The 95,014-nt window shown below is 36.5% G+C and carries 82 protein-coding genes, 2 pseudogenes and 4 riboswitches; of the genes and pseudogenes, 59 read left to right on the top strand and 25 right to left on the bottom strand.

Features of this window, described 5'->3' with window-relative positions; genetic code table 11:
• Positions 1-132: 132 nt before the first annotated feature.
• Positions 133-408, bottom strand: a complete 276-nt coding sequence (locus tag AZF08_RS06500) for a hypothetical protein (RefSeq protein ID WP_235190171.1) — start codon at positions 406-408, stop codon at positions 133-135.
• Between the two features lie 247 nt (positions 409-655).
• Positions 656-757, top strand: a riboswitch (purine riboswitch).
• Between the two features lie 110 nt (positions 758-867).
• Here AZF08_RS06500 and purE point away from each other — a divergent pair.
• The 12 genes from purE to purD all read left to right on the top strand — a co-directional run bounded on the left by purE (position 868) and on the right by purD (position 13,981).
• Entirely contained in the window at positions 868-1,353 is a 486-nt protein-coding gene (gene purE, locus AZF08_RS06495; protein WP_033678461.1) for a 5-(carboxyamino)imidazole ribonucleotide mutase, read from the top strand.
• Positions 1,350-2,501: a 5-(carboxyamino)imidazole ribonucleotide synthase gene (gene purK, locus AZF08_RS06490; RefSeq protein WP_033678463.1), complete on the top strand. Its 1,152-nt coding sequence runs from the start codon at positions 1,350-1,352 to the stop codon at positions 2,499-2,501. The genes purE and purK overlap by 4 nt, the downstream gene beginning before the upstream one ends.
• Positions 2,498-3,799, top strand: a complete 1,302-nt coding sequence (gene purB, locus AZF08_RS06485) for an adenylosuccinate lyase (protein ID WP_033678466.1) — start codon at positions 2,498-2,500, stop codon at positions 3,797-3,799. The genes purK and purB overlap by 4 nt, the downstream gene beginning before the upstream one ends.
• 230 nt (positions 3,800-4,029) lie before the next feature.
• Positions 4,030-4,749 (top strand): phosphoribosylaminoimidazolesuccinocarboxamide synthase, encoded by a 720-nt coding sequence (gene purC / locus AZF08_RS06480; RefSeq protein ID WP_033678467.1) that lies wholly within the window; start codon positions 4,030-4,032, stop codon positions 4,747-4,749.
• Positions 4,742-4,996 carry a phosphoribosylformylglycinamidine synthase subunit PurS gene (purS, locus tag AZF08_RS06475; protein ID WP_033678469.1) on the top strand — a complete coding sequence of 85 codons (255 nt, stop codon included), beginning with the start codon at positions 4,742-4,744 and terminating at the stop codon, positions 4,994-4,996. The genes purC and purS overlap by 8 nt, the downstream gene beginning before the upstream one ends.
• Complete coding sequence (gene purQ, locus AZF08_RS06470; RefSeq protein WP_033678471.1) at positions 4,993-5,676, top strand: phosphoribosylformylglycinamidine synthase subunit PurQ; 684 nt, start codon at positions 4,993-4,995, stop codon at positions 5,674-5,676. The genes purS and purQ overlap by 4 nt, the downstream gene beginning before the upstream one ends.
• Positions 5,660-7,879, top strand: a complete 2,220-nt coding sequence (gene purL, locus AZF08_RS06465) for a phosphoribosylformylglycinamidine synthase II (protein ID WP_033678473.1) — start codon at positions 5,660-5,662, stop codon at positions 7,877-7,879. The genes purQ and purL overlap by 17 nt, the downstream gene beginning before the upstream one ends.
• Positions 7,864-9,279, top strand: a complete 1,416-nt coding sequence (gene purF / locus AZF08_RS06460) for an amidophosphoribosyltransferase (RefSeq protein WP_033678475.1) — start codon at positions 7,864-7,866, stop codon at positions 9,277-9,279. The genes purL and purF overlap by 16 nt, the downstream gene beginning before the upstream one ends.
• Before the next feature lie 118 nt (positions 9,280-9,397).
• Entirely contained in the window at positions 9,398-10,438 is a 1,041-nt protein-coding gene (gene purM / locus AZF08_RS06455) for a phosphoribosylformylglycinamidine cyclo-ligase (protein WP_033678478.1), read from the top strand.
• Positions 10,435-11,022 carry a phosphoribosylglycinamide formyltransferase gene (purN, locus tag AZF08_RS06450; RefSeq protein WP_033678482.1) on the top strand — a complete coding sequence of 196 codons (588 nt, stop codon included), beginning with the start codon at positions 10,435-10,437 and terminating at the stop codon, positions 11,020-11,022. The genes purM and purN overlap by 4 nt, the downstream gene beginning before the upstream one ends.
• 24 nt (positions 11,023-11,046) lie before the next feature.
• On the top strand, positions 11,047-12,582 hold the full coding sequence (gene purH, locus AZF08_RS06445) for a bifunctional phosphoribosylaminoimidazolecarboxamide formyltransferase/IMP cyclohydrolase (protein WP_033678485.1): 1,536 nt from the start codon (positions 11,047-11,049) through the stop codon (positions 12,580-12,582).
• A gap of 133 nt (positions 12,583-12,715) precedes the next feature.
• Positions 12,716-13,981: a phosphoribosylamine--glycine ligase gene (purD, locus tag AZF08_RS06440; RefSeq protein ID WP_033678488.1), complete on the top strand. Its 1,266-nt coding sequence runs from the start codon at positions 12,716-12,718 to the stop codon at positions 13,979-13,981.
• A gap of 159 nt (positions 13,982-14,140) precedes the next feature.
• Here the strand turns inward: purD and AZF08_RS06435 are convergent, their stop codons facing one another.
• Positions 14,141-15,547: a sigma-54 interaction domain-containing protein gene (locus AZF08_RS06435; RefSeq protein ID WP_033678491.1), complete on the bottom strand. Its 1,407-nt coding sequence runs from the start codon at positions 15,545-15,547 to the stop codon at positions 14,141-14,143.
• A gap of 187 nt (positions 15,548-15,734) precedes the next feature.
• On the opposite strand from AZF08_RS06435, the gene AZF08_RS06430 reads away from it, so the two are divergent.
• Genes AZF08_RS06430 through gcvPB form a run of 3 tightly spaced genes read left to right on the top strand, consistent with a single transcriptional unit; the run spans position 15,735 to position 19,531 of the window.
• Positions 15,735-16,511, top strand: coding sequence for an SDR family NAD(P)-dependent oxidoreductase (locus tag AZF08_RS06430; RefSeq protein WP_033678494.1), 777 nt, complete (start codon positions 15,735-15,737; stop codon positions 16,509-16,511).
• Positions 16,512-16,541: 30 nt separating this feature from the next.
• Entirely contained in the window at positions 16,542-17,930 is a 1,389-nt protein-coding gene (gene gcvPA, locus AZF08_RS06425; protein ID WP_033678497.1) for an aminomethyl-transferring glycine dehydrogenase subunit GcvPA, read from the top strand.
• A 29-nt stretch (positions 17,931-17,959) separates the two neighbouring features.
• A complete protein-coding gene (gcvPB, locus tag AZF08_RS06420) occupies positions 17,960-19,531 on the top strand; it encodes an aminomethyl-transferring glycine dehydrogenase subunit GcvPB (RefSeq protein ID WP_153019485.1) in 1,572 nt (523 codons plus the stop codon).
• Positions 19,532-19,663: 132 nt separating this feature from the next.
• Here the strand turns inward: gcvPB and AZF08_RS06415 are convergent, their stop codons facing one another.
• Positions 19,664-20,863: a YbfB/YjiJ family MFS transporter gene (locus AZF08_RS06415; RefSeq protein WP_033678501.1), complete on the bottom strand. Its 1,200-nt coding sequence runs from the start codon at positions 20,861-20,863 to the stop codon at positions 19,664-19,666.
• 123 nt (positions 20,864-20,986) lie between these two features.
• On the opposite strand from AZF08_RS06415, the gene AZF08_RS06410 reads away from it, so the two are divergent.
• A complete protein-coding gene (locus AZF08_RS06410) occupies positions 20,987-21,871 on the top strand; it encodes a LysR family transcriptional regulator (protein ID WP_033678503.1) in 885 nt (294 codons plus the stop codon).
• Between the two features lie 177 nt (positions 21,872-22,048).
• Positions 22,049-22,231 carry a hypothetical protein gene (locus AZF08_RS06405; protein ID WP_033678507.1) on the top strand — a complete coding sequence of 61 codons (183 nt, stop codon included), beginning with the start codon at positions 22,049-22,051 and terminating at the stop codon, positions 22,229-22,231.
• Between the two features lie 165 nt (positions 22,232-22,396).
• Here AZF08_RS06405 and AZF08_RS06400 read toward each other — a convergent pair whose 3' ends face one another.
• The 3 genes from AZF08_RS06400 to AZF08_RS06390 form a co-directional block, all read right to left on the bottom strand.
• Complete coding sequence (locus AZF08_RS06400) at positions 22,397-22,561, bottom strand: toxin-antitoxin system HicB family antitoxin (protein ID WP_033678510.1); 165 nt, start codon at positions 22,559-22,561, stop codon at positions 22,397-22,399.
• Positions 22,562-22,576: 15 nt separating this feature from the next.
• Positions 22,577-23,422, bottom strand: a complete 846-nt coding sequence (locus AZF08_RS06395) for an SPFH domain-containing protein (protein WP_033678514.1) — start codon at positions 23,420-23,422, stop codon at positions 22,577-22,579.
• Between the two features lie 240 nt (positions 23,423-23,662).
• The gene (locus tag AZF08_RS06390; protein WP_033678516.1) at positions 23,663-24,037 is read right to left on the bottom strand and encodes a YgaP family membrane protein; all 375 of its coding nucleotides are present in this window, start codon (positions 24,035-24,037) and stop codon (positions 23,663-23,665) included.
• 514 nt (positions 24,038-24,551) lie between these two features.
• Between AZF08_RS06390 and pcrB the strand changes: the two genes are divergently transcribed.
• The 7 genes from pcrB to AZF08_RS06355 all read left to right on the top strand — a co-directional run bounded on the left by pcrB (position 24,552) and on the right by AZF08_RS06355 (position 34,635).
• A complete protein-coding gene (pcrB, locus tag AZF08_RS06385; RefSeq protein ID WP_033674533.1) occupies positions 24,552-25,241 on the top strand; it encodes a heptaprenylglyceryl phosphate synthase in 690 nt (229 codons plus the stop codon).
• A 12-nt stretch (positions 25,242-25,253) separates the two neighbouring features.
• A complete protein-coding gene (gene pcrA, locus AZF08_RS06380; RefSeq protein WP_033674541.1) occupies positions 25,254-27,479 on the top strand; it encodes a DNA helicase PcrA in 2,226 nt (741 codons plus the stop codon).
• Between the two features lie 15 nt (positions 27,480-27,494).
• Positions 27,495-29,504, top strand: a complete 2,010-nt coding sequence (ligA, locus tag AZF08_RS06375; RefSeq protein WP_033674532.1) for an NAD-dependent DNA ligase LigA — start codon at positions 27,495-27,497, stop codon at positions 29,502-29,504.
• A 16-nt stretch (positions 29,505-29,520) separates the two neighbouring features.
• Positions 29,521-30,714 carry a CamS family sex pheromone protein gene (locus AZF08_RS06370; protein ID WP_033674531.1) on the top strand — a complete coding sequence of 398 codons (1,194 nt, stop codon included), beginning with the start codon at positions 29,521-29,523 and terminating at the stop codon, positions 30,712-30,714.
• A gap of 94 nt (positions 30,715-30,808) precedes the next feature.
• Entirely contained in the window at positions 30,809-31,579 is a 771-nt protein-coding gene (locus AZF08_RS06365) for a TSUP family transporter (RefSeq protein ID WP_033674530.1), read from the top strand.
• 156 nt (positions 31,580-31,735) lie between these two features.
• Positions 31,736-33,283 carry an L-glutamate gamma-semialdehyde dehydrogenase gene (pruA, locus tag AZF08_RS06360; RefSeq protein WP_033674529.1) on the top strand — a complete coding sequence of 516 codons (1,548 nt, stop codon included), beginning with the start codon at positions 31,736-31,738 and terminating at the stop codon, positions 33,281-33,283.
• Between the two features lie 458 nt (positions 33,284-33,741).
• A complete protein-coding gene (locus AZF08_RS06355; RefSeq protein WP_033674528.1) occupies positions 33,742-34,635 on the top strand; it encodes a DUF4097 family beta strand repeat-containing protein in 894 nt (297 codons plus the stop codon).
• A gap of 57 nt (positions 34,636-34,692) precedes the next feature.
• Here the strand turns inward: AZF08_RS06355 and AZF08_RS06350 are convergent, their stop codons facing one another.
• Positions 34,693-35,238, bottom strand: a complete 546-nt coding sequence (locus tag AZF08_RS06350) for a cysteine hydrolase family protein (protein WP_033674527.1) — start codon at positions 35,236-35,238, stop codon at positions 34,693-34,695.
• 362 nt (positions 35,239-35,600) lie between these two features.
• A riboswitch (SAM riboswitch) is annotated at positions 35,601-35,707 on the top strand.
• Positions 35,708-35,828: 121 nt separating this feature from the next.
• On the opposite strand from AZF08_RS06350, the gene AZF08_RS06345 reads away from it, so the two are divergent.
• Genes AZF08_RS06345 through AZF08_RS06335 form a run of 3 tightly spaced genes read left to right on the top strand, consistent with a single transcriptional unit; the run spans position 35,829 to position 38,367 of the window.
• A complete protein-coding gene (locus tag AZF08_RS06345) occupies positions 35,829-36,848 on the top strand; it encodes a methionine ABC transporter ATP-binding protein (RefSeq protein ID WP_033674526.1) in 1,020 nt (339 codons plus the stop codon).
• The gene (locus AZF08_RS06340; RefSeq protein WP_033674525.1) at positions 36,838-37,503 is read left to right on the top strand and encodes a methionine ABC transporter permease; all 666 of its coding nucleotides are present in this window, start codon (positions 36,838-36,840) and stop codon (positions 37,501-37,503) included. Before AZF08_RS06345 ends, AZF08_RS06340 begins: the two co-directional genes overlap by 11 nt.
• 21 nt (positions 37,504-37,524) lie before the next feature.
• Complete coding sequence (locus AZF08_RS06335; RefSeq protein ID WP_033674523.1) at positions 37,525-38,367, top strand: MetQ/NlpA family ABC transporter substrate-binding protein; 843 nt, start codon at positions 37,525-37,527, stop codon at positions 38,365-38,367.
• A gap of 212 nt (positions 38,368-38,579) precedes the next feature.
• On the opposite strand, the gene AZF08_RS06330 is transcribed toward AZF08_RS06335, so the two are convergent.
• The 5 genes from AZF08_RS06330 to AZF08_RS06310 form a co-directional block, all read right to left on the bottom strand.
• Positions 38,580-38,774 (bottom strand): DUF3926 domain-containing protein, encoded by a 195-nt coding sequence (locus AZF08_RS06330; protein ID WP_033674522.1) that lies wholly within the window; start codon positions 38,772-38,774, stop codon positions 38,580-38,582.
• Positions 38,767-39,948 (bottom strand): ArsA family ATPase, encoded by a 1,182-nt coding sequence (locus AZF08_RS06325; RefSeq protein WP_200875216.1) that lies wholly within the window; start codon positions 39,946-39,948, stop codon positions 38,767-38,769. Before AZF08_RS06325 ends, AZF08_RS06330 begins: the two co-directional genes overlap by 8 nt.
• A gap of 77 nt (positions 39,949-40,025) precedes the next feature.
• Complete coding sequence (locus tag AZF08_RS06320; protein ID WP_033674521.1) at positions 40,026-40,508, bottom strand: MarR family winged helix-turn-helix transcriptional regulator; 483 nt, start codon at positions 40,506-40,508, stop codon at positions 40,026-40,028.
• A gap of 335 nt (positions 40,509-40,843) precedes the next feature.
• Positions 40,844-42,346 carry a sensor histidine kinase gene (locus AZF08_RS06315; RefSeq protein ID WP_033674520.1) on the bottom strand — a complete coding sequence of 501 codons (1,503 nt, stop codon included), beginning with the start codon at positions 42,344-42,346 and terminating at the stop codon, positions 40,844-40,846.
• Positions 42,343-43,029, bottom strand: a complete 687-nt coding sequence (locus AZF08_RS06310; protein ID WP_200875215.1) for a response regulator transcription factor — start codon at positions 43,027-43,029, stop codon at positions 42,343-42,345. The genes AZF08_RS06315 and AZF08_RS06310 overlap by 4 nt, the downstream gene beginning before the upstream one ends.
• 241 nt (positions 43,030-43,270) lie before the next feature.
• Between AZF08_RS06310 and AZF08_RS06305 the strand changes: the two genes are divergently transcribed.
• The 15 genes and pseudogenes from AZF08_RS06305 to AZF08_RS06240 all read left to right on the top strand — a co-directional run bounded on the left by AZF08_RS06305 (position 43,271) and on the right by AZF08_RS06240 (position 59,603).
• The gene (locus AZF08_RS06305) at positions 43,271-45,595 is read left to right on the top strand and encodes a glycosyltransferase family 39 protein (RefSeq protein WP_033674518.1); all 2,325 of its coding nucleotides are present in this window, start codon (positions 43,271-43,273) and stop codon (positions 45,593-45,595) included.
• A gap of 15 nt (positions 45,596-45,610) precedes the next feature.
• Positions 45,611-46,591: a glycosyltransferase family 2 protein gene (locus AZF08_RS06300; RefSeq protein ID WP_033674517.1), complete on the top strand. Its 981-nt coding sequence runs from the start codon at positions 45,611-45,613 to the stop codon at positions 46,589-46,591.
• Complete coding sequence (locus tag AZF08_RS06295; RefSeq protein ID WP_033674516.1) at positions 46,584-46,997, top strand: GtrA family protein; 414 nt, start codon at positions 46,584-46,586, stop codon at positions 46,995-46,997. The genes AZF08_RS06300 and AZF08_RS06295 overlap by 8 nt, the downstream gene beginning before the upstream one ends.
• Positions 46,987-47,055: pseudogene (locus tag AZF08_RS31125) on the top strand (hypothetical protein); the annotation flags it as partial. The gene AZF08_RS06295 and the pseudogene AZF08_RS31125, both read left to right, overlap by 11 nt.
• A gap of 300 nt (positions 47,056-47,355) precedes the next feature.
• Positions 47,356-48,087: a peptidylprolyl isomerase gene (locus tag AZF08_RS06290; protein WP_051725735.1), complete on the top strand. Its 732-nt coding sequence runs from the start codon at positions 47,356-47,358 to the stop codon at positions 48,085-48,087.
• A gap of 352 nt (positions 48,088-48,439) precedes the next feature.
• Positions 48,440-48,676: a YiaA/YiaB family inner membrane protein gene (locus tag AZF08_RS06285; RefSeq protein WP_033674514.1), complete on the top strand. Its 237-nt coding sequence runs from the start codon at positions 48,440-48,442 to the stop codon at positions 48,674-48,676.
• A 140-nt stretch (positions 48,677-48,816) separates the two neighbouring features.
• Positions 48,817-49,107: an Asp-tRNA(Asn)/Glu-tRNA(Gln) amidotransferase subunit GatC gene (gatC, locus tag AZF08_RS06280; protein ID WP_017154187.1), complete on the top strand. Its 291-nt coding sequence runs from the start codon at positions 48,817-48,819 to the stop codon at positions 49,105-49,107.
• A 15-nt stretch (positions 49,108-49,122) separates the two neighbouring features.
• The gene (gatA, locus tag AZF08_RS06275) at positions 49,123-50,580 is read left to right on the top strand and encodes an Asp-tRNA(Asn)/Glu-tRNA(Gln) amidotransferase subunit GatA (protein WP_033674513.1); all 1,458 of its coding nucleotides are present in this window, start codon (positions 49,123-49,125) and stop codon (positions 50,578-50,580) included.
• A 14-nt stretch (positions 50,581-50,594) separates the two neighbouring features.
• The gene (gene gatB / locus AZF08_RS06270; RefSeq protein WP_033674512.1) at positions 50,595-52,025 is read left to right on the top strand and encodes an Asp-tRNA(Asn)/Glu-tRNA(Gln) amidotransferase subunit GatB; all 1,431 of its coding nucleotides are present in this window, start codon (positions 50,595-50,597) and stop codon (positions 52,023-52,025) included.
• Between the two features lie 754 nt (positions 52,026-52,779).
• On the top strand, positions 52,780-53,685 hold the full coding sequence (locus AZF08_RS06265) for a diacylglycerol kinase (RefSeq protein WP_033674511.1): 906 nt from the start codon (positions 52,780-52,782) through the stop codon (positions 53,683-53,685).
• 128 nt (positions 53,686-53,813) lie between these two features.
• Positions 53,814-54,560, top strand: a complete 747-nt coding sequence (locus tag AZF08_RS06260; RefSeq protein WP_033674510.1) for an HAD family hydrolase — start codon at positions 53,814-53,816, stop codon at positions 54,558-54,560.
• 153 nt (positions 54,561-54,713) lie between these two features.
• Entirely contained in the window at positions 54,714-56,075 is a 1,362-nt protein-coding gene (gene gabT / locus AZF08_RS06255) for a 4-aminobutyrate--2-oxoglutarate transaminase (RefSeq protein WP_033674509.1), read from the top strand.
• Positions 56,076-56,391: 316 nt separating this feature from the next.
• On the top strand, positions 56,392-57,759 hold the full coding sequence (locus AZF08_RS06250; protein ID WP_033674508.1) for a sigma-54 interaction domain-containing protein: 1,368 nt from the start codon (positions 56,392-56,394) through the stop codon (positions 57,757-57,759).
• Positions 57,752-59,203, top strand: a complete 1,452-nt coding sequence (locus AZF08_RS06245; RefSeq protein ID WP_033674507.1) for an NAD-dependent succinate-semialdehyde dehydrogenase — start codon at positions 57,752-57,754, stop codon at positions 59,201-59,203. The genes AZF08_RS06250 and AZF08_RS06245 overlap by 8 nt, the downstream gene beginning before the upstream one ends.
• A gap of 76 nt (positions 59,204-59,279) precedes the next feature.
• Positions 59,280-59,603, top strand: a complete 324-nt coding sequence (locus AZF08_RS06240; protein ID WP_033674506.1) for a DMT family transporter — start codon at positions 59,280-59,282, stop codon at positions 59,601-59,603.
• A gap of 422 nt (positions 59,604-60,025) precedes the next feature.
• On the opposite strand, the gene AZF08_RS06235 is transcribed toward AZF08_RS06240, so the two are convergent.
• From AZF08_RS06235 to AZF08_RS28440, 3 genes are all read right to left on the bottom strand, one after another.
• Positions 60,026-61,255, bottom strand: coding sequence for an aminopeptidase (locus AZF08_RS06235; protein ID WP_033674505.1), 1,230 nt, complete (start codon positions 61,253-61,255; stop codon positions 60,026-60,028).
• 101 nt (positions 61,256-61,356) lie between these two features.
• Positions 61,357-62,442 (bottom strand): polysaccharide deacetylase family protein, encoded by a 1,086-nt coding sequence (locus tag AZF08_RS06230; protein WP_033674504.1) that lies wholly within the window; start codon positions 62,440-62,442, stop codon positions 61,357-61,359.
• 242 nt (positions 62,443-62,684) lie between these two features.
• Positions 62,685-62,855 (bottom strand): DUF3934 family protein, encoded by a 171-nt coding sequence (locus AZF08_RS28440; RefSeq protein ID WP_082246059.1) that lies wholly within the window; start codon positions 62,853-62,855, stop codon positions 62,685-62,687.
• Positions 62,856-63,947: 1,092 nt separating this feature from the next.
• On the opposite strand from AZF08_RS28440, the pseudogene AZF08_RS06220 reads away from it, so the two are divergent.
• Both AZF08_RS06220 and AZF08_RS32115 read left to right on the top strand, forming a co-directional pair.
• Positions 63,948-65,120 (top strand): annotated as a pseudogene (locus AZF08_RS06220) (IS3 family transposase).
• Between the two features lie 19 nt (positions 65,121-65,139).
• Complete coding sequence (locus AZF08_RS32115) at positions 65,140-65,220, top strand: IS3 family transposase (RefSeq protein WP_075382401.1); 81 nt, start codon at positions 65,140-65,142, stop codon at positions 65,218-65,220.
• A 99-nt stretch (positions 65,221-65,319) separates the two neighbouring features.
• Here the strand turns inward: AZF08_RS32115 and AZF08_RS06215 are convergent, their stop codons facing one another.
• A complete protein-coding gene (locus tag AZF08_RS06215; RefSeq protein ID WP_033674500.1) occupies positions 65,320-66,516 on the bottom strand; it encodes a NupC/NupG family nucleoside CNT transporter in 1,197 nt (398 codons plus the stop codon).
• A gap of 398 nt (positions 66,517-66,914) precedes the next feature.
• A riboswitch (purine riboswitch) is annotated at positions 66,915-67,016 on the bottom strand.
• Between the two features lie 121 nt (positions 67,017-67,137).
• On the opposite strand from AZF08_RS06215, the gene rlmD reads away from it, so the two are divergent.
• The 3 genes from rlmD to AZF08_RS06200 all read left to right on the top strand — a co-directional run bounded on the left by rlmD (position 67,138) and on the right by AZF08_RS06200 (position 73,361).
• Positions 67,138-68,514 carry a 23S rRNA (uracil(1939)-C(5))-methyltransferase RlmD gene (rlmD, locus tag AZF08_RS06210; RefSeq protein WP_033674499.1) on the top strand — a complete coding sequence of 459 codons (1,377 nt, stop codon included), beginning with the start codon at positions 67,138-67,140 and terminating at the stop codon, positions 68,512-68,514.
• Between the two features lie 261 nt (positions 68,515-68,775).
• Positions 68,776-69,738, top strand: a complete 963-nt coding sequence (locus AZF08_RS06205) for a tRNA dihydrouridine synthase (protein WP_028399801.1) — start codon at positions 68,776-68,778, stop codon at positions 69,736-69,738.
• 590 nt (positions 69,739-70,328) lie between these two features.
• Complete coding sequence (locus AZF08_RS06200; RefSeq protein ID WP_033674498.1) at positions 70,329-73,361, top strand: DEAD/DEAH box helicase; 3,033 nt, start codon at positions 70,329-70,331, stop codon at positions 73,359-73,361.
• 257 nt (positions 73,362-73,618) lie between these two features.
• On the opposite strand, the gene AZF08_RS06195 is transcribed toward AZF08_RS06200, so the two are convergent.
• Together AZF08_RS06195 and AZF08_RS06190 are read right to left on the bottom strand one after the other, a co-directional pair.
• Complete coding sequence (locus AZF08_RS06195; protein ID WP_033674497.1) at positions 73,619-74,314, bottom strand: hypothetical protein; 696 nt, start codon at positions 74,312-74,314, stop codon at positions 73,619-73,621.
• Positions 74,315-74,328: 14 nt separating this feature from the next.
• Entirely contained in the window at positions 74,329-75,438 is a 1,110-nt protein-coding gene (locus AZF08_RS06190) for a mandelate racemase/muconate lactonizing enzyme family protein (protein WP_033674496.1), read from the bottom strand.
• Positions 75,439-75,749: 311 nt separating this feature from the next.
• On the opposite strand from AZF08_RS06190, the gene AZF08_RS06185 reads away from it, so the two are divergent.
• The 4 genes from AZF08_RS06185 (at position 75,750) to AZF08_RS06170 (ending at position 78,820) form a co-directional block, all read left to right on the top strand.
• Positions 75,750-76,856 (top strand): M20 peptidase aminoacylase family protein, encoded by a 1,107-nt coding sequence (locus tag AZF08_RS06185; RefSeq protein WP_033674495.1) that lies wholly within the window; start codon positions 75,750-75,752, stop codon positions 76,854-76,856.
• A gap of 107 nt (positions 76,857-76,963) precedes the next feature.
• A complete protein-coding gene (locus AZF08_RS06180; protein WP_033674494.1) occupies positions 76,964-77,572 on the top strand; it encodes a class I SAM-dependent methyltransferase in 609 nt (202 codons plus the stop codon).
• A gap of 195 nt (positions 77,573-77,767) precedes the next feature.
• Positions 77,768-78,028: a hypothetical protein gene (locus AZF08_RS06175; protein ID WP_033674493.1), complete on the top strand. Its 261-nt coding sequence runs from the start codon at positions 77,768-77,770 to the stop codon at positions 78,026-78,028.
• 21 nt (positions 78,029-78,049) lie between these two features.
• Complete coding sequence (locus tag AZF08_RS06170; RefSeq protein ID WP_033674491.1) at positions 78,050-78,820, top strand: restriction endonuclease PLD domain-containing protein; 771 nt, start codon at positions 78,050-78,052, stop codon at positions 78,818-78,820.
• Positions 78,821-78,909: 89 nt separating this feature from the next.
• On the opposite strand, the gene AZF08_RS06165 is transcribed toward AZF08_RS06170, so the two are convergent.
• From AZF08_RS06165 to AZF08_RS06155, 3 genes are read right to left on the bottom strand one after another with little or no spacing between them, the layout of a single operon-like run.
• Positions 78,910-79,914 (bottom strand): FecCD family ABC transporter permease, encoded by a 1,005-nt coding sequence (locus AZF08_RS06165; RefSeq protein ID WP_200875217.1) that lies wholly within the window; start codon positions 79,912-79,914, stop codon positions 78,910-78,912.
• Positions 79,914-80,948 carry a FecCD family ABC transporter permease gene (locus AZF08_RS06160; protein ID WP_033674488.1) on the bottom strand — a complete coding sequence of 345 codons (1,035 nt, stop codon included), beginning with the start codon at positions 80,946-80,948 and terminating at the stop codon, positions 79,914-79,916. The genes AZF08_RS06165 and AZF08_RS06160 overlap by 1 nt, the downstream gene beginning before the upstream one ends.
• A gap of 48 nt (positions 80,949-80,996) precedes the next feature.
• Positions 80,997-81,920, bottom strand: coding sequence for an iron-hydroxamate ABC transporter substrate-binding protein (locus tag AZF08_RS06155; RefSeq protein WP_033674487.1), 924 nt, complete (start codon positions 81,918-81,920; stop codon positions 80,997-80,999).
• Between the two features lie 357 nt (positions 81,921-82,277).
• On the opposite strand from AZF08_RS06155, the gene AZF08_RS06150 reads away from it, so the two are divergent.
• Entirely contained in the window at positions 82,278-83,327 is a 1,050-nt protein-coding gene (locus AZF08_RS06150; RefSeq protein WP_033674486.1) for an NAD(P)/FAD-dependent oxidoreductase, read from the top strand.
• A gap of 199 nt (positions 83,328-83,526) precedes the next feature.
• The gene (locus AZF08_RS06145; RefSeq protein ID WP_033674485.1) at positions 83,527-83,943 is read left to right on the top strand and encodes a GNAT family N-acetyltransferase; all 417 of its coding nucleotides are present in this window, start codon (positions 83,527-83,529) and stop codon (positions 83,941-83,943) included.
• Between the two features lie 249 nt (positions 83,944-84,192).
• On the opposite strand, the gene AZF08_RS06140 is transcribed toward AZF08_RS06145, so the two are convergent.
• Positions 84,193-84,561 (bottom strand): hypothetical protein, encoded by a 369-nt coding sequence (locus AZF08_RS06140; RefSeq protein WP_033674484.1) that lies wholly within the window; start codon positions 84,559-84,561, stop codon positions 84,193-84,195.
• A gap of 195 nt (positions 84,562-84,756) precedes the next feature.
• Here AZF08_RS06140 and AZF08_RS06135 point away from each other — a divergent pair, with 195 nt between their 5' ends.
• The 3 genes from AZF08_RS06135 (at position 84,757) to AZF08_RS06125 (ending at position 87,248) form a co-directional block, all read left to right on the top strand.
• Positions 84,757-84,996 (top strand): helix-turn-helix domain-containing protein, encoded by a 240-nt coding sequence (locus tag AZF08_RS06135; RefSeq protein ID WP_200875214.1) that lies wholly within the window; start codon positions 84,757-84,759, stop codon positions 84,994-84,996.
• A 393-nt stretch (positions 84,997-85,389) separates the two neighbouring features.
• Entirely contained in the window at positions 85,390-86,616 is a 1,227-nt protein-coding gene (locus tag AZF08_RS06130; protein ID WP_033674483.1) for an ATP-binding protein, read from the top strand.
• A 251-nt stretch (positions 86,617-86,867) separates the two neighbouring features.
• Positions 86,868-87,248: a hypothetical protein gene (locus AZF08_RS06125; RefSeq protein WP_063177250.1), complete on the top strand. Its 381-nt coding sequence runs from the start codon at positions 86,868-86,870 to the stop codon at positions 87,246-87,248.
• 18 nt (positions 87,249-87,266) lie between these two features.
• Here the strand turns inward: AZF08_RS06125 and AZF08_RS06120 are convergent, their stop codons facing one another.
• Complete coding sequence (locus AZF08_RS06120; RefSeq protein ID WP_033674481.1) at positions 87,267-87,899, bottom strand: cyclase family protein; 633 nt, start codon at positions 87,897-87,899, stop codon at positions 87,267-87,269.
• An 87-nt stretch (positions 87,900-87,986) separates the two neighbouring features.
• A riboswitch (SAM riboswitch) is annotated at positions 87,987-88,100 on the bottom strand.
• 152 nt (positions 88,101-88,252) lie between these two features.
• On the opposite strand from AZF08_RS06120, the gene AZF08_RS06115 reads away from it, so the two are divergent.
• Together AZF08_RS06115 and AZF08_RS06110 are read left to right on the top strand one after the other, a co-directional pair.
• Positions 88,253-89,362 (top strand): PRK06851 family protein, encoded by a 1,110-nt coding sequence (locus AZF08_RS06115; protein ID WP_033674479.1) that lies wholly within the window; start codon positions 88,253-88,255, stop codon positions 89,360-89,362.
• A gap of 118 nt (positions 89,363-89,480) precedes the next feature.
• The gene (locus AZF08_RS06110) at positions 89,481-90,248 is read left to right on the top strand and encodes a nucleotidyltransferase domain-containing protein (RefSeq protein WP_033674478.1); all 768 of its coding nucleotides are present in this window, start codon (positions 89,481-89,483) and stop codon (positions 90,246-90,248) included.
• Between the two features lie 33 nt (positions 90,249-90,281).
• On the opposite strand, the gene AZF08_RS06105 is transcribed toward AZF08_RS06110, so the two are convergent.
• Entirely contained in the window at positions 90,282-91,592 is a 1,311-nt protein-coding gene (locus tag AZF08_RS06105; RefSeq protein ID WP_033674477.1) for an MFS transporter, read from the bottom strand.
• 166 nt (positions 91,593-91,758) lie between these two features.
• Complete coding sequence (locus AZF08_RS06100) at positions 91,759-93,285, bottom strand: FAD-dependent oxidoreductase (protein ID WP_033674476.1); 1,527 nt, start codon at positions 93,283-93,285, stop codon at positions 91,759-91,761.
• 601 nt (positions 93,286-93,886) lie between these two features.
• Between AZF08_RS06100 and AZF08_RS06095 the strand changes: the two genes are divergently transcribed.
• Entirely contained in the window at positions 93,887-94,972 is a 1,086-nt protein-coding gene (locus tag AZF08_RS06095; RefSeq protein ID WP_033674474.1) for a fatty acid desaturase family protein, read from the top strand.
• Positions 94,973-95,014: the final 42 nt, after the last annotated feature.

Below are 95,014 nucleotides of genomic sequence, written 5' to 3'. Positions count from 1 at the left end.
TCTCTAGCGCCGATGGTAGTTGGGACCTTGTCCCTGTGAGAGTAGGACGTCGCCAAGCAAAAACCTAAGTCGTTTCGACTTAGGTTTTTTGTGTTTTTAAATTGTATATTTTAAGCTAAACACTTTATTAATTTATGACAAATTTGTTTTAATATTATTTTTATAAATATCAATCTCGTTAGCATAAAACAGCAATGTTTTATATGTACCTCTAATAGAGAGTTTAATTTTTAACGATATTGGTAATTTTATTTCTTTAATCATATCTTCGATAGCATAATATTCCTGTTCCCTCTCATTATAAAATATAACTGAACTAATTATTACTTCATTACCTTCGAGCTTTAATATACGCTGAATCTTAAGAGGTGTAAACGATTCATATGTTTCAGGCAATGCTTTGTTCACCTTTACAACCTCCTTAGTCCCATTGACATAGTACTCTAATGGATCATTGTAGTTTAAAGGGGAATCCTCGTATAAAATTGTTGTATATCAATGTTTTGAATTATTATCTTAATTTCCTTTCCTACTTGCATATATTTTCACTTCTTCTTTTGAATATAACTAAAACACGAACGTTATGAATAAGTAATAAAAAAACATTCGATTATTTATTGACATTGTTTATGGAATATTGTTAATATAGCCATAGAAACAATATTATATCGCACCTCATATAATCGCGGGGATATGGCCTGCAAGTCTCTACCTAACGACCGTTATTCGTTAGACTATGAGGGAAAGTCACTCGGTATTTTTCTATTCACAAGGGATACGTATGCCTGAGTAGAGCACTTTCTCTCATAGTAAAAGAGAAAATGTTCTATTTCAGGCTTTTTTTATTTGAATCGGGGGGATTCTAATATGAAATCACTAGTTGGAGTCATAATGGGAAGTACGTCAGACTGGGAAACAATGAAATATGCTTGTGACATCTTAGATGAATTACACATTCCGTATGAGAAGAAAGTTGTATCCGCTCATCGGACTCCGGATTATATGTTTGAATATGCAGAAACAGCTCGTGAACGTGGATTAAAAGTTATTATTGCTGGAGCTGGGGGAGCCGCTCATTTACCAGGCATGGTTGCAGCGAAGACAAATCTTCCTGTGATCGGTGTTCCTGTTCAGTCAAAGGCGTTAAATGGTCTGGATTCGTTACTGTCTATCGTTCAAATGCCAGGAGGAGTTCCAGTTGCAACTGTTGCGATTGGTAAGGCTGGTTCAACGAATGCGGGACTACTTGCAGCACAAATACTTGGATCATTTCATGATGATATACATGATGCATTAGAACTGAGACGAGAAGCTGTTGAAAAAAGTGTGCGCGAAGGTAGTGAGCTGATATGACAAGAATCATTTTACCTGGAAAGACAATTGGAATTATAGGCGGTGGCCAACTGGGAAGAATGATGGCACTAGCAGCGAAGGAAATGGGCTATACAATTGCTGTGTTAGATCCAACAAAACATTCACCATGTGCACAAGTTGCTGACATTGAAATTGTTGCACCTTATGATGATTTGAAAGCGATTCAGCATTTAGCAGAAATAAGCGATGTTGTCACATATGAATTTGAGAATATTGATTATAGATGTTTACAATGGCTTGAAAAACATGCGTATTTACCACAAGGTAGTCAGTTATTACACAAAACGCAAAATCGTTTTACAGAAAAGAATGCGATTGTAAATGCTGGTTTACCAGTAGCACCATACAGACTTGTTCAGAAGCAGGAAGAACTTTTAGAAGCAATTACGGAATTTTCCTTCCCTTGTGTGTTAAAAACAACAACAGGAGGATATGACGGTAAAGGGCAAGTTGTTTTAAAAAGTGAAACAGATATTGTGAGAGCAAGTGAGCTTGTTAATCAAGCTGAATGTATTTTAGAAAAATGGGTGCCATTTGAAAAAGAAATATCAGTTATTGTAACGCGTAGTGTAAGTGGTGAAACAAAGGTATTTCCAGTAGCAGAAAACATTCACGTTAATAACATTTTGCACGAATCCATCGTACCAGCCCGCATTACAGAAGCACTTTCACAAAAAGGAATTAGATATGCACAGGTGCTCGCGGATGAACTCGGGCTTGTGGGAACACTAGCGGTAGAGATGTTTGCTGCGGCTGATGGTGAGATTTATATTAATGAATTAGCACCAAGACCTCACAATTCTGGACATTATACACTTGATGCATGTGAAACGAGTCAGTTTGGACAACATATTCGAGCAATCTGTAATTTACCTCTTGGAGAAACAATTTTGTTAAAACCAGTTGTCATGGTAAACATTTTAGGCGAACATATAGAAGGGGTCCTAGGACAAGTGAATAGATTAACCGGGTGCTATTTACACTTGTATGGAAAAGAAGAAGCAAAAACTCAGCGTAAAATGGGGCATGTAAATATTTTGAATGAAAATATTGAAGATGCTTTAGAAAAAGCGCAAAGCTTGCATATTTGGGACCATCAAGAACAACTGTTGGAGGGAAAAAAATGATTAATCGTTATACACGCCCTGAAATGGGTGCGATTTGGACGGAAGAGAACAAATTTAAAGCATGGTTAGAAGTTGAGATTTTAGCTTGTGAGGCATGGGCTGAACTTGGTGATATTCCAAAAGAAGACGTGAAAAAAATTCGTGAACATGCATCATTTGATATGGAGCGTATTTATGAGATTGAAAAAGAAACACGTCATGATGTGGTTGCATTCACTCGTGCTGTATCAGAAACACCAGCATTAGGCGAGGAACGTAAATGGGTTCATTACGGTTTAACATCTACAGACGTAGTAGATACAGCGTTATCTTACATTTTAAAACAAGCAAATGAAATCTTATTACAAGACTTAGAAAGCTTTACTAACATTTTAGCTAACAAAGCAAAAGAACATAAATACACAATTATGATGGGAAGAACACATGGTGTTCATGCAGAACCAACAACATTTGGTTTAAAGCTTGGTCTTTGGTATGAAGAAATGAAACGTAACCTAGAGCGTTTTAAGCAAGCAGCTGATACAGTTCGCGTTGGGAAATTATCTGGTGCAGTTGGTACATACGCGAATATTAACCCATTTGTAGAAAAATATGTTTGTGAAAATTTAGGATTAGAAGCAGCGCCGATTTCAACACAAACATTGCAACGTGATCGTCATGCACATTACATGTCAACACTTGCACTAATTGCAACATCTATCGAAAAAATGGCAGTCGAAATTCGTGGTTTACAAAAAAGTGAAACACGTGAAGTAGAAGAGGCCTTTGCAAAAGGACAAAAAGGTTCTTCTGCAATGCCGCATAAACGTAATCCGATTGGATCTGAAAATATGACTGGTTTGGCTCGTGTTATCCGTGGTTACATGATGACTGCTTACGAGAATGTTCCATTATGGCATGAACGTGATATTTCACATTCATCTGCAGAACGTATTATTTTACCAGATGCAACGATTGCATTAAATTACATGTTAAACCGTTTTGGTAATATCGTGAAAAACTTAACGGTATTCCCAGAAAACATGAAACGTAATATGACACGAACATACGGTTTAATTTACTCTCAACGCGTAATGCTTACGCTAATCGATAAAGGTATGGTACGTGAAGAAGCTTATGATATCGTACAGCCTAAAGCGATGGAAGCGTGGGAGACACAAGTACAATTTAAAGAACTTGTAGAAGCTGATGAGCGTATTACAAGTAAGTTAACACAAGAAGAAATCAACGAATGCTTCAACTACGAACATCACTTACAACACGTTGATACAATCTTCGAACGTCTTGGATTGAACTAAGCTGATAAAGTGAAACTTCCATCAGTGGAAGTTTCACTGATGGTTAGTTGAATCAATCAGGCTCTTACGGGCTGTTATACAAAACACATTGTCTTTATAAGTATTTCGTAGTGTATGTATTTACAGCCCGTTAGAGCGGGGGAATTTTATATGGCACAGAATAGAGTCATTCTGTGCCATTCTTTATAAAAATATTATTCATATTTTTCAAACTACAGGGGGCTTGCGAAATGCAAAAGCTAGAATTGCTGTATGAGGGTAAGGCAAAAAGAATTTATCGTACAGAAGCAGCAGATATGGTTTGGGTAGAGTACAAAGATAGTGCTACTGCTTTCAATGGGGAGAAAAAAGCGACGATTACAGGAAAAGGTCGTCTGAACAATGAGATTACAACTCTTTTATTCAGAAAGTTACAAGAAGCAGGAATTAAAACACACTTTGTTGAGAAGCTATCAGACACAGAGCAACTTGTGAAAAAGGTTAGCATTATTCCATTAGAAGTTGTCACAAGAAACGTAATTGCAGGAAGTCTTTCAAAGCGATTAGGAATGGAAGAAGGAACTGCACTTGCAGCACCAATCGTAGAACTTTACTACAAAGATGATGAGTTAGGGGATCCACTTGTAACAGAAGATCATATTCGTGTGTTAAACGTTGCAACACCAGAGCAAGTAAGCATATTAAGAGAAAAGGCTCTACAAATCAATCAAGTATTGATTGAGCACTTCGCAAGCTGTCGTGTAAGATTAGTAGATTTTAAATTAGAGTTTGGTGTAACAGAAGCAGGCGAAATTGTATTGGCAGATGAAATTTCACCAGATACTTGCCGTTTATGGGATGAAGCGAGCAATGAGAAATTTGATAAAGATGTATTCCGCCGTGATCTTGGTAATTTAACAGAGGCATATGAAGAAATTTTAAAACGTTTAGGGGGAGCTTCACATGTATAAAGTAAAGGTATATGTAACATTAAGAGAGAGTGTATTAGATCCACAAGGAACAGCAGTGAAAGGTGCTCTTCACAGCCTTTCCTTTACAGACGTACAGGATGTTCGCATCGGTAAATATATGGAGTTAACAATTGATAAATCAGTATCTGATCTGGATAGCAAGGTAAAAGAAATGTGTGAAAAACTATTAGCAAACGTTGTAATGGAAGATTATCGTTACGAAGTTGAGGAGGTTGTCGCACAGTGAAATTTGCCGTGATCGTTTTTCCAGGTTCGAACTGTGATGTCGATATGTTTCATGCAATTAAAGATGAGCTTGGTGAAGAGGTAGACTATGTTTGGCATGATGCAGAGAATTTAGATGAATATGATGCGATTCTTTTGCCAGGTGGTTTCTCTTATGGTGATTATCTTCGCTGTGGTGCCATTTCTCGTTTTGCAAATGCAATGAAGGCTGTGCAAAAAGCGGCTGAGCAAGGAAAGCCAATTTTAGGCGTATGTAATGGATTCCAGATTTTAGTTGAATCAGGATTGTTACCAGGTGCATTAATGCGCAATAAAAACTTAAAGTTTATGTGCCGAACTGTTCAGTTACGTGTTGAAAATAATGAAACGATGTTTACATCTCAGTATGAAAAAGGTGCAGTAATTAATATTCCGATTGCACATGGCGAAGGAAATTATTACTGTGATGAAGTAACTCTTAAAGAATTAGAAGAAAAGAATCAAATTGCATTCCGTTATGTAGAAAATCCAAACGGAAGTGTTTCAGATATTGCAGGTATTGTAAATGAAAAAGGAAATGTACTTGGCATGATGCCGCATCCAGAGCGTGCTGTGAGTGAACTTCTTGGCGGCGCTGAAGGTTTAAAAGTCTTTCAATCTATTTTGAAACATTGGAGGGAAACATATGTCGTTAATGCTTGAACCAAATCCAACACAAATTAAAGAAGAACGTATATATGCGGAAATGGGGCTAACAGACAAAGAGTTTGCCATGGTTGAAAAGATTTTAGGACGTTTGCCAAACTATACAGAAACAGGTCTTTTCTCTGTTATGTGGTCGGAGCATTGTAGCTATAAAAACTCCAAACCAGTTCTTCGTAAGTTTCCAACAACAGGGGAGCGCGTACTACAAGGACCTGGTGAAGGTGCAGGGATTGTAGATATCGGTGATAATCAAGCGGTTGTATTTAAAATGGAAAGTCATAATCACCCTTCAGCAATTGAGCCATATCAAGGTGCAGCAACGGGTGTTGGCGGCATTATTCGTGATGTGTTTTCCATGGGAGCACGTCCAGTAGCACTATTAAACTCACTTCGCTTCGGTGAATTGAAAACACCACGCGTGAAATATTTATTCGAAGAAGTAGTAGCAGGAATCGCGGGATACGGGAACTGTATTGGGATTCCAACTGTGGGCGGGGAAATTCAATTTGACCCATGTTATGAAGGAAACCCACTTGTAAATGCGATGTGCGTTGGTTTAATTAATCATGAAGATATTAAAAAAGGGCAAGCGCACGGTACTGGTAATACGGTTATGTACGTAGGTGCTTCCACAGGGCGTGATGGTATTCACGGTGCAACTTTCGCATCTGAAGAACTATCTGAGAGTTCAGAAGCAAAACGTCCAGCAGTACAAGTAGGTGATCCATTTATGGAGAAACTTCTTATCGAAGCGTGCTTAGAGCTGATTCAATCTGATGCTCTTGTTGGAATTCAAGATATGGGAGCTGCTGGTTTAACATCATCTTCTGCGGAAATGGCAAGTAAAGCAGGAATGGGTATTGAAATGTACTTAGATGATGTACCGCAGCGTGAAACAGGTATGACACCATATGAAATGATGCTATCTGAATCTCAAGAACGTATGCTAATTGTTGTAAAAAAAGGTAGAGAGCAAGAAATTGTAGATTTATTTGAAAAGTACGGACTTGCGGCAGTTACGATGGGAAAAGTAACAGAAGATAAAATGCTTCGCTTATTCCATAAAGGTGAAATGGTAGCAGAAGTGCCAGCGGATGCATTAGCAGAAGAAGCACCAATTTATCATAAACCTTCAAAAGAAGCGGCATACTTTGCTGAGTTCCAACAAATGAAGATGGAAACACCAAAAGTGGATAATTATAAAGAAACATTACTAGCTTTATTACAACAACCAACAATTGCAAGTAAAGAGTGGGTATATGATCAATATGATTATCAAGTGCGCACAAGCACAGTTGTTACACCAGGATCAGACGCGGCAGTTGTACGTGTACGTGGCACAGAAAAAGCGTTAGCGATGACAACAGATTGTAACTCTCGCTACATTTACTTAGATCCTGAAATGGGCGGTAAAATTGCAGTAGCAGAAGCTGCGCGTAATATCGTATGTTCTGGCGGGGAACCACTTGCAATTACAGATTGCTTGAACTTTGGTAATCCGGAAAAACCAGAGATTTTCTGGCAAATTGAGAAATCAGTAGATGGTATGAGTGAAGCTTGCCGTACACTACAAACTCCAGTTATTGGCGGAAACGTATCAATGTATAATGAACGTAGTGGTGAAGCGGTGTATCCAACACCAACTGTTGGAATGGTAGGGCTTATTCATGACCTAAAACATGTAACAACACAAGAATTCAAGCAAGCTGGCGATCTAGTTTATGTAATTGGTGACACAAAAGCTGAATTTGGCGGAAGTGAATTGCAGAAGATGGTATATGGTAAAATCTTCGGACAATCACCAAGTATCGACCTAGAAGTAGAATCAAAACGCCAAAAACAATTACTAGAAGCAATTCAAGCGGGAATGATTCAATCTGCACATGACGTTGCAGAAGGCGGATTAGCAGTTGCTATCGCTGAAAGTGCAATTGGTGCTAAAGGATTAGGCGCTACTGTAAAATTAGATGGGGAAGCAACAGCGGCATTATTCGCAGAATCACAATCCCGTTTTGTTGTAACAGTAAAATGTGAACAGCAAGAAGCATTTGAGAAAGCAGTAGAAGCAATTCAAGTCGGGGAAGTCACAAATACAAATGAAGTAACGATTCATAATGAAGAAAATGAAGTATTACTTACAGCAAATGTTGATGAAATGAGAACGGCTTGGAAAGGGGCAATCCCATGCTTGCTGAAATAAAGGGGCTAAATGAAGAATGCGGCGTTTTCGGAATTTGGGGGCATGAAAATGCAGCACAAGTTGCGTATTACGGATTGCATAGTTTGCAGCACCGTGGGCAAGAAGGCGCAGGTATTGTTGTAAATAATGGAGAGAAAATTGTTGGTCATAAGGGGCTTGGTTTAATATCAGAAGTATTTTCGAGAGGTGAGCTAGAAGGTTTAAACGGGAAGTCAGCAATTGGTCACGTACGCTATGCAACAGCAGGTGGAAGTGAAGTAGCGAATGTTCAACCACTTCTATTCCGTTTTTCGGATCATAGTATGGCACTAGCTCATAACGGGAACTTAATTAATGCGAAAATGCTTCGTCGTGAATTAGAGGCAGAAGGAAGTATCTTTCAAACAAGTTCAGATACAGAAGTACTGCTTCATTTAATTAAGCGTAATACAAAAGGTTCACTAATTGAGAGTGTGAAAGATGCTCTGAATAAAGTAAAAGGTGCGTTTGCGTATCTTTTACTAACAGGGAACGAAATGATTGTTGCACTAGATCCAAATGGATTTCGCCCTCTTTCAATCGGGAAAATGGGGGATGCATACGTCGTAGCATCTGAAACATGTGCTTTCGATGTAGTTGGTGCAACATACATTCGTGATGTAGAACCTGGAGAACTACTTATCATTAATGACGAGGGCATTCATGTAGATCGTTTTACAAATGAAGTAGATCATGCAATTTGCAGTATGGAATACATTTACTTTGCTCGTCCAGATTCCAATATTGCTGGTATCAACGTTCATGCAGCACGTAAAAATATGGGGAAACGTTTGGCGATGGAAGCCCCTATTGAAGCAGATGTTGTAACGGGTGTGCCAGACTCTAGTATTTCGGCAGCAATCGGTTATGCAGAAGCAACAGGAATTCCTTACGAATTAGGATTGATTAAAAACCGCTACGTCGGACGTACATTTATTCAACCTTCACAAGAATTGCGTGAGCAAGGGGTGAAAATGAAGCTTTCAGCAGTGCGAGGCGTGGTTGAAGGAAAACGTGTTGTAATGATTGATGATTCCATTGTGCGAGGAACAACTAGTAAACGTATTGTCCGCATGCTTCGTGAGGCAGGAGCGACAGAAGTTCATGTCAGAATCGCTTCTCCACCACTTAAGTATCCATGTTTCTATGGAATTGATATTCAAACAAGAAAAGAATTAATTGCAGCAAACAACTCTGTAGAAGAAATACGTCAAATCATCGGCGCAGATTCTTTAACATTTTTAAGTGAAGATGGCTTAGTAGATGCAATTGGACGCCCATATGAAGGGAAATACGGCGGCTTATGTATGGCTTACTTTAATGGGGATTACCCAACAGCTCTTTATGATTATGAGCAAGAACTTTTAGAAAGTATGAAATAAGAGAGTGGAAAAGCTTCTACTTCATTATTAAGTAGAAGCTAGCTTTTTCCTAAAACATGCTCTATAAAGAGAGTGCCCGCTCGGGTGGGAGAAATTAAAAGACGAGGTGTAAAAAACGATGGCGAATGCATATAAGCAAGCAGGAGTAGATATTGAAGCTGGATATGAAGCTGTATCTCGTATGAAAAAACACGTACAAACAACAATGAGAAAAGAAGTACTAGGCGGTCTAGGCGGTTTTGGAGGTATGTTCGATCTATCAAAATTTGCATTAGAAGAACCCGTATTAGTATCTGGAACAGATGGCGTGGGTACAAAATTGATGCTCGCTTTTATGATGGATAAACATGACACGATTGGTATTGATGCAGTGGCAATGTGTGTAAATGATATTGTTGTCCAAGGGGCAGAACCGCTTTTCTTCCTTGATTACATTGCTTGTGGTAAAGCAGAACCTAGTAAAATTGAAAACATCGTTAAAGGGATATCAGAAGGTTGCCGTCAAGCTGGATGTGCACTAATTGGCGGAGAAACAGCTGAGATGCCAGGTATGTATTCCACTGAAGAGTACGATTTAGCTGGTTTTACAGTAGGGATCGTTGATAAAAAGAAAATTGTAACAGGTAATTCTATTGAAAATGGTCACGTATTAATTGGTTTAGCATCTAGCGGTATTCATAGTAATGGCTATTCTTTAGTACGCAAAGTGTTATTAGAAGATGGACAGCTATCTTTAGACCGTATACATGGTCGTTTAGAGCTACCTCTTGGTGAAGAATTATTAAAACCAACGAAAATTTATGTCAAACCTATTTTAGAACTATTGAAGAAATATGAAGTGTATGGCATGGCACATATTACAGGCGGAGGTTTTATTGAAAATATTCCACGTATGTTGCCGGAAGGAATTGGTGCAGAAATCGAACTAGGATCTTGGCAAATTCAACCGATTTTTAGCCTGCTTCAAGAGGTTGGAAAACTAGAAGAAAAAGAGATGTTCAATATTTTTAACATGGGTATTGGTATGGTAGTGGCAGTAAAAGAAGAAGATGCAAAAGCTGTTATTCAACTTCTTGCAGAACAAGGAGAAAAAGCACATATTATTGGACGCACTGTAAAAGGAGCAGGTGTTACTTTTAATGGAGGCACAGGACTATGAGTAGATTGGCAGTCTTTGCCTCTGGAAGCGGATCTAACTTCCAAGCGCTCATTGATGCAGTGGAAGAAAAAAGATTACAAGCTGATATTAGCTTATTAGTATGTGACCAGCCTGAGGCACGTGTTGTCGGGCGGGCACATTATCATCACGTTCCTTGCTTTGCTTTTTCCGCGAAAAAATATGAATCAAAAGAAGCATTTGAAAATGAGATATTAAAAAAACTTCGAGAATACGAGATTGATTGTGTTATTTTAGCAGGATATATGCGTTTGATTGGGTCGACATTACTCGAAGCATACGGTGGTAAAATCATTAACATTCATCCGTCATTATTACCAAGTTTTCCAGGGAAAGATGCTGTCGGTCAAGCATTAGAAGCGGGTGTGAAAGTAACTGGTGTGACAATCCATTATGTAGATGCAGGAATGGATACAGGACCAATTATTGCCCAAGAAGCAGTAGCTGTTTCTGAAGCGGATACAAGAGAGAGCTTACAAAAGAAAATTCAACGTGTTGAACATAGATTGTACGTAGATACGGTGAACGAAATCGTTAAATCTATGAAAGAACCAACTGTTAAATAACATTCAACTAGGGGTGAAGGATAAATGAAAAAGCGTGCATTAGTAAGTGTTTCAAATAAAACCGGAGTTGTAGAATTTGTTAAAGGGCTACTTGAGCAAGGGATTGAAGTTATTTCAACAGGTGGAACGAAGAAATTATTAGAAGAAAACGGCTTACAAGTAATTGGTATTTCTGAAGTAACTGGTTTCCCAGAGATTATGGATGGTCGTGTAAAAACATTACATCCAAATATCCACGGTGGCTTACTTGCAGTACGTGATAATGAAACGCATGTAACGCAGATGAATGAGTTAGGTATCGAGCCGATCGACTTTGTTGTTGTAAACTTATATCCATTCAAAGAAACAATCGCAAAGCCTGATGTAACGTTTGCTGATGCAATTGAAAATATTGATATCGGTGGTCCAACAATGATTCGTTCAGCTGCGAAAAATCATAAGTTTGTATCAGTTATCGTTGACCCAACAGATTATGATGTTGTACTAGCGGAGCTACAAGAAAACGGTGAGGTTACGGATGAAACAAAACGTAAATTAGCAGCAAAAGTATTCCGTCATACAGCGGCATATGATGCATTAATTTCTAACTACTTAACGGAACAAATGGGAGAAGACAGCCCAGAAACATTAACAGTAACATTTGAGAAAAAACAGGATTTACGTTATGGCGAAAATCCACACCAAAAAGCAACATTCTATAAAGCACCATTTGCAGCAACTTCTTCTGTTGCATATGCAGAACAACTACATGGTAAAGAGTTGTCTTACAATAACATTAACGATGCAGATGCAGCACTTAGCATCGTGAAAGAATTTACAGAGCCAGCAGTTGTAGCAGTAAAACATATGAATCCGTGCGGCGTTGGAGCCGGAGTTGATATTCATGAAGCATATACACGTGCCTATGAAGCAGATCCAGTATCAATCTTTGGAGGCATTATTGCAGCAAATCGTGAAATTGATAAATCTACAGCAGAAAAATTGCATGAGATTTTCTTAGAAATTATTATCGCACCTTCTTTCTCACAAGAAGCTTTAGAAGTGCTGCAAAGTAAGAAAAACTTACGTCTTTTAACTGTAAATATTGAAAAGGCAGCAAGTGCAAGTAAAAAGTTAACTTCTGTACAAGGTGGGCTTCTTGTTCAAGAAGAAGATACTTTAGCATTAGAAGAAGATGCAATTACAATTCCAACAAAACGTGAACCAACAGAGCAAGAATGGAAAGATTTAAAACTAGCTTGGAAAGTTGTAAAGCACGTAAAATCAAATGCGATTGTTTTAGCTAAGGATAATATGACAATTGGTGTTGGAGCTGGACAAATGAACCGCGTTGGCTCTGCAAAAATTGCGATCACACAAGCTGGTGAAAAAGGGCAAGGTAGCGCACTTGCATCTGATGCCTTCTTCCCAATGCCAGATACAGTGGAAGAAGCTGCTAAAGCAGGTATTACAGCAATCATCCAACCAGGTGGATCAATTCGTGATGAAGACTCTATTAAAAAAGCGGATGAGTTTGGTATTACGATGGTGTTTACTGGCGTACGTCATTTCAAACATTAATAGAGGAGGTTTAAAAAGTCCGGTAAAGATAACTGTCGCATTTCTTTATTCTTCTTTTTGAACACGAACGAATAGAAGCAAAATAGGGGCATTGCTCCTATTTTGTACTTATTTGAATAATGGGGGATGAAACATGAATGTTTTAGTAATTGGCCGCGGTGGGCGTGAGCATGCTTTAGCATGGAAGTTTGCACAGTCTGAGCAAGTAGAAACGGTATATGTAGCACCAGGGAATGAAGGCATGAAAGATGTGGCGGTACCAGTTGCTATTGATGAAAATGATTTTGATGCGCTTATCCTGTTTGCGAAAGAAAATCAGATTGCTTTAACATTTGTTGGTCCGGAAATTCCATTAATGAATGGAATCGTCGATCGTTTTGAAGCTGAGGGACTTCGCGTATTTGGTCCTAATAAAGCAGCCGCTGTAATTGAAGGAAGCAAAGCTTTTACAAAAGAGCTTATGGAAAAGTATGATATTCCAACAGCAGCATATGAATCATTCACAAACTATGAGGAAGCAGTAGCCTATATTAACAAAGTAGGCGCACCAATCGTCATTAAAGCGGATGGCTTAGCGGCTGGTAAAGGTGTAGTAGTTGCAATGACGCTAGAAGAAGCACTACAAGCTGTAAAAGAAATGCTACAAGATGTGAAATTCGGTGAAGCGAGTAAAAAGGTTGTTATCGAAGAATTTTTAGATGGACAAGAATTTTCTCTAATGGCATTCGTGAATGGAACGAATGTTTACCCGATGGTAATTGCGCAAGATCATAAGCGCGCTTTTGACGGTGATAAAGGACCGAATACAGGAGGAATGGGTGCATATTCTCCAGTACCACAAATTCCAGAATCAGCGGTTGAAATAGCAATCCAGACGGTTTTACATCCAACAGCTCAAGCGATGATTCAAGAAGGACGTTCATTTACTGGGATTTTATATGCAGGACTTATTTTAACAAGTGAAGGCCCGAAAGTAATTGAATTCAATGCTCGCTTTGGTGATCCGGAAACAGAAGTTGTATTACCTCGTTTGGACAACGATTTAGTGGATGTATGTAATAGCGTATTAGATGGAGAAGAATTAACGCTTAAATGGTCTGAGGACGCTATTATTGGTGTAGTACTTGCTTCAAAAGGATATCCGGAAGTATATGAAAAAGGTGCTGTTATTCGCGGGTTAGATACAGTAGAAGGTGTGATTGCCTTTCATGCAGGAACAGCTGTGAAAGACGGAGAGTTTGTAACAAATGGTGGTCGCGTGCTATTCGTCGCTTGCAAAGCAAAAGACTTACAAGAGGCGAAGGATAAAGTTTATAAAGAAATCAAGAAAATTGAGAGTGATGGTTTATTTTATCGAAGTGATATTGGACACCGGGCGATTGAAAAAGTAGATTGCTAGAAGCTAACATAAAATATGTTAGCTTCTTTTTTAGTAACTAGCTTTTCCTTTTCTTCTTTATTCAAAGCTTGACTTCGGACATTAACTTCGGTCAAAATACAAAAAACGATTTGAGTTATTCTTATGCGGGCAGTAATCCCTAGTAACTAAAGTTTTACGCTATCTAGTTGATCCTGAAATCCCGAGCTTCTCCATCTTTCTATACAATGTTCGCACACTAACTCCTAAAGCAGCGGCAGCCTGCTTTTTTCCTTCATAATCATAACCGTAATAATGAAGCTTTTGAATAATACTCTCTTTTTCAGCTTCTTGTAATGCACCGTGTTGCTTTGAAGGTGCATATAGTGAAGTTGAATTATTTTGTAGAAATTCTGGTAATGATGATTTTGTTAATTTTCCGCTCTTCTCCATATTCATACCGTATTCAATAATATTCTCCAATTCACGAATGTTCCCCGGCCAGTGATATTGCTTTAACTTTTCTAAGAAGTCATCTGTATGAGTTTGAATGAATTTTCCTGTTCTTGTTTGTAATTTTTCAATTAAGAAGGGAACTAGTTTCGTAAAGTCTTCTTTTCGTTCTCTTAATGGTGGCAAGTGGATAGGAATAACATTTAGTCTGTAGTAAAGGTCCGAACGGAATTGTTTAGCTTTCATCAATTTTTGTAATGATTGATTGGATGCAGTGATAATCCGGACATTAACTTTTTTAGGAAGTGTTCCACCAATTCTTTGTACAACACCATCTTGCAGTACTTTCAATAATTTTGGCTGTAAATGGAGAGGGAGATCGGCAATTTCGTCTAAAAATAGTGTTCCTCGATCAGCCATTTCAAAGTAACCTGGCTTTCCCTTTTTTCTTGCTCCCGTAAATGCACCTTCCTCATAACCAAAGAGTTCACTTTCGAATAAAGATTCAGGAATACTAGCACAATTTATTTCAACAAAATCGCCCCTTTGAAATATGCTTTGTTCATGAATAAGTTTTGCCAGTAAGCTTTTTCCAGTCCCTGTTTCCCCTGTAATAACGATAGAGGAGGTACTACTTTTCATATTCCTTAAGATTTCTTTTATGTTTTGCAATGTATAGCTGTTTCCAAGGATATAATCAGTTTGTTTTAATTTTGTTCCTATTTTGGAAGTAGAATAATTGGTTTCATGAATAATTTCGGTAATAATCCCTTTTAATTTTTCCATCCAATAGATAAATTCTTTTTGTTGATCGATTAATTTCTGTTGCTTGTCTTTTGAAAAACTAACGAATGAAAGATAGCCGTAGTGGCATTCATTTTGAATCATATTTTGTATAATTTCCGCAGTTGATGGACAGCTTTTTTGAAAATGACAACCATGACACATATTCATATGCCCTGGTTTATGTACAAAGGTAATAGGATGTTCATAGAGCTTTTGGAAAAAGGGGAGGTATACACGCTCTCCTTTCTTTTTTTTATATTCTTGTGTTGAAGAAATTAATAGTCCTTCATGATTGAAATAGGCGATTTCTATTTGTAACAGCTCGGCAAATGTATGAATAATTTTTGTGATTGCTGTGATCGTGGACAAGTTAAATCCTCCCTTCTTTTATAGTTTTATTGTATGGTAATTCCGAAAAATCAAAAAGTGTCAAAAGGTTGTCAAAAGTGTCAATTGCTCATAGAGAGAGTACTTGTTGTAGCAAGGGTTTATCATGTGATGAAGTTGGCATGCTTTTTGCTTAATAAATAGTAGATGCGAATAAAGGAGTTTTTTTATGGAAAGAGATTATTTTCAATTAAAGGATAAAGTAGCAGTTGTGACTGGAGCGGCATCAGGGATTGGGTATGCGACCGCAACTATTTTTGCTGAAGTAGGAGCTACCGTCCTTCTTTTAGATATTGATGAAGAAAAAGGTATGCAGGCCGCACAGAGTTTACGAGATGAGGGAAGGCAAGCAGAATTTTTGAAATGCGATGTAACAAGTGAACTAGATTGCAAAAAGGTTAGTGAGCATATTAGAAGAGTGTATGGAAACGTTGATGTGCTGTTTAATAATGCAGGCATCATTAGAAGAAAAACAGTTGTTGAATTAGAGGAAAGAGAATGGGATTCAGTTATTAATGTTTCATTAAAAGGTGTGTACCTCTTATCTAAATATATCATTCCAATTATGGCTGAAAAGCAAGGTGGGAGCATTATTAATACAGGTTCTGGATGGGGACTAAAAGGAGGAGATAAAGCCGCGGCTTATTGTGCTGCGAAGGCCGGTGTTGTGAATTTAACGAAAGCAATGGCAATTGACCATGGTCCACAAAATATTCGAGTGAATTGCATATGTCCAGGTGATACAGATACACAGTTATTACGTGATGAGGCGAAGCAATTACATGTAGAAGAGGGTACATTTTTGAAAGAATCAGCAACAGATCGACCTTTATCAAAAATTGGTACGCCTCGTGATATTGCAAAAGGTGTTTTATTTTTAGCTAGCGATTTGTCATCTTGGGTGACAGGAACGGAACTTGTTGTTGATGGTGGAGGTTTAGCATAATTGAATTGATTTTAATAAGGGGGTATTACGATGACGAAAAAGGTACATCCTTACATTCCAAATATGGTACCTGAAGTAAAGAAAGAGATGTTAAAAGAAATAGATGCTGAATCAGTGATGGAATTATACGCCTGTATACCGGATGAACTAAAGTTGAAAGATGAAATGAACATTCCAAAGGCACTGACGGAATACGAATTGCGTCGCCATATTGAGGGGATATTGTGTAAAAATACGAGTACAAATGAATATCTAAATTTTCTAGGAGCAGGTTGTTGGCAACATTTTATACCAGCAGTTTGTGATGAAGTAAATCAACGATCTGAATTTCTAACGGCATATGCTGGTGAACCTTATGAGGATCATGGTAGATTCCAAGCATTATTTGAATATCAAAGTTTAGTAGCTGAACTTGTTGATATGGATGTTGTAAATGTGCCGACGTTTGATTGGGGGCAAGCAGCGGCTACATCAATTAGAATGGCTGCTCGTATAACAAAAAGAACAAAGGTATTAGTGGCGAAAACCATATCACCAGAAAGGATGAAAATTATTCGAAATTATGGGTCTCCAGATCTTGAATTTGTTTTTGTCGGTTATGACGCTGACAATGGTCTCCTTGATTTAGAAGATTTAAAGAATAAGATATCTTCTGATACAGCAGCAATTTATTTTGAAAACCCGTCTTATTTAGGTTTTATTGAATCACAAGGTATGGAAATTGCGGGAATTGCGAATCAGTCCGATGTACTAGTTGTTGTTGGTGTTGATCCTATGTCGCTTGGAGTATTGGCACCGCCAAGTCACTATCAAGCAGATATTGTTTGTGGTGATTTGCAGCCACTTGGTATGCATATGAACTATAGCGGAGGGCAAGCGGGATTTATTGCTACAAGAGATGAAGAAAAGTTTATTAGTGAATATCCTTCACGTCTATTTGGAATTATGCCAACAGTAAAAGAAGGAGAGTACGGCTTTGGTGATGTAGCTTATGACAGGACATCTTTTGCACTTCGTGAAAAAGGAAAAGAATCAGTTGGTACACAAACAGCGTTATGGGGTATTACAGCTGGGGTCTATTTATCGTTACTTGGACCGAATGGCATGTATGAATTAGGTCAAACGATTATGCAAAATAGTCAATATGCAGTGAAACAACTGAACAAAACTCCTGGAGTGAGAGGTTCAAGATTAAGTTCTCCATTCTTTAAAGAATTTCTTGTCGATTTTAATGAGACTGGTTTATCAGTAGAAATAATAAATAAGAGATTATTAGAAAAACAAATATTTGGAGGAAAGGATATTTTAAAAGAATTTCCTATATTTGGTCAATGTGCTTTATATTGCGTTACGGAAGTACATACGAAGGAAGAGCTTGATCGGTTAATTGATGCTCTTCAAGAGGTTGTGTCGAATTAAAAAAGATGAACAGAAAGGAGAACCAACTCATGAAAAAAATTAAAAGGAATAGTCAAGTTCGTGACTTTCATCAAGCAAAATGGAATGAGCCAATTATTTTTGAGCTTCATCAGCAGGGAGAAAGAGGAGTGGAGATTCCATTAGTGGATCAAACAATTGTGAAGGAAGTTGGAGATGGAGTTTCGAAGATTCCTAGTTCTATGTATAGAAAAGAAAGACCGAAACTTCCGGAAATTGGTCAGGCGCGTGTGCTAAGACACTATGTCAGGCTTTCGCAAGAAACGTTAGGATCAGATTTTAACGTTGAGATTGGGCAAGGTACTTGCACGATGAAATATATCCCAAAAATCAATGAATTGTTAGTACGAAGTCCTAAAATAATGGAACTGCATCCTCTTCAAGATGAAAGTACGGTTCAAGGGATGTTAGAAATCATATATAAATTGGATCTTTGTATGAGAGAAATCTCTGGTATGGATCACTTTTCATTTCAGCCGAGTGGTGGCACGCAAGCATTATTTGCCATGGCTTCCATTGTAAGAAAATATCATGAATCTCGAGGGGAAGGGGAAAAACGGAATGAAATTATTACAACCATTTTTTCTCATCCTTCGCAAGCAGCCACAGCAGCCGTCAAAGGATTTAAAATCATTACACTTCATCCGGATGAAGATGGATTTCCTGATCTTGAAAAGTTAAAGGCAGTTGTTTCGGAGCGGACGGCAGGTTTCGTTGTTGCAAATCCTGAAGATACAGGGATTTTTAATTCGAAAATTAAAGAATTTACAAAGGTCGTACATGAAGCTGGTGGGATTTGTTACTATGATCAGGCAAATGCGAATGGCCTCCTTGGAATTACTAGAGCAAAAGAAGCAGGATTTGATATGTGTTTCTTTAACCTTCATAAAACATTTGCTGCTCCGCATATGTGTGGTGGGCCCGCAACAGGTGCACTTGGTGTGAGCAAAGAGTTAAAAGAATATTTACCAGGACCAATTGTCGAGTATGATGAGGGGAAATATTATTTAAACAATGGCTTGAAACATTCTATTGGGAAAGTACGCGCTTTTCATGGGGTAGCGCAAACAATTCTAAGATCTTATGCATGGATTCGTGCTCTTGGTCCAGATGGATTAAAAGAAGTGGCGAAAACCGCTGTGCTAAATAACAACTATATGTATCACAAAGTACAAAAGATTCGTGGTGCAAGTGCTCCATATGTGAAAGGACAGCGTCTTGAACAAGTTCGTTATAGCTGGGAAGAGATGAAAAATGAAACTGGTATTACAACAGAAGATGTCCAAAGAAGAATGGCGGATTTCGGCTTACACTATTGGACCAGTCACCACCCATATATCGTACCTCAGCCGTTTACGCTTGAACCGACAGAAAGCTACTCTAAGGCTGATTTGGATGAGTATATTGCAGCTCTTGAGCAAGTTTCGAAGGAAGCCTATGAAAAACCTGAAGTTATTCAAAACGCCCCGCAAAATAGTACCATCCATAAATTAGATGAACAAGATTTTCTCGATAATCCGAAAAAGTGGTGTATTACATGGAGAGCGTATCAGAAGAAGGTGCAGTTACCGGAATTAATTTGAAGTAAAGAGAGGGACAATTGATTAACACTCCATTTTTTATTATACACCCGCAGTCAGCGGGTGTATTTTTGTATGGCTGGATTTCCTTCATAGATAGGAGAAAGGGTATTTCACGTTGAATGTTTCAAGAAGTTATAATCTGTTTGTATCTATATAAGTTCGTTTACCATGAACCTGTCTACATTTTAATTCGCCAATCAACAACAGAACAATAGAAATAACCAATGTAAGTGCAGCGCCAATGAGTGGAAGATAGAAGTTTTGTGTTTGTTTTGCGATGATACCTGTAAAGATTGGTCCAATAATTTGTCCAATACCATAAATTCCAGTTGTATAACCGATAATTTTATTACTTTCATTTGGTTTGATTCTTTTTGCTTCTGTCGTTGTTAAAATGGTGATTCCTACGAATGTCGCTCCGAGAAGAAAAGCACTCAAAAATGCTCCGATTACGTTGGGAATAAGGAGTGGGGAGAGAACGCTTATAATTTGTAAAAAGTAGGCGGAGATAAGAGCTCGTGTTGTTCCATACTTTTGAGCAATGTTTGACCAAATATAACTAGATGGAATGACGGCGATACCAACAATAATCCAGCTACAAGATGCATAAAAGGGAGATAGAGTAATTCTCTCTACAATGGTGACAAGAAAGGTTCCGGTAATAATATAGCCAAATCCTTCAAATCCATAAGCTAAAATGAGCCAAAATAAATAGTTTTTTCTATGTGCGGTATTTATTGAAGTAGCTTTTAATTTTTGTATTGTATGTCTAGTATCCTCTTTTAACCATTTCCATACAAAAATAGCTAAACTAAAGCTAATAAGGCCTAATCCAATCCAAGCACCATGCCAATACCAAATGGAGTTTAATAAAGGAGCGAATAATCCAGCTAAAATAATTCCGATGCCAACACCACTATAAATCATCCCACTTAGTACAACCTTATTCCGATGAAATAAATAATCTAAAACAATACTAGAAGCAAGAACAAATACGATGGCACTTGTAAAACCACCAATAAATCGAAGTGGAAACCATAAGAAAATATATGAGGTAAATCCCATAGAAAGAGTTGAGAGGATATTAAGAAATAAACAATGATGTAACAATTTTTCACGATTTTTTATTGTAACAAACCCGATGAAGAATGCACCGAGTAAATAGCCAAGGTAGTTACTGGAAGCTAAATATCCAGCGAGGTCATCTTCAACATGAGCTTGTTTTTCCATAAAAGAGATAATAGGTGTATAGGCAAAGCGACTAATTCCCATTACGGCTACTAGTGCAAATATACCAGATGAAATTATTTTCCACGTTTTCGTTTCGTTCATGTAATCTCCCTTCTTGAAACAGTTTCTAATACATATGATAGGGAAATGTACAGAAGGAGTAAAATACTGTTTTTTAATACGTGATATCAAAAATAGTGATACGAATGAAAGGACAGGAGAAATATGAATTTACAAGATTTTGTCGCATTTTATATGGTTGCGCAAGAGAAAAGTATTTCGAAAGCAGCAACTAGGCTTAATTTTGTCCAATCCAATATAACGGCAAAAATAAAAAGGTTAGAAGCAGAATACGAAACACAGTTATTTTATCGCCATAGAAATGGAATGACATTAACGCCTGCAGGAGAAAAACTGTTAACATACGCTGAGAAAATGATTCAAATATTGAATGAGTCAAAGAGAGAGATAAAATATACGAATTTACCAGGAGGAATGCTCAAGATCGGAGCGATGGAAACTGCAGCGGCAGTTAGATTGCCAGCTATTCTTTCTAATTTTCATGCACAATATCCTGAAGTCGAGATTATGTTACAAACGAATAGTACAGGAGAATTAACAAAAAAAATACTTTTACATGAATTAGAAGGGGCTTTTGTAGCGAATAGCATTGATGATCCGGCATTAGAAAAGATAGAAGTATTTCAAGAGGAAATGATGTTAATGTCGAAGAGAAGTTTTTTATTGGATCATAAGTATATGGCGGATCAGTCTTTTATTGTTTTCCAATCTGGTTGTTTTTATAGAAAGGTATTAGAAGAATGGTTATTATCCGAAGGTGTTGTTCCGCGAAAATTGATGGAGTTAAACTCTTTGGATGGTATTGTGGGCTGTGTCAAAGCTGGGCTTGGGGTTGCTCTACTTCCAAAAGAAGTTGCGGAGCAGTTTGACTTTCAACAAGAGCTTCTTCGTATACCTTTACAAAACGAGAATAGATTTATTCCAACGTACTTTATTTATCGGAAAGATAGTGTGAAAACAGCAGCATTATGTGGGTTTATTAAATTGCTTTATAGCATAGAAGAAAAGGGGAATTGTAAATATTCCTAAAACATATCAAATGATTACCTAATATGAAAAGTAATTAGAAAAAAGAAAAATATAAATGGTTACTGTTACTGATTGCTGTACCTAGAGAGGAGATAACTGTTTGGACTTCAGAGAATTTCAGTTAACTATTGTCAAAGGAAATTACGTGAACAAAATATCTGATAAGGAGGATGACTATTGAATGAGTTTATTAGATCTTTAATAGAAATGATAAAGGTTATAGGATTCTATGTTTTTGGGGTTATAGTTACCGTCTATATTTTAGAACCTGTTTACAATTTAGCTGATGTGGCGTTTCAAGGTAACGTATGGGTAATTTGCGTAGCTGTGGCTTTTATTTTATTTACCGTACTATTTTAAAATCCATACGTCAAAAAGAGTTTTCATTCTCTATTTTAACATATATGTTATTATTTATATCTCTGGTTATTATCCTTGTTCCGTTTTTTAAGGGGATAACACCTTATTAAAATAAACAAAAAATCCCTTTAGATGTTACTTACTAAAGGGATTTTTTACATCAATTTAAGAATCATTCTCTTTTTTTAGTTTTCCTTTTTGCTTTGCCATTTCTCGAAGTAAATACTCGATGTGAGCGTTGACGCTGCGAAATTCATCATTCGCCCATTTTTCGATGACTGCGTGTAATTCAGGATCAATACGTAATGGAAAGCTTTTCTTTTTGGCCATAATTACCTACAACCTTTAATAAAGACTTCCTGTATTAATAACTGGTTGTGCCCCTTTATCTGAAACGATGGCAACCAATAAGTTGTTCACCATATTTGCTTTACGCTCGTCATCTAAATCAAGTACGCCCTCTTCATCTAACATATGAATCGAATCTTTGGCCATTTTCACAGCACCTTCGACAATCTCTTTTCTTGCTGCTAACACTGCTTTTGCTTGTTGACGCTGGAGCATTGCATGAGCAATTTCTGTTGCGTAAGCTAAATGTGTTAAGCGTGTTTCTAATACTTCAACACCTGCGATTTCTAAACGAGCCTCTAATTCACGTCGTAATTCTTCAGAAATTTCTTCAGAATTTCCGCGTAGTGTGATGCAATTTTCGTCTTGGAAATTATCATACGGATATTTCGTTGCGACGTGACGAATTGCTGTCTCACTTTGAATTTCTACAAATTCATCATAATGCTCAACACCGAAGATTGCTTTTGCTGAATCAACAACTTTATACACAACAACAGCTGCAATTTCAATCGGATTCCCATCGACATCGTTCACCTTTAATTTTTTACTATTAAAATTTTCAACGCGTAGAGAAACGGTTTGACGAAGGGCGAATGGAATTGTTAAAAATAAACCATTATTACGGATTGTTCCTAAATAGTTACCAAAAAACGTAATTACTTTTGCTTGGTTAGGCTGAACAATTCCAATCCCTGTGCCAAGGATACCAGCTAAAACAAGAAACAAGATAGCTACTACGAATGTTTCTTGTACAAGGAAAAATACACCAATACCCGCTAAAGCTAAAAGACCAATAATACCTAGAAAACCATTTACATAAAATACTTGTTTTTCTTTCATATGATCGCCTCCTGATATAAAAATGATATCACTTTTATATCACTTTATACAAGGGTAAAATACCTAATTTTCAGAAAAAACATTAAAAATTGTAAATATCAATTTTATGCGAAAAATATTAGGGGAAAAGTGTAATCGAACAGGAACGTTAGTTCTGTTTTGTGGTAAAATAAAGAAGACTTAGCCGCCCACTGTAGCAGCTAAGTCTCTTTGAGAGCATCTTGCATCGTGACAAATGATTCAAAGCGGTTTTGCCAGGATTGCTTCTTCAATCGCTGACTCAATCTCTTTGTCCGAAGTATCATAACTTCCTGTTGACTCTGATTTGCCATCGGAATTATGAGTTACTTCTTCTTTAGCATATCCTTTTTTATTAAAATCCATGCTTGGCATTTTAAAGTTACTGATGTTCATATATTTTCCAAATTTACATGCTTCAACAATAGGACAGAAACGAACAATTCCCTCTGCAATTCTCATTGCGCCAAGCCACAGCAAAATTGTAGACCAAGTGCACCATGGTTTACGTACAAGTTTAGCTGTGCTACAACTTACCAGGACAAAACCGAGTGTGATTCGAATTAGGGCATTGATTATGCTGATATTTTGCTTCATTAGAAAAATACTCCTTCTTTACTCGTTTAGAAATAGAAAATACTATTTCAGTTATTATTATTCCATGTAAGTTTTACGATATGTAAACCAACATTTGACGGTGAAAAAGATGTTGGATTGGGCGTGTGTGTATGTGTCTTTTTTTGTTATAATGTAAGAATGCATAAAAGGAAGTTTAAAAAGTCCGGTCAAGATAACCTTCACATTTCTTCGTTGCATTGCCAGTCCGGTACTCATGTAGTATAAGCTACACTCCGTATCCTCCTGGCTTCTGCGCCTCGAACTGCTCGGTTCTCTTGCTCCTCCTTTTTAAACCTGTATTGTTAGAGGAAGTTTAAAAAGTCCGGTCAAGAAAGCTGTCGCATTTCTTTGTTACGTCGCCAGTCCGGTATTCATGTAGTATAAGCTACACTTCGTATCCTCCTGGCTTCTGCGCTTCGAACTGCTCGGCTTTTTTGCTCCTCCTTTTTGAACAAGAACATAAAGGTGATTAGACAAAAGAAAGGGTGTTTTCATGTACGATATTTCCGGATGGAAACATGTATTTAAGCTTGATCCCAATAAGGAATTAAGCGATGAACATTTAGAAATGATTTGTGAATCTGGAACAGACGCAGTAATTGTAGGCGGAAGTGATGGAGTAACAATTGATAATGTATTACACATGCTAGTAAGCATTCGTAGATATGCAGTTCCTTGTGTGTTAGAGGTTTCTGATCTTGAAGCACTTACACCAGGATTTGATTTTTATTATATCCCAAGTGTTTTAAATAGCCGAAAAGTGGAATGGGTAACGGGAATTCACCATGAAGCATTGAAAGAATTTGGGGATATTATGAACTGGGATGAAATTTTCATGGAAGGATATTGTGTTCTAAACCCAGAAGCGAAAGTAGCCCAGCTTACAGAGGCGAAATGTGATTTAACAGAAGATGATGTGATTGCATATGCACGTATGGCAGACAAGCTTCTCAACATGCCAATCTTCTACTTAGAGTATAGTGGTACTTATGGAGATATCGAACTCGTTAAGAATGTAAAAGCAGAATTACAACAAGCGAAGCTATATTATGGCGGCGGAATTTCAAGTGCGAAAGAAGCAAAAGAAATGGCGCAGTATGCTGATACAGTCGTTGTTGGAAATGTAATTTATGATGATATAAAAGCAGCTTTACAAACGGTAAAAGCTGTGAAAGGAGAGTAGGTGAAGGCACATATGAGTATAACAGATAGATTATTAAATGGTTTAAATCCAGAGCAACAAAAGGCAGTACGAACAACAAGTGGGCCACTTCTATTAATGGCAGGTGCAGGTAGTGGTAAGACGCGTGTGCTAACGCATCGAATTGCATATTTACTTGGTGAAAAAGGTGTAGCACCTTGGAATGTACTAGCAATTACCTTTACAAATAAAGCAGCTCGTGAAATGCGTGAGCGTATTGATACGCTTGTTGGTCCAGAGGCAGAAGATATTTGGATTTCTACATTCCACTCAATGTGCGTACGTATTTTACGACGTGATATTGACCGCATTGGGATTAATCGTAACTTTACGATTTTAGATGCAAGTGATCAACTTACTGTTGTAAAAAAAATCATGAAAGAGCGTAACATTGATCCGAAGAAATTTGATCCACGTTCTATTTTATCTGGTATTAGCAATGCAAAGAATGAATTGTTATCTGCTGATAAGTACGCAAAGCAAATTACTATTGCAGATCCATTTGAGAAATTAACAAGTGATGTATATACAGAATATCAAAAGCGTCTTTTGAAAAATAATTCATTAGACTTTGATGATTTAATTATGACGACGATTCATTTATTTGAGCGAATTCCAGAAGTATTGGAATTCTACCAGCGTAAATTCCAGTATATTCACGTTGATGAGTATCAAGATACAAACCGAGCGCAATACATTCTTGTAAATAAACTAGCGGCTCGGTTTAAAAATCTTTGCGTTGTTGGTGATTCGGATCAGTCGATCTATCGTTGGCGCGGAGCAGATATTTCTAATATTTTGTCATTTGAAAAAGACTATGAAAATGCACAGGTTATTTTGTTAGAGCAAAACTACCGTTCATCACAAAATATTTTAAATGCAGCCAATGCTGTAATTGAAAAAAATTCAAATCGTAAACCGAAGAAGTTATGGACGGATAATCAAGTTGGAAGCAAACTTTCGTATTACCGTGCTGCAACGGAAAAGGATGAAGCATATTTTGTTGCGAAAAAAATTCGCGATGAAATTCAAATGGGAAATCGAAAATACACAGATTTTGCGGTACTATATCGTACAAATGCGCAGTCTCGTATGGTCGAGGAAATTTTCTTGAAATCGAATATTCCATACAAAATTGTCGGCGGCATTAAGTTCTATGATCGGAAAGAGATTAAAGATATCTTGGCATACTTACGTTTAATTGCAAACCCAGACGATGAGATTAGCTTTGCACGTATTATTAACATGCCGAAGAGAGGAATCGGTGCCACGTCCATTGATAAAATTATTAACTATGGCGTACAAAATGGTATTTCATTAACGGCTGTGATGGATGAAATAGAGCATGTTGGCGTAAGTGCAAAAATTACGAAAGCAGTCAAAGAATTTGCAAGTCAATTACACAATTGGGTGAATATGCAGGAATACTTATCAGTTACAGAATTAGTAGAGGAAGTAATTGAAAAAACAGGCTACCGTGACATGTTAAAGAATGAACGTTCTTTAGAAGCGGAAGGCCGTCTTGAAAACTTAGATGAGTTTCTATCTGTTACACAAACATTTGAATCACAAAGTGAAGATAAGAGTCTTGTTGCTTTCTTAACAGATTTAGCGCTTGTTGCAGATATTGATCGTGTGGACGAGGATCCAACTGCAGGTGAAGAAGTTATTTTAATGACAATGCACTCTGCAAAAGGATTGGAGTTCCCGGTTGTCTTTATTGTTGGTTTAGAAGAAGGAGTTTTCCCGCATACTCGATCTCTTATGGAAGAAGATGAAATGCAGGAGGAGCGTCGCCTTGCGTATGTCGGCATTACTCGTGCGGAAGAAGAATTATATTTATCGAATGCACAAATGCGTACTTTATTTGGTAGAACAAACATGAATGCAGCGTCTCGATTTATTTCAGAAATTCCTACAGAATTACTTGAATCATTAAATGAGACAACACCGAAGCGTGAAACGTTCGGTGCAAAGGCAAGAACGGCGGGGACGACAACACGTTCTCGTTCAGCATTTGTGCGGCAGGCAGTGAAAACGACGGGAGGAGAGCAATTTGGCTGGGCTGTAGGTGACAAAGCGTCCCATCAAAAATGGGGCATTGGTACAGTTGTAAGTGTGAAAGGCGAAGGAGATGCAAAAGAATTAGATATTGCATTCCCAAGTCCAATTGGCATTAAACGTTTATTAGCAAAATTTGCACCTGTGACGAAACAATAGGAAAGGAATGAGGATATGTCAAAAGAAGCAACAAAGCAGCGAATAGAAGAACTTCGTGATATTTTGAATACACTGAATCACGAATATCACGTACTAGACAATCCTTCTGTTTCTGATGCGGAGTATGATCGCCATATGCAGGAGCTTATGAAGTTAGAAACGGAAAACCCAGAATTTGTAACAGAAGACTCTCCCTCCATTCGAGTTGGGGGAGAGGTGCTTGATATATTTGAAAAAGTAACGCATCAATCACCAATGTTAAGCTTAGGAAATGCTTTTAATGAAGGTGACTTACGCGATTTTGATCGCAGAGTACGTCAAGGAATTGATGGTTCAAATGTAAGATATATATGCGAACTAAAAATTGACGGTCTTGCTGTTTCCCTTCATTATGAAAAAGGGCGCTTCGTTCAAGGAGCAACGCGCGGTGATGGCGTAACAGGTGAAGATATTACGCAAAACTTAAAAACAATTAAGGCCATTCCTCTTCGTTTGAAAGAAGAAGTAACATTAGAAGCGCGCGGTGAAGCATATATGCCAAAACGTTCGTTTGTAAAATTAAATGAAGAGAAAGAGCAAAACGGTGAAGCTGTTTTTGCAAATCCGCGTAACGCGGCGGCAGGATCAATTCGTCAGCTAGATCCGAAAATTGCGGCAAAGCGTAATTTATCTATGTTTGTATATGGTCTTGCTGATGTGAAAGAAAAGACGATTACAGCTCATAGTGAGTCATTGGACTTCTTAGGTGAACTTGGATTTAAAACAAATCCAAATCGTCGCACATGCGAAACGATCGAAGATGTAATTACTTATGTAGAAGAGTGGCAAGAAAAACGTCCAAATCTTGATTATGAGATTGATGGAATTGTAATTAAAGTAGATGATGTAAACTTGCAAGAGAGTTTAGGGACGACTGCGAAGAGTCCAAGATGGGCAATTGCATATAAGTTCCCAGCAGAAGAAGTTGTAACAAGGTTAACAGGTATTGAACTGAACGTGGGGCGTACAGGTGTTGTGACGCCAACAGCTGAACTTGAGCCCGTGCGAGTGGCCGGAACAATTGTCCGCCGTGCATCTTTACATAACGAGGATTTAATTCGTGAAAAAGATATTCGAATTGGAGATTATGTTGTTGTGAAGAAGGCTGGAGATATTATTCCGGAAGTCGTTAACGTTATTTTTGATAAGCGTAATGGCGGAGAAGAAGAGTATCGTATGCCAACACACTGTCCGACATGTGATAGTGAGCTTGTTCGTCTAGAAGAAGAGGTAGCTCTTCGCTGCATTAATCCGGCATGTCCAGCTCAAATTCGTGAAGGATTGATTCATTTTGTCTCAAGAAATGCAATGAATATTGACGGACTTGGAGAGCGTGTGATTACACAGCTCTTTGAGGCAGACTATATTCGGACATTCGCAGATTTGTATCCATTAACGAAAGAACAAATGTTACAATTAGAGCGTTTTGGTGAGAAATCAGCATCTAAATTAGTACAAGCAATTGAAGCATCTAAGGAAAATTCATTAGAGCGACTGTTATTTGGACTAGGTATTCGTCATGTTGGCGCAAAAGCTGCTCGCACATTAGCAGAGCATTTTGAAACGATGGATCATCTCGTGAAAGCGACGGAAGAAGAGCTGAAATTGATTAATGAAATTGGCGAAAAAATGGCCCAATCAATTGTAACGTACTTTGATAATGAAGACGTGTTAGAATTATTACAACAGTTTAAAGAGTATGGTGTTAACATGGCATACAAAGGGATGAAACGTGCTGATTTACAAGATATTTCGTCTTACTTTGCTGGGAAAACGATTGTTCTAACAGGGAAACTAGAGATTATGGGACGTAGTGAAGCAAAGAAAAAGATTGAAGAGCTAGGTGGAAAAGTAACAGGCAGTGTAAGTAAGAGTACTGATTTAGTTGTTGCGGGTGAAGCTGCAGGATCGAAGTTAGCACAAGCAGAGAAGCATAATATTGAGGTTTGGAATGAAGAGAGGTTCTTACAAGAGCTGAATAAGTAAGAGGTGAAAACTTACCATGAAAAAAATAGCGTTAGCGGTATTAAGTCTTGGGTTACTCGTAAGTGGGTGTAGCACAGGAATAAAAAAAGAAGAAAAAATTGTTGAGAAATCAGGGAAATCCAAAGAACAAGCGATTGTTCCGAAATACTCTATTTCTGATGATTATTATAAAACGACTGTCCCGTTTGACCCAGGTTCTGCGCGTGGCTTAGTTGTACAAGGATTAAATAGTCGTTTAGATATAGACGAATTTGAAACGGGATTAATGCGTATCGCGAAAGAATCGTTTAGTACGAAGGATTATCTTTTTAAAGGCGGCAGTAAGTTAGATAAAGACACAGTTCAAATGCTGGTGAAGAGAAAGCGTACAGAAGCAGAGCAGAAAGAATTGGAAGAGAAACTGGGGAAGAAAGATGCTGGGAAATATCCGAATATTGGACTGAATCCGACGTTAGAGGGAGGATCAGAATCATTAGAGGTTAGAAATAAAAAAACGCCTATATATCTTTCTAATATTTTAGAGCATGATTATTATTCGCGAAAAGATGACAAGGTTGAATTAGGTGGGGTCGTTATCGGATTAGCAATGAATTCAGTTCATTATTACAATGAAGAGCATGGATATCCACGGGAAGCTGTAATTTCAGAAGCTGATATGTTAAGAGAAGGAAAAGCGATGGCGCAAGAAATTTTAAAACTAATGCAGCAGAAGAAACCTGAGGTGAAAGATGTTCCAGTTACGTTTGCAATCTATCGCCAAGGACCAAAATCGACACTTGTACCAGGGAAATTTGTTTCTTACGCGCAAGTAGATAAAGGTAGCGAAACAATTGGGGATTGGAAATCAATTAATGAAAAATATTACTTATTCCCTTCTGAATTAGCAAAATCAGAGGTACGTGAAGATTATGCAACGATAGAAAACTTTAAGACGAAACTGGGTGAATACTTTAAAGGTGATTACACAGCTGTTGTTGGTACAGGATTTTATAAAGATGATCAATTAAAAGAAATGAAGCTTGAAATTCCTGTTCAATTTAATGGGAAAGCAGAAGTCATTGGGTTCACACAGTATGTAGCGGGACTTGTGATGGAATACTTCCCGAACTATATGAAAGTACAAGTGACCATTAAATCTGTTGAACGTCCAGAGGCAGTTATCATTCGTGAGGCGAAACAGGATGAACCATTTGTGAAAATTTTAGATTAATAAAAAGAGCTGTTCCTTCTTGGAACAGCTTTTTTTATTCTTAAATTTTGTTATAATTTTTAATGTTATGAACAAATGGGTGAGGGGAAAAGGTATGGATGAATTAAGTTTACAGGTTATTGTTTTACTAGTAGCATTCGGTTTTTTAGCATCTTTTATTGATTCTGTTGTTGGAGGAGGAGGATTAATTTCACTTCCTGCTCTTATGTTTGTAGGTTTGTCGCCTGCTTCTGCAATTGCAACGAATAAGTTGGCTGCAACAATGGGGACTTTCACAAGTGCTATTTATTTTATTCGTTCAAAAAAAGTTGACTTTCGCATTGTAGGAAAGTTAATCCCGTTAACTATTATTGGCGCGATTGCTGGAGCTCTAGTGGTGAAATTTATTCCACCAGATATTTTACGACCACTTGTACTTATTATGTTGGTATTTATTGCGATTTATATTATTGTAAAAAAGGATTGGGGTAGTGTCTCCACTTATAAAAAGATGACAAAAAGAAAAGCATTAATGTTTTACTTTGTTATTTTAAGTTTAGGATTTTATGATGGTTTTTTTGGTCCAGGGACAGGATCATTTTTGATTTTTGCATTTTTATTAATTGGTTTGGATTTTATTCAATCGGCTGCATCTGGAAAACTCTTGAATTTTGTTAGTAATATTGTATCTTTGATTACATTTCTATTTTTAGATGTAATTCATTTTGAATACGGTATTATTATGGGGTTATCTATGATTTTAGGAGCTTATTTAGGATCAAAGTTTGCAGTGCAAAAAGGTGTTGGATATGTTCGTACGTTATTTTTATTGGTAACAATTTTGTTAATCGGAAAAAATGTCTTAGAATATGTTCATATTTTTTAGCTTCATACGTATGTATGAAGCTTTTCTTTTTTTATTATATTTTAAAAATTAATTAATTTTTAAAATATAAGTCTAGGAATATTTGAATAAATCTAAATTATCGTGTAGAATAATGTTGTAAAATGTAAACGTTTTTCTAAGGGGAGGCTAAAAAGAATGGTAGTAGCATACAAACATGAGCCATTTACAGATTTTTCAGTAGAGGCTAACAAGTTGGCGTTTGAAGAAGGTTTAAAGACAGTAGAATCTTATCTTGGACAAGACTATCCATTACTTATCGGGGGAGAAAAGATCACTACAGACGAGAAAATCGTTTCTGTAAACCCTGCAAATAAAGAAGAAGTTGTTGGTCGTGTTTCCAAAGCAAGCCGTGAATTAGCTGAAAAAGCAATGCAAGTGGCGGATGAAACATTCCAAACTTGGAGAAAGTCAAAACCAGAAATGCGTGCAGACATTTTATTCCGTGCTGCAGCAATTGTTCGTCGTAGAAAACATGAGTTTTCTGCTATTCTTGTAAAAGAAGCAGGTAAACCATGGAATGAAGCAGATGCTGATACAGCAGAAGCAATCGACTTTATGGAATATTATGGTCGTCAAATGTTGAAATTAAAAGACGGTATTCCAGTAGAAAGCCGTCCAATTGAATATAATCGTTTCTCTTACATTCCATTAGGAGTAGGTGTTATCATTTCTCCTTGGAACTTCCCATTCGCAATTATGGCGGGGATGACAACAGCTGCTGTAGTTTCTGGTAACACAGTATTACTAAAACCAGCTAGTACAACACCTGTAGTAGCAGCGAAATTTATGGAAGTATTAGAAGAAGCGGGACTACCTGCAGGTGTAGTAAACTTCATCCCTGGTAGCGGTTCTGAAGTTGGTGACTACTTAGTAGATCATCCTCGTACACGTTTTGTTAGCTTCACTGGATCAAGAGAAGTAGGTATTCGTATTTACGAACGTGCAGCAAAAGTACAACCAGGCCAAATTTGGTTGAAACGTGTTATCGCTGAAATGGGTGGTAAAGATACAATCGTTGTTGATAAAGAAGCAGATCTTGAATTAGCAGCAAAATCTATCGTTGCATCAGCATTTGGATTCTCAGGACAAAAATGTTCTGCTTGTTCTCGTGCTGTAATTCACGAAGATGTATACGATTATGTATTAAACCGTGCTGTTGAATTAACAAAAGAATTAACTGTAGGTAACCCAGCTGAGCAAGGCTTAAATATGGGACCAGTTAATGACCAAGCTGCATTCGATAAAGTAATGAGCTACGTTGCAATTGGTAAAGAAGAAGGTAAAATTGTAGCAGGTGGCGAAGGTGATGATTCTAAAGGATGGTTCATCCAACCAACAATCGTTGCTGACGTTGCAGAAGACGCTCGCTTAATGAAAGAAGAAATCTTCGGACCAGTAGTAGCATTCTGCAAAGCAAAAGACTTTGATCATGCGCTTGCAATTGCAAATAATACAGAATATGGTTTAACAGGAGCTGTTGTTTCTAATAACCGTGAACATATCGAAAAAGCACGTGAAGACTTCCACGTTGGTAACTTATACTTCAACCGTGGATGTACTGGTGCAATCGTAGGTTACCAACCATTCGGTGGCTTTAACATGTCTGGTACAGACTCTAAAGCGGGTGGACCTGATTACTTATCACTTCACATGCAGGCAAAAACTACTTCTGAAACATTATAAGTTTAAGAAGTGTGAGAAAGACCTTCCCAGAATGGTGAAGGTCTTTTTTATTTCCTAAAACATTTCAATTTAGAAGGAATGTATCTTTTGTAAATAAAGTGTGAATGTATGAAAAGGAACAGATTCACCAGAAAATTACCTTCATGCGTCATATTTGTTATATTAATTTTGTGAATTTCCTGTATAATACAATTTGAAAGAAAATCTATGGTTAGACAAGAGAACACTCCTTTCGATTTTGCTCACTGAAGGGAGTGTTTTTCTTTTTTAGTTGTAACAAATTATGGTAAGTGATAAAATCAATTGCTGATTATTCTGAAAAAAACAATTATCGGATAGTAGTGAATAATGTATAGTACTGAATGATAAAATTTATATGGATAGTAATTTTTTAAAATTGAATTTTTAACAATTGTATCGACGGTATAAGAAAGATAAGAAAAAGGATGTGCTATTGTATGAAAAAAATTATTCTAATTGCATTATCGTTGCTCGTTCTTGGAGGGATTGGTGTTGGTGCAATGACTGTTTTTGGATTAGCTTTTAATAAAACTGAAATTCATAAAAAAGAAACGCTAGCCGGGGAGAAGATTAATGAAATTGAAGTAAAGACTTCGGCAGCAGATGTTGAAATTGTTACAGTTGATTCAAAAGATATCGAAGTGTTACTGGATGGAGATATAAGCAAAGAGCTAGTAGATAAATATAAATTTGAGGTAAAAGAAGAAAATAATAGATTGAATATTAAATTTAGTAAAAATCGGAATTCTGTTGATTTGGAAATTGGGACTACTGCAGGAGTCAAGTTACAAGTTAAAGTTCCAAAGCAACTATATGAAAATGTAAAAGTAATTACATCATCAGGAGATTTTGTAGCGAAAGAAATTGAAGCAAAAACAGTGAATATAAATACTTCTTCTGGGGATATATCATTATTACAGTTTAATATAAATGAAAAATTAACAGCTAAAACGTCAAGCGGAGCAATTGAGACAAATAAAAGTAAAGTGAAAGTAGCAAATTTGGAAACAAGCAGTGGGAAAATTAGAGTAGATGGTTTGCATGCTAGAGAATCCGCATTTACAACATCATCGGGGGATATTGAATATAATACTCGTAGTTTGCAAGGAGAGATAGAGTGTCATACATCAAGTGGGGATGTTAAGATGAAAATTGATACCCTTCCTGAATCTTTAAAAGTCGAATTTGATGGGGGTTCAGGTAAGGCGGATTTAGATATTGCTGGCCTTTTATATGAAGAGAAATCAAAAAATAAATTGATTGGAGTAAAGGGGACAGGAGAAAATAAAATGAAAGTAAAAACAAGTTCGGGAGATTTCAAGTTACGATAGTTTGTGAATAACAGTAAAAATCATGTCTTCAATTGAGGAAGACATGATTTTTTTACTTTAGGTGGATAAAAACTCTTCTGTACTCATAACATTAGCATATACTTCGTTTAAGCTTGCCAAAATTGTATTATGAATATAGACAGCAGGAATGGTAGCGTTTTTGAATAGAAGATCTTTTGTTGTACATGCATCATGTACAACGGTGCAGTGAAATCCAAAATCAAAAGCGGCTCTTACGGTAGCATCAATACACATGTGGGTCATCATCCCACATATAATGACATGCTCAACTTCTAAGTGTTGCAATTGTTCTAATAGGGCTGTTTCACGAAAACTATTTGGATAGTGTTTGAGAATAACAGTTTCATTTCGTAATGGACGAACATTTTCATGAATGTGGATACCTTCTGTATTAGGTTGAAAGAAGGGAGCGTTTTCTTTCATAGATACATGTTGGATATGAAAAATCGGTTGGTTTGTTTCACGAAAATGTTGGAGTAGCTGCCCTGCATATTCGCTGGCTTCTACTGCGTTACGTAGTTCCATCCTTCCATTTGGAAAATAATCATTTTGAATATCAACGAGTAAAAGAGCTGTTTTCATAGCATCTATCGTCCTCCGTTTTTATTTCATATTCATGTAATGTTATTCAATTAGTAGTGGATATTTTCCTTTTAGAAAGAAGTAGTGAAGAAGAATTTTACATAAAGTTAAAATTCTTCCTTTTGTAATAAAGTGAAACTTTAATCAGTGGGGGATTCTTCATCCCCCGCCTAACTTCTTTACTTTCGCTGAATTTTGAGGTGAGGGTCTTACTGTCCGTTAATGCGGGATAAAAAAGTACTTATCTTTTATTTGAAAATTTTAATAGAAAAATAATTAATATTTTTTAGAATATTTGTATTGACTCTTACTTTTCGGAGTTTTATAATAAGACTTAATTAAACGACAATTAAATCGATACACTCTTATCCAGAGAGGTGGAGGGACTGGCCCTATGATACCTCAGCAACGGGTTTTTTAATACCGTGCTAACTCCAGCAAGCTTATATATAAGCTTGGAAGATGAGAAGATGTGAATGAGTATATAAGTGCTCTTCTTCTTATCTTTTATTACGGATAAGAAGGAGAGCACTTTTTATTTTACCTCAAGGCTCTGCTTCAAGTTGTTACAGCACATAGGAGGGAAAAAAATGATTTCTTTTGAAAATGTAAGCAAAGTATATGAATCAGGTGGGAAAACAGTTCATGCTGTTGAGGGCGTAACATTATCTGTTGAAAAGGGTGAAATTTTTGGCATCATTGGTTTTAGTGGAGCTGGAAAAAGTACACTGTTACGTTTAGTAAATATGTTAGAACGACCAACAGCAGGAACGATTTCAATAGATGATAAAGACATTACGTCGTTAACAACAAAAGAATTACGAAAGTTAAGACAACGAATCGGAATGATTTTTCAAAGCTTTAATTTATTCAATTCAAGAACAGTGTTTGGAAATATTGCTTATCCATTGAAATTAGCAAAATTACCAAAGGGTGAGATAAAAGAAAGAGTAAATGAGCTGTTGAAGTTTGTTGGATTAGAGGATAAAGCAAACTACTATCCAGAGCAATTATCGGGTGGTCAGAAACAACGCGTTGGGATTGCAAGAGCACTTGCTACATCACCGGATATTCTCATTTGTGATGAAGCAACGTCTGCACTGGATCCTGAAACAACAACAGAAATTTTGAATCTATTAAAAAAGGTGAACCGAGAATATAATTTAACAATCCTTCTCATTACACATGAAATGCAGGTTGTGAAAGAAATTTGTCACCGCGTAGCCGTTATGGAAAAAGGAAAGGTGATTGAAGAAGGAAAACTATTTGATGTCTTTACGAAACCGAAAACAAAAACGACACAAAATTTTGTTCGCTCCGTTGTTAACGATCACTTACCAGAAAGTATTCTAGCGAAAATTCAAAATGGTGGACAGATTTACCGTTTAACTTTTACCGGTGAAGAGACAGGTCAGCCGTTATTATCGTATATCGCTAAAAATTATAACGTAGATGTAAATGTGCTCTATGGAAATATTATTGAGCTGCAAGGTGTTTTATTTGGAAATCTTCTCGTTGAACTACAAGGTGCGCAGAAAGAAATTCAAAAGGCGTTGCAACATCTAAGACTGCAAGTAGTACTGAAGGAGGTTGAAGGTCATGCGAGTTGATTGGAGTGTATTTTGGCCCCGCATTTTAGATGCAACAGGGGATACCCTCTTAATGGTAATTGTAACCCTTATATTCGCTATAATACTTGGTATACCTCTAGGTTTACTGCTATATGTAACGAGAAAAGGAAACTTTTTAGAAAATAAACTGGTCTTTTCTATTCTTAATATTATTATTAATACGATTCGCCCGGTTCCATTTATTATCTTTTTAGTAGCTTTAAGTCCTTTAACACGTACGATTATTGGGACAACAATTGGGACAGCGGCAGCAATCTTCCCAATGACACTGGTTGCTTCAATTGGAATTGCAAGAATGGTTGAAACGAATCTTGTTTCAGTGCCAAAGGGAGTAATTGAAGCAGCACAAGCGATGGGGGCATCGCCACTAAGAATTGTGTTTGAAATTCTCGTTCCAGAAGCGCTAGCACCATTAATTTTAGGGGTTACGTTTATGACAGTTGGTTTAATTGAATTTTCGGCAGTTGCTGGTCTTGTTGGCGGTGGCGGTCTTGGTGATTTAGCAATGACATATGGTTATCAACGTTTTGATACATCCGTTATGTTCGTTACAGTGGTATTACTTATTATTCTTGTACAAATTGCACAAAACTTAGGAAACTATTTTGCTAAAGTATTTCTACGTAGATCATAAAAAGGAAAAGAGGGAAAGAAAATGAAAAAGATATTAGCGTTTGCATTATCGGCGATTGTAGGAATTACGGCTTTAAGTGGATGCTCAGATGCAGGAGCAAAAGAGAAAGTAGTTCGCGTTGGTGTAACAGGAACGGATGGAGACGCGTGGGGAATTTTACAAAAGAAAGCCGAAAAAGAGGGTATTAAGATTAAACTTGTGGAGTTTTCTGATTATACAACACCAAATAAAGCATTAGCTGATGGAGATATAGAATTGAACTCCTTCCAACACATTGCCTTCTTAGAGCAATTTAAAAAGGAACATAAACTAGATATTACAGCTGTTGGTACAACACAAATTGCACCAATGGGATTATTCTCTGAAAAGTATAAAAAACCAAATGATATTCCAGATGGTTCAGAAATTGCAATTCCTAATGATCCAACGAACCAAGCTCGTGCATTGAAACTTCTTGATGCAGCTGGATTATTGAAATTGAAAAAAGACTTTGGTCTATTCGGTGATCCAAGTGGTGTTGCTGAAAATCCGAAAAAGTTAAAAATTACACCGGTAATTGCACAGCAAACGCCGCGTGTATTAAAAGATGTAGCAGCTTCTGTTATTAATAACGGTGTTGCGGGTCAAGCTGGTTTAAATCCAGCGAAGGATCCTATCTTCTTAGAGGATCCAAAAAATGAAAATGCGAAGCCGTATATTAATATCTTTGCAGCTCGTACGAAAGATAAAAATGATCCAACAATCAAAAAAGTGATTGAATTGTACCATTCTCAAGAAGTAATTGAAGCAGTTAAGAAAGAAACAAAAGATGGTGCTATTTCAGTAGATCTTTCACTTGAAGAGCTTGAGAAAATCGTAAAATAACAATTGGGTTTAATGAACTAACAGTAGGAACCCCTCCGCTGTTAGCTCGTTCAACATATATCATACCTAACAGACGATACCCTAATTTTGTACCTTCCAATTCTGTATAATAAAAATTCAATGTCTGTTAGGTAGAGTAAAAGACCAGGAGTTTCCTGGTCTTTTTATTTGGTTAAGAAACATAGAGAATTCAAATCATTGTATTGTTATAGTTATTCAATCGTAATGCTTTTTAAGGTAACTTCTGTAGGCTGTTTTTCTTCTTGTATAAAAGCGGAAAGCTCTTCTTGCAAAATATGAATCATCTTTTTAGCTTGCTGCCTCATAGGAGTAGGTAGTTCATTGATGATATACATCCCGACCTTTAATTTTGTTTGAATGACTGTTCTTAGCAAATCTTCACGCATGAACAACACCTCCAAATCGAATATTTAGCACATCTCCTTCAAATTTTGCCCCCCGAATGGATAAATGCATTAACGTTTTAGGTAACGTAATGTTCCGTTTGACAGAACCAGCACGAATGATAAGTTCATCACCTTTTTGGTTTAGAGATAACTCTTTTTTATCAGAGAACGGAATAGAGAGAACAAAAATATATTCATCGCCATCTTTTGTTACATATTGTGTACGACCGTTAAATTTTACTGCAGTTGGTTCTAGATCGTCTTTAAATAAAGCATTTCCTACACGCTCTAACATCGGTAAACCGACTACTTCTTGTTCAAACATTGGAGCTTCATAAATAGGGAGTGGTTGAAAGCTATCTTGGATGAGTGTTTTATATTTTTTTTGCGCATCTTTCCATGCTTGAAAGTAAGAATCTGTGACAGTATCAGGAATGACACGATTAATCATGATGGCATCCACGTTATAATCGTATAAATTTAAATAGGTAAAACTGCGCTGTGCTTCTTTAATGACCATTTTTTCTGGATTTACAACAACGCGAATACTTGTTACTTCACGGTTTGATAAAATATCACGCATTTCTCCTAGTTGTTCAAGTGTGTTTGTTAATTCATTCATAATATCATCAGTAGGAAGTGGAACACCTAGCAGTGGTTGTGCAACAGGACGGACAACTTTCAAAATCTTTCTTTTAATAGGAAATAGTTTCTCCATCCACCAGCCGAGCATATCAGGGAAACTTAACATGGCAAGTGTTTCTCCTGTTGGTGCACAGTCAATGATAATGACGTCATATGTGTTTTGTTTATAGTAATCGAGTACACGGAGTAAACTAATTAAGTCTTCCATACCAGGAAACATTGTTAATTCCTCTGTTGTAATATCGTCAGCTGCTTTTGATGTGAACAGTAATGTAATATATTTTTGTAATTTGTCCCAACCTTTTTCCATTTCATAAATTGTATTGATTTCTTGGGCCCATAAATTTCCGCGGATTTCTTGTGGTTCAGAAGATAGTTTTATGCCGAGTGAATCCCCTAAGCTATGAGCTGGATCTGTGCTCATGACTAATGTTTTTAACCCTTGTTTTGCACTTTGAAGTGCCGTTGCTGCTGAAATACTAGTTTTACCTACGCCGCCTTTACCTGTATACAAAATAATTCTCATCATTTATATCCTCCTTTGTTTCGGTTGCCGAATATTACGAGTGACGAAATAATGTTTTGAATAAAAACCCATAAAGGGTTTTATTCAATCGGGATGTTTTTCATCTTAGGTGTAGCAAGCTTTTCTTCAGGTTTTTGTTGTGACGTAGCGATATGGTTCATAATCTTTTGGAAGATTTGCAGTAAAAATGCTTTCTCTTCTTCTGATAATGCTTCCGTCACAAGGCTAAAGTAATGAGCAGCATTTTGTTTCACTTCTTGAACAAGCAGTATTCCTGTTTCTGTTAAGCGAATTAATACAATACGTCGATCACTCTCGTTACGATAGCGCTCGATATAGCCCTTTTTCACAAGACGATTAACGACACCTGTCGCTGTGCTCATTGGAATATCGAGAAGTTCGGTGATTTTCGTCATCGTAATATCTGTGTTTCGCTCCATCCATAACAGACAGAATACTTCAGTTTTAGAAAGTGATAAATCGAGGCTTACCCATTCTTCTGGATAGAAAAGCTTCTTGGCGTTATCTAGCAGTAAGTCTAAAAAATGTTCATATTGCAACAAGTATTTCCACTCCTGTATATTTCGAGGTTCGTAATATTTATTTTTATTGTATGTTGGGTCGAAATAAATGTCAAATGTTTTTGGTTTTTCTGTCTCTTTATATAAAGAATTTTATATGTTAAAGTAATGCAAAAGAAAGGGATATTTTGCATGACATTTCATAGTGAGTTGATTCAATTCAATGGAAAGTTCTTAATTAATAGAAGTACAAGTAATATGAAAAGTTTATTCTTCATAAGAGTCAAGATAAGTTTAAGAAAAAGGAGAGAGCCGTGGTGCTCTCCTTTTTCTAATAACAGACTGAAATATAACATTCAAAGAGGGGGGATGATATATTATGTTAGCGGGAGGTAAACAAAAAATGTAGTCCCTTCCCCAACTTTACTCTTTACGGATACCATTCCACCATGTGCATGAACAATGGTTTGGGTAATAGAGAGGCCTAGACCAGCTCCACCGTACTGCCTTGCTCGAGAACTATCTATTCGATAAAAACGGTTAAATACATAGGGGAGATTCTCTGTTTCTATACCGGAACCATTATCCTGAACTGAAAATTCTACTTGATTGTTCTCGGCCATTAAAGAGATTGTTATTTTTCCCCTAACAGGGTCAGTATGTTGAACTGCATTGTGAAATAAGTTTAAGATCACTTGCTTGATTTTATCGGTGTCATAATCCCCTTTTATACCTTCTGTTAGATCGTATGCTATCTTTCGGTTTCCTCCCAAAACGCTTAATTGCGGCTCCATCTGTCGAATAAGTTTAGTAATATTGGTTTCCGATAAATGTAGTCCGGGTTCGCGGTCCATTTTTGCAAGAAATAATAAATCTTCTACTAGCTTGATAATGCGCTTCGATTCGCCATGCATACTATTTAAAGCATTATAGAGCTGTTCAGGACGATCTGCTGCACCTCGTAATAACACTTCTAAGAAACCATGAATTGATGTAAGTGGTGTTCTTAGTTCATGAGAAGCGTCGGCGATAAAACGCCTCATTTGTTCTTTTGTTTCCCTTTCATACTCAAAGGATGCCTCCAATCGTTCCAGCATACCGTTATACGTTTCTGATAAACGATCAATTTCCTCTTGCCCTTGGTGTGTAGGCAAACGCTCAGCAAGATTACCTGCATTTGTATTCTTCACTGCGTTCACAATGTTAGAAAGGGGTACAAGTGTTTTTTTCAGAACTGGTAAATATAGTACTAAGCCGGCAATTAGGGCAAGCCCCGAGAGGACAATAAACGTGAGTAGCTGCTGAAATAGAACATCATGTAAAGGGCCAGTGTCGGTCCCTATTTGAAGAATCGAATAAGGAACTTTATTTGAATTGCCATCTGGATCAGCAGGAGTACCTCTAATTGGTCTGAACACTATTAACTGTTCTGTTCCTTCCTTATTACGTACTACTCTATATTTGATTTGCTTGTGATTTGAGAATTGTTCTAATATTTTTGCATAATCTTCGTTTGGCAGCTTTGGAGAGGACATTCCAGTGCTCCTTGCTAGATCTTCATAACTACCATTTTTCCCGATAACTGCGAGTGAAATATCTTGTGAAAACAAGAATTTTGGTCGGTTAGGTTCAGGATGGTTTTCTACTTTATTTTGTGAATCAAAGGGAAGTAAATCTATTTCTGGCGGTAAAGACATCATCTTTGCTCTTAATGTTTCAGCTTCGTTGTTATATAGAAAGTCTTTCATCACCCAATATTGTAAAAGACCAATACTAAGAAGAATAAGAGATAAAATAAATAGTGTTCGCGTTAAAAGTTGACGACGCAGAGAGTGGGGCAAAAACACTCTTTTAATAAAAGAAATAATGGGCGTAATCATGGAAGATCCACACGGTAACCCGCTCCCCTAATAGTACGAATGAGTCGATGTTCCTTATCTTTTAATTTCTCTCGGAGTGAGCGGATGTATACTTCCACAATATTTTCGTCTCCTTGAAAATCATAGCCCCATACCTTATCAAGTATCATTCCTTTGCTCAATACAATTCCATGGTTGATTACAATATATTTAAGAAGCTCATATTCCGTTGGGGAAAGTTCTAAAACTTTACCGTTAAATAGTAATTCTTTCCTACGATCATCCACTTTAAATGGACCGTAAATTACCTCTCCGAATAGATTCGGAAATTGATTGCGAAGACGAGCATGGATACGAGCAAGTAATTCATCGAAACTGAATGGCTTTATGACATAGTCATCTGCTCCTAACGTTAGGCCCTTAACTCGATCATCCACTTCATCTTTTGCGGTGAGCATGATCACAGAAGTGTGAGAGCCACTTTTTTTAATCATACGGCACACTTCAAATCCGTCGATGCCAGGCATCATTACATCTAAAATTGCTACATGTGGCTGGAATTCTTGTGCCAAGTTAATAGCGCTTATTCCATCAGCAGCTTTTTTTACCTCATATCCTTCGTTCATCAATCCTATCTCTAAAAATTGTAAAATGTGTGGTTCGTCGTCCACCAACAATATTTTAATTCCTTTAAGAGAACTCACCTTTTTAATACCTCCTGTACTGTAATTATTACTATTATCTACGATTATGCTGAAAATTTGCTGAAAGCAGTCTGAACTAGTGGTGAAATTTTTTCATTTCTTCTTATTTAATCCTTAATGTAAAGGTATTTTACGCATTCAGTAAACTTTCAGCTTATATTCAAGTTCATTTCAGCTTGAAGGATGATAATACAGTCATGGCCTAGTTCAAAATATAAAATGATTAAGGAGTTGTAATATCATGTTTTCAAGGTTAAAAAACCGATTAGATGTGCCTTTAATATTAATAGTCTTATTGGCAGCTTTTTTAAATGGATATAACATTTGGACCGATCAGTATGCAAATACTTATTACACCACTACAGTAGCAAGTATGTTGCAAAACCTCCATAATTTCTTTTTCGGTTCTCTCGATTCAGCGGGATCTGTAACAGTGGATAAACCACCTGTTACATTTTGGATACAAACAATAAGTGCTTATATCTTTGGTTTGCACGGTTGGAGTGTGATTCTTCCGCAGGCATTGGCTGGGGTGGGGTCAGTACTGCTCATTTATTTTTTGGTAAAACCATCTTTCGGCTTAGCAGCTGCAAGACTTGGGGCTTTAGCTTTTGCATGTACGCCAATTGCAGCGGCAGTGAGCCGAACAAATAATATTGATAGTATGCTCGTATTTACTCTTTTGCTAGCTACTTGGCTATTATTTAGAAGCGTGAAGCGTAGTAGCGTCTGGAGTCTCCTTGGTGCTTTTGCGGTAATAGGCTTGGCTTTCAATATGAAGATGTTACAGGCCTATATGGTACTTCCGGCTTTTTATGTCTTCTATGTTTGGGCTGCGAAAGTAAATTGGAAGAAAAAGATTGGTTTACTCTCTGGAGCAACAGCTATCATGCTTACTATTTCTCTTTCATGGGCAGTTATTGTGGATGCTATTCCTGAAGATAAGCGCCCGTATGTCGGTAGCAGTGAGACGAATTCGGTTCTAGAGTTAGCTTTTGGTTACAATGGACTTTCGCGTCTTACGGGAAATCAAGGAGGTAGCGGGAGAGCGCCCAGTGCAAATGATCAACAGCAACCACCTCAAGATAACAATGGGGTAATGACGAACGATGGCACTGAAAATGGAGTTGACTCGACAAATAGTGATGATGGTAGCCAAGGAGTTCAAACAGGAAAAGAAGGTGATGGAGGAGCGCCTAGTGTCAATAACCAATATCAATCGCCTCAAGATAACAATGAGGCGAAGACGAACGATGACATCGAAAATGGAGCTAATTCAACAAACGGCAATGATGATAGTCAAGGAGTTCAAGTAGGTAAAGGAGACGGACCGCCTGAAGGTAATAATGGTGGTCCGGGTGGCGGAGCAGGCGGCAATTTTGGAACTGGTGAGAAAGGTCTACTCCGTTTGTTCCAGTCTGAATTGTCTGGGCAGGCTAGTTGGCTTCTTCCATTTGTTGCTCTCGCTAGTGTTAGCTTATTGGCTGGTTTACGAAGAAACAATATAACGTTGAAGCATAAAGAAACAGTCTTCTGGCTCGTATGGTTAATTCCAGCAATGGCATTCTTCAGTATTGCAGGTTTCTTCCATCATTATTATCTGATTATGCTTGCAGCTCCTGCTGCAGCTCTGTTTGGTTCCGGTTGGACACAGCTTTTTGAGGATTACAAAAGCAATGCTGGTTGGAAATCTTGGCTATTGCCGGTAGCAGTTTTCGGAACGGCGGGATTCCAATGGTATATTATCCATCCTTATGATGATGTAATTGGGGTTGGTTGGTCTATTGGTATAGTGTCTGCAGGAGTAGTATTTGCTCTGATACTTGTTCTATTTAAGTATAGGAAGGTAAAGTTGTCTCTTGCGGCAAGTGTTGCAGGATTACTTATGCTGCTTATTGGACCTCTGTATTGGGCTGTCACGCCGATTACGTATGGTGGAAACAGTATGCTTCCGCAGGCGGGACCGGGTTCGGCAGATGGTAAAGGTAACATGGGTGGCTTTGCAGGAGGAGCGATGCCTACATTTAATGGACAAGGAGGACCTGGCGGCAGTGAAATTCCAACCGAAAGAGATCGTGATGATGAATCTGATACTCCATCAGAAGATCGTATGAAAGCTCGGGTGGCTAGTGGGCAACCTTCGGAAATGCCAAGAAACAAGCAAGGAGGAATGGATAGCGCGAGTTTAGATAGTAAAACATTGTCATACTTAGAGAAAAATAATACTGGTGAACAATATTTATTTGCTACAACTAGCTATCAAACTGCAGCTCCTTACATTATAGATAAAGGAGAATCCGTGATAACGATGGGTGGATTTTCTGGTTCTGATCCGGTTTATACCGTTGAGGAATTAAAAGAATTGGTATCAAGTGGGAAAGTGAAATACTTCCTCATTTCAGGTGAAGGAATTCGAAGCAGAAGTTCTGAAGTGACACAGTGGATTCAGGGAAATGGTGAGAAAATCCCATCTGAAGAATGGCAGACAACGCAAAACAGTGACAAGGAAAGCGTTAATATGGGTGGTCCTGGACGCTCAAATACTTTGTATAAAGTAACGTTGTAAAGGAGTGGAGCAAGAATGAGAAACGATATATGTTATTCAATTATAATTCCCATGTATAACGAAGAAGCTGTTATTGAAGAAACCTACCGGAGACTGAAAAAGGTCATGAAGGATACGAATGATACTTATGAATTACTGTTCATTAACGATGGAAGCCAGGACAAATGTGCTGATATTATAAAGGACTTTGCCAGATGCGATAAAGCAGTGAAGCTCATTGATTTTTCCCGAAACTTTGGTCATCAGATTGCAATCACAGCTGGCATGGAGTACGCGGAAGGGGATGCGGTTATTATCATTGATGCTGATTTACAGGATCCACCTGAATTGATTCTGCAAATGATTGAAAAATGGAAAGAAGGCTACGAAGTAGTCTATGCAAAACGAATAAAGCGTAAGGGAGAAACATGGTTTAAAAAGTGGTCAGCAAGCATGTTTTACCGTGTGCTTCGCGCTTCTACAGATATCGATATACCGGTGGATACGGGAGATTTTCGTCTTATGGATCGGAAAGTGTGTAAAGAAATGAAACGGATAACCGAGAATAATAGGTTTGTCCGAGGATTAGTCAGCTGGGTTGGATTCCGTCAAACATCAGTTGAATATGTTCGAGATGAAAGGCTGGCAGGTGAAACCAAATATCCTCTCAAGCGAATGATAAAGCTATGCTTGGATGGAATTCTTTCTTTCTCTTATAAGCCCTTGAAGTTGGCGATTTATTCCGGGTTACTTCTATCTGGATCAGGTTTCCTATACTTTATGTATGTTCTGTACCTTACTCTTTTTACTGAAGCAACTATGAAAGGTTGGCCTTCCATGATTAGTATTATGCTAATCTTTAACGGATTTATGCTATTTATGCTAGGGATTATCGGTGAATATATTGGGCGGATCTATGATGAAACAAAAGGAAGACCCTTATATATCATACGGGAATTCTATGGGGAACAGGCAAAAGAAAAGTCAACAACGAATCATGAGGTAGTTTATGAATAAAAGTTGGATACAAGCTTTGAAATTCTTGGCAGTGGGTTCGCTTAATACTGGTATCGATATAATGATTTTTACATTGCTGGTCATGGTAGGGGTACCGCTTTTACCGGCCCAGTGGATATCCTATAGTTGCGGCATAGTGAACAGCTACTTGCTTAACAGACAATGGACATTCCAGCAAAAAAGAAAACAAGTTGAAAAAGAACCGATAAAATTTGTGTGCGTTAATCTTTTAAGTCTTGTTCTAGTATCTCTGATACTAAATGGAATGCATGAGCTTTGGGAGCAGTCTTTGACTGTTTCTAAAGTGACTGCAACGTTGATTGGTAGCTTGATAAATTTCATAGGAAGCCGGTACTGGGTATTCCGTATTTCCCACAATAAAGAAGTGAAACCTAATGAAAATTAAAAAAATAGTAATTTCGGCAGCCGGGCTAGGTACATGTTTTCTGCCAGCGACAAAAGCGTAGCCAAAAGAGATGTAGCTAATTATAGATAAACCTGCCATTCAATTTTTCATCAAATCGTAAATGGCTATTCAAGTTTCTCTAGGTCAAATTAAAGAGAGTACACTACATTTACAAGTGAAAAACAATTTCATTAGCAATTTATATATATATCCATAGAACGGAGAACAGGAAAAATGAAAAAAACAATCATAGCTTTATCTTTAAGTCTAGCACTAACTACTGGGGGGCTCATCCTCTGGTAGTGAAGTAATTGTAAAAACGGATGCTGGGAATATTACAAAAGATGACTTATATGAGGTGCTAAAAACATCGAACGGAGCAACAGTGCTAGAAAGTTTAATTAAAGAAAAATTATTGAGTACAAAATATAAAATTTCCAATGAAGAATTAAATAAAGCGTTCAATGAAATAAAATCTCAGTATGGGTCAGATGATGAATTTGAATTAGCATTGACTAGTAATGGATATGCTGATACAGCTGATTTTAAAGAACAATTGGAGCTAAGCTTGCTTCAAGAAAAGGCTACTACGGAAGGAATCAAGACGTCTGAGAAAAAGCTAAAAGCTTATTATAATGAAAATAAGACGAACTATGAATATGTGACAGCATCTCATATTTTGGTTAGTACGGAAGAAGAAGCAACTGCAATCAAACAACAGTTGGATGATGGAGCTGATTTTGCTAAGCTGGCAAAGGAAAAATCCACAGATACAACTTCTGCTGAAAAAGGCGGTGCCCTTGGTGAATTTACGCATGATGAAATGGTAGCTGATTTTGCAGACGTTGCATTTAAGCAACAAGAGGATACAATCAGTAATCCAGTGAAAACGGATTATGGTTACCATATTATCAAGGTTACTAAACACAAACAAAAGAACTATAACGATATCAAAGAACAAGTGAAGAAGGACTATTTAAGTGCTAATGCTAAATCGATTGATGATGTAATTGAAAAACTTAAAAAAAGTAAAAATATAGAAATAATGGATAAGGATTTAAAGAAACAACTATCTGGGGATGAATCATAATGTCTGAGTTTTGCTACAAAATACCTCCCTTTTAGGAGGTGATAAAGGAGAGTTTCCTATTCCGCTAGATAGAAAGTTTTTTTTGCATTATATAACGCTAAGTTTAAAAACGTTAATATTCCAACAACCCACGAGTATTTTGGCATTTTTTTAAATTGGTTTTTATTCTATGTTTAGTTGAAATAAATGTAAAATAATTATCTTTTTATTTTTTCGGATTATACAAAAAATACGCTTTATAATAGAAAATGTGTGTGATAGAGTAATAAATAGATAAGAATATCTTACATAAAAATCCATAATAGTAATATACTTATCTATAATAGGTGTGCAGCTAACAAGGGGGAGAACAATGAGGAGAAGAAATACCCAAGCGTTCACATTTTTAGCATGGACTTCGTTTGTTTGTGCGCTTTCTGGTATGTTAATTGGCATTTATACATTAGATGAAACGCTTAGTGTAAAAGGATACTATTTAATAGGTACATTATTTTTAACGATGTCATGTTTTGTATTGCAAAAAACAATTCGTGATAATGAAGAAGATAACGAACGTTTACCAAAAAAAGAACCGATTGATAAACAATAAAAGGAAAAGAAAGGCGGAAGCCTTTCTTTTTTATGTAAAAATGCTGTAAGTGCCGTGTGTTGACTTGCTTGAAGTACTGAAAATTTGGTATCATCAATAGTATTGTAGATTGAACGATATATTATGGAGGTGGCCTAGCCGTGTCAAGAATTTCCGTTGAAAATGTAAAGCATGTAGCGCATTTAGCACGTCTTGCAATTACAGATCAAGAAGCAGAAAAATTTCAAAAACAACTCGATGCAATTGTTACATTTGCAGAGCAGTTAAATGAATTAGATACAACAAATGTAAAGCCTACAACTCACGTATTAGATATGAAAAATATTATGCGTGAAGATGTACCAGAAAAAGGTTTACCAGTTGAAGAAGTATTAAAAAATGCACCGGATCACAAAGATAATCAAATCCGTGTTCCAGCAGTATTAGAATAGAGGAGGGGAATTTCGATGCCATTATTTGATCATTCCGTATCAGAGTTACATAAGAAATTAAACAACAAAGAAATTTCCGTTACGGATTTAGTAGAAGAGTCATACAAGCGTATTGCGGATGTTGAAGATAACGTAAAAGCTTTTCTTACATTAGATGAGGAAAACGCACGTGCGAAAGCGAAAGAATTAGATGCGAAGATTGGTGCTGAAGATAACGGTTTACTATTCGGTATGCCAATTGGTGTGAAAGATAACATTGTAACAAACGGTCTTCGTACAACTTGTGCGAGCAAGATGTTAGCAAACTTCGATCCAATTTATGATGCGACAGTTGTGAAAAAGCTAAAAGCTGCTGACACAATTACAATCGGTAAATTAAACATGGACGAGTTTGCAATGGGTTCTTCCAATGAAAACTCTGGTTTCTATGATACGAAAAACCCATGGAATTTAGATTATGTTCCGGGTGGATCTAGTGGTGGCTCTGCAGCAGCAGTAGCGGCAGGAGAAGTACTATTCTCTTTAGGATCTGATACAGGTGGTTCTATCCGTCAACCAGCTGCATATTGCGGCGTTGTTGGTTTGAAACCAACTTACGGACGTGTATCTCGCTTTGGTTTAGTTGCATTTGCATCTTCTCTTGACCAAATCGGACCGATTACACGTACAGTAGAAGACAATGCATACTTATTACAAGCTATTTCAGGTGTTGACCGCATGGATACAACTTCTGCAAATGTTGAAGTAGGTAATTACTTAGCTGGTTTAACAGGCGATGTAAAAGGTTTACGCATTGCTGTGCCAAAAGAATACTTAGGCGAAGGTGTTGGCGAAGAAGCTCGTGAGTCAGTACTAGCTGCGTTAAAAGTATTAGAAGGCATGGGAGCAACTTGGGAGGAAGTATCTCTTCCACACTCTAAATACGCTCTAGCAACGTATTACTTATTATCTTCTTCTGAAGCATCTGCTAACCTTTCACGCTTTGATGGCGTACGCTATGGCGTTCGCTCTGACAATGTGAATAACTTATTAGACCTTTATAAGAACACGCGTAGCGAAGGTTTCGGTGATGAAGTAAAACGTCGTATTATGCTTGGTACATTTGCGCTTAGTTCTGGTTACTATGACGCATATTACAAAAAAGCACAACAAGTACGTACATTAATTAAAAATGACTTTGATAATGTATTTGCTAATTACGATGTTATTATTGGACCAACAACGCCAACTCCAGCATTCAAAGTAGGCGAAAAAGTAGACGATCCAATGACAATGTACGCAAACGATATTTTAACAATTCCAGTAAACTTAGCAGGTGTTCCAGCAATTTCTATTCCATGTGGATTCGGTGCAGGCAACATGCCACTTGGTTTACAAATTATTGGTAAACACTTCGATGAAGCTACAATTTACCGCGTTGCACATGCATTTGAGCAAGCAACAGATTATCATACAAAAAAAGCAAGTCTGTAAGGAGGCGAGCATAGATGAATTTAGAAACAATTATCGGTTTAGAGGTTCACGTTGAGTTAAAAACAAATTCGAAAATTTTCTCTGCGAGTCCAACAGAATTCGGAGCGGATCCAAATACACAAACAAGTGTAATTGACTTAGGATATCCTGGGGTGCTTCCAACTCTAAATAAAGAAGCAGTTAACTTTGCAATGAAAGCTGCAATGGCATTAAACTGTGAAATCGCAACAGAAACAAAGTTTGACCGTAAAAACTATTTCTATCCAGATAATCCGAAAGCATACCAAATTTCTCAATATGATAAGCCAATTGGGGAAAACGGTTGGATTGAAATTGAAGTAGACGGCAAAAAGAAACGCATCGGTATTACACGTCTTCACTTAGAAGAAGATGCAGGTAAATCAACGCATACAAGTGAAGGTTACTCATTAGTGGACTATAATCGTCAAGGTATGCCATTAATTGAGATCGTATCTGAGCCAGATATGCGTACACCAGAAGAAGCGTATGCATACTTAGAAAAATTAAAATCTATCATTCAATATACAGGCGTATCTGACTGTAAGATGGAAGAGGGTTCTCTTCGCTGTGATGCAAACATTTCCCTTCGTCCAGTTGGACAAGAGAAATTTGGTACTAAAGCGGAGTTGAAAAACTTAAACTCATTTGCTTACGTGCAAAAAGGTCTTGAGCATGAGCAAGTACGCCAAGAAAAAGAATTATTATCTGGTGGTATCATTCAACAAGAAACACGCCGTTATGATGAAGCAACAAAGAAAACAATCTTAATGCGTGTAAAAGAAGGATCTGACGACTACCGTTACTTCCCGGAGCCAGACTTAGTTGAACTTTACATCGATGATGAGTGGAAAGAGCGCATTCGTACTTCTATCCCAGAGCTTCCAGATGCTCGTAAAGTACGTTATGTTGAAGAGCTTGGCTTACCAGCTTATGATGCACACGTATTAACGTTAACAAAAGAGATGTCTGATTTCTTTGAAGCAACAGTTGCAGACGGTGCAGATGCGAAATTAACATCAAACTGGTTAATGGGTGAAGTACTTGCATACTTAAACAAACAACAAAAAGAATTAAAAGACGTAGCATTAACGCCAGCTGGTCTATCTAAAATGGTTCAATTAATTGAAAAAGGTACAATTTCGTCTAAGATTGCGAAAAAAGTATTTAACGAATTAATTGAAAAAGGTGGAGACCCAGAAGAAATCGTTAAAGCAAAAGGTCTTGTTCAAATTTCTGACGAAGGCACACTTCGTAAGATCGTAACAGAAATTCTTGATAATAATGAACAATCTATTGAAGACTTTAAAAACGGTAAAGACCGTGCAATTGGCTTCTTAGTTGGTCAAATTATGAAAGCAACAAAAGGACAAGCCAACCCACCACTTGTTAACAAAATCTTGCTTGAAGAAATCAACAAGCGATAATAAAGAAAAGCGAAGCCGACTGTTTAGGCCTGATGGCTAAGGGTCTTTCACACAGAAAGTGATTTTTACTTTCTTGTGTGGAAGGTTCTTAGACGTGAAGGGCTAGGAGGTAGAGCTAGATAATAAAGAAAAGCGGAGGTGGCTCGATTAGAACAGGAAGGCGTTAGAGCTTTCGACAGAGAAGCGCTTTTTGCTTCGTCGGAGGAGGCGAAAAGACTGACTGTTCTAGCCACTGGAGCTGGATAAAACAGCTATCAAATAATAAAGATTAAACAGAGAAAGCACCCATATTTGGGTGTTTTTTCTGAGTTAATCAAACGTTTGTTTAAATTGAGGAATTCTTTAAACAAACGTTTGATTAACTGGCAAATGTGAGAAAATGTTTGTATAGCAACTATGGTATGATAGTTGCAAAAAGGTGGGAATAATGATAAATCTAGACATAGAGAGTTTTTTCATCTCGTGAAATAATTGATAATTGCTAACTACTATTTTTTATGAAAGAAACAGAAAGTAATATGAAGAATGAAATGATATACATTTCTTAGCTGGATAAAGCAAAACTTTTATTGGTGGATTTTTTCTTATATCTCTGCTGATGGAAAGCTATATGAATCCGGGTTCTTACTTGTCCTTTTAGATGGGATAAAAGAAGGATATGGAGATGAGAGGAGGTAGGCATAGGAACGCTGAAGAAAGGTTCGGTATATTCTTTTTCTATGAATGATGAATGAGGATTTTCCTGTGCTAATGAATGATGAAGCGAGCGAGAATAATTTATAACCCTACTTCTGGTCGTGAGTTATTTAAAAAGAGTTTACCAGAAGTACTGCAAAAATTAGAACAAGCTGGATATGAAACATCTTGTCATGCGACAACTGGTCCTGGAGATGCGACTGTAGCCGCGAGGCAAGCTGCGGATCGTGAGTTTGATGTTGTCATCGCAGCAGGTGGCGATGGGACGTTAAATGAAGTGGTAAATGGTTTAGTAGGACATGAACATCGTCCGAAGTTCGGTATCATTCCTGTTGGAACGACAAATGATTTTGCACGTGCAATCGGTGTGCCTCGTTCTATTGAAGAGGCGGCAGAGATTATTTGTGAGGGTAAGACTGTTCCGCTAGACCTTGGTAGAGCGAACGATACATATTTTATTAACATTGCTGGTGGCGGACGTATTACAGAATTAACATATGAAGTGCCAAGTAAGCTGAAAACAGTACTTGGACAACTTGCGTATTATTTAAAAGGTATTGAAATGCTACCATCATTACATCCAACGTATGTTGAAATTGAGTATGATGGAAAGTTAATGCAAGAAGAGATTACGATGTTTTTAATAACAAATACATGCTCTGTAGGTGGATTTGAGAAGGTTGCTCCGTATGCGTCTATTAATGATGGTTTATTTGATTTACTAGTGCTGAAAAAAGGTTCGATTGCTGATTTAATTAAAGCGGCAACACAAGCGCAGCGCGGTGAACATATTAATAACCCAAAAGTTTTATATACACAAGCGAATCGTATTAAGGTTCATTCACCTGATAAACTAATGATTAATCTTGATGGTGAATATGGTGGAGACGCACCGATGGAATTTGAAAATATATATCATTGTCTGGAACTATTTGTTCCAGAACATAAAGAGGATGTCCTATAAGGCATCCTTTTTTGCTAATTGTAAATTGGAAGTTAGTTTGATTTTCATGGTATTTTTACAATTCGTTCATCTTACATCCATATTTTCTTGCTACACTGAATGGAAGAAGAACCGAAAGGTAGGATGTTATGGAGAAGGTAAAAGCGATATTATTTGATAAAGATGGGACATTAATGGATTTTCATTCAATTTGGATAAAAGTAGCGGAAGAGCTTGTAGCTGAACTTGTAGAACTATATCATTTACCACAATCGTTACAATTAACTCTTTTGAAAGAAATTGGTGTTGAGGGTACGTTCGTTCATCCGCGTAGTGCATTAGCGTCTGGAACCAGTCTTGATGTGGCACAAGCCTTGTGCAAATATATATCATCTGTTAAAGAGTCTGATATGCATCATTGGGTAAGTGAGAAGTTATTTACTCTTATGTACGAACATCGTTCACATATGAGAATGACAGCAGATTTGCCGAAAGTTTTACAAACATTGAAAGATAAGGGGTTCATTTTAGGAGTTGTGACAGCTGATGATTTTGCACCAACAGAATTGTTTTTAAAGCAATATCAATTAGAGAGTTTTTTTGACTGTATTGTAGCTTCAGATACATTTCCAGCGCAAAAACCTGATAAACAAATTGTAGAAGCGTTTTGCGAGAAGTTTAGTTTGGATTCATCGGAAGTAGCGGTGGTTGGAGATACACCAACTGATTTACATTTAGCAAAAAATAGTGGTGATTGTTATGCGATTGGAGTTCTTTCTGGGACGGGAGATCGTCAAACATTGGCCCCCCTTGCCGACCTTGTAATAGATTCTGTAGGTGATTTTATTTCGAGCTCTGGTGAGTTTATCTGGGAACAAGAGAAGTCAAATATATAAATAAAATAAGTCTATAAAGACTTGGTATGAGTCTTCGTAGACTTATTTTTTATGGGAAAATACTGAGAAGAGTAGAAGATCACCGCATTTATAAGTTGGCATACAACTTGCAATATAGAAAAAAGAAATAGCATAAAAAGGATGGGAGAAACGATGAATACAAAATTTGCTAAAGTAAATGAACAAATTCCAGGGCCAAAAGCAGCTTCTTTGCTAGAACGCCGTCAAAATATTGTGCCACGGGGCGTTAGTAATGGTATTTCAACATTCGTACAGTCAGCCGATGGTGCGCTTGTGACAGATGTAGATGGAAATCAATTTATCGATTTTGCAGGAGCAATTGGAACGATTAACGTTGGACATTGTCATCCTGCTGTGAAAGAAGCGATTCATAAACAAGTAGACCAATATATCCATACTGGTTTTAATGTCATGATGTATGAGCCGTATATTGAATTAGCAGAGAAGCTTGCTGCGTTAGCGCCTGGAAGTTTTGAGAAACAAGTACTATTTTTAAATAGCGGTGCTGAAGCAGTTGAAAATGCTGTGAAAATTGCCCGTAAATATACGAAACGACCTGGTATTATTGCATTTTCAAAAGGATTTCATGGTCGGACATTGATGACTATGACAATGACTAGTAAAGTAAAACCTTATAAATTTGGATTCGGTCCATTTGCCTCGGAAGTATATAAAGCACCATTTCCATATGAATACCGTCGTCCAGAAGGGTTAACAGAAGAACAATACGATAACTTTATGATTGAAGAATTTAAGAGCTTTTTAATATCAGAAGTTGCCCCGGAAACCATAGCAGCGGTTGTCATGGAGCCTGTTCAAGGTGAAGGTGGTTTTATTGTTCCAAGCAAAACATTTGTACAGGAAGTACGCCGTCTTTGTTCTGAACATGGCATTTTGTTCGTAGCTGACGAAATTCAAACTGGCTTTAGCCGTACTGGAAAATATTTTGCAATTGATCATTATGATGTAGTTCCAGATTTAATTACTGTTTCAAAATCATTAGGAGCAGGAGTACCAATTAGCGGTGTTATTGGCCGAAAAGAAATTATGAATGAATCAGCCCCAGGAGAATTAGGTGGAACATATGCTGGAAGCCCATTAGGATGTGCTGCAGCGTTAGCTGTTCTTGATGTAATAGAAAAAGAAAAATTAAATGATCGAGCTGTCCATATAGGAAAAGTCGTAATGAATCGATTTGAAGAGATGAAAAACAAATATAACTGTATTGGTGATGTGCGTGGTTTAGGAGCAATGTGTGCATTTGAACTTGTTAAAGATCGTACAAAAAAAGATCCTGATAAAGCATTAACAGCAGATTTATGTGCAGAAGCAAATAAGCGTGGATTACTCTTATTATCTGCGGGAACATACGGGAATGTAGTTCGCGTATTAATGCCACTAGTGATTACGGATGAACAATTAGAGGAGGGACTTGCGATTATTGAAGATTCTCTGCAAGCTTGTTATGAGCAAGCGGATATAGCTCGTGTGTAAATAATAGAATATAAATTGAAAAACCAAAATAAAACCTTGCTTTTTAGGTGGTAGAGAGAATCCGTTCATGGATAGAAGCGGTCAGGGCTTTTTTTAGCCCCATGCAAAGTTAAAACAAAGAGAGAAAACGAGTGCAAGTCACCTTTTCTCCTTCACAGCAGCGACTTATATGTTGGAAAATAAAAATGGATATATATATAACATATTTGTAACCATTCTAGTTTACTTCATTAAAAATACAGAAAATTCCCTTAAGTTATCATTTCAATTTATAATGAAATGTAAGTAAAGGAGTTTAATTTGGGGAGTGGCTGAAATGGTTGCAGAAAAGGAACGAGCATTCATGGATTTAAAAGATGTATTTGAATATGCATTTGATGAGATTTTTGTTACGGATGAGAAAGGGACGGTTGTCCGTGTAAATAGTACATGCGAAAGACACTATCAGTTATCTGCTGAAGAACTCGTTGGTAAGCATGTAAAAGAGTTACAAAAAGAAGGAGTTTTTTATCCGTCTGCAACGCTGGAAGTAATTGAGAAGAAAAAACCAATAGAACTTGTTCAAACAACAAAATCTGGAGAATATTTGCATGTTCGTACAAGACCTGTGTTTGATGAACAAGGAAATTTACGAAGAGTGATAAGTTATTCACGTGATCTCACTGAACTCTATCAATTACGAAAAAAGGTAGAGGAGATGGATAATCAGTTAAAGACATATAAAAAAGAGTTAAGAGAAACGTATGAACATGAAGGGCTTATTTTTAAAAGTGTAGCTATGCAGAAAATAGTCGTAACAATCAAAAAAGTTTCCGCGGTAGATAGTACTGTTCTTATTTTAGGTGAGACTGGGGTTGGGAAAAGTAGATTAGTACGTCATTTGCATGAAGTGAGTCATCGTAAAAATGAAATGTTTTATGAAATTAATTGTGCGGCATTACCGACCAATCTAATTGAATCAGAACTGTTTGGCTATTCAGGTGGTTCATTTACAGGTGCAAATCGTGAAGGGAAAAAAGGGATTTTAGAGCTAGCTCATAAGGGTACTCTTTTCTTAGATGAGATTGGCGAAATGCCACTTGAAATTCAAGCGAAACTCCTGCAAGTATTACAGGAAAAAACATTTCGCCCAGTAGGGGGAAGAGACCTTAAAAAGGTAGATGTTCGTATTGTAGCTGCGACGAATAGAGATTTAGCTGAAATGGTGAAACAAGGAACATTCCGAAAAGACTTATATTATCGTTTAAATGTAATTCCTATTCAGATTCCACCGCTTCGGGAAAGAACAGAAGATATTTTACCTTTAGTCTATTATTACTTACACCACTTTAATGAAAAGTATGGGCGAGATGTAAAATTGGCTCCTAGTACGTTGCAAATGTTCACGGGATATCCTTGGGAAGGGAATAATAGAGAAATAGAAAATGTGATTGAAAGAATTGTAATTACTGCAGATGATATTGTGACAATAGAAGATTTACCATTATCTATGCAGAAATCAACAGTTGAACAATCAGGGCAAAGCCTCTACAAAATGCTGGAAGAGGTAGAAAAGAATATTATTCTTAAAGCGTATAAAACATATGGATCTAGTTACAAAGTAGCAGAGTTTTTGAAAATAAGCCAATCTGCAGCAACTAGGAAAATTAATAAATTTATAAAGGAGGAAGAAAGTAGTGGATAAAAAAGCGACGTATGTTAACTTAAATCAAAAGGCGATGTATATAAATGGGGAATGGGTGCAACTACAGGACAAAATTGAAATTAATAATCCAGCAACGCAGGAAGTATTTGCGACTGTTCCCAAGGGCGGGATTACTGAGGCAAAGCAAGCGGTAGATGCTGCGCACGAGGCTTTTAAATCATGGTCAAAGTTAACTGCGGCTGACCGTGCACAAAAGCTGAAAAAGTGGTTTGTATTAATTGATGAAAATAAAGAAGAGATTGCAGCAATTATGACAAAAGAACAAGGAAAGCCATTTGCAGAAGCACTTGGTGAAGTAAACTATGCAAATAGTTTTGTAGAATGGTATGCGGAAGAAGGAAAGCGAATATATGGTGAGATGATTCCAGCTTCTCACCCAGATAAACGAATTTTAGTGACGAAACAGCCAGTTGGAGTAATTGCAGCTATTACACCATGGAATTTTCCAGCTGCCATGATTACAAGAAAAGTAGCACCAGCACTTGCAGCAGGTTGTACAGCAGTTGTGAAGCCGGCAAGCCAAACGCCGCTAACAGCATTGAAATTAGCTGAGCTAGCACATGAGGCTGATATTCCAAAAGGTGTTTTAAACATTGTAACAGGTAGTGCAAAGGCAATCGCTGACACGTGGATGGCTGATGGGCGTGTAAGAAAGGTTTCATTTACAGGATCGACTGAAATTGGAAAAGAATTAATGTGCAGTGCTGCGCAAACAATGAAAAAAGTTTCGCTTGAACTAGGAGGGCATGCTCCATTTATTGTGATGAACGATGCAGATTTAGAAAAAGCTGTAGAAGCAGTAATTGGTTCGAAATTCCGTAATGCCGGTCAAACATGTATATGTACAAATCGAGTATTTGTACAAGAGGCGGTGTATGGAGAGTTTGTCGAGAAGTTTCAAAAAGCAGTTGCTGGGCTCAAGGTAGGGGATGGATTTGGAGAAGGTACGACTGTAGGGCCGCTTATTGATAGCGTAGCTGTAGAGAAAGTACAAGAGCATATTGAAGATGCAATCCAAAAAGGCGGGGAAGTCTTGTACGGAGGTCAAAAAATTACAGAATTAAATGGTCATTTTATGGAGCCAACTGTAATTGGAGGAGCAAATGATACAATGTTATGCATGAATGAGGAGACATTCGGGCCAGTTGCACCTGTTGCAAAATTTGAAACTGTAGAAGAAGTAATTGAACGTGCAAATCATACACCATATGGTTTAGCGGCATATGTATTTACAAAAGACATTAGCCGGGCATTTCAAATTAGTGAAGCATTAGAATATGGAATTATTGGCTTAAATGATGGACTTCCATCAGTTGCACAAGCGCCATTTGGTGGATATAAAGAAAGTGGGATTGGCCGTGAAGGCGGCCACTTTGGAATTGAGGAATATTTAGAAATTAAATATATTTCATTAGGATTATAATAAAGGGAATCTTGTTTAGAAGAAAATAAAAATAGTATACTAAAATCTCTATAAGCTAAAAGATAAGGAGATTTAGATGGTATATTGGTTATTATTGCTTGTAACGATTGTGTTTGAAGTTGCTGGAACTGTCGCGATGAAGTTATCCAATGGTTTAACAAAACTTGTTCCTAGTGTACTAATTTTCGTGTTTTATGGTATTTGTTTTAGCGTATTTGCCATTGTTGTGAAAAAGATTCATTTGAGCATTGCGTATGCAATCTGGTCTGGTTTAGGGACACTATTTATTACAGTTATTAGCGTATACTTTTTTAAGGAGCATATTAGCTTATTTCAAGCATTCTGCATCCTTTTTATTGTCCTAGGTGTAATTGGATTGAAAGTGTCATCGGCATCTTGAAATAATGGTTAGCCATCGCTAATTTTTTATTTTCCCTCCAATGTTGGAGGGAGTTTTACTACTCATTCATGTGAGATAAAAAAGGATTGTTTTTCAAAATGAAAAACAATCCTTTTTACTATGTAATAATAAATTAGTATAGCAGAATGATTTTACGAAAGAGACTTCAATAAATCCGTTACTAATGGAATCACTTTACCGATGAATGTTAAAATTGCAATTGCTGTTGTCATGAAAACTCCTCCTCTTGTTTTGAATATTATAATAAAAACTTTGTTACATTGATTATAGTAAGGAGGCATAACGTTCGCAATGCTTTTTCGTATGCAATATTGCATGTGTTTAGGCGAGTGGAATATATGTTTACAAATGAAAAGAGCTGTTTTCTAAAAACGGCTCTTTTCATTAAATGATTTATATTCTTAGAATGCCCAATTACCTTTGCGGAAAATCGGTTCATGTGTTCCATCAGCTGTAATACCGTCAATATCAAGCTCAGCAGAACCAATCATAAAGTCTTCATGTGTAATACTAGAGTTTGCTCCGTTTTCTGAAAGCTCTTCTTTTGTCATTGTTTTTCCGCCATCTAAGTTAAATGCATAAGCATTTCCAATTGCTAAATGGCAAGAAGCATTTTCATCGAATAGTGTATTATAGAACAAAATGTTTGTGTTAGAAATTGGTGAATCGTGAGGTACCAATGCAACTTCTCCTAAGAAATGTGACCCCTCATCTGTTTCTACTAAATGTTTTAAAGCTTCTTCACCAACGTCAGCTTTATAGTCAACAATGCGTCCATTTTCAAATGTGAGGGTAAAATTATCAATGATGTTACCTGCAAATACTAACGGCTTCGTACTTGAAACTTGCCCGTTTACACCTGTTTTTAATGGCATTGTAAAGACTTCTTCTGTCGGAATGTTAGCCATAAATGGTACATTCTTTTCATTTAAGCTGCCAGCACCAGCCCATACATGTTTTTCCGGAAGTTCAATTGTTAAATCTGTCCCAGGACCTGTATAGTGAAGAGCTTTATAATGTTTTTCATTTAAGTAGTCTACTTTTTTATGTAATGTTTCATCATGTTTTTTCCATGCTTCAACAGGGTTTTCTAGATTTGCCCGAGTTGCTTGGAAAATCGCATCCCATAGCTTTTCTTCCTGCTCTCCTGGTGCTACATCAGGGAATACTTTCGCAGCCCATTCTTTTGTAGGAACAGAGATTACACACCAACTTACTTTATCCGCTTGTACATAATCACGATATACTTTCATCGCTTCGCCAGCAACTTTATGAGCAGTTGCAATTTTTTTGGAATCTACGCCTTTTAATAAATCTGGATTTTCTGCATAGATAGATATAAACGCTGCGCTCTCTTTTGCTAATTCTTCACGTGCATGTGCCTTCCAAGCAGGAAATTCAGAAAATGCTTCTTCTGGAGCAAAATCAAATTTTAAACGTGTTAGTATTTCATCATTCCAGTCTACATATACATGTTTTGCGCCAGATTTGTAGGCTTTTTCTGTAACAAGACGTACGAATGGAGCAGCTTCAAGTGGTGCATTGATAGATAACGTTTGGCCGGGCTGAATGTTAACACCAACATTTACTGCAAGAGCAGCATACTTTTCTAAGTTCTGTTCAAATGACATATGTATAGTCTCCTTTATTCGAAAAATTTCTTATATACATAATACAAGAAAATTTAAAAAATATAAATAGAGCTCGCTTGCGACAGAGCTCCATTTTTTACTTATTTAATAGAAAGAGCGAACTGTTCAACTGTTGTTGTGTTGTGCATACGAACACGCTTCATTTTTAACAGTTCGTCTGGTTCTCCCTTTGTAATAAACTGTCCTGGCTTTGTTGTAGTTGCAAATTGATAATATTTTTTCGTCTCAGCTACGACTTTATTATCTACATGACCGAATGGATATGCGATTGCAATAACAGGTTTTCCTGTAATCTTTTCAAGCTTTTCTTTTGAGCCTTTCAATTCTTCTTCATAATTTGCGATTTTCGGTAAATCAGCATGTGTTGCAGTATGAGATTGCACGGAGAAGATACCAGAATCAACCATTTCTTTTATTTCCACAGTTGATAAAGCACCTTCTACATCAACATTAGCGACAATCATATATTCAGTTGCTGTTGGTTTAAAGGTATCATCTTTTAACTTTTGTAAAATACGAAATGCATTCATATTATTTTTCATACCATCATCAAACGTAACAAAAATCGGTTTATTTACTTTATTTATATCGCCCCAGCGTTCAAACGTTAGCAATGTATAGCCGTTTTCTTTTAAATACTTCATTTGTGATTCAAAGTTAGCGGGAGATACAAATAAATCTTGAATTCCTTGCCCGTGATAATCATCAATTGCGTGATACATAAGGACAGGAACATGCTGTTGAAACGTGATAGTAGATTTTGTGAGAGGAATGCTTTTTCCATCTTCTTTTATACCCGACGTTTCAATTTGATATTCACCGCGTTTTCCTTCAAATTCTTTTATATCAAAAGGTATTGTAAACTGATTATCTTTTTCTTTGGATGAAAATGATTTCGCACTTTCTTTTCCATCAGCTGTTCGCCAAATTGCATATTGTACCTCAGTTAAAGAGTCTTTTAAATCTGTCATATGAATAGACGTGTTTGTAGATTCATGTGTAATTGGATTCCAAGATATCTTGCCTTGTGATTCTACCTTTTTTTCTTGTTTTTTAGCTTGGTCTTGAACCGTTTTCTCTTTTTTAGGTTCATTACTTGCATTGCTAGTATTACAGCCTGCTAGAATGGCAGACGTACATAAAGCAATTGCTGCATATTTTCGCATAACGATCACCTTCTATTATGTATTGTGTAATAACACTACTGTTTATTTACCCTTGTTCATCATATCATTTGGAGAAAATGAGGGGAATCTTCTTTTGGAAGGGGATGGATGGAAAGTATAAGAGATAGGGGGGATATAGTATTAGAAATCCTTCTATCTAAAATAAACAGCTAGCATGAGCTAGCTGTTTATTTTAGATATTACCCTGTTATTCGCCGGCAGTAAGCCTTATGAATAAGCGTTTAATTTTTCTCTTGATTACTGCTGGTATCTTTTGCGCCACTTGCTTTTTTTACACCTTTACTCGTATAAGGTTTGGCGTTCTTTTTTTTCTTAGCGCTAGCTTTCCAGCGAGTCCATCCTTTACTGCCCGTTCCTCTACCTGTTCCGCCTTTACCTTTAGCTTTACTCATGTAATCACTCCGTTACTTTTTATATAGTAAATCTGCTTTCGCAGTAGTCAATGCACCTTTGAAGTAAAAATTTTGGTCCATGAATGCCACTTTGTTGACCTTAGTTCATAAAATGAACCATAGAGTATAATAGTATATCACAGCATGGACCAGAATGCGCAAACCTCTTAGGGATTACATGAGAACAGGTAGTATTATATCAAGCCATTCACTCTTCGATAAATAGCGAAGAAGTTAGAAATATGCTTTTGCATACTGTAGAGGATGAAGCAAAAACTAATAATGATTAACTAGTGCGGAGCGATTTTCTTTTTGTAGATTTGTTACAAGTGATAATGATGTAGCCTACTATGAAACAGGAAGCCCCTTCTTCAAACGACTCGTAAGAGTGTTAAGGAGGAGGGGGCATTCACACTTAAAAATAATAAATATAGAAAATCAAAGAGAGCATGTAGTTTCATAAATAGCCTCCAATGTAATTTATCCCGCTATTTGCGGGTACCTCAAAATTTAGCGAAAGCAAAGAAAGAAGTTAGTTGTCAAAAATCTTTTTTGTGGAGAAAACAAAAAGGTTCCTAATTATCTAGGAACCTTTTCAAAAATCTTTTTTCGCTCTGGGGTATTTCTGTTGGATATTTCTCTCACTATAAACAGGCAAAATAAATCATCTCATCAACAACATTATATATGCGTTTAATAATATAGAAAATAGAAATTAGGAGAAAAACATATGCAATTATGCATATGAAAATATTAAAAGTAATGAATAGGTATTTCATGGGTATATGAGAGAAACATGAAGGATAAAAAAACTAGTATGTTTGCTCCTAGTGTTGTTACTAGAGGGATGTAATAAGTCGCTTAAAAGTGGAGCGAATTCAAATAACACAATCGCCTATATTTCAGTAAAGGATATATAGGACAAGTGATGGATACAGAAGAGGTAGTAGAATTCCACTCAGGTTTTTAAATAGCAGTAAATAAAAAAAGCACTTTAATGTTTTCTGAAGTGACCCAATGAAATAAGACAAGGAAAAAACCCCTCTTATACCGTATTTAATTTAAATACGAATATACGGAGGTGTTTCTTTTATGGGAACGAGAAAATCTTATTCAGAAGAAATTAAATGGAAAACAATCGAGCTGAAAAAACAAGGGTACACAAACAAAGAAATTATGGATCAATTAGGAATTAAAAATAAAGCACAGATTAAAACTTGGATGAAGTGGCATCGTGAAGGTGAAACGTATCGTTTTAGTCGCCCTGTAGGAAAACAAAGTACGCTACAAAAGGCTAGTGAAGAAGGCATAACTGAAATAGAGAAACTTCAGATAGAGAATCGAAAATTAAAAATGCAAATAGACATTTTAAAAAAGTACCACGAAATCGAGAGGAGTTGGTTAAAGAAGTAGTTGTAGAATTAGTGGAGTTGATGAAACATGAGTACTCCATTAAAGAGATATGTATATTAATTGGTATACCTCGTTCTACTTATTATCGATGGAAAAATAAAGCGAAAGATATAAAGGAAGCACAATTAGAACAGGCTATTTTGACAATTTGTATGACAAATCACTTTCGATATGGACATCGAAAAGTTACTGCTTTATTGAAACGAAAATATAATTATCACTTAAATCGAAAAACTGTACAAAAAATAATGCAAAAGAAAAGTTTACAATGTAGGGTTAAAAGAAAGGGAAGAACCTGGATCAATGGAGAAAGTAGGATTGTTGTAGAGAATCTCTTAAATCGAAACTTTCAAGCTACCAAACCAAATGAAAAATGGGTTACAGATATTACATATTTGCCATTTGGTACAGAGATGTTGTATTTATCAAGTATTATGGATCTATATAACAATGAAATCATTGCGTATGAAATAAGTAACAGACAAGACGTAACACTCGTCTTAAAAACAGTTGAGAAGGCGGTAAAATCACAAAAAGAAGCTGAAATTATACTACATAGTAATCAAGGGGCCGTATATACCTCCTACGCTTTCCAAACGTTATCTAAAGAAAATGGCATTACCACAAGCATGTCCCGTAAAGGAAACTGCCATGATAATGCCGTAATAGAATCTTTTCATTCCTCATTGAAATCTGAATTATTTTATATTTTATTCACAAGAAAAACAACTACATTCAACTTCTACTCTCAAACAACTCATTCACGATTATATTGAGTATTATAATACGGAACGTATTCAAGAAAAGTTAAACTACCTGTCTCCTATAGAATACAAGAAACAGGTAGCATAGGTGTTTTTTTCACGATTATATTGAGTATTATAATACGGAACGTATTCAAGAAAAGTTAAACTACCTGTCTCCTATAGAATACAAGAAACAGGTAGCATAGGTGTTTTTTTCATGTCCCAAATCCGTGGGTCAGTTCATGTTTTGTTCATGTCTCATTAATTGGGTTCACTTTATTTCAAATTAAGGTGCTTTTTCATTGTTAAATAAATAATCCAGCAATCGTAGCTGATAAAATGGAAGCAAGTGTTGATGCAAATAGCATTTTCCAACCAAATCGAGATACAACGCTTCCTTGTTTTTCAGAAAGGGCACGGATTGTACCAACGATTGCTCCGATTTGGCTAATACTTGCGAAGCTAATTAAGAATACAGTAACGATTCCAACTGTACGTGGAGATAACGTTTTTGCAACTTCTTTTAAATCAAGAATGGCTACAAATTCATTCAGAACAATTTTTGTTCCCATGATTCCGCCAGCTGGGATAATATCGTGAGCCGGAATTCCCATTAGGAATGCAAATGGAGCAAGAATGTAACCGAAAATTTGTTGTAATGTAATCGCATATCCCATCGCACCTGAAGCTGCACTAATTACATAGTTTACAACTTCCATCACACCGATAAAGGCGATCATTAAAGCGGCAACGATACCAGCTACTTTTAAACCATCTAATGCACCGTTAATCATTGCGCCAATTAAGCTGTCACCAAATAGGTTTTTATCAAATTTCTGAACTGTTTCTTCTTCTTTTACCGTATCAACCGGTGTTAATAATGAACAAACAATTAAGCTAGAGAATAAGTTTAGCGGCAGAGCTGCTAGTACATATTTTGCATCTAACATCATAACGTATGATGCTGTGACAGAAGCTGAAACTGAGCTCATTGCTGAACAGCAAATAATAAACATACGGTTTTTATTAAAATGTTTTAAGTCATTTTTAATAACGATTAAAGCTTCACTTGAACCAAAGAATACAGAGTTTACCGCATGGAATGATTCAACGCGTGGTAACCCAGTAATTTTTGAAATGGCACCGCCGACAACGCGAACGATGAATGGTAAAACACCTAAATAACTAAAAATAGAAAGTAGTGCTGAGAAAAAGACAATAATTAATAATACATTTAAGAAAAAGACAAAGTCTCTTTGAATTCCATTAAAGAGAAAATCGACGCCTGTCGTACCAAGTTTAATTAGTTTATTGAAGACTTTACTAATTAAAATGATAATTTGCTGACCGACTTTTGTGCCAAACATAAACCAACCAATTAAAATTTGGAAACCGATCATAATAGCAATTGCACGGAAGTTGATTTTACTTTTGTTGTTTGACAAAGCAAAACATAAACCTAAAACGACAAGAATGCCGATAACGCTCATTACATATTGCATGTAGTTGCCCCTTTCAGAAGTTCGTATAAAGTTTTTACATAAAACGCTCGTTATATAACTAATAAATACAAATTGAAAACCGACATAAAACCTTTCTTTTTAGGTAGGAGAGAGTGTCCGGCTATGCATAGAAGTGGTCAGATCCTTTTCCTGCCCCATGCCAAGTGAAACCAAAGGGAGAAAACGAGTACAAGTTACCTTTTGTTTTCCATAGCTAGGACTTATATGTTGGAAAATCAAGATGGATATATAATAAATAAAACGGTAGAGGTTTTATGTCATACGTAAGATGTCTGACCTTTTAGAAAAATGAAAAATAAAAAAAGACCCATATGGATTCACTTTCATCTATGAGAGAAAGCTAATCAATATGAGTCTTTGTATACACAAAAAAGCTAATATTCATTAGTTTTCCCCATAGTCCAGCAATTTTCGGTTGCCGGGTAGAAACTCTCGATCCATATTATCGAGTATATATGAGGTAACATCGTCCGTATTAAATTAGTAGTAGCGTAACATTAATACAGAATTGTCGTCAATAGCTTTTTTTCTTCCAATAGATAAAGACCACATAAGTATGATAAAATGTAACGCAGTGTTATGAAAAAGAGAGGTCGGAAAATGAGTAATAAAATGACGCCACCAGTTGAAAAAAACGAGTTTATAGATGTAGTATTTGAAGATTTAACACATGATGGTGCCGGTGTTGCGAAAGTAAAAGGATATCCTATTTTCGTGAAAAACGGATTACCAGGTGAAGAAGCACAAATCAAAATTATTAAAGTAAAGAAAAATTTCGCATTTGGTCGTTTAATGAAGCTTCATACAGAAAGTCCATATCGTAAAGATGCAGAATGTCCAGTTTACAACCAATGCGGCGGTTGCCAGCTTCAGCATTTAACGTATGAAGGGCAACTACAAGCAAAAGAAAAACAAGTACGAGATGTTATGCAGCGCATCGGCGGACTGCACGATGTGCCGGTTCATTCCGTTCTTGGTATGGAGAATCCATGGGTATATCGAAACAAAGCGCAAGTACCAATTGGAGAACGTGAAGGCGGGCTTGTAGCTGGTTTCTATCGCCAAGGAACACACGACATTATTAATATGGAAACATGCTTAATTCAAGCGGAAGAAAACGATACATTAATTCAAGAAGTAAAACGTATTTGTGAAAAGCACGGTATTGCGGCGTATAACGAAGAACGTCATAAAGGAACACTTCGCCACGTGATGGCTCGTTACGGACAAGTAACAGGGGAAATTATGCTTGTCTTTATTACACGGACGGCAGAGCTTCCAAACAAGAAGGCGATCATCGAAGAAATTACAGCGAAGTTCCCAAATGTAAAATCAATCGTTCAAAACGTAAATATCAAACGTACAAACGTTATCTTCGGAGACACAACAACAGTCCTATACGGATCAGAATATATTTATGACTTTATCGGTGACATTAAATTCGCCATCTCAGCCCGTTCTTTCTATCAAGTAAACCCAGAACAAACGAAAGTGCTATATGACAAAGCATTAGAATATGCAAAACTAGATGGAAACGAAACAGTCATCGATGCATACTGCGGAATCGGATCAATCTCCTTATTCCTAGCGCAAAAAGCGAAAAAAGTGTACGGCGTTGAAATCGTCCCAGAAGCAATCGAAGACGCAAACCGAAACGCTGCACTAAACAACATGACAAACGTTGAATTTGGTGTAGGTGAAGCAGAAGTAGTCATTCCAAACTGGTACAAACAAGGCGTAATCGCCGACACAATCGTCGTCGACCCGCCGCGTAAAGGCTGTGATGAAGCATTACTCAATACAATCATCGACATGAAGCCAAAGCGCGTCGTATATGTATCATGTAACCCAGCAACCCTTGCACGTGACTTAAAAGTATTAGAAGAAGGCGGATATAAAACGCAGGAAGTACAACCTGTTGATATGTTCCCGCATACTACTCATTGTGAAGCGGTCGCGTGGTTGGAGTTGGTATAATAGAAAAGCAGTTGATATAGAAAAAATCTATACCATCTGCTTTTTTGTTTATAAAAATACCATTCAGGACCGATTTTAGTTAAAATAAACATTGCCGATTTTCACAATAGTTTTTCACAAATTATAAATGTCCAAATGTACTTGTGTTTGATAATAAGTTATTAAGCATGATATAAGTGTAAAAGAAGTGGAACATTTGGCTTTATATTTTTTGACCGAGAGTTTGAAGTTGTATCCATAGTGAGAGGATTTGAGTTTGAAATGATAGATAATTTTTGGCGTGATTTACCACGACCATTTTTTGTACTTGCACCAATGGAAGATGTGACAGATGTTGTTTTTCGTCACGTAGTAAGTGAAGCCGGTCGACCGGATGTATTTTTCACAGAGTTTACAAACTCGGATAGCTATTGTCATCCAGAGGGTATGAAAAGTGTGCGTGGCCGTTTGATTTTTACAGAAGATGAACAGCCAATGGTGGCACATATTTGGGGGGATAATCCCGAATATTTCCGTCAAATGAGTATTGGCATGGCAGAGCTAGGATTTAAAGGCATCGATATTAATATGGGCTGCCCTGTACCGAATGTGGCATCGAGAGGGAAAGGTAGTGGCCTTATTCTGCGTCCAGACGTTGCGGCAGAACTTATTCAAGCAGCAAAAGCGGGCGGACTGCCTGTCAGCGTGAAAACACGACTTGGCTATAAGGATGTAAATGAGTGGGAGGAGTGGCTAACGCATATTTTAAAACAGGATATTGCGAACCTTTCTATTCATTTACGTACAAGAAAGGAAATGAGCCAAGTAGATGCGCATTGGGAGCTAATTCCGGAAATCAAAAAATTACGTGACCGTATTGCACCAAATACGCTACTAACAATCAATGGAGACATTCCTGACCGTCAAACTGGGCTGCAGCTTGCTGAACAATATGGTATTGATGGCGTTATGATCGGGCGAGGTATTTTTAAAAATCCTTTTGCTTTTGAAAAAGAGCCAAAAGAGCATAGCAGTAAAGAATACCTTGATCTTTTAAGACTGCAGCTTGATCTTCAAGATCAATATGCGGAAGCACTGCCACGTTCAATCACAGGGCTTCATCGCTTTTTCAAAATTTATGTCAAAGGATTCCGTGGAGCTGGTGAATTAAGAAATCAATTGATGAACACGAAATCAACAGATGAAGTGCGTGCATTGCTTGATAACTTTGGAAAAGAATGTTGATGGGACGGGGACAGTGAAATGATGTAACTCTCAAAAAGTTAGAGAAAAAATGAATCACATCAACTCATGTGTACTTATTTTATTCAGTTTCAAGTTCCTTTGCAGCCGGCAACTTTTGTTTTGATAAAGTCTGTTTTCTGAAAGAAAAAGGTCTTAAGAATGTAATAAACCCACCAGCACCCTTGTGTTGCCACATACACTCTGCACATGTGGAGTGTGTGGCTTGGCTGTTTAAAGTATAAGAATAAAACAGATAGTAGCAGGCTATATAAGCATTTATCCTGTACTATCTGTTTTTATTTTGGTTCTGTAATTACATAAAAAGAGGGAATGATATATAAATAATTCATCAGCTCTTTTTAAAGTTATTGATATTATTAAGATTTGGTATTTATATAAAACATAATAATTAAATATAATAAATATAGGATTAATTCCGTTTTTAACGGTGATAAAGTGTAGTTTAATCATCTTGTACATGGTTTACTTTTCCGAGAAAATTAAGTTAAAGTCTAAATATAATAAGAAATTAATTTTTTATTATTATGATATATTCAAGAGTTATTATAGGGGGAAGGGGATTGTCGAGTATGGAAAGTATATTGAAAGCTTGGCATTTCGTTGAGAACTTGACGCCTGGCGCAGTACCAGCTATACCGGGCGCGACATTAGGAAAACGCATGAAAACGAAAAATCAAAATCGTGTTCGTCAAACGAAGCTGAAAGAGCAGTTATGGAACGAGGTTGAGCTAACGTATCCTAAAAAAGATCGCCTTGTGTTTACATATTATCTAGATTGTTATGTACAAAATAAGCTAATCGAACTGCTTCGAAAGAGCTTTAGAATCAAGGATGAGATTATTAACGCCAACTGGAATAAGAATTTTAGTATGACATTTTCGGTAAATGAGAATGGTGAATATATTGAAGAATCATTATTTATTCCGCCGCTTCAGCTACTAATTACAGAATTGAATCAGAAGGGGCATTATGAGAACGAAACTTTTTCAGAACAGCATTCTTTAATGATGAAGGAATGGCAAGAGTTTGCGAATGCTATTTTTAAAGACGGTGTGAATGAAGCGGGCATTCTGAAGCTTCTTAATAAATATGAGGAAACATTGTATCGTATTCCAACTCAAACGATTCAAAATTCACAGCATTATATTGAAATCGCCATTTTAAAAAAGGATGAGCCATTAGAATTAAAAAATTTCACGAGCTTTTATACGAGTGATTTAGAGCGTATTTTGCGCTATAAGCCAAATGCGACGTTGCAACAATTCCTAGAAGGGCGTCAATTAGCTGTTAATATTAATGAAAATCGTCCTGCTATTGAAAAGATAATACAGCCTCAAAAATTACCAGTAGGACGCTGGCCTTCGACAAACCGGTATCGTTTATCGTTAATGCAGCAGGTAGCGGTGAATCAGATTATTAATGAGAACGAAAAGATTAATTCGGTGAATGGCCCACCAGGTACAGGGAAAACGACACTGCTAAAGGATATTTTTGCGCAAATTATAGTGGCTCGTGCGGAAGAAATGGCGAAGTTTAGTGATCCGACACAAGCGTTTGAGGGAAGTAAGTCATTTTTAACGAAGTCATTAACAAAATTTAAAATGGTTATTGCTTCAAGTAATAATGGAGCGGTGGAGAATATTTCGAAGGACTTGCCGAAACTAGCAGAATTAAAATTAGAACCAGAACATTCGAATGACAATGATTATTTAACTGAAATTAAAGAGCTAGAGTTTTTTCAAGAGCTTTCAAAACAATTAGTATTTGGTTTATACGATGCGAAGAACTCAAACGAGAATATTTTTGCCCCGATATCCGTGGCGCTTGGGAAAAAAAGCAACCAAACACAAGTAGCAGATGTATTGAAAGTGGATACAATTACGAGTTTATTGAATGCAGAAGCAGAAAAACTATCACCATCGGCATGGCATGAGACAGTAAAGGGATTTTTAGATTTATATCGAGACATTGAACTTGATAAGAAATCCTTGCAACAATATATTAATACGCTAAACGATGCACCTAATTTGGATGCACAACTAGAGTGTCTTGCAGCAGCTAAGTTTGAGTATGAAGAGAAAGCGAAAGAGATACAACATCACCTTCATAATGTTTCTGTACTTATAAAAGAAAAGCAACAAGAGTTACAGCAACTACCTAAGGTGACATTTTTGCAGCGAATATTTAATAAAAAAAATAATGAAAAGAGTTCTCTTGAGCAAGAACTGAAAAAAATCTCTGAATTAGAGCATGAACAGAGAGATGCTTATGAAGCGGTGGAGCAGCAATTAAAGCAGCTTGTTCACAAGCAGCAAAAGCTTGAGCAACAGCGACAAAAGTTTGTCACGATGCAAAAGTTATGTGAAAAGGAGCGATTAGAGCTTTCAACTAATGCTAATTGGGCGCAAACAGATGAGGCCTATGCAAAGCGACAAAAGGATATTGTTTGGCAGACAGATTCACTGAATTTTAAACGTGGCTTATTATTTATAAAGGCTTTAAAGCTTCATAAGCTATTCCTTATATATAACGCTAAGGTATTAGAACGACCACTTAAGATTTTTGGTGATCGTAGCGAGGTCGATTTAAATACAAATGAGGGTATTTGCGAACTTAAAAATATGTGGGATATAGTACATCTAATAACACCGATTGTTAGTACAACGTTTGCTAGCTTTTCTCAAATGTATAAGGGGATTGATAAGGATTTTATCTCGTACTTATTTATTGATGAAGCTGGCCAGGCGACACCGCAGCAAGCAGCAGGTGCCTTATGGCGTTCTGAAAATGCAATTATTGTAGGGGATCCGATCCAAATTGAGCCCGTTATTACACTGGATGCAACGATTCTAAATGATGTTCGTCGCCGTTTTAAAGTGGAAGATCGCTATTTAAGTATGGATTCGTCTGTGCAAAGCTTGGCTGACTTGTCGAACCCTATTGGGACATTTACTACTGATAGTAATAAACGCATCGGGATTCCACTTTGGGTTCATCGCCGCTGTGCCAATCCAATGTTTTCTATTGCCAATAAAATTGCGTACGGCAATAAAATGGTGCTAGCGAAGGATTCTGATCAAAGTGTGGGTGTTTGGTATGACTGTCGCGGTGTAGCACCAAAGAAGCATTACGTTGAGGCGCAAGGGCAATTTGTTCTAGAAAAAATTAAACAACATTTCAAACAACTCCAGGCATCAATGGAAGAGAAAAAGTCTATCTTCCCAGAAGTCTTTGTTATTACACCTTTTACAAAAGTAAAAACGGGGCTTATTAAATTATTGAAGGCTGAATTGAAAAAGGAATTGAAGAATATAGATACTGGAGAGCTAAATAAATGGATTGAAAATTCCATTGGGACAGTTCATACGTTTCAAGGGAAGGAAGCTAATATTGTGTATTTTGTTGTTGGGACAGATTCACAATCAGACACGGCAGCAGATTGGTCGTGTCAAAAGCCAAACCTACTCAATGTGGCAGTTTCACGTGCTAAACTAGAATTTTATTTAGTTGGTGATTTCAAGCGATTAAGCAAGAAGAAGAATTATAGTGAATTTGCGGATAGTTTAAAATTGAAGCGAGTTGAACAAGCTGAACTTATTTAAAGTTATATAGATTTGCAGATATAAAATGAATTTAGAATACAAAGTATTAGACATCCTATCAACTAGTGTTAGTAGAGAGTTATTATTCAGATGAATATCAATGCAAGCTTATTGAATGGGTCTATTTGTCTACTTGCAGTAGATTACTTATATAATGGAAGGTGAGCACTTATTATCAATAGTGTCTCACCTTTCTTATATCTAGAATAAATAAAATTACTAATAACATTTAAATATTGGGGGAGACGGATATTATTTTATTTCCCAAACCAAACCCAATACTCTCCATCACGATGCTCCATCTTATGCCCACGATAGCCTTCTGCTAGTAATTTTTGTTGATTAACTATGTCGCTCATTGGAAGTACTTCAACACTTATCCAAGCTTTTTTTCCACCTTCTAGCAATGCTTTGACAAAAGTATAACGTAATCGGTCGCCATATTTTTCTTTTAGTGCAGCAATCTCCATCCCTTGGGCAAATTTATCTTTTAAACTAGGAATATTAAATGGTGCTACTGTACAACAAACGTAATTGTATTTGCTGTTTGTTTGCGTTAATTGTTCCATAATCACTTTCGCTAATATTTTCTGCATTCCATTTCCACGGTAGGTTGGATGAACATTTGAGATTTCTTGATAGATAACACGGTCTAGTTCTTCATGTGTTAAACCGATAGCAAGCCCTAAATGCTCATCATCAATAGGGGGAGTCAAGAGAGCACGAAATGCAATCAGTTCTTGATCTACAAATGCACCAATCATCATGCCGTTACCTTCTAGTATGTATTGAAATTCTTCGCGTGTAAGAGGCTGTAAGTTAGCTTTATTTTCTAATGCTTCAATTACAATATCTTGTAAGGATAAAATTTGTTCAATATGATCTAAAGATAATAAGGTAACTTGAAATCTTTGCTCGTTTTGCTTTAATGTTCCTTCATAAAGAATGTTCATTGTATGGTTCTCCTTTAGCGAACAACGTCTTGAAAAATAGTTAATTCATTCCGTATATCTTCATTAACATCAACACCTAATCCCGGTTTTTCGTTTAAACGAATAAACGGTATATCATAAGATAGGTTCCCGATATCTTTTGTGAATTTTAATGGTCCTGTTAGTTCAACGCTTGTAATAATTTTTTTTGAGAAGGCAACATGGAATCCTGCGGAAGAGGCAACGGATGATTCTACCATTGAACCAATTTGGCATTCAATTCCGGCCATTTCTGCTTGATGAGCCAGTTTGACAGCTGGATGGATACCACCACATTTCATTAATTTAATGTTCACTTTATCAGCTGCTTGCAACTTAATAATTTGGCGCATTTCACGTGAGCCCTTTAATCCCTCGTCAATCATAAGCGAAAGATCTGTTTTAGAGCGAATATAGGCCATTGCATCAATGTCGTCAGCTATAACAGGTTGTTCAATCCAATCGATGTTTAAATGTTTAAGTGAACGAAGTGCGGTTAACGTATTAGCGCTGTTTTTCCAGCCTTGGTTTACATCTACACGAATTGCGATATCATTTCCTACTCGTTCACGCACAGCTTCAATTCTCTCAACATCTTTTTTGACATCTGTTCCAACTTTCATCTTAAAGGATTGATATCCCTTATTTATCATGGAGGCTGCTTCTTCTGCCATATTTTCTGGAGAAGCGATACTTAAAACATGAGTAATCGGAAACTCTTCATGATAGCGACCGCCAATTAACTGATACACGGGTTGATTTAACTTTTTACCCATTACATCAAAACAAGCGATATCAATCGCAGCTTTTGCGGTAGGAACTCCGTAGATTGTTTGATTCATTATGTCATGTACTTTCTCGATATTCATTGGATTTACTCCTATTAAGGCAGGAGCTAATGTATGTTTTAAAACATGGAAGGTACTTTCCCATGTTTCACCTGTCACATGATCATCGGCGACTCCTTCACCGTAACCGATAATTCCCTCATCTGTTTCGATTTTTACAATAATAGAGGGCATATCATGATAAGTACCATAGCTGATAATAAATGGATCACGAAGTGGTAAACGAATTGCGTAAAGATGAATAGCTGTAATTTTCATTGAGTGAACCCCATCCTTTTTATCGTAATTTTGTTTAATAGATTTGACGTTATATATGTTCATAAGGAGTTTAAGTAAATAATGATTAATATTTTGTTTGTTTTAAAAGGTAATTTTCAGAAATAACTAACTATTTAACTTATTATATTTCAAATGAACTGCAGGGACAATCTCTTGACATTTAAGTGAATATTCAATATGTTTTTCGGAATAGGACTTTTATGTATAAAAAAGCTGTTTTATACCGATTGAAATTTATGGGAAAACAGTCTCAAAAGAACTGCTTTGAGTTTAGGAAGGAGAATGGAAAATTGAAAACAGTAGAGTTGCAGGATCGTTTAAACGAAATTTTTCAGTATTTGCATGAGAACCCTGAAGTAAGTTGGAAGGAATATAATACAACGGCCTATATTACTAAATTTCTAGAAGAAGAAGGAATTTCATATAAAGTATTTGATGATTGTCCCGGAGTTATAGCAGAAATCGGGAACGGGAAACCAGTTATCGCGATTCGTGCTGATATAGATGCACTATGGCAAGAAGTAGATGGGAAATTCAAAGCAAATCATTCATGTGGCCATGATGCTCACATGACGATTGTGATGGGACTTATTGTGCAGTTGAAAAATGTGAATTGGCAAAAAGGAACTGTCCGATTTATTTTCCAGCCTGCAGAAGAAAAAGGAAATGGTGCTTTGAAGATGGTGGAGAAAGGGGCTGTGGATGATGCAGATTTCCTATTCGGTGTTCATTTACGACCAATTGAGGAATTACCTTTAAAACAAGCGGCACCATCTATTCGACATGGAGCGGCTGACTTTTTAGAAGCCAACATATCCGGTGACGATGCTCATGGAGCACGGCCACATCAAGGAGTGAATGCGATCGATGTTATTTCAATGATTAATATCGGATTAAAAAATATATGGCTATCACCACAACGATCATATTCTATCAAAATGACGAAATGCCAAGCGGGGGGTGAAAGCTTAAATATCATCCCTGGAAACGGTCAATTTGCCTTAGATGTAAGAGCAGAAAGTAATGTATTACTAGAAGAACTAAAGAAAAAGATAGAACAAGTTATTCAATCGAATGAATCGATGGGGACAAAGATTTCTTATGAATGGACAGATCCAGTACCAGGGGCAGAAGTATCGGAGGAAGCGGAACAGTTACTGCGTAAAGGGATTCGTGAAGTATACGGAGAAGAGGGCTGCACACCGCCACTTTTTACAGCGGGAAGTGATGACTTTCATTACTATACGGTTAAGAGACCACATCTAAAAGCTGTTATGCTAGGATTAGGTGCGAACTTGCAGCCGGGATTACATCATCCTCATATGGTCTTTGATCAAGCTTGTATATTAGATGGAGTAAAAATATTTAAGCAGACGGTGTTGGCAGCTTTAAAATAATACTGTTTTATAACTGGTTATATGTCATTCAAAGTAAAAGCCTGATTGTATCAGGCTTTTTGTTGTGTTGTATAATGAAAGTATTATTTCTTAATAGGAGAAAATAAATGAACGAACAATATTATGATGCAGTGCTCAATATAAAAACAGTAGGAGAACAAAAAGGATTCAACAAGTCTTTGCATTATCATCGTTATGAACCAACGCCATATAATGGGCTTGAAACGTTATTTAATCAATATGAATTAAAAAGCAGTGATCGGATTGTTGACTTTGGATGCGGAAAAGGGCGATTGAATTTTTATGTTCATCATATATGTGGTGCTTCAGCTGTTGGAATAGAAATGAATGAGATGTTCTATGAAGAAGCCATGGAAAATCGAGAACGTTATGCGAAGAAAGCGAAAAGTAGTAAAGATAAAATTCAATTTCAATGTTGTTTAGCACAAGAGTATGAGATTGATTCACGAGATAATCGATTTTATTTTTTTAATCCGTTTTCTGTGCAAGTTTTTATGAATGTAGTAAATAACATATTGCTTTCGGTGGAAGAAGCAGAGAGGGAAGTAGAGATTATTTTATATTATCCATCGGAAGATTATATTTTTTTCCTAGAAAATCAAACAGCCTTTGAATTGAAAGAGGAAGTTAGGTTGCCGGGAGTGTATGAGAAGAATGGGAATGAGAGGTTTTTAGTTTATGGATTGGGGAGTTAGATGGGGTGGTATATATCTTTTCACCTTCTTTGTGAATAGATGGGGGAGAAAGATAAAATAATGTAATGCAGGAACTAGTATTAAGAGCGGATAAGCTACCTGCTCTTTTTTTATATTTTGGTTGCAAATTGAACATTGAAAGTGATCTCAAATAGTATAATAGTTTTAAAATTCTATTATGTAGGGGGATAATCGGTGCACATAGTAAATAATTTAGATTCAACACATTTTGATCAACTTAGAAATCTTGTTAATGGAGCAGATACTTTACACATAATTAGTCCGTTTTTATCAGAATCTAAAGAGTTTTACGATGATTTATTTGAGTTATTAAACAATGAGGGTGTAAAGAATATATTTTTAACTACTACTTTAGATGATTATTCTACAGATTTATTTCGAAAAGCAAATGCACTTTATTTATTTGGAATAGGGTGTTTAGCCTTGAATATATAATATAGAATTCAAATCGATAATATGTTGCATGGAAAAATATATATCGCTGAAAGTAAAGGCAACCCTAGTAAAGCTATAATTACTTCAGCTAATTTTACAGATTCAGGATTAAAGAATAAGCATGAATGGGGAGTGATGTTAGAGGATACAGTGCAATTATCAAAAATTATTGAAGATGTAAATAATAATAGTATTCAATTGATGTATGAAGAAATTGAACAGATAATAAAAAAAATTGATAATTATATTTCAGAAAATGAGAGGGTGGATACACCTAAAATTGATTTGGGGATAAGTGGGATTTATATGAAAAGAAAGAGGTTTCCACCTTCATTAACTACTGACTTGAAACAAAATGTAAGGTATTTCATTAAACCTGTCGGATGGTCAGATAGACCATTTGACATTAATAGAAGGTTATCTACAGATATAGAAGAACTTCATTTTGCAAAAAGACCTGCAGCAATAGGCATTGGAGATATTATAATATGTTATGGAGTAGGTACTACTAAGCTAATAGGATATTTTGAAGCTGTTGAAGAAGCTATAAATTTAAATAATGAAAGCAGATGGCCATGGGTTATTAAAGCAAAAAATCTATGTCCAGATTATAGCGAACATTGGAATACCTATGATAACACTATTTCTAGTGTTCAAAAATCTTATCCACAAGGTTATGCTGTAACTTTTAACGGACATCCGAATTTAGGAGGCTTACAATATGGGGGAGATAAAATTCGTTTAGATGTAAATTTCGCTAAACATATGATTGGTATCATAGAGAATAAATAATAAATCCCATTTAGATATATTTATAGTAAAACTAAAAAATCCCTCGAGAACAACTAAATTCTCAAGGGATTTTTTTATTCTAGTTATCTTTATTTCTTTAGTAACAAATACATAAAATAAGGAGCACCAATCAAAGCAACCACAATCCCCGCAGGAATACCACTGGGCTCGACGATATGACGGCCGATTGTATCTGCGAGTAGGAGAAGTAATCCACCGATTAGAACGGCTATAGGAATAAATACTTGATGTCTAGGCCCTACTAATGATTTTGCGATGTGCGGAGCCATAAGTCCGACAAAGGTAATTCCTCCTGTGACTGAAACGGCAGCAGCAGCTAATGCAACGGCTGCTATTAGCAGAGAGCGACGTTCTTTTTCGATTTCGATACCGACGCCGATCGCTACTGGTTCGTTTAATGCAAGGATGTTTAAACGATTTGCTTTATAGAAAGTGTATGGGATGAGTATAGCTAACCATGGAAGGAGTGCTAAAACAAAGACCCAGTCATCCCCCCAAATGTTTCCTGCGATCCATTTTGCAATAAAGTCTACTTTTACACGTTCAGCAGATGAAATGAGTACAATCATTGTTCCAGAAAGAGCGAATGCAAACCCAATTCCTGTTAGTGTCAATCTGATCGGTTGAAGCCCTGCAGTTTTACTGTATGAGAATACATAAAGGAGACAGGCAGTAATAAAAGCTCCGATAAATCCAACAACTGGTAGCAAGTAAACAAATGAACCTGCGTCTATTGGAACATATAAAAAGAAAATAGCAATTGCGACGCCTGCGCCTGAATTAATACCGATAATTCCAGGTTCAGCTAGGTCGTTACGGGTAATTCCTTGTAAGATAGCTCCTGATAGAGCCAGTGCCATACCAGCTAATAATGTAATTGCAATTCTTGGTAACCTGAGGGAGAATAAAACAAATTCTTCTTTGAAAGTCCCTTGTCCAAATAACGTTGGAAGCAGTCTATCATAGGATAGAGAAGCCGCTCCTAGCCCCATTCCAACTGTGATAGTCGCTACGATCAGTATAAGTAATGTTAGTATAATGATGCGTTGTTTTTTTAGTATAGATTGTTGAATCATGAGAATGTTCTTCCTCCTTTACGTACGATGAATAGGAAGAATGGTAAGCCTACGATTGAGATAATAGCAACAAGTGGCGTTTCGTATGGAGCATTAATTGTGCGTCCAATCGTGTCCGCTAATAGCATAAAGGAAGCACCAACAATGGCAGACATCGGTATTACAAAGCGATAGTCTGGTCCGACAATTGGACGTACCATATGAGGAACCATTAAGCCTATGAATGCCATATTCCCGACAAGTGCAACGGAAGCACCAGCGAGTAGAATGATAACAATAAAAAGAATGGTTTTAATGACGATAATCTTTTGACCGAGTCCAACTGCTACTTCTTCACTTAGGCTAAGAATCGTTAGTTTCTTTGAAAATAAGATCGCAATAAAGATACTCACTGAAATAACGGGAATAATGACTTGTAATTGGCTCCATGACGTTCCAATTACGCCCCCAGCAGTCCACATGGAGACGTCTTGTGAGATTTTGAAGTAAATTCCAATTCCTTCTGAAATCGCGATTAAGAAAGCTGAAACTGCGGAACCAGCTAGTACAATTCGAAGGGGAGAAAGTCCACCTTTTTTCACCATACCCATTCCAAAAACCATAATTGCACCGACAGCTGCTCCGATAAAGCAGGCAATCATCATATAAAAGTAATTTACAGAAGGAATAAAGGCAATTGTAATTGCAAGTGCAGCATTCGCACCACCAGTTAATCCGAGTAGTCCTGGATCAGCAAGTGGATTTCGAGTAAGTCCTTGCATAATTGCACCAGAAACAGCAAGCCCAGCTCCGACAAAAATGGCTGCCATTTCACGCGGTAAGCGTAGTTCACGGATGAGGGAGAGCTTTGCTCCTTTTTCTGAAGAAGTAAGCGCTAACCATACATCTTTTACAGTAGTGTCTGCCGCGCCAAATACCATTGCGATCATAAATATAAGAAAGAATACAATGATTCCTAAAATGAACTTGTACATAAAGGAGGTGGCACGTAGATTATCTTTTGTCATCAGTTTCACATCTTTTCTTATTATAGAATAAAGGAAGAGGAATTCTTATTTTAAGAATTCCTCATTGTTGTATTATTTACCAAGAAAGCTTTTCTTGAAGAAGTCTAGTTGGAAATCTAATGTAAGTGGATCATTAAAGTAGAATTCCATCATATTTACTTCGAATGCTCTATTGTTTTTCACAGCTGGAATGTTTTTATATGATTCTGTGTCTTGGAAGGAATTGTCAGTATCCTTGTTTTTACTTACAATCAAATAATCTCCAGCAAACTCAGGTAGAACCTCAGTAGATAATGCATAGTATCCTTCTTTTAAAGCTTTTTCTTTTACTTTGTCAGGCATTTTTAATTTCATTTCTTGATAAAGAATTTCTGTTCCACGACCCCAGTTGTCGCCATAAACATAAATTTGTTTGTTGAAGTTTTCGATAACAGAAACTGATGCGTCTTCTCCGATTTTCGCTTTAATATCTTTTCCTGCTGCTTGCGCACGTTTTTTGAAATCATCAACCCAAGTTTTTGCTTCTTTTTCTTTATTTAATAATTTACCGATTTCTAAATGCTGTGTTAAGTAATCTACTTTCCCATATGTGAATGTTACAGTAGGAGCGATTTTTTTTAACTTATCGATGTTTTTAATATTTGATAAACCAATAATTAAATCTGGATCTAATTCGATAATTTTTTCAACATTCTCATCTGATACTTCAGCAACATCTTTTAATTTCTTTTCAAAACGTGGATTCTGTTTAGACCATGAATCTACACCAACAAGATTTACACCTAAAGACATTACGTTACCTGTAAATGATGATAGTACAACAACGCGTTTCGGATTTGCTGGCACTTCAACTTTACCATTTTCAGATTGGTATGTAATTTTTTCAGACTTACCTTCTTTTGCATTTGAATCATTCTTCTTGTCTGTAGAGCCATTACTACAAGCGCTCATAACAAGAACGAATAGAACTGTTAGTGAAATAAATAATTTTTTCATTTGTATTCTCCTTTTAATAGATTGTATGTGATACATATTGGTTTGTTTATTCTTGGATCTTGCCTGAAATTAGCATCAATATGAAATGCTTAGTAGGAATCTTGAAACTGAGATTTTTTTTATAAAATGGTCACCATTATCAAATGTGTAAGTCGTAAGTAGGTGAACTGTTATTCCCTTTCTGATGTTGTAAATAATTTACATGTTGATAATGATTATCAATGTTGATTCTCTACATAATATAATTTTATCTTTTTGTCTTGTCAATAGTAATTTTGATTGTAAATATAATAGAAAAAGGTTATATTTTATTGAGAATGATAATCAATTGAATTGATAGTCAAGGAGTGAGCGCAAATGAATCCAAAAGAATTATTTGATGTAACTGTAATTGGTGGGGGACCAGCAGGGCTTTATTCAGCGTTTTATAGTGGACTAAGGGAAATGAAAACGAAGATAATTGAATTTCAACCACAGTTAGGTGGAAAGATACATGTTTATCCAGAAAAAATGATTTGGGATATTGGCGGGCTGCCACCAGTTACTGGAGCAAGACTAATTGATCAACTTGTAGAGCAAGGGAAAACATTTCACCCGGAAATCGTACTAAATGAAAAGGTAGAATCAATCACTCGAAATCAAGAGGGAGTTTTTGTATTAAAAACATCCTCTGGTCAAGAGCATTTTTCAAAAACAGTTATTGTAGCTACAGGAGGCGGAATACTGAAGCCACAAAAATTAGCAATTGAAGGTGCTGAGAGATTTGAAGTATCGAATTTAAATTATACGGTAAAATCTTTGAAACACTTCAAAGATAAAACTGTCATTATTTCAGGTGGAGGGAATTCTGCAATAGATTGGGCAAATGAATTAGAGCCAATTGCTAAAAAGGTTTATTTAACATATAGAAAAGAGGCTTTATCCGGGCACGAAGCACAAGTAACACAACTTATGAATAGCTCAGTATCTTGCTTCTTTAATACGTCGATTACCAAATTGATTGCAGGTGACAATCATGAAGCAATTGAACGTGTGGAGCTGACGAATCATGAAACAGGAGAGGTTTCATATTTACCAATTGATGAAGTAATCATTAATCACGGTTATGAACGTGATATGACATTACTAGAAAATAGTGAATTGAATGTTGAAATTATTGATAATTACTTTATTGCGGGGAGTGCGAATAGCGAATCTTCAATAGAAGGGCTATATGCCGCAGGAGATATTTTAAAACATGAAGGGAAATTACATTTAATAGCTGGTGCTTTCCAAGATGCTGGAAACGCTGTGAATAAGGCAAAGCAATTTATTCAGCCTGATGCGAGTGAATATGGAATGGTCTCTTCACATAATGATGTCTTTAAGAAGCGCAACAGAGAACTTATTAAACAAATGATGAAATAAATTGCAATATTGGTAATTAATGTTAATGAATGGTGAGCTAAATAGGACTTCAAGAAATATAAAGTAAAAACAGGAACCTACAGAAGGTTCCTGTTTTTTTATAAAAATAGGTAGAGCAGGGATTTTATTTTTGTTCTAGACAGGTTATGAAGATGTAAGGAAGAAGTATAAATCATAAGAAACAGGAGCTGCACTATGGATGTTATATACAACTGAAATTGATAGTATTTCATCGGATATGTTAAAAGGGTTCTTTGTGGGTTGGCCTAATTCACCGAGTGTTGAGACTCATTTGAAGTTATTGGACAATAGCGACAAAGTTGTATTGGCCATACATGAAACAAAGAATGAAGTGATAGGTTTTATAACGGCTATAAGTGACGGGGTTTTATCTGCATATATTCCGTTTCTTGAAGTCTTGCCAGAATATCAAAATCAAGGGATTGGTAAAGAATTAATTGAAAGAATGTTAGCGGAACTTGGTGAGCTGTATATGATTGATTTGCTGTGTGATGAAAATTTACAGTCGTATTATGAAAAGTTTAATATGAGGAGAGCAAGAGGGATGATTGTGAGAAATTATAATTCTCAAGCAGGCGTTCAAGGGAAAATGTAAAGTGAAAGATATTTTCCTATTTATATATAAACACCCAGTTACTTTTCCACTTGTATGAAGAAAGGAGGTAAGCTGGGTATTTTCCTTGTACCTATGTTTTCTACCATTGTGTTTGACACCGGTTTCATAAATCCACATCTTATTGATGTGTTTTTGAAAAAAAGAGAACATAGAGACGTGAACCTTTTATTTTTGAATCTTTCTAGCGAACGAGTAGTCTGTGTTACGTTTGTCCTGTCACTTAGCAAATTAGGCAGTTCCTTTTGCACGTGGATCAGGGAATTGTATGTTTTGCATGGAAGCAATGTATTGTTTTCCGTGTTTTCTAGCCACAGATTCTAGTATATGACGCACACGTTTTGTAAGGTGACCTTGATTTTGTAATGCCTCACAATATGCATCATAGTAGGCGTATTTAGCCCAAAGAAAATCATCTTGCTGGAATAAGAAATGATTTTTATACCATTCTCCAATTGTATTGTAGTTTGCATCTTCATTTGTAATCATTGTTTGTTCAAGAATTCTTTTTGGTAATACTTTAGATAGCTGAGAAGCAGTTTGTTCTGTTTCGGTTTGTAATGATTGCTCTAACATTGTAATGATGTGACGAGTAGCCATATGTTAACTCTCCTTTGTGTAAATGGGTAAATTCCATCTGTATTTTTAAAACGCTTACTATATTATTATACAATATATGGAATGCATCTACCTGCTTTTTGATTTGTATTTACAAAATCTTTTTATTTTGTTTACAAAAGTATTTTATAATACAGTAAGATGAATCATGTAGATATGATAAAAAACAATAAGGGAATGAAAGCATTGTATATCACGATAAAAGAAGCTGCTGAATATTTAAACCTCCCAGAATCCTATATTGAAGAACTAATTCAGCAAAAGCGAATTCGAGCTTTATATGATGGTGAGCAATATTTGTTGAATAAAGAGCAATTCAATACACATTTAGAGCAGGTAGAAAAATATAAACAATTAGTGGAAGAAATATTAAATGAGCCAATTCCAGAGGATATGGATGTAAAAGATGAGGATTAAACTTTAGCCTACTATTCGTGGGCAATAAGACCCCAATTGCAGAATTCAGTGAAGGAAAAGAAGTTAGGTGGGAGCAACAACTACCCGTAAAAGTCCTACTGATTCAAGTTTCACTTTATGGGGACCATTTTAAAAATCTCGTTTCAAGATGTGTAGAATACATATCTTGAAACGGGATTTTTTATTGAAGTAATGAAAAAGTATGTAGGCGAATGAGTAGAGGAGGGGATAGATTCTAGAGAAGGAAAATTTTTCTCTAAAGTAGTGTTATAATGAATTTAAAGCGTTGCATATTGTTCTGAAAGCAATTTTATAATTATAAGTTAAATAGTTAAATAGTTAAATAGTTAAATAGTGTAATGTGTGTTTGTATTGATTAAGAGGAGTATTTATATGAACAAATTTAAAAGCTTGATTCAAGAGGAAAAAGAAGCTTTAAGGGTATTTTTATTACTATTCTATATTATATTCTTTTTATATTACATTATATACTATTTTATATATCCTACGATGAATATAAATGAAACGAAAATAGGATGGCCAGAAGGTGGACTAGGAATAGGTGTATACATCTTTGTGATTTTGTTATTTCCTATTTCAATGTATTTTCAAAAACGAGGTCACATTTATTTTGTGAAGTATTTATTTTTAATTGGATATATGTTCATTGATTTCATTAATAATTTAATGATTTATTTGCAAACAGATCGAGGGTTTGAAAATGGAAATATGGTAGAGATATTTTTAATCCTTTTTGCTCCAATTTTTGTGAATAAAAAATACTTTTATTTAGTCTCTTTGAGTGTAGTTGGTAAGTATGCATTTTTCACTGTATTGTTAAAAGATGTTAAGGTTGTTATTCCACTTGTGTTGTGTATCTTTTTTTTCATTATTTCACGTTCTTTATTAAAAAGATTTCAGTCGTACGTTAGGACTGTTTTGGAAATGTTGACTAATGTAAAACAGACAGAAAAACTTGCTTTAATTGGAACAATGTCTACAACAATTGCTCATGAAATTAGAAATCCGTTAACTGCGCTAAAAGGTTTTACTCAAATTCAAAAAGAACGAAATCCAGCTGATGCAAAGAGTTATGAGATTATGCTACAAGAAATTGAGAGAATTAATGGGTTTGTTAGTGAATTAATGTTACTGGGGAAGCCCAAGCCAACAAATTATGAATGGTGTAATATGCAAGCGATTTTGTTATATGTTGTTCAATTAATGGAAAGTTATGCAATCCAATATAATGTAAAAATGCATGTGCAAGCAGATGGGGTTCTACCCAATATAAATGGGGATGAAAAACAATTGAAACAAGTGTTATTGAATATCCTGAAAAATGGCATTGAGTCAATGCAGGGTGGTGGAAATCTTACCATTCATGCATATAAAACAATTGAAGAAAAGTTGTGCATTTCTATTGAGGATCAGGGATGTGGCATGGATAAAGAGCAAATAAAGAAGCTTGGTAAAGCGTTTTATACAACCAAGGAAAACGGCACAGGTCTTGGTTTAATGATTACATATAAAATTATTGAGGAGCACCAAGGAAATATCGATATTCAAAGTAACATTGGCATAGGAACAAAAGTAGAAATGAATTTTCCGACAATATAACATTTAGAAACAAGAGCACTTTTCAGAAAAGTGCTCTTGTTGTGTAAATAAAAACATTTTATGAAATGTTTCAAGAATGCTTTTTTTTATAAAACACTTAGTTTATAATGGAGGAAAATATCGACATGCAGCTTATGGCTCGTGTAACGGTTTATCGTTTTTATTTGTATGAATGTGTAGATTTACGTGAACTAAAGAGGGGTGCACACGCATCCTTTTTTCTATGCTGATATTATGAAAGAGGTGGTATGATGGAATTAACATTAAATTCGACTGTATGTTTACACACTATTCAATTTCGAAAAGATCAAAAGAATTATATTGTAAAGGATACAATTACAGGCGAAAAATATGAAATGCCGCCACTTTGTATTGATGCACTTGCAATGATGCGTGATGGCTTTCTATTGGGAGAAATTGAAGAGAAGTTAAAGGAAGAATATCCGAAGGAAGAAGTAAATATTCTAGAATTTACGAGGCAATTGTTAGAGCTAGAGCTCGTTGGAATGGTGGATGGAGAAGAAATTGTCTGTACGAAAAAGAAAGACAAAGATTATTTAGCTTGGATTCGTCCGCGAGTGGAACAGTTCTTTCTTAATTTAAATAAAAAATATCGAAGCAGAGGCCAATGATGGTCTCTGCTTTTTTCATTAAAAAATAACTGCAAATGCTCTTGCGAAAGCGCCATCACTATTTTTTATCTTTAAAGGTGCTGCAGAAAAGAAGAAACGCTTCGCTTCAATCGCATCTAAATTTGTTAAGTTTTCGATTAAATAAATATCATTTCCTAATAAAATATGATGAATGGGCGATGTTTCGGTGGTAACTTCGTCGGGAGAAATAAAATCTAAACCTACAGATTTTACTTTTAATCTGACTAATTCTTCAGCAAGTTCTTCAGAAAGATGGTAGGCTTCTTTTTCATATGCTTCTGTATTCCATTTGCCTGAGAGATTAGAATGGAAGATGACAATGTCACCTTCTTTTACCTCTGCACCGTGTAACACTTCCTTAGGAAATTTTCGTTCTTGAACATGTGTCACATCAACGAGAATTGCTTCCCCTACAAATTGATCAAGTGGCAATTGATCAATTGTTGTTGCACCAGAAATAAAATGAGCTGGTGCATCACAATGTGTACCGACGTGAACAACGGAATGAAAATCTGTTACTTGAAACCCTGCTTTTTCGACGCTTGTAATGGGTTCTAGATGAATTCTTGGTGTTCCTGGAAATTGAGACATATTGTTTTCAAATGTTTGTGATAAATCGATTACTTTCATCGGGATACCTCCAATAATTTTAAAATATAAAAAGCCCATCCTTCAAATCAAGAAAGATGGGCTTTACATATAATTATGTAAATGCATATTTTATCTTCCAAAATGCAGTGCATTTTGCAGGATTTAGCACCTGTTCAGTTTTATATAAACTGAGGTTGCCGGGCTTCAAAGGGCCAGTCCCTCTGCCTCTCTCGATAAGGAGTATATTTAATTTTAAAATTAAGAAATTTTTGTTATTTAAATTGTAATTTATTTCCTTTTTTATTGCAAGAATGAAAATGGGTATTCACCTAACTAAAGGTTTTGGCATATTGTAGCTCATGTAAGTAAACTGCTGCAAAGGGGTGGGTGCAGTGACAGGAAAGGTTTTAAATTATTATGCGGGTGGAAATACAGCTAGAGGTTTTTATAGTTTGTATGAAGAAAGTTTAAGTGGACTAGAAAGGCTTTATATTTTAAAAGGTGGCCCAGGGACAGGAAAGTCTTCACTAATGAAAGCAATAGGACGTGAATGGACAGGAAAAGGATATGATATTGAGCTTTTACATTGTTCATCTGATAACAAATCAATTGATGGTGTGATTATTCCAAAATTAAAAGTAGGGATTGTAGATGGAACATCTCCACATGTTATTGAACCAAAAATGCCTGGAGTTATAGAGGAATATGTAAACTTAGGTGTTGCTTGGGATTCGGAGAAATTAAGAAAGCATAAAGATGAGATTGCACGCTATATATCAGAAGCAAGTAGAGCTTTTCAATCTGCATATGCTTGTTTCAAAGAAGCATTAGCGATACATGACGATTGGGAGAAAATTTATATTGATAATATTGATTTTCAAAAAGCAAATGAATTAACTATCCAGCTCATACAGAAACTATTTGCAGATGAAAAGGGAAAAAAGGCAATTGTAAAACATCGTTTTCTAGGGGCAGCGACGCCAAAAGGTGCGGTAGATTTCGTTCCAAACTTAACAGAGACTATCCCGCATCGTTATTTTATAAAAGGGCGTCCGGGGTCTGGAAAATCAACAATGTTAAAAAAGTTAGCAGCGGCAGCAGAAGAAAAAGGATTTGAAGTGGAGGTATATCATTGTGGGTTTGATCCAAATAGCCTCGATATGATTATTGTGAGAGAGCTAGGTTTTGCGATATTTGATAGTACCGCACCGCATGAGTATTTTCCAAGTCGGGAAGGTGATGAGATTATTGATATGTATGATCTCATTGTTGCTCCAGGAACGGATGAAAAATATGCTACAGAAATTCGTGATGTTTCGATTCAATATAAAACAAAGATGAATGAAGCGATGTCTTTCTTAGCAAAAGCAAAAGCCGTACGAGATAAATTAGAGCGAATATATATTACTGCTATGGACTTTTCAAAAGTAGATGCGTATAAAAATGAAATCCAAAAAGAATTTGAGCGAATCGCAGCAATTGTTGCTCAGAATCAGAAATAGAAATAGAAGATGTTTTAGGCTGTCGGGAGAATCCTGACAGCTGTTTTAGAATATAGTAAAGTTATTATCATAGTTGTCGAATTTCCAGGGAAATGATCAAAAAATGAGGGTGATACATATGAGAGACAAAATTCAAGTCGAATTAGAGAGAATCGAGAAAGAGAATGATGTGAAAATTTTATTTGCAGTGGAATCAGGAAGTCGTGCATGGGGATTCCCGTCAAAAGACAGTGATTATGATGTTAGGTTTGTATATGTTCATTCATTAGATTGGTATTTATCTATTAATGAGAAGCGTGATGTCATTGAATATCCAATTAATGATGATTTAGATATAAGTGGATGGGATATTAGAAAAGCACTGCAGTTATTCGCAAAATCCAATCCAGCCTTATTAGAATGGGTTCGTTCGCCAATTGTGTATTCTAAGAACTCAGAATTTCCAGAACTCCTACAGGAAATGAGTGAAAAAGATTTTGACCCTAAAGCAACGATTTACCACTACTTACATATGGCTTCAAAAAACTACCGTGAATTTTTACAGGGAGAGCGTGTAAAGCTGAAAAAGTATTTCTATGTATTACGCCCTATTTTAGCATGCAAATGGTTAGAAGAAAAAGGGACACTACCACCTGTCGAATTTGAAAAGTTGGTTAAGGCGTTATCTTTAAAGAGCGAGATTTTAGAGGAAATTAGACTACTGCTAATAAAGAAAAAAGCTGGTATCGAGTTAGATGCTGGCCCGAGGATAGAGGTATTAAATCAATTTTTAGAGGAGCAGATAACGTACTATCAAGAATATGTAAAGGGAATTGAAAAAGGAATAGGGATAGACATTGAGAAGTTGAATGTTTTGTTTCGCGATATGTTGTTTGAAAGAAAGTGAAAGGAGCATCAATAGTTTGATGCTCCTTTCACTTTAATCCGCTTGATCTTGGTTAGGAATAAAGAAGACAGCGATGGCTGCGATTAGACCTGCTAATGCAAATAAGTAAAAGTTCCACACTTGATCATACTGGAGCGTCATTAAGATGCCAATGATAATTGGGCCGGCAATTGCACCAATCCGTCCAAGACCGAGTCCCCAGCCTAAGGAGGTAGCGCGAACGTGCGACGGGAAGTATTGTGTTACATATGCATTTAATATTTGGGTAATACCAACTGAGCCAATTCCAGCGAGTCCAATTAAAAGATAAATGATAGAAATAGAAGGTTGTATTGTTAGTAAGCCAATACAGATAGCTGCCATGAGATAAGAGATACCAATAACGATTTTAGCCCCGATGCGATCAGCGATAGCTCCGGCAAATAATGCACCAATCGCAGCTGTTATGTTCAGCATCAGTAAGAAGGATAAGCTAGAACCGAGAGGATAGCCTGCTTGACGCATCATTTGTGGCAACCATGTGTTTAGTCCATAAATAAGAAACATGCCCATTATATAAGTGATCCAAAAGAGTAGTGTAGCTGTTATGTATTTCTTTGAGAATAACGTGAAAAATCCGCTTCGTTTTTTGCTTGTAGAAGAATGTGAATTTGTTTGTTTTGTAGGTAATTGAATTTGGAAGCGTTTACTGATTTTCTCTGCTTCTTCTCGGCGATTGCGAGAAAGTAAGAACTGAATAGATTCAGGCAGGTAACGAATGATAAAAGGGATGAGGAGTAATGGAACCACTCCAATACCAAACATGAATCTCCAGCCAAACTCTTGTAGCATAAACATGGATAAAATAGCTCCTAATACAATTCCTAATGGATAGCCAGTAAACATAAGTGCATAAATGAAAGATTGCCGTTTTTTAGGTGAGTATTCAACCGTGAGTGCGGAGGCGGTTGGAATAACACCTCCTAGGCCAATACCACCGATAAAACGAAATAGACCAAACAGTTCGGGTGATGAAGCGATTGCAGCAAGGCCCATTGTGATAGAAAAAAGGGCTAAACAAAATACCAATGTCCATTTTCTACCGATAAAATCTGTGATAGTTCCGACAAAAATAGCGCCAATAAACATGCCGAATAGAGCGTAGCTAGCGATTGTTCCAGCTTGGGCAGGTGATAATGCCCAGCTTTTATCTTCTAGAAGTGTTGGCAAAACTGCACCATAAATACCTAAGTCGTAGCCGTCAGCTAGAATAGCAAGCCAGCAGATGAGAACCACTAGTTTTGTAATGGAGCTTGAAAAAGTTGTTTTTGTAGATTCTGGATGAGGTGGAGAAGATAATTGCATAATATACACCTCTTTTTAGTAGATTAATGTATTATTTGGTTGAATATTAAGATTTTCCTTCTATTGTCGAATTTTATCGTTGCTTACATAAGAGGATGTTCATAATAAATTGACTAATACAAAAAGAAATATCGTTTTGTATTAGTCAATTTTAGTTTACAGGATACTATTCTCCGTCAACCCGCTTCAAAGGCTCATTCGCCGGCCCTTCAATTACATCCCCCTCAATTGAAAAGCGTGATCCATGGCAAGGACAATCCCATGTACAATCACCGTTGTTCCATTCAACTTCACAACCAAGGTGCGTACAAGTTGTATCGACAATATGCAGTTTTCCTTCATCATCTTTATACGCACCTGCTCGTTTACCATGAACTCTTACAACAGCACCTTCTCCATTTTCAAGTTCTTCAGGTTTACGAAGGGCAAATTCTAGTTTTCCTTCAATTAGATGCTTTGCCACATCTAGGTTTTGAGAAACAAATGTTTTCACATCTGGATCGGCATGGAATCGTGATGGGGCAAATAGCTCTTTATAAGGACTATTCATTTTTGTAATAGATGCAGTTAGGAGCTGTGCCGCGGCAGTTCCAGTTGTCATTCCCCATTTACGATATCCAGTTGCAACGAATATGTTTGGATTTCTTTCATTGATGTGTCCAATGTAAGGAATTTTATCTAAAGTGATTAAGTCCTGTGCTGACCATCTATAAGGAATCTCATCTATTCCAAATGTTTCTTCGGCAAAGGAATGTAGCGCCTCATAATGAAGCATCGTATTGATTCCCTGTCCGGTTTTATGACTTTCACCACCAATAAGAATGAATTTTTCTTCATTTATTGTTGTATATCGTAAGGAACGTTTAGGATCATCAATACTTAAATACATGCCTCCGGGATAATCCTTTTTTGCTTTTATTGCAAGAACATAGGAGCGTTCTGCATACAGTCTTGCGAAGAAAAAGCTATTTGCATCATAAAACGGGAAATGGGAACAAGAGACAATATATCCACATGTGATGCGATGTCCCTCTTTTGTAATCACTTGTGGGTAGAATCCTTTTTCTACATCAATTGCAGTTGTCTGCTCGTAGATTGTGCCGCCCATCTCGATAAATTGTTCAACAAGTTTTTTTAAATAACGAAGAGGGTGGAACTGAGCTTGGTTTTTCATAATAAGTGCTGCTTGAACTGAGATAGGAAGTGGGATGGATTGGGTGTAGTCACAAGGAATATTTAGCTTCTTATAAGCTTCATATTCTTTTGTTAATTTTCGTAATCCATCATTGCAAGTTGTATATAAGTAGGCATCTTCCTCAGTAAAGTCACAATCAATATTGTGTGTTTGGACTGTTTCTTTTATAAATTGTAAGGCTTTTGCATTTGCCTCATAGTATAGATGTGCTTGCTCCATTCCAAAATGATTGATTAGTTCATCGTAAATGAGGTCGTGCTGTGCAGTGATCTTTGCAGTCGTGTGTCCGGTTGTTCCATTTAAAATATTTCCAGAATCGATTAAAACAACTTTCATTCCCTCTTTAGCAAGTAAATAAGCAGTTGTAATACCCGTAATGCCAGCACCAATAATGATAACTTCTGTTTTTATATTTTCAGATAGATTGGGAAAATTTGGGAGTGAAGTGGATTCGATCCAGTAGGGTTTTGGAAATTTAGGGAATGAATGATTTTTCATCGTGTAGCCCTCCTAATTTAGAATAATTTTCCTCTTAACTTTTCCAATTTATTTAAAATTCATGTAGATTATTTTTAAATGAAGAGAGCAGTATAGTGTGTGAAAATCTGAGGGAAGATATAAAACGAATTAATATTTCGGTATAATTATTTGTTTTGTTTTATGAAAAGGATATTTTTATAGAAGACCAATATTAAGATAAATTATTTTTATTCATATATAAGTTATTCTGGATGATAGGGAGACTAATATTATGTCAAAGTATTTATATATATAATGGATAAAACCTTATAAAATGTATGTTTTTCTTTTGGTGAAATAAGGTATTGTTATAAAAATATAACCACATTTTATTACTAGGTCATAAAAGTTGTTGACAATAAGGAAAGTCTATTGATATGATTCATCATGTGGAAAGGTTGATAAAGAGTAAAAAGAGAAATGTTTTTCATTAATAATAAAAGCGAAAATAAGTGACGATAGAGTGAGTATGTTTTTACTTATAATAAATGCTTTTTAGAAGTGCTTAGTAATATCAATCTGGAAACAAGAATGGATTTATGCAAGTTGCGTAAGCGCAGCATAAGAAAGGGGCAAAAGGATGAAGGAGCTTCATACGTTTGGATGGTATGCAGCACGTGTATCGCCACATTTGCCAAAAAAAGCATTTAAACCAGTGCCAACTCGTTTATTTGGTGGACTGGCTTATTTACTTGTGGCGGTAGCTGGATTAGTAACAATAGGTGTATTCGACTTGAATGTGTGGGCAAATCTTGGGATTGCAATTGTTCTCGGATTATGTTTTGCATCACTTGGATTTTTGGGGCATGAGATTTTGCATGGGACGGTTGTAAGAAAGGCTTGGCTTCGCGACTTTTTAGGAGCGATTGCATTTATGCCATTGTCTACAGGGCCGAAATTATGGAGAAAGTGGCATAATGCTACTCATCATGTGCATACGCAGCATGAAGAGAATGACCCGGATGCATGGCCAACGCTTGAAAAGTTAAAGAAAAGTAAGTTCTTAAGCTGGGTGTATCATCTCCCATTACATGTACGTTCTTTCTTTAGTTTTCTGTCGTTAACAATTCAATTTACATTACATTCAACACGTATGTTCTTTCATTTTATAAAAGAATTTAAGTCATCGAATCAGAAATCTGTATGGCTTCAGCTTCTTTTGCCATGGACAGTGTGGATTAGCTTATTATTTATTATGGGTCCTACGAAATGGATTTTTGCTTATATCATTCCATTATTAATTGCAAACTTTATTGTAATGGCTTATATTGCAACAAATCATCGCTTAAATCCAATCGTTCCTGTTAATGATCCGTTAGCGAACTGTTTGTCTGTAACGGTGCCGCGCTGGGTTGATGCTTTGCATTTCAATTTCTCATATCATACAGAACATCATTTGTTCCCTGCTATGAGTTCAAAATATTACCCGTTAGTAAAAGAGAAAATTAAAGAAATGTGGCCGGAGCGTTATCATGAAATGCCAATGACAAAAGCATTAGCAGCACTTTGGAATACACCTCGTGTGTATTATCAAGGTAGTGAATTAGTTGATCCGCATAAGGAACATTTTTATGGTTCTTTAGGAAATGGATTAGACCCTGAGAATATCTCATATCGTGAGGAACATATAGAAAAACAGGAAACTGTCAAAAAAGTAAATCCTTGATTTCAGATGAATTATTTTGAAATCTTCAATAATAAATATAAA

The sequence above is a fragment of the Bacillus gaemokensis genome, from assembly GCF_001590835.1.
In the GTDB taxonomy this organism is placed as follows: Bacteria; Bacillota; Bacilli; order Bacillales; family Bacillaceae_G; genus Bacillus_A; species Bacillus_A gaemokensis.
This window is presented reverse-complemented; position numbering and strand designations above follow the sequence as displayed.

Bases quoted from the DNA above. Each gene is read 5' to 3' on its own strand.
- pruA (WP_033674529.1), top strand. From the start codon at position 31,736: ATGGTAGTAGCATACAAACATGAGCCATTTACAGATTTTTCAGTAGAG.
- AZF08_RS06095 (WP_033674474.1), top strand. From the start codon at position 93,887: ATGAAGGAGCTTCATACGTTTGGATGGTATGCAGCACGTGTATCGCCA.
- AZF08_RS06260 (WP_033674510.1), top strand. From the start codon at position 53,814: ATGGAGAAGGTAAAAGCGATATTATTTGATAAAGATGGGACATTAATG.
- AZF08_RS06170 (WP_033674491.1), top strand. From the start codon at position 78,050: ATGTTGCATGGAAAAATATATATCGCTGAAAGTAAAGGCAACCCTAGT.
- purS (WP_033678469.1), top strand. From the start codon at position 4,742: ATGTATAAAGTAAAGGTATATGTAACATTAAGAGAGAGTGTATTAGAT.
- purF (WP_033678475.1), top strand. From the start codon at position 7,864: ATGCTTGCTGAAATAAAGGGGCTAAATGAAGAATGCGGCGTTTTCGGA.
- purK (WP_033678463.1), top strand. From the start codon at position 1,350: ATGACAAGAATCATTTTACCTGGAAAGACAATTGGAATTATAGGCGGT.
- AZF08_RS06195 (WP_033674497.1), bottom strand. From the start codon at position 74,314: ATGAACATTCTTTATGAAGGAACATTAAAGCAAAACGAGCAAAGATTT.
- AZF08_RS06350 (WP_033674527.1), bottom strand. From the start codon at position 35,238: ATGAAAACAGCTCTTTTACTCGTTGATATTCAAAATGATTATTTTCCA.
- pcrA (WP_033674541.1), top strand. From the start codon at position 25,254: ATGAGTATAACAGATAGATTATTAAATGGTTTAAATCCAGAGCAACAA.
- AZF08_RS06305 (WP_033674518.1), top strand. From the start codon at position 43,271: ATGTTTTCAAGGTTAAAAAACCGATTAGATGTGCCTTTAATATTAATA.
- AZF08_RS06395 (WP_033678514.1), bottom strand. From the start codon at position 23,422: ATGAAAGAAAAACAAGTATTTTATGTAAATGGTTTTCTAGGTATTATT.
- AZF08_RS06230 (WP_033674504.1), bottom strand. From the start codon at position 62,442: ATGCGAAAATATGCAGCAATTGCTTTATGTACGTCTGCCATTCTAGCA.
- AZF08_RS06335 (WP_033674523.1), top strand. From the start codon at position 37,525: ATGAAAAAGATATTAGCGTTTGCATTATCGGCGATTGTAGGAATTACG.
- AZF08_RS06205 (WP_028399801.1), top strand. From the start codon at position 68,776: ATGATAGATAATTTTTGGCGTGATTTACCACGACCATTTTTTGTACTT.
- AZF08_RS06300 (WP_033674517.1), top strand. From the start codon at position 45,611: ATGAGAAACGATATATGTTATTCAATTATAATTCCCATGTATAACGAA.
- AZF08_RS06285 (WP_033674514.1), top strand. From the start codon at position 48,440: ATGAGGAGAAGAAATACCCAAGCGTTCACATTTTTAGCATGGACTTCG.
- purE (WP_033678461.1), top strand. From the start codon at position 868: ATGAAATCACTAGTTGGAGTCATAATGGGAAGTACGTCAGACTGGGAA.
- AZF08_RS06250 (WP_033674508.1), top strand. From the start codon at position 56,392: ATGGTTGCAGAAAAGGAACGAGCATTCATGGATTTAAAAGATGTATTT.
- gabT (WP_033674509.1), top strand. From the start codon at position 54,714: ATGAATACAAAATTTGCTAAAGTAAATGAACAAATTCCAGGGCCAAAA.
- AZF08_RS06120 (WP_033674481.1), bottom strand. From the start codon at position 87,899: ATGAAAGTAATCGATTTATCACAAACATTTGAAAACAATATGTCTCAA.
- AZF08_RS06315 (WP_033674520.1), bottom strand. From the start codon at position 42,346: ATGATTACGCCCATTATTTCTTTTATTAAAAGAGTGTTTTTGCCCCAC.
- AZF08_RS06390 (WP_033678516.1), bottom strand. From the start codon at position 24,037: ATGAAGCAAAATATCAGCATAATCAATGCCCTAATTCGAATCACACTC.
- AZF08_RS06215 (WP_033674500.1), bottom strand. From the start codon at position 66,516: ATGCAATATGTAATGAGCGTTATCGGCATTCTTGTCGTTTTAGGTTTA.
- AZF08_RS06105 (WP_033674477.1), bottom strand. From the start codon at position 91,592: ATGCAATTATCTTCTCCACCTCATCCAGAATCTACAAAAACAACTTTT.
- gcvPA (WP_033678497.1), top strand. From the start codon at position 16,542: ATGACGAAAAAGGTACATCCTTACATTCCAAATATGGTACCTGAAGTA.
- AZF08_RS06370 (WP_033674531.1), top strand. From the start codon at position 29,521: ATGAAAAAAATAGCGTTAGCGGTATTAAGTCTTGGGTTACTCGTAAGT.
- gatB (WP_033674512.1), top strand. From the start codon at position 50,595: ATGAATTTAGAAACAATTATCGGTTTAGAGGTTCACGTTGAGTTAAAA.
- purN (WP_033678482.1), top strand. From the start codon at position 10,435: ATGAGTAGATTGGCAGTCTTTGCCTCTGGAAGCGGATCTAACTTCCAA.
- AZF08_RS06325 (WP_200875216.1), bottom strand. From the start codon at position 39,948: ATGATGAGAATTATTTTGTATACAGGTAAAGGCGGCGTAGGTAAAACT.
- purD (WP_033678488.1), top strand. From the start codon at position 12,716: ATGAATGTTTTAGTAATTGGCCGCGGTGGGCGTGAGCATGCTTTAGCA.
- purL (WP_033678473.1), top strand. From the start codon at position 5,660: ATGTCGTTAATGCTTGAACCAAATCCAACACAAATTAAAGAAGAACGT.
- AZF08_RS06345 (WP_033674526.1), top strand. From the start codon at position 35,829: ATGATTTCTTTTGAAAATGTAAGCAAAGTATATGAATCAGGTGGGAAA.
- gatA (WP_033674513.1), top strand. From the start codon at position 49,123: ATGCCATTATTTGATCATTCCGTATCAGAGTTACATAAGAAATTAAAC.
- AZF08_RS06410 (WP_033678503.1), top strand. From the start codon at position 20,987: ATGAATTTACAAGATTTTGTCGCATTTTATATGGTTGCGCAAGAGAAA.
- rlmD (WP_033674499.1), top strand. From the start codon at position 67,138: ATGAGTAATAAAATGACGCCACCAGTTGAAAAAAACGAGTTTATAGAT.
- AZF08_RS06110 (WP_033674478.1), top strand. From the start codon at position 89,481: ATGAGAGACAAAATTCAAGTCGAATTAGAGAGAATCGAGAAAGAGAAT.
- AZF08_RS06340 (WP_033674525.1), top strand. From the start codon at position 36,838: ATGCGAGTTGATTGGAGTGTATTTTGGCCCCGCATTTTAGATGCAACA.
- AZF08_RS06180 (WP_033674494.1), top strand. From the start codon at position 76,964: ATGAACGAACAATATTATGATGCAGTGCTCAATATAAAAACAGTAGGA.
- purM (WP_033678478.1), top strand. From the start codon at position 9,398: ATGGCGAATGCATATAAGCAAGCAGGAGTAGATATTGAAGCTGGATAT.
- AZF08_RS06140 (WP_033674484.1), bottom strand. From the start codon at position 84,561: ATGGCTACTCGTCACATCATTACAATGTTAGAGCAATCATTACAAACC.
- AZF08_RS06125 (WP_063177250.1), top strand. From the start codon at position 86,868: ATGGAATTAACATTAAATTCGACTGTATGTTTACACACTATTCAATTT.
- AZF08_RS06240 (WP_033674506.1), top strand. From the start codon at position 59,280: ATGGTATATTGGTTATTATTGCTTGTAACGATTGTGTTTGAAGTTGCT.
- AZF08_RS06130 (WP_033674483.1), top strand. From the start codon at position 85,390: ATGAACAAATTTAAAAGCTTGATTCAAGAGGAAAAAGAAGCTTTAAGG.
- ligA (WP_033674532.1), top strand. From the start codon at position 27,495: ATGTCAAAAGAAGCAACAAAGCAGCGAATAGAAGAACTTCGTGATATT.
- AZF08_RS06415 (WP_033678501.1), bottom strand. From the start codon at position 20,863: ATGAACGAAACGAAAACGTGGAAAATAATTTCATCTGGTATATTTGCA.
- AZF08_RS06265 (WP_033674511.1), top strand. From the start codon at position 52,780: ATGATGAAGCGAGCGAGAATAATTTATAACCCTACTTCTGGTCGTGAG.
- AZF08_RS06190 (WP_033674496.1), bottom strand. From the start codon at position 75,438: ATGAAAATTACAGCTATTCATCTTTACGCAATTCGTTTACCACTTCGT.
- pcrB (WP_033674533.1), top strand. From the start codon at position 24,552: ATGTACGATATTTCCGGATGGAAACATGTATTTAAGCTTGATCCCAAT.
- AZF08_RS06145 (WP_033674485.1), top strand. From the start codon at position 83,527: ATGTTATATACAACTGAAATTGATAGTATTTCATCGGATATGTTAAAA.
- AZF08_RS06155 (WP_033674487.1), bottom strand. From the start codon at position 81,920: ATGAAAAAATTATTTATTTCACTAACAGTTCTATTCGTTCTTGTTATG.
- AZF08_RS06430 (WP_033678494.1), top strand. From the start codon at position 15,735: ATGGAAAGAGATTATTTTCAATTAAAGGATAAAGTAGCAGTTGTGACT.
- AZF08_RS06100 (WP_033674476.1), bottom strand. From the start codon at position 93,285: ATGAAAAATCATTCATTCCCTAAATTTCCAAAACCCTACTGGATCGAA.
- purH (WP_033678485.1), top strand. From the start codon at position 11,047: ATGAAAAAGCGTGCATTAGTAAGTGTTTCAAATAAAACCGGAGTTGTA.
- AZF08_RS06400 (WP_033678510.1), bottom strand. From the start codon at position 22,561: ATGGCCAAAAAGAAAAGCTTTCCATTACGTATTGATCCTGAATTACAC.
- AZF08_RS06355 (WP_033674528.1), top strand. From the start codon at position 33,742: ATGAAAAAAATTATTCTAATTGCATTATCGTTGCTCGTTCTTGGAGGG.
- purC (WP_033678467.1), top strand. From the start codon at position 4,030: ATGCAAAAGCTAGAATTGCTGTATGAGGGTAAGGCAAAAAGAATTTAT.
- AZF08_RS06330 (WP_033674522.1), bottom strand. From the start codon at position 38,774: ATGCGTGAAGATTTGCTAAGAACAGTCATTCAAACAAAATTAAAGGTC.
- AZF08_RS06235 (WP_033674505.1), bottom strand. From the start codon at position 61,255: ATGTCATTTGAACAGAACTTAGAAAAGTATGCTGCTCTTGCAGTAAAT.
- gcvPB (WP_153019485.1), top strand. From the start codon at position 17,960: ATGAAAAAAATTAAAAGGAATAGTCAAGTTCGTGACTTTCATCAAGCA.
- AZF08_RS06150 (WP_033674486.1), top strand. From the start codon at position 82,278: ATGAATCCAAAAGAATTATTTGATGTAACTGTAATTGGTGGGGGACCA.
- AZF08_RS28440 (WP_082246059.1), bottom strand. From the start codon at position 62,855: ATGAGTAAAGCTAAAGGTAAAGGCGGAACAGGTAGAGGAACGGGCAGT.
- AZF08_RS06365 (WP_033674530.1), top strand. From the start codon at position 30,809: ATGGATGAATTAAGTTTACAGGTTATTGTTTTACTAGTAGCATTCGGT.
- AZF08_RS06200 (WP_033674498.1), top strand. From the start codon at position 70,329: ATGGAAAGTATATTGAAAGCTTGGCATTTCGTTGAGAACTTGACGCCT.
- AZF08_RS06135 (WP_200875214.1), top strand. From the start codon at position 84,757: ATGAAAGCATTGTATATCACGATAAAAGAAGCTGCTGAATATTTAAAC.
- AZF08_RS06295 (WP_033674516.1), top strand. From the start codon at position 46,584: ATGAATAAAAGTTGGATACAAGCTTTGAAATTCTTGGCAGTGGGTTCG.
- purB (WP_033678466.1), top strand. From the start codon at position 2,498: ATGATTAATCGTTATACACGCCCTGAAATGGGTGCGATTTGGACGGAA.